This window comes from Streptomyces sp. bgisy100, assembly GCF_057709105.1.
In genome coordinates this window covers 1-115,343 of record NZ_JBYITE010000006.1, presented here as the reverse complement: position 1 = coordinate 115,343, position 115,343 = coordinate 1, and the positions used below count along the sequence as shown (strand labels likewise).

Annotated in this window: 91 protein-coding genes and 1 pseudogene (1 of these 92 running past the window's edge); 42 read left to right on the top strand and 50 right to left on the bottom strand. The window is 71.6% G+C overall.

Annotation, left to right across the window (positions count from 1 at the left end; translation table 11 throughout):
- Window positions 1–925 carry the 5' portion of an MFS transporter gene (locus AC3EQ1_RS06425; RefSeq protein ID WP_432093293.1) on the bottom strand. It extends 476 nt beyond the left edge of the window, so the window shows 925 of its 1,401 coding nt (coding positions 1–925); it begins with the start codon at window positions 923–925; its stop codon lies beyond the left edge, outside the window.
- Between the two features lie 272 nt (window positions 926–1,197).
- Between AC3EQ1_RS06425 and AC3EQ1_RS06420 the strand changes: the two genes are divergently transcribed.
- On the top strand, window positions 1,198–1,881 hold the full coding sequence (locus AC3EQ1_RS06420) for a hypothetical protein (RefSeq protein WP_432093292.1): 684 nt from the start codon (window positions 1,198–1,200) through the stop codon (window positions 1,879–1,881).
- 159 nt (window positions 1,882–2,040) lie between these two features.
- Here the strand turns inward: AC3EQ1_RS06420 and AC3EQ1_RS06415 are convergent, their stop codons facing one another.
- From AC3EQ1_RS06415 to AC3EQ1_RS06400, 4 genes are all read right to left on the bottom strand, one after another.
- The gene (locus AC3EQ1_RS06415; RefSeq protein WP_432093291.1) at window positions 2,041–2,319 is read right to left on the bottom strand and encodes a hypothetical protein; all 279 of its coding nucleotides are present in this window, start codon (window positions 2,317–2,319) and stop codon (window positions 2,041–2,043) included.
- A gap of 179 nt (window positions 2,320–2,498) precedes the next feature.
- Window positions 2,499–3,809, bottom strand: coding sequence for an RICIN domain-containing protein (locus AC3EQ1_RS06410; protein WP_432093290.1), 1,311 nt, complete (start codon window positions 3,807–3,809; stop codon window positions 2,499–2,501).
- A gap of 774 nt (window positions 3,810–4,583) precedes the next feature.
- A complete protein-coding gene (locus AC3EQ1_RS06405; protein WP_432093289.1) occupies window positions 4,584–4,928 on the bottom strand; it encodes a hypothetical protein in 345 nt (114 codons plus the stop codon).
- Window positions 4,929–5,314: 386 nt separating this feature from the next.
- Window positions 5,315–6,391: a Gfo/Idh/MocA family protein gene (locus AC3EQ1_RS06400; RefSeq protein WP_432093288.1), complete on the bottom strand. Its 1,077-nt coding sequence runs from the start codon at window positions 6,389–6,391 to the stop codon at window positions 5,315–5,317.
- Between the two features lie 904 nt (window positions 6,392–7,295).
- Between AC3EQ1_RS06400 and AC3EQ1_RS06395 the strand changes: the two genes are divergently transcribed.
- From AC3EQ1_RS06395 to AC3EQ1_RS06380, 4 genes are all read left to right on the top strand, one after another.
- Window positions 7,296–8,078 (top strand): calcium-binding protein, encoded by a 783-nt coding sequence (locus AC3EQ1_RS06395; RefSeq protein WP_432093287.1) that lies wholly within the window; start codon window positions 7,296–7,298, stop codon window positions 8,076–8,078.
- A gap of 71 nt (window positions 8,079–8,149) precedes the next feature.
- On the top strand, window positions 8,150–8,932 hold the full coding sequence (locus AC3EQ1_RS06390) for a calcium-binding protein (protein ID WP_432093286.1): 783 nt from the start codon (window positions 8,150–8,152) through the stop codon (window positions 8,930–8,932).
- A 564-nt stretch (window positions 8,933–9,496) separates the two neighbouring features.
- Window positions 9,497–10,561, top strand: coding sequence for a chitinase (locus tag AC3EQ1_RS06385; RefSeq protein ID WP_432093285.1), 1,065 nt, complete (start codon window positions 9,497–9,499; stop codon window positions 10,559–10,561).
- A gap of 217 nt (window positions 10,562–10,778) precedes the next feature.
- Window positions 10,779–12,023, top strand: a complete 1,245-nt coding sequence (locus tag AC3EQ1_RS06380; protein ID WP_432093284.1) for a serine hydrolase domain-containing protein — start codon at window positions 10,779–10,781, stop codon at window positions 12,021–12,023.
- A 149-nt stretch (window positions 12,024–12,172) separates the two neighbouring features.
- On the opposite strand, the gene AC3EQ1_RS06375 is transcribed toward AC3EQ1_RS06380, so the two are convergent.
- Window positions 12,173–12,793: a hypothetical protein gene (locus AC3EQ1_RS06375; protein ID WP_432093283.1), complete on the bottom strand. Its 621-nt coding sequence runs from the start codon at window positions 12,791–12,793 to the stop codon at window positions 12,173–12,175.
- Window positions 12,794–13,287: 494 nt separating this feature from the next.
- Here AC3EQ1_RS06375 and AC3EQ1_RS06370 point away from each other — a divergent pair, with 494 nt between their 5' ends.
- A complete protein-coding gene (locus AC3EQ1_RS06370) occupies window positions 13,288–13,797 on the top strand; it encodes a mycothiol transferase (RefSeq protein ID WP_432093282.1) in 510 nt (169 codons plus the stop codon).
- A 57-nt stretch (window positions 13,798–13,854) separates the two neighbouring features.
- Here AC3EQ1_RS06370 and AC3EQ1_RS06365 read toward each other — a convergent pair whose 3' ends face one another.
- Window positions 13,855–14,451 (bottom strand): DUF2867 domain-containing protein, encoded by a 597-nt coding sequence (locus AC3EQ1_RS06365; RefSeq protein ID WP_432093281.1) that lies wholly within the window; start codon window positions 14,449–14,451, stop codon window positions 13,855–13,857.
- A 125-nt stretch (window positions 14,452–14,576) separates the two neighbouring features.
- Window positions 14,577–15,695 (bottom strand): DUF6183 family protein, encoded by a 1,119-nt coding sequence (locus AC3EQ1_RS06360; RefSeq protein WP_432093280.1) that lies wholly within the window; start codon window positions 15,693–15,695, stop codon window positions 14,577–14,579.
- A gap of 427 nt (window positions 15,696–16,122) precedes the next feature.
- Here AC3EQ1_RS06360 and AC3EQ1_RS06355 point away from each other — a divergent pair, with 427 nt between their 5' ends.
- A complete protein-coding gene (locus AC3EQ1_RS06355) occupies window positions 16,123–17,235 on the top strand; it encodes a glycosyltransferase (RefSeq protein WP_432093279.1) in 1,113 nt (370 codons plus the stop codon).
- A gap of 252 nt (window positions 17,236–17,487) precedes the next feature.
- Here AC3EQ1_RS06355 and AC3EQ1_RS06350 read toward each other — a convergent pair whose 3' ends face one another.
- Window positions 17,488–19,053 carry a M4 family metallopeptidase gene (locus AC3EQ1_RS06350; protein WP_432093364.1) on the bottom strand — a complete coding sequence of 522 codons (1,566 nt, stop codon included), beginning with the start codon at window positions 19,051–19,053 and terminating at the stop codon, window positions 17,488–17,490.
- 906 nt (window positions 19,054–19,959) lie between these two features.
- Complete coding sequence (locus AC3EQ1_RS06345; protein WP_432093278.1) at window positions 19,960–20,427, bottom strand: hypothetical protein; 468 nt, start codon at window positions 20,425–20,427, stop codon at window positions 19,960–19,962.
- A 306-nt stretch (window positions 20,428–20,733) separates the two neighbouring features.
- Between AC3EQ1_RS06345 and AC3EQ1_RS06340 the strand changes: the two genes are divergently transcribed.
- A complete protein-coding gene (locus tag AC3EQ1_RS06340) occupies window positions 20,734–20,910 on the top strand; it encodes a hypothetical protein (RefSeq protein ID WP_388858512.1) in 177 nt (58 codons plus the stop codon).
- 439 nt (window positions 20,911–21,349) lie between these two features.
- A complete protein-coding gene (locus AC3EQ1_RS06335) occupies window positions 21,350–21,901 on the top strand; it encodes a DUF1203 domain-containing protein (protein ID WP_432093277.1) in 552 nt (183 codons plus the stop codon).
- Between the two features lie 49 nt (window positions 21,902–21,950).
- Here the strand turns inward: AC3EQ1_RS06335 and AC3EQ1_RS06330 are convergent, their stop codons facing one another.
- Window positions 21,951–22,916: a helix-turn-helix transcriptional regulator gene (locus AC3EQ1_RS06330; protein ID WP_432093276.1), complete on the bottom strand. Its 966-nt coding sequence runs from the start codon at window positions 22,914–22,916 to the stop codon at window positions 21,951–21,953.
- A gap of 95 nt (window positions 22,917–23,011) precedes the next feature.
- Here AC3EQ1_RS06330 and AC3EQ1_RS06325 point away from each other — a divergent pair, with 95 nt between their 5' ends.
- The gene (locus AC3EQ1_RS06325) at window positions 23,012–23,377 is read left to right on the top strand and encodes a VOC family protein (protein WP_432093275.1); all 366 of its coding nucleotides are present in this window, start codon (window positions 23,012–23,014) and stop codon (window positions 23,375–23,377) included.
- 287 nt (window positions 23,378–23,664) lie between these two features.
- On the opposite strand, the gene AC3EQ1_RS06320 is transcribed toward AC3EQ1_RS06325, so the two are convergent.
- The 4 genes from AC3EQ1_RS06320 to AC3EQ1_RS06305 are packed head-to-tail and all read right to left on the bottom strand — an operon-like array spanning window position 23,665 to window position 26,821.
- On the bottom strand, window positions 23,665–24,222 hold the full coding sequence (locus AC3EQ1_RS06320; protein ID WP_432093274.1) for a hypothetical protein: 558 nt from the start codon (window positions 24,220–24,222) through the stop codon (window positions 23,665–23,667).
- A gap of 41 nt (window positions 24,223–24,263) precedes the next feature.
- Entirely contained in the window at window positions 24,264–25,532 is a 1,269-nt protein-coding gene (locus AC3EQ1_RS06315; protein ID WP_432093273.1) for a DUF7224 domain-containing protein, read from the bottom strand.
- A gap of 2 nt (window positions 25,533–25,534) precedes the next feature.
- On the bottom strand, window positions 25,535–26,350 hold the full coding sequence (locus tag AC3EQ1_RS06310) for an ATP-binding cassette domain-containing protein (RefSeq protein WP_432093272.1): 816 nt from the start codon (window positions 26,348–26,350) through the stop codon (window positions 25,535–25,537).
- Window positions 26,351–26,407: 57 nt separating this feature from the next.
- The gene (locus tag AC3EQ1_RS06305; protein ID WP_432093271.1) at window positions 26,408–26,821 is read right to left on the bottom strand and encodes a hypothetical protein; all 414 of its coding nucleotides are present in this window, start codon (window positions 26,819–26,821) and stop codon (window positions 26,408–26,410) included.
- A 268-nt stretch (window positions 26,822–27,089) separates the two neighbouring features.
- Here AC3EQ1_RS06305 and AC3EQ1_RS06300 point away from each other — a divergent pair, with 268 nt between their 5' ends.
- Entirely contained in the window at window positions 27,090–28,145 is a 1,056-nt protein-coding gene (locus AC3EQ1_RS06300; protein ID WP_432093270.1) for a hypothetical protein, read from the top strand.
- 159 nt (window positions 28,146–28,304) lie between these two features.
- Here AC3EQ1_RS06300 and AC3EQ1_RS06295 read toward each other — a convergent pair whose 3' ends face one another.
- A complete protein-coding gene (locus tag AC3EQ1_RS06295; protein ID WP_432093269.1) occupies window positions 28,305–29,312 on the bottom strand; it encodes a GntR family transcriptional regulator in 1,008 nt (335 codons plus the stop codon).
- A gap of 158 nt (window positions 29,313–29,470) precedes the next feature.
- Between AC3EQ1_RS06295 and AC3EQ1_RS06290 the strand changes: the two genes are divergently transcribed.
- Complete coding sequence (locus tag AC3EQ1_RS06290) at window positions 29,471–30,595, top strand: FAD-dependent monooxygenase (RefSeq protein WP_432093268.1); 1,125 nt, start codon at window positions 29,471–29,473, stop codon at window positions 30,593–30,595.
- A gap of 184 nt (window positions 30,596–30,779) precedes the next feature.
- Here the strand turns inward: AC3EQ1_RS06290 and AC3EQ1_RS06285 are convergent, their stop codons facing one another.
- Window positions 30,780–34,157, bottom strand: coding sequence for a pyruvate carboxylase (locus AC3EQ1_RS06285; protein WP_432093267.1), 3,378 nt, complete (start codon window positions 34,155–34,157; stop codon window positions 30,780–30,782).
- A gap of 846 nt (window positions 34,158–35,003) precedes the next feature.
- On the opposite strand from AC3EQ1_RS06285, the gene AC3EQ1_RS06280 reads away from it, so the two are divergent.
- Window positions 35,004–35,990 (top strand): phage baseplate protein, encoded by a 987-nt coding sequence (locus AC3EQ1_RS06280; protein ID WP_432093266.1) that lies wholly within the window; start codon window positions 35,004–35,006, stop codon window positions 35,988–35,990.
- An 82-nt stretch (window positions 35,991–36,072) separates the two neighbouring features.
- Here AC3EQ1_RS06280 and AC3EQ1_RS06275 read toward each other — a convergent pair whose 3' ends face one another.
- Window positions 36,073–36,348, bottom strand: coding sequence for a hypothetical protein (locus AC3EQ1_RS06275; protein WP_432093265.1), 276 nt, complete (start codon window positions 36,346–36,348; stop codon window positions 36,073–36,075).
- A 229-nt stretch (window positions 36,349–36,577) separates the two neighbouring features.
- On the bottom strand, window positions 36,578–37,774 hold the full coding sequence (locus AC3EQ1_RS06270; RefSeq protein WP_432093264.1) for an MFS transporter: 1,197 nt from the start codon (window positions 37,772–37,774) through the stop codon (window positions 36,578–36,580).
- A gap of 47 nt (window positions 37,775–37,821) precedes the next feature.
- On the opposite strand from AC3EQ1_RS06270, the gene pdxR reads away from it, so the two are divergent.
- Entirely contained in the window at window positions 37,822–39,216 is a 1,395-nt protein-coding gene (gene pdxR, locus AC3EQ1_RS06265) for a MocR-like pyridoxine biosynthesis transcription factor PdxR (protein WP_432093263.1), read from the top strand.
- A gap of 77 nt (window positions 39,217–39,293) precedes the next feature.
- On the opposite strand, the gene AC3EQ1_RS06260 is transcribed toward pdxR, so the two are convergent.
- The 3 genes from AC3EQ1_RS06260 to AC3EQ1_RS06250 all read right to left on the bottom strand — a co-directional run bounded on the left by AC3EQ1_RS06260 (window position 39,294) and on the right by AC3EQ1_RS06250 (window position 42,018).
- A complete protein-coding gene (locus AC3EQ1_RS06260) occupies window positions 39,294–39,935 on the bottom strand; it encodes an SMI1/KNR4 family protein (protein WP_432093262.1) in 642 nt (213 codons plus the stop codon).
- A 213-nt stretch (window positions 39,936–40,148) separates the two neighbouring features.
- Window positions 40,149–41,051 carry an LppU/SCO3897 family protein gene (locus tag AC3EQ1_RS06255; RefSeq protein WP_432093261.1) on the bottom strand — a complete coding sequence of 301 codons (903 nt, stop codon included), beginning with the start codon at window positions 41,049–41,051 and terminating at the stop codon, window positions 40,149–40,151.
- A 436-nt stretch (window positions 41,052–41,487) separates the two neighbouring features.
- On the bottom strand, window positions 41,488–42,018 hold the full coding sequence (locus AC3EQ1_RS06250; RefSeq protein WP_432093260.1) for a GNAT family N-acetyltransferase: 531 nt from the start codon (window positions 42,016–42,018) through the stop codon (window positions 41,488–41,490).
- A gap of 232 nt (window positions 42,019–42,250) precedes the next feature.
- Between AC3EQ1_RS06250 and AC3EQ1_RS06245 the strand changes: the two genes are divergently transcribed.
- From AC3EQ1_RS06245 to AC3EQ1_RS06210, 8 genes are all read left to right on the top strand, one after another.
- Complete coding sequence (locus tag AC3EQ1_RS06245; protein WP_432093259.1) at window positions 42,251–42,778, top strand: DUF3995 domain-containing protein; 528 nt, start codon at window positions 42,251–42,253, stop codon at window positions 42,776–42,778.
- Window positions 42,779–42,952: 174 nt separating this feature from the next.
- Entirely contained in the window at window positions 42,953–43,516 is a 564-nt protein-coding gene (locus AC3EQ1_RS06240; protein WP_432093258.1) for a GNAT family N-acetyltransferase, read from the top strand.
- A 207-nt stretch (window positions 43,517–43,723) separates the two neighbouring features.
- The gene (locus AC3EQ1_RS06235) at window positions 43,724–44,350 is read left to right on the top strand and encodes a GNAT family N-acetyltransferase (protein ID WP_432093257.1); all 627 of its coding nucleotides are present in this window, start codon (window positions 43,724–43,726) and stop codon (window positions 44,348–44,350) included.
- An 836-nt stretch (window positions 44,351–45,186) separates the two neighbouring features.
- Window positions 45,187–46,107 carry a nitroreductase/quinone reductase family protein gene (locus tag AC3EQ1_RS06230; RefSeq protein ID WP_432093256.1) on the top strand — a complete coding sequence of 307 codons (921 nt, stop codon included), beginning with the start codon at window positions 45,187–45,189 and terminating at the stop codon, window positions 46,105–46,107.
- 404 nt (window positions 46,108–46,511) lie between these two features.
- Window positions 46,512–46,724 (top strand): hypothetical protein, encoded by a 213-nt coding sequence (locus AC3EQ1_RS06225; RefSeq protein ID WP_432093255.1) that lies wholly within the window; start codon window positions 46,512–46,514, stop codon window positions 46,722–46,724.
- 37 nt (window positions 46,725–46,761) lie between these two features.
- Window positions 46,762–48,480 carry a DUF6895 family protein gene (locus AC3EQ1_RS06220; RefSeq protein ID WP_488187144.1) on the top strand — a complete coding sequence of 573 codons (1,719 nt, stop codon included), beginning with the start codon at window positions 46,762–46,764 and terminating at the stop codon, window positions 48,478–48,480.
- Window positions 48,481–48,762: 282 nt separating this feature from the next.
- Entirely contained in the window at window positions 48,763–50,058 is a 1,296-nt protein-coding gene (locus AC3EQ1_RS06215; RefSeq protein WP_432093253.1) for a haloacid dehalogenase-like hydrolase, read from the top strand.
- 262 nt (window positions 50,059–50,320) lie between these two features.
- Window positions 50,321–51,922, top strand: coding sequence for a fibronectin type III domain-containing protein (locus AC3EQ1_RS06210; protein ID WP_432093252.1), 1,602 nt, complete (start codon window positions 50,321–50,323; stop codon window positions 51,920–51,922).
- A gap of 93 nt (window positions 51,923–52,015) precedes the next feature.
- Here AC3EQ1_RS06210 and AC3EQ1_RS06205 read toward each other — a convergent pair whose 3' ends face one another.
- The 5 genes from AC3EQ1_RS06205 to AC3EQ1_RS06185 all read right to left on the bottom strand — a co-directional run bounded on the left by AC3EQ1_RS06205 (window position 52,016) and on the right by AC3EQ1_RS06185 (window position 57,908).
- Complete coding sequence (locus AC3EQ1_RS06205; protein WP_432093251.1) at window positions 52,016–52,969, bottom strand: DMT family transporter; 954 nt, start codon at window positions 52,967–52,969, stop codon at window positions 52,016–52,018.
- Complete coding sequence (locus tag AC3EQ1_RS06200) at window positions 52,956–54,482, bottom strand: pyridoxal phosphate-dependent decarboxylase family protein (RefSeq protein ID WP_432093250.1); 1,527 nt, start codon at window positions 54,480–54,482, stop codon at window positions 52,956–52,958. Before AC3EQ1_RS06200 ends, AC3EQ1_RS06205 begins: the two co-directional genes overlap by 14 nt.
- Window positions 54,483–54,521: 39 nt before the next feature.
- Window positions 54,522–56,330, bottom strand: a complete 1,809-nt coding sequence (locus AC3EQ1_RS06195; RefSeq protein WP_432093249.1) for an NAD(P)/FAD-dependent oxidoreductase — start codon at window positions 56,328–56,330, stop codon at window positions 54,522–54,524.
- A gap of 181 nt (window positions 56,331–56,511) precedes the next feature.
- Window positions 56,512–57,186 carry a GNAT family N-acetyltransferase gene (locus AC3EQ1_RS06190; protein ID WP_432093248.1) on the bottom strand — a complete coding sequence of 225 codons (675 nt, stop codon included), beginning with the start codon at window positions 57,184–57,186 and terminating at the stop codon, window positions 56,512–56,514.
- Window positions 57,186–57,908, bottom strand: a complete 723-nt coding sequence (locus tag AC3EQ1_RS06185; protein ID WP_432093247.1) for a gamma-glutamyl-gamma-aminobutyrate hydrolase family protein — start codon at window positions 57,906–57,908, stop codon at window positions 57,186–57,188. The genes AC3EQ1_RS06190 and AC3EQ1_RS06185 overlap by 1 nt, the downstream gene beginning before the upstream one ends.
- A gap of 589 nt (window positions 57,909–58,497) precedes the next feature.
- Between AC3EQ1_RS06185 and AC3EQ1_RS06180 the strand changes: the two genes are divergently transcribed.
- The gene (locus tag AC3EQ1_RS06180) at window positions 58,498–59,172 is read left to right on the top strand and encodes an HAD family acid phosphatase (RefSeq protein ID WP_432093246.1); all 675 of its coding nucleotides are present in this window, start codon (window positions 58,498–58,500) and stop codon (window positions 59,170–59,172) included.
- Between the two features lie 157 nt (window positions 59,173–59,329).
- Here the strand turns inward: AC3EQ1_RS06180 and AC3EQ1_RS06175 are convergent, their stop codons facing one another.
- The 5 genes from AC3EQ1_RS06175 to AC3EQ1_RS06155 form a co-directional block, all read right to left on the bottom strand.
- A complete protein-coding gene (locus AC3EQ1_RS06175) occupies window positions 59,330–59,710 on the bottom strand; it encodes a hypothetical protein (protein ID WP_432093245.1) in 381 nt (126 codons plus the stop codon).
- Window positions 59,711–59,865: 155 nt separating this feature from the next.
- Window positions 59,866–60,516: a response regulator gene (locus AC3EQ1_RS06170; protein ID WP_432093244.1), complete on the bottom strand. Its 651-nt coding sequence runs from the start codon at window positions 60,514–60,516 to the stop codon at window positions 59,866–59,868.
- Window positions 60,517–60,605: 89 nt separating this feature from the next.
- On the bottom strand, window positions 60,606–62,312 hold the full coding sequence (locus AC3EQ1_RS06165) for a sensor histidine kinase (RefSeq protein ID WP_432093363.1): 1,707 nt from the start codon (window positions 62,310–62,312) through the stop codon (window positions 60,606–60,608).
- Between the two features lie 285 nt (window positions 62,313–62,597).
- Window positions 62,598–63,440: a GNAT family N-acetyltransferase gene (locus AC3EQ1_RS06160; RefSeq protein WP_432093243.1), complete on the bottom strand. Its 843-nt coding sequence runs from the start codon at window positions 63,438–63,440 to the stop codon at window positions 62,598–62,600.
- Between the two features lie 271 nt (window positions 63,441–63,711).
- Complete coding sequence (locus tag AC3EQ1_RS06155; RefSeq protein ID WP_432093242.1) at window positions 63,712–64,371, bottom strand: helix-turn-helix domain-containing protein; 660 nt, start codon at window positions 64,369–64,371, stop codon at window positions 63,712–63,714.
- A 215-nt stretch (window positions 64,372–64,586) separates the two neighbouring features.
- On the opposite strand from AC3EQ1_RS06155, the gene AC3EQ1_RS06150 reads away from it, so the two are divergent.
- On the top strand, window positions 64,587–65,138 hold the full coding sequence (locus tag AC3EQ1_RS06150; RefSeq protein WP_432093241.1) for a GNAT family N-acetyltransferase: 552 nt from the start codon (window positions 64,587–64,589) through the stop codon (window positions 65,136–65,138).
- 86 nt (window positions 65,139–65,224) lie between these two features.
- Here the strand turns inward: AC3EQ1_RS06150 and AC3EQ1_RS06145 are convergent, their stop codons facing one another.
- From AC3EQ1_RS06145 to AC3EQ1_RS06135, 3 genes are all read right to left on the bottom strand, one after another.
- Window positions 65,225–65,704, bottom strand: coding sequence for a VOC family protein (locus AC3EQ1_RS06145; protein ID WP_432093240.1), 480 nt, complete (start codon window positions 65,702–65,704; stop codon window positions 65,225–65,227).
- A 687-nt stretch (window positions 65,705–66,391) separates the two neighbouring features.
- Window positions 66,392–67,264: a GNAT family N-acetyltransferase gene (locus AC3EQ1_RS06140; RefSeq protein WP_432093239.1), complete on the bottom strand. Its 873-nt coding sequence runs from the start codon at window positions 67,262–67,264 to the stop codon at window positions 66,392–66,394.
- Between the two features lie 390 nt (window positions 67,265–67,654).
- The gene (locus AC3EQ1_RS06135) at window positions 67,655–68,473 is read right to left on the bottom strand and encodes an NAD(P)H-binding protein (RefSeq protein WP_432093238.1); all 819 of its coding nucleotides are present in this window, start codon (window positions 68,471–68,473) and stop codon (window positions 67,655–67,657) included.
- Window positions 68,474–68,783: 310 nt separating this feature from the next.
- Between AC3EQ1_RS06135 and AC3EQ1_RS06130 the strand changes: the two genes are divergently transcribed.
- The 3 genes from AC3EQ1_RS06130 to AC3EQ1_RS06120 all read left to right on the top strand — a co-directional run bounded on the left by AC3EQ1_RS06130 (window position 68,784) and on the right by AC3EQ1_RS06120 (window position 69,808).
- A complete protein-coding gene (locus AC3EQ1_RS06130) occupies window positions 68,784–68,942 on the top strand; it encodes a hypothetical protein (protein WP_388858634.1) in 159 nt (52 codons plus the stop codon).
- Window positions 68,943–68,989: 47 nt separating this feature from the next.
- On the top strand, window positions 68,990–69,253 hold the full coding sequence (locus AC3EQ1_RS06125; protein ID WP_432093237.1) for a DUF4190 domain-containing protein: 264 nt from the start codon (window positions 68,990–68,992) through the stop codon (window positions 69,251–69,253).
- Window positions 69,254–69,487: 234 nt separating this feature from the next.
- A complete protein-coding gene (locus AC3EQ1_RS06120) occupies window positions 69,488–69,808 on the top strand; it encodes a GatB/YqeY domain-containing protein (RefSeq protein WP_432093362.1) in 321 nt (106 codons plus the stop codon).
- A gap of 113 nt (window positions 69,809–69,921) precedes the next feature.
- Here AC3EQ1_RS06120 and AC3EQ1_RS06115 read toward each other — a convergent pair whose 3' ends face one another.
- Window positions 69,922–70,950, bottom strand: coding sequence for an NAD-dependent epimerase/dehydratase family protein (locus AC3EQ1_RS06115; RefSeq protein WP_432093236.1), 1,029 nt, complete (start codon window positions 70,948–70,950; stop codon window positions 69,922–69,924).
- Between the two features lie 283 nt (window positions 70,951–71,233).
- Between AC3EQ1_RS06115 and AC3EQ1_RS06110 the strand changes: the two are divergent.
- From AC3EQ1_RS06110 to AC3EQ1_RS06100, 3 genes and pseudogenes are all read left to right on the top strand, one after another.
- A pseudogene (locus AC3EQ1_RS06110) lies at window positions 71,234–71,440 on the top strand (GNAT family N-acetyltransferase); the annotation flags it as partial.
- A gap of 104 nt (window positions 71,441–71,544) precedes the next feature.
- Entirely contained in the window at window positions 71,545–72,522 is a 978-nt protein-coding gene (locus AC3EQ1_RS06105) for a GNAT family N-acetyltransferase (protein ID WP_432093235.1), read from the top strand.
- A 336-nt stretch (window positions 72,523–72,858) separates the two neighbouring features.
- Window positions 72,859–73,992, top strand: a complete 1,134-nt coding sequence (locus tag AC3EQ1_RS06100) for an agmatine deiminase family protein (protein WP_432093234.1) — start codon at window positions 72,859–72,861, stop codon at window positions 73,990–73,992.
- Window positions 73,993–74,219: 227 nt separating this feature from the next.
- Here the strand turns inward: AC3EQ1_RS06100 and AC3EQ1_RS06095 are convergent, their stop codons facing one another.
- Complete coding sequence (locus AC3EQ1_RS06095; protein ID WP_432093233.1) at window positions 74,220–75,077, bottom strand: class I SAM-dependent methyltransferase; 858 nt, start codon at window positions 75,075–75,077, stop codon at window positions 74,220–74,222.
- A gap of 406 nt (window positions 75,078–75,483) precedes the next feature.
- On the opposite strand from AC3EQ1_RS06095, the gene AC3EQ1_RS06090 reads away from it, so the two are divergent.
- A complete protein-coding gene (locus AC3EQ1_RS06090; protein WP_432093232.1) occupies window positions 75,484–77,562 on the top strand; it encodes a phosphocholine-specific phospholipase C in 2,079 nt (692 codons plus the stop codon).
- 120 nt (window positions 77,563–77,682) lie between these two features.
- Here AC3EQ1_RS06090 and AC3EQ1_RS06085 read toward each other — a convergent pair whose 3' ends face one another.
- Together AC3EQ1_RS06085 and AC3EQ1_RS06080 are read right to left on the bottom strand one after the other, a co-directional pair.
- On the bottom strand, window positions 77,683–79,374 hold the full coding sequence (locus tag AC3EQ1_RS06085; RefSeq protein WP_432093231.1) for an acetolactate synthase large subunit: 1,692 nt from the start codon (window positions 79,372–79,374) through the stop codon (window positions 77,683–77,685).
- A gap of 93 nt (window positions 79,375–79,467) precedes the next feature.
- On the bottom strand, window positions 79,468–80,244 hold the full coding sequence (locus AC3EQ1_RS06080; protein ID WP_432093230.1) for a TylF/MycF/NovP-related O-methyltransferase: 777 nt from the start codon (window positions 80,242–80,244) through the stop codon (window positions 79,468–79,470).
- 906 nt (window positions 80,245–81,150) lie between these two features.
- On the opposite strand from AC3EQ1_RS06080, the gene AC3EQ1_RS06075 reads away from it, so the two are divergent.
- Window positions 81,151–81,336: a hypothetical protein gene (locus tag AC3EQ1_RS06075; protein WP_432093229.1), complete on the top strand. Its 186-nt coding sequence runs from the start codon at window positions 81,151–81,153 to the stop codon at window positions 81,334–81,336.
- Window positions 81,337–81,369: 33 nt separating this feature from the next.
- Here AC3EQ1_RS06075 and AC3EQ1_RS06070 read toward each other — a convergent pair whose 3' ends face one another.
- Window positions 81,370–82,254 carry an aldo/keto reductase gene (locus AC3EQ1_RS06070; RefSeq protein WP_432093228.1) on the bottom strand — a complete coding sequence of 295 codons (885 nt, stop codon included), beginning with the start codon at window positions 82,252–82,254 and terminating at the stop codon, window positions 81,370–81,372.
- A gap of 316 nt (window positions 82,255–82,570) precedes the next feature.
- Between AC3EQ1_RS06070 and AC3EQ1_RS06065 the strand changes: the two genes are divergently transcribed.
- A complete protein-coding gene (locus AC3EQ1_RS06065) occupies window positions 82,571–83,512 on the top strand; it encodes a LysR family transcriptional regulator (protein ID WP_432093227.1) in 942 nt (313 codons plus the stop codon).
- Between the two features lie 204 nt (window positions 83,513–83,716).
- Here AC3EQ1_RS06065 and AC3EQ1_RS06060 read toward each other — a convergent pair whose 3' ends face one another.
- Both AC3EQ1_RS06060 and AC3EQ1_RS06055 read right to left on the bottom strand, forming a co-directional pair.
- On the bottom strand, window positions 83,717–84,469 hold the full coding sequence (locus AC3EQ1_RS06060; protein ID WP_432093226.1) for a polysaccharide deacetylase family protein: 753 nt from the start codon (window positions 84,467–84,469) through the stop codon (window positions 83,717–83,719).
- A gap of 187 nt (window positions 84,470–84,656) precedes the next feature.
- Window positions 84,657–85,235 (bottom strand): TetR/AcrR family transcriptional regulator, encoded by a 579-nt coding sequence (locus tag AC3EQ1_RS06055; RefSeq protein ID WP_432093225.1) that lies wholly within the window; start codon window positions 85,233–85,235, stop codon window positions 84,657–84,659.
- A 159-nt stretch (window positions 85,236–85,394) separates the two neighbouring features.
- On the opposite strand from AC3EQ1_RS06055, the gene AC3EQ1_RS06050 reads away from it, so the two are divergent.
- Complete coding sequence (locus AC3EQ1_RS06050; RefSeq protein WP_432093224.1) at window positions 85,395–86,243, top strand: DUF817 domain-containing protein; 849 nt, start codon at window positions 85,395–85,397, stop codon at window positions 86,241–86,243.
- Between the two features lie 132 nt (window positions 86,244–86,375).
- On the opposite strand, the gene AC3EQ1_RS06045 is transcribed toward AC3EQ1_RS06050, so the two are convergent.
- From AC3EQ1_RS06045 to AC3EQ1_RS06035, 3 genes are all read right to left on the bottom strand, one after another.
- The gene (locus AC3EQ1_RS06045; RefSeq protein WP_432093361.1) at window positions 86,376–87,302 is read right to left on the bottom strand and encodes a M28 family metallopeptidase; all 927 of its coding nucleotides are present in this window, start codon (window positions 87,300–87,302) and stop codon (window positions 86,376–86,378) included.
- A 473-nt stretch (window positions 87,303–87,775) separates the two neighbouring features.
- Window positions 87,776–88,369 carry a TIGR03086 family metal-binding protein gene (locus tag AC3EQ1_RS06040; RefSeq protein WP_432093223.1) on the bottom strand — a complete coding sequence of 198 codons (594 nt, stop codon included), beginning with the start codon at window positions 88,367–88,369 and terminating at the stop codon, window positions 87,776–87,778.
- A gap of 320 nt (window positions 88,370–88,689) precedes the next feature.
- Window positions 88,690–89,283 carry a hypothetical protein gene (locus tag AC3EQ1_RS06035; protein ID WP_432093222.1) on the bottom strand — a complete coding sequence of 198 codons (594 nt, stop codon included), beginning with the start codon at window positions 89,281–89,283 and terminating at the stop codon, window positions 88,690–88,692.
- Between the two features lie 1,156 nt (window positions 89,284–90,439).
- Here AC3EQ1_RS06035 and AC3EQ1_RS06030 point away from each other — a divergent pair.
- From AC3EQ1_RS06030 to AC3EQ1_RS06005, 6 genes are all read left to right on the top strand, one after another.
- Window positions 90,440–91,354 carry a sterol desaturase family protein gene (locus AC3EQ1_RS06030; protein WP_432093360.1) on the top strand — a complete coding sequence of 305 codons (915 nt, stop codon included), beginning with the start codon at window positions 90,440–90,442 and terminating at the stop codon, window positions 91,352–91,354.
- A gap of 59 nt (window positions 91,355–91,413) precedes the next feature.
- Window positions 91,414–100,905, top strand: coding sequence for an amino acid adenylation domain-containing protein (locus AC3EQ1_RS06025; RefSeq protein ID WP_432093221.1), 9,492 nt, complete (start codon window positions 91,414–91,416; stop codon window positions 100,903–100,905).
- Window positions 100,895–102,562, top strand: a complete 1,668-nt coding sequence (locus tag AC3EQ1_RS06020) for a phytoene desaturase family protein (protein WP_432093220.1) — start codon at window positions 100,895–100,897, stop codon at window positions 102,560–102,562. The genes AC3EQ1_RS06025 and AC3EQ1_RS06020 overlap by 11 nt, the downstream gene beginning before the upstream one ends.
- Window positions 102,563–102,606: 44 nt before the next feature.
- Entirely contained in the window at window positions 102,607–104,325 is a 1,719-nt protein-coding gene (locus AC3EQ1_RS06015) for a phytoene desaturase family protein (protein ID WP_432093219.1), read from the top strand.
- Between the two features lies 1 nt (window position 104,326).
- Window positions 104,327–105,382: an MDR family NADP-dependent oxidoreductase gene (locus AC3EQ1_RS06010; RefSeq protein WP_432093218.1), complete on the top strand. Its 1,056-nt coding sequence runs from the start codon at window positions 104,327–104,329 to the stop codon at window positions 105,380–105,382.
- A gap of 413 nt (window positions 105,383–105,795) precedes the next feature.
- Window positions 105,796–106,722 (top strand): serine hydrolase, encoded by a 927-nt coding sequence (locus AC3EQ1_RS06005; RefSeq protein WP_432093217.1) that lies wholly within the window; start codon window positions 105,796–105,798, stop codon window positions 106,720–106,722.
- A 91-nt stretch (window positions 106,723–106,813) separates the two neighbouring features.
- Here AC3EQ1_RS06005 and AC3EQ1_RS06000 read toward each other — a convergent pair whose 3' ends face one another.
- The 4 genes from AC3EQ1_RS06000 to AC3EQ1_RS05985 form a co-directional block, all read right to left on the bottom strand.
- Window positions 106,814–107,278, bottom strand: coding sequence for a YchJ family protein (locus AC3EQ1_RS06000; protein ID WP_432093216.1), 465 nt, complete (start codon window positions 107,276–107,278; stop codon window positions 106,814–106,816).
- 24 nt (window positions 107,279–107,302) lie between these two features.
- Window positions 107,303–109,804: a SpoIIE family protein phosphatase gene (locus tag AC3EQ1_RS05995; RefSeq protein ID WP_432093215.1), complete on the bottom strand. Its 2,502-nt coding sequence runs from the start codon at window positions 109,802–109,804 to the stop codon at window positions 107,303–107,305.
- Between the two features lie 421 nt (window positions 109,805–110,225).
- Window positions 110,226–111,047 carry an SAM-dependent methyltransferase gene (locus tag AC3EQ1_RS05990; RefSeq protein ID WP_432093214.1) on the bottom strand — a complete coding sequence of 274 codons (822 nt, stop codon included), beginning with the start codon at window positions 111,045–111,047 and terminating at the stop codon, window positions 110,226–110,228.
- 371 nt (window positions 111,048–111,418) lie between these two features.
- Window positions 111,419–112,012, bottom strand: coding sequence for a hypothetical protein (locus AC3EQ1_RS05985; protein WP_488187143.1), 594 nt, complete (start codon window positions 112,010–112,012; stop codon window positions 111,419–111,421).
- A 401-nt stretch (window positions 112,013–112,413) separates the two neighbouring features.
- Between AC3EQ1_RS05985 and AC3EQ1_RS05980 the strand changes: the two genes are divergently transcribed.
- Window positions 112,414–112,620, top strand: coding sequence for a hypothetical protein (locus AC3EQ1_RS05980; protein WP_432093212.1), 207 nt, complete (start codon window positions 112,414–112,416; stop codon window positions 112,618–112,620).
- Window positions 112,621–112,715: 95 nt separating this feature from the next.
- Here AC3EQ1_RS05980 and AC3EQ1_RS05975 read toward each other — a convergent pair whose 3' ends face one another.
- Window positions 112,716–113,432, bottom strand: coding sequence for a hypothetical protein (locus tag AC3EQ1_RS05975; protein ID WP_432093211.1), 717 nt, complete (start codon window positions 113,430–113,432; stop codon window positions 112,716–112,718).
- Window positions 113,433–114,174: 742 nt separating this feature from the next.
- Between AC3EQ1_RS05975 and AC3EQ1_RS05970 the strand changes: the two genes are divergently transcribed.
- A complete protein-coding gene (locus AC3EQ1_RS05970; RefSeq protein WP_432093210.1) occupies window positions 114,175–115,059 on the top strand; it encodes a glutamate ABC transporter substrate-binding protein in 885 nt (294 codons plus the stop codon).
- Window positions 115,060–115,343: the final 284 nt, after the last annotated feature.

Sequence of the window (115,343 nt, the reverse complement as noted above, 5' to 3'; positions counted from 1 at the left end):
GAGGGGTGGGCAGGCCGGAGAAGACCAGGATGAACATCAGCGACATCGCACAGGCGCCGAGCGCGAAGACCCGCTCGCCGGGGGTGCGTCCCGCCTTCTTGACGTAGCGCTCCAGCACCACCTGGGCGGCGATGTTGCCCAGGGCCCAGGTCGCCCAGAACTGGCTGATGAAGACGGCCGGGTCGGCCGGGTCGAGGCCGGCCGAGTAGACCGGCAGCGCGACGTTGTGCGAGGAGGAGCCCAGGCCGTCGGCGGCGCGGACGGCGATCATCAGGGCGACCAGCGGCATCGAGCGCAGCAGGACCAGGGCGGCCCACCGCTGCTTTCCGGTGCCCTCCGCCGGTTCCGGCCCCTCCGGCGCGGATGCCTCGGCGCGGGTCCTGATCGGCAGCAGGGACAGCACCAGCGCGGAGACGGTGAAGGTGATGGCGTCCAGCACGAAGGCCGCCGTGTAGCCCCACTCCGACACGACCACACCGGAGGAGGCGAATCCGGCGATCATGGCGAGTGAACGGGCCGTCACCAGACTGGCGTTGGCCTTGGCCCGGTGCTCCGCCCCGACGATTTCGGGGATGCTGCTCCGCAGCGAGACCTGCGACAGGGTCGAGCACGTACCCGCGATCAGCGCGAGCCCGAACAGCGCCGCGAGGTCCACACTCTCGGGTGCCAGCAGCATGGCGACGAGAGCCGTCGCCTGCGACAGGTCGGCGCCGATCATCAACCGCTTGCGGTCCACCCGGGACACGAGCGCTCCGCTGACGAATCCGGCCGCCACACTCGTCAGCAGCCGGACCGCCATGAACAGGCCGGCCAGGAAGGCGCTTTCGGTGAGGTGGTAGACGAATACATTCAGCGCCACCAGATTGAGATAACTGCCGTACGCGGACATTCCGTTGGCAGCCACCAGAATCCTGAAGTGGCGCACGCCAATGTCCCCCTTGCACCCGCTGTCCGGTGAGCAGTGATCAACAACCTTGAGCATGTTGGCACGCATCAACCAAGAAGCACAACGAAACTGTCACTTCCGTGCGCAATCTCGAACATCGGGCATCGAGAAACCACACACTTTCAGCCTGGCTGGCCGAATCCGCATGGGGCGCCGCCGGAAACGGAGGATTCCGTTTCGGCCCGGACGCCCGGCCGGCTGCCGACGCCCTCACCGGATGAAGGACTTCGCACGGGTGCAAGACTGCCGCCATGACCATGCATCTCATCTCCGTCATCGGGAGTAGCCCTGGCGTCGGCAAGTCCACTCTGTGCCGTGCGGTGGCCCACTGGCTTACCAGTGCAGGCGCATCGGTCGACCACTTCGAGGAGGCCGACATTCTCACACGGTCGGCCTTCCGGCCCGTGGCTGAAGAGTTCGCTGGTGGGGCTGCCGCCGTCCAGCCTGCGACCTTGGTCGAGTGCACTCGCGCCTACGTCGCGGAGTCACTCGCGGCGGGCAAGGACTACCTGGTCACCGATGCCCTTCTGCCGTTCGTTCCGTCCCTGGTGGCATGGGGCCACGACGAGGGGACTCTCGTCCACGTCATGGAAGAGCTGGCCCGGGCCGTGGAACCGGCCCAGGTGACCGTCGTATACGTCCACGACGATCCGGAGACGGCGCTGCGGCGCGCAGTCGAGCGCGAAGGCGATGCCTGGGAGGACTGGTACGTGCGGAAACTCGCCGGCTCCCCTGGCACTGCGGCTGTTCATGACCTCGCGTCGGCAGCCGCTCATCTCCGCTTCGAGGCTGACCTGACCTGTCGTCTCCTGGCACGGACCCCGTGGCATGTTCTGAACCTGGACGCAGGAACACTCAATGCTCAGGAGGCACACGCCCAAGCCCGGCACCACCTGATGGACGTGCTGGGGGTGTCAGGACGACCTTCCGCGTAGCAGTCGCCACCAGGCACCAAAAAAAAGCGATGTCCCAGGGTGGAAGACGACCGGTACCGCCGCCTTCCCGGCCGTCACCACAGACCGCGGTGCCGCACCCCGAAGAGTTGCGGCACCGTCACCCCGCCCGCCCGGCAAGGAAGAAACCCTGGATCCGCGTCACTTGAGAGGAATGCAGCGCAGGGCGTGATCGGAGCGCCGGTGGGGAGGCGAGAGGAGGTGGACCAATTCGTAGGACCCTCCGGGACAGCCCTTTGCGTCCCCGATACGCGTATCGATCAGCACTCGGTTGACCGTGTAACCATCCCGCTCCAGAAGGCCCCTGATGAATTTCTCCGGGTCCGCAATGAGCTCCTTCTGCTCGTCGTCGTCGAGCTCGATACGGTAGACCTCGATGGCGGAGGCTTCGACTTCTGTGGGCTGGTGAATGGTGGCCATGGCGTCATCCTTCCGGTGAGCCGTCATATTCCAGTGTGCGCCGATCGCGGGCCGCCGCAACCGCGCTCCCGGCCCCTCCACCTCAGCCGCAGGGGAGGGCATCGGCCACCGTGCCGGCGAGGCCCCGCCACTTCCGCGAAGCCTCGCCCGTCACTCACCGGCCGGGGCCGGAATTCCGGTCACGCCCCGTCGCGCATGATGAACACGAAGCTCGCGGAGTTGTAGTAATTCGGCTGGTGCGCCAGGTACGTGCCCTTCCCGGGCGGCTTGCTCTCGTGCCAGTCCTCGGGTCCGAACAGATGCGAGGCATAGTCGGTGTCGCTGACCTGCGGAACGAACAGCAACCGGTAGCCGGCGGAATCCGGTTCGGGCTGGAAGGTCCACAGCTGGGACGGACGGCCCTCGGCGGGAGCGCACTCCTGCTGGACCACGCGGACGACGTTTCCCCCACCGGACGTCCCGTCGAGGCACTTTCCGCTGCCCGTGTTCCGCAGTGCGTAAGTGTTGCCCTGGCTCGCCGCGGCACGGCTCCAGCGCTGTGCCGCCTCGTAGCTGTCGCACGTCTGGAGCTGCAGCATGGCGCCCTCGTCCTTGGCGGCGCCCACGATCCCCACACACAGGCCCGTCGCCCGGTTGACCAGTTGGAACCCTGCCGGAGCGGTGGGCGAGGCGGAGGAGGCGACGGCCTCAGCGGCCGGACTGCTGCTCCGGCGTTCCCGCGGCTCGGCCGTGGTGCGGCTCGGAGTGGGGCTCGGGGACACCGAGACCGTGCGGGTAGCGGTCGGCGCGGCAGCTGTCGTCCCGGGAACGGGAAAGGTTTCCCGGGCGAGGGGCTCAGGAGGCGCGGGGGTGTCACCCGTCAGGATGTGGACGGTGACGCCCACGGCGGCCACCGTGGTGAGCACCACCGCGACGGCCACGACCGCGGCGAGACCCGCCGGTGTGGCGGGAAGGAACCGCCGGCCCGCGTCCCAGGTTCCGAACAACCCGACCGGCCACGCCCTGTTGGGCTGCGGGGCCGGCTGGGACGAGGACTTCGAGGCGGCAACCTTCCGTGCGGCGGACACGGCCGACGGCCCGTCGGCCGTGTCCGCCGACAGCAGTGCCGAGAGGAAGGTGTATTCCCCGGTGCGGATGGCGACGATGTCGGTCCGGGCCCGGGCACAGTTCTCGCAGGTGTCGGCGTGCTCGTCGAAGTCCTGGGAGCGGGTGGAGCTGCCGTTGCGGACGGTGTCCCCCAGGACCGCGGTCAGGTGCCGGCACGTCCGGCTGCGCGAGCGCGTGGCATAGGCCCGGAGATAGGCCTCGTACAGCCCGTCCAGGGCGAGGGCCAGCGGGGAGTCGGCGTCGGTACCCGGCTCCAGCAGCGGCGCCTCGCTGTCGGCATGGTCGCGAACGGCGTTCGCCAGGGTCGTCCGCATCGTTTCGGACAGCTCGCGGAAGGCCTGCGACAGGGGTGAGTCATCGGGCGCGGCCAAGGGGTCGGACACGGGTCTCCTCGTGCGGGTGGGTCACGTACAGGTCCTGCGGGGGTGAGGGGCGACGTCGGCACCCTTAATCGCAGCGGGTGCGGACACACCGGGCTGCTCGATGGGCGGTGCATGTCGCTGATGGGACCTTCACATGGGGAGACGGGTGCACGGACGGGCGCCGACGGCCGGGCACGGAGCTGCCCGCGTCGACGGAGCTGCGAGGGTTCCCTCGAACTCTTGGTCAGGAGATTGATCCTCCGGGACTCCCGCGTCAAGTCGAGCCGTCGGGCGGGACGTGCTCACATCCCCCACCTGGGCAGGGAAAACGCGGACGGGGGGCTGCTGTTCCCCTGGGTTGGCCCAGGGTTCTCGCCGACGTGGTGCGGGACAGCAGCAAGACGGCAGCACGACTCGCGGATCCAGGGAACGGACGGTGTCCGGGTGGTGAGGTGAAGGTGTCCGGGTGGTGAGGTGAAGGTGTCCGCGGCCCGGCGCTCGCGGGGAGGGTCCGCGGGTCACGAGGACGGTACGGCGGCTCCGGCGCGGGGCGACGGCCGTCGGGCGGAGGTGACTGACGCTCGCCGGAGGTGACTGACGCTCGGGCGACGGCTCTTCGTCGGCGAGGCGGGCGCGAGGGCACGGGGATGTGAGGTTCGCGACCGGGAAGAGCGCGGAGGAAAGGGTCCCGGAAGCAGCTGGGTCTGCCCAGGAGGCGGGGCCAGAGGTCCGCGATCGTTCCGCGCGACATGATCGCGGACCTTCTGACGGCTCCAGGAGTGCGGAGGTCCGGGGTCAGACGCGGCGAACCCGCGCGGCGATCCCGTGCCCGATCAGCAGGTAAAGAGCCGCCGGGAGACCGTAGTTGAGGAAAACCCGGACGCCTTCGCTCTCCATGGTGAAAATGTCCTGGGACCACCAGGCGAGCCAGTCGGCCACTCCGTGCACGAAATCGACGAAGACATTTCCCTGGTTGGCTTCGAGCAGGTACAGCAGGATCCACAGCCCCAGGAAGCCTGCGGCCACATCACCGATCGTGTGCAGGATCAGGGCTGTTCGATGTGCACCGGCACCGGAGTGGTTTCGGTCATAGGCACCATAGGGTCCGTTTGCGGGCATGGGTTCGCGGGTATCGCTCATGCCCTGCACATAGCCGGGGCCGAGTACGCAAAACCAGGCCCGCGCCTGCGATTCGATAACTGCTCGGCATCATTTCGGATTCCCCATTCCCGACATCAACGGCACCGCGGCACCAAAAGCCCCGGCGCCCGCGGGGACAATCCCCTTTTATGGCATTTCGCCCTTGCGATGCACGATCGCCGATCGCTCCGGCTGCGTGAATTCCGATTCGCACAGCCGGTCCAGCTTGATCGGCCCCCGCACCTCATGCCCGTTTCCCGGCCTTTGGTATCGGGTGGGACTCATTCAGCGAGGAATGAGAAGGTCGGCAGGCATGGGCGCATGCGGACATCAGCGTCGATGTGCCGTACCAGGGGCGAAGCACCACACCGCGGCCCCGTGCCGGCTCAGATGGGCCGAGGCCCTTCGACGGCACCCGAGACATCGGGAACCCGCACCGGGCGTGAGCCGTCCCGCAACGACTCCGCTCCGGCCACGCCGACCAGTGACGCGGCGACGGCGGGGCGTACCGGGATCAGCGGCGGGGCTCCCTGCTCCACCGTGGCGCGGAACCCCTGGAGCAGCAGCACAGTGCCCTCGGCCGCGCGTTCCACGGTCCGCCCCGCGGCGGTCAGGGCGGGCGGGGTGCGCTCCTCCTCGTGAGTGCCGCCGTCCGGCCGGGTCCACCCCTCCGCTCTGACCCGCACCGACCAGGACCGTTCGGCCTGCCCGCGCACGGACTCCGCCAGGGCCCGGGTCCCGCGTACGGAGAGCCAACTCCAGTGGCTGTCGGGTTCGCCCTGGAGGAAGCCGTGCCGGGTGACGGCCAGCGCACCGGTGGAGAGCCGTACCACCATCACGACCGCGGCACGGGGATCGGCTTCGTCGGCCCGGAACGCCGTCACCTCCACGGGCCACGCGTCCGTGAGCGCCAGAACCGGGGAAACGGTGTGGGTGCAGTAGGCCGTCGGCGCGATCCGGCCTCGCCAGTGGGTGGGATCGCCGGTCAGCGCGGTGACCGCCTCCGGGGACATGCCGTGCAGATAGTCGGCCTCGATCAGGCTGATCCGGCCCAGTTCACCGCCGTCGATCGCCTGCCGGAGGGCGCGCGCATGGGGATGCAGCACGTAGTTCTCGGCGAAGGAGTAGGTGGCCGAGGACCGCTCCGCCGCCGCGACGAGCCGCCGGCCCTCCGTGGCGTCCGTGCAGGCCGCGGACTCCGACAGCACATGCACACCCCGCTCGAGGAACGCGGCGGCCAACGGGGCGTGGGCGTCGAAGTCGTTGGCGATCACCACCCCGTCGAGGCGCTGCTCCAGCAGATCCTGCCAGCGTTCGGTCAGGGCCGCGCCCGGTAATCGTTCCCTCGCCGCGGCCCGGCGCTCCGGGTCGTGATCACAGGCCGCCACCACATCCATGCCCAGTTCCTGACACCAGGTCGCGATATGGAGCCCCATCCGCAGACCGATCACTCCTGTCCTCATGGAAGCCATCCTCGGGGTGTCCACCACCGGTTGGGCAACCGGTTTTCGGCGCCGGACCGGTGGACGGGCCGACGAGCGTTGCGGGGCGGCCACCGGTACGCCGCTCCCGCCGTTCGATGGCGTCTCCGCATGATTCCGCCATCCGCGACACGGACGTTCGTGCGGCACCTCGCTCCCATTCCGGCATTCCCGCACGTCAAGAATTGGCGGCGGTCCGTCACCGGATCACCGGCGCAATGGCGGTAAACCGTCTCCTCCCTCCGTTCGCCACGCGGCATACTCGGGCCCGGCCGGCTTTCGCCCGGCGCCCGCCATGGCGCGAGCCATGAGGGCGGTGTGCAGCGCCGTTCACGACCCGTGGACGGCGTGGCGACGGCCCACCCGCGATCGTCGGAACGCAGCACTGCGGTGCAGGTCCGAGCAGTGGTACCGCTCGACACCGCGCCCTCGGATGTCCGCACCACGCATGTCCGCGCCATGCATGTCCGCGTACGCACGTCGGCTCCGCGAGCTCCCCGGTCCGTCCCGCTTTTCACTTTTTGCTTTTCGCTCAGGCATTGATCCGTGGTCCCGATCGCATGGTCACCCTTCCGCCCCGAAGTATTTCCGACCGTGCACACGCTCCGCCCGGCGTTCCCGGCTCCGACAGCCGGGCGTTCGACCGGAATTCCGCGTGGCGCAGCACCGCGCCGCGCCCTGCACACGCGAATACGGAACCCGGCAGCGCCCGACGCACATGGCACCTGCCCAGCCGCCCTGAGCCCCAACAGCCGCTCCCCCGGGGCCCCCTCGGTCCTGCACACGGCGGCGGCAGCACCCCGGTGACCGTCACGGGCCGGGCACGAGCACAGCTCCGTACGACCCATCGTTCTCGTTCCGCGCGCATCTCCACAGGAGGCAGGTCATGAACAGAGGGCTTCATCGCACCGTCGCACTCCTCACCACGGTGTTCGGCTGCACGCTGTGCCTCACCGGCCCGGCGAGCGCAACCCCCGGTGCACAGCCGCCCGGATCCGGCTCGGCCGGCACGCTGGTCAGCAAGAACGGCACATCGGTCACCGTCACCGCGGGCGTGGGCCGGGGCAACACCATCTCCGTGTGGCAGGCCGGTGACACCATCCGGATCCGGGACACCGGGGACGCCGTCGCGGCGTTCGGCGGCTGCGTCGCGGTCAGCGCCATCGAGGCGGTCTGCCCGGCCGCGGGCACGCTCACCGAGCTCGTCGTCAACGCCGGTGACCAGAACGACAGCGTCACCTCGTCCCTGGCGACTCCGGGAGTGACCGTCGTCGGTGGCGCGGGGGACGACAGTCTGCAGGGCGGCAACGCCAACGACACCCTGGAGGGTGACGAGGGGGCGGACTTCCTCTCCGGCGGTGGCGGCAACGACACGCTCACCGGTGCCGGCGGTGCGGACCGGATCTTCGGCGGCACCGGCAACGACTCGATCGAAGGCCGTGACGGCTCCGACACCATCAACGGCGCGGCCGGGAACGACGTGGTGAGCGGCGGTGGCGGTGGCGACCAGGTGGTCGCCGGCGAGGGGAACGACTTCGTCGAAGGCGGACCCGGCCGGGACAGCATCAACGCGGTGGACGAGATCAGCGGCAACGACTACGTCCAGGGCGGCACCGATGCCGACCGTTGCACCGCCGACCTGGGCGACAGCGTCACGGAGTGCCCGTGACCCGGTACACCGGAGCACCGGAGAGCCCCCGTCGAGCCGCCGCCGCACCACCACGAAGGAGACGCAACGCCATGACCGTGCGACGCAGTCACGTGATCCTGTCGGCCGGGGCGCTGCTCTGCGCCGCGTGGACCGGGCCCTCGGCCTGGGCCACCCGGCTCACCGACGCACCGGGGCGGACCGCGGGCGCCACCGTGGTCGAGCTGACGGCCGGGACCCTGGTGGTCACGGCCGGCCAAGGAGTGGCGAACGACATCACCGTGCGCCGCCAGGGCGGCATCGTCCTGGTGTCGGACACCGGGGACGAGGTGCGCGCGGTGGCCCCGTGCGAGGCGCGGTCGCAGAACTCCGTGGCCTGCCCGCTCCCCACGGCCGTGCTGGTCAACGGACAGGACGCCGACGACGACATCACCGTGTCCCCGAACGTGGACGCCCCGGCGACGCTCTTCGGCGGCGGTGGCAGGGACCTGCTCAACGGCGGGCCCCACGCGGACCGCCTCGTCGGCGACGAACCGGCCGGGGTCACCGGCCGTGCGACGGCGACCCCGGGGAACGACACCATCAACGGAGGCCCCGGCAACGACACCATCTCGGGACTGGCCGGGAACGACACCATCAACGGCAACGCGGGTAACGACACACTCAACGGCAATGAGGACAACGACACCCTGAACGGGGACTCCGGCAACGACACCCTGATCGGAGGCAGCGGCAACGACAGCCTGGCCGGACACGAGGGCAGCGACACCCTCGACACCCGCGACGGGGTGAACGCCAACGACAGCCTCGACGGCGGTCTCGGATTCGACTCGTGCACCCGCGACGCGGGCGACTCCATGGCCAACTGTCCCTGATCCGCAGCCGGTTCAGCGGGCCACGGTCGCGCGGGGCCCGACGGTGACGGGCGAGCCGGCACAGAGGTACCGGGGCCGCAGGGCCGACGGTGCCGGACCGTTCACCGGTACCGCCTCTCCGGCGCAGGGCAGGAGAGATGGTACGGACGCGGGCCGGGGCTCCCCGCGCGCGGACAGAGCCTCTCCGCTGCCCTTTCGCGTGGTTCGGGTGGTGACGGGGCTCCCCCGCGCGCGGACAGAGCCTGCGGGGTTCGGTCGGCCCCGCAGGCTCGGCTGCTCCAGCGGCGCGGGCCTGCGCATTCCCGACATCGGCTGATCCTCGCCGGTCCGGCGGCGTCCGGCCGATCCCGGGGTACGCGATGGGAGGCCCCACTACCATGTGAATCTTGCACCACCCCCTGCCGAAAGGGTCTTATGACCTCCCTCCCGCCCCAACGCCCCACCGGACAACGGCGCAAACCGCGCCACGGAACTGCGGCCCGCGAGCCCGATACCGACGGTGCGATATCCCGCCGGTCCACCGCGGGGGGCCTGGCCCGGGGCGCGTGGCCGGCAGCCGGCGCCGTGGTGATCGCGGGTGTGATCGGCGGTGCGGCGTGGGCCCTGAGCGACGACGGCGACCCGGCGGCGCACCGGCCGCCGGCCGCGAGCCCCGCCCCCACCGGCCGTGACGACGCCGATCCGCCGTCCTCGGCCCCCTCCCCCCGGGAGCCGAAGCCGGTGTCCGTGCCCTTCGCCCCGTACGTCGACACCTCGTTGGCGGCGTCCTTCGATGTGACGGGCGCCGCACGGACCATCGGCGTGAAGGACTACACACTGGCCTTCGTGGGGCCGAGCGGCCGCTGCACCCCGGCATGGGGCGGCTCCACCCCGCTCGGCCAGGACCGGGTGGCGGCGAAACTCGGCGACCTGCGGTCGGCCGACGGCGACGTCCGGGTCTCCTTCGGCGGCCAGAGCGGCCACGAGCTGGCCAGGTCGTGCCCGTCCGTCCCGAAGCTGGTTTCCGCCTATTCCCAGGTGATCGACCGCTACAAGCTGAAAAGAGTCGATTTCGACATCGAGAACGGGGCACTGGCCGACGACGCCGGCAACGACCGGCGGAACCGGGCCATCGCGGCGCTGCAGAAGTCGCACCCGGGCCTGGACGTGTCGTTCACCCTGCCGGTGCTCCCCCGCGGCCTCACCCCGGACGGCGTGTCGCTGGTGCGCAACGCGAAGTCGCACGGTGTCGACATCGGCGCGGTCAATGTGATGGCCATGAACTACGGCGCGTCCCCGGCACCCGACCCGGACGGAAGGATGGGGGACTACGCCATCGACGCCGTCGAGAACACGCACAAGGCGCTCAAGGGCGTCCTCGGCACCTCCGACACGGAGACCTGGCGGCGCATCGCCGTCACCCCGATGATCGGGGTCAACGACGTCAAGGAAGAGGTCTTCACCGTCGCCGACGCGGCCAAGGTCGCCCGCTTCGCCCGGTCCAAGGACATGGCATGGGTGTCGATGTGGTCGGCGAGCCGCGACAAGGCGTGCCCCGGCGGCTCCGGTGGCCGTGCCGCCGCGACGTGCAGCGGCGTCGACCAGTCGGCGAACGACTTCGCCAAGGCATTCAGCTCGTCCTCGCGTTGACACGCCGGTCTCGACGGCCCTGCGGGCCGCGGCCCGCCGCTCGCGGGAGGGCCGGCCACGGGCGGGTCCCGGCGATCAGCCGGGCCCGCCCGGCCGTCCCGGGATCCTTCCCGGGGAGGAAGTCCGGTCTGCTCCTGTGGGAGGACGCGCCGCGTGGGCCCGGGCTGAGAACCTTGGCGTGAGGGGGCCGACCGTCCGGCCCCGGGAGGGACTTCACATGACCGACACGCAGTTATCGGTCCGACGCCGTATCGGACTCCGGGTGTGCGCTCTGGTTCTGGCCGGAGCAAGTCTGCCGGCGTTCGCACCGGTGGCGTCGGCCGCCCCGGCCGCACCGGCACCGGTGTCCGAGGGCCGGCACGGGCCCACCGATCTGGGGCCGGAACTCAGGGCCCTGGTCGACAAGGCGGGGGCGACGGCGGCGCTCGCCGAGGTGCGTGACCGCGGACGCGTCGAGTGGCGCGGAGCCGCCGGTAAGGCCGATCTCGCGACCGGGGCACGGGCCCGGGCCGACGGCAGGTTCCGGATCGGGAGCGTCACCAAGACCTTCCTCTCCACGGTGACCCTGCAACTGGTGGCCGAGGGGCGGATCCGGCTCGACGACCCGGTGGAGCGGTATCTGCCCGGTGTGGTGCCGAACGCCGGGAAGATCACCGTCCGGCAGCTGCTCAACCACACCAGCGGTCTCTTCGATTACACCACCGACCCGCAATTCGCCATCGAGAACGAGGCGGATCTGCGCCGGTACCTTGCCGAGGGCCGCTGGAAGAGCTACCGCCCGCAGCAACTGGCGGACATCTCGAGCCGGCACGCCCCCTACTTCCCGCCCGGCCGCGGCTGGAAGTACTCCAACACCAACTATGTGCTCACCGGGATGCTCATCGACGAGGTCTCGGGGCGGACCTGGCAGCGCGAGGTGGGACGGCGGATCATCCGCCCGCTGAAGCTGGCGGACACCAGCATGCCCTCCACCTCCACGCGCATTCCGGGACCGCACGCCAAGGGCTATCTGCCGCTGCCCGAAGGGCCGGTGGACATCAGCCGCCTCAACCCCAGCGTCGCTGACGCGGCCGGCGCCGGCATCTCCTCCACCCGGGACCTCAACCGCTTCTTCACGGCGCTCTTCGGCGGCCGTCTGCTGCCGGCCGCCCAGCTGAAGGAGATGAAGAAGACCGTTCCGGCGCCCGAACTGGGCGCGGACTACGGACTCGGAGTGATCCGCATCCGGACCTCCTGCGGACCGCAGTGGGGTCACCTGGGCGGCATCGACGGATACTCGACGGCCATGCTCGGAAGCGAGAACGGACGTCACCGGGTGGCGCTGTCGGTCAACCCTTATGGCGAAGACCCCTCGCAGGGCGCGCACTTCGAGAAACTGCTGTCGAAGGCCCTGTGCGGCACGTCCGCGGCATCGGCCGGCACCGTGCCGTCACTCTCCGCCGCACGCAACACCCTCCGCTGAGCCTCACCGGTCAACCCGGGGACGGCAGCAGGCCTTTGCCCCGTCCCCGGGATCGAACCCTCGCAATGCAGTGGCCCGGCCCCCACGGGACGTGCCGCAGGCCCTCACGGAAAGGGTGAGGGCCTGCGGACGGGCGTGCGGGGATCCGCTCAGGCAGCCGGAGCGGGCGAGGCCTGGGCCGCCGCGGAAGCGTCCTGGGCCGGGGCCGAGGCGTCCTGGGCCGGCGCGGAGGCGTCCTGCGCCGGGGCCGAGGCGACCTGGGTCGGTGCCGGGGAAATGGCGATCGTGCCGGTGTTCACGAAAAAGATGCTCGGCTGGTAGGTGACGGCTGAATTTCCCTCACCGACCTGGCACACGACCGATCCCTGCGGCTCCTGGGACGCCTCGCCGACAACTCCGCCGACGGAGGGGGAAACGGTCTGCTCGCCATTGGCACATTCAATGCTGCCCGCGGGCCATTCCTGCCAGTTCTCGACCGCGGGCTCGTCCTGCCCACGACTCTCCGCGGATTCTTCCTGCCCACGGCTCTCCGCGGACTCGTCCTGCCGCGATGCGTTCTCCTCGGACTCGTCACCCTGCCCGTTGTCCGCGGATTCCTCCTGCATCTGGTCATCCGTGTATTCATCCTGCATTCGGCTGTCCGCGGGATCGTCCTGCGTCCTGCTGCTCGCGGGGGTGTGCAGCTCCTCGGCAGAGGCAGCCGAACCCGCAAAGCCAAGAGTGGCAGCCGAAAGTGCAGCCAGGAGAGACACTGTGACGGAGGTGCGCATTCCTCACTCCTTACTCGGGGACATGCCCGGTGTTCTTCTCCCGACTGACTGGAGAAAGACGCGAGCGTTACCCAATATGGCAGCGCGCCCGAACACCGCAACCAGAACGGGTTCGCGGAATTCACCCCGGTGGCTCACGGGGAGCGTCGTATGCCGTGCGGTGCCGCACGGCTGACTGCAGTGCGGATTGCGGCGGGCCGGTACTCCTGACGTGTGCGGTGCGGCCGGCCGTCGGACGCCCGGTCATCCGAAAGGGTGCCCGGGATACCGCCGACGACCCCGTGAGCGGGAGGATGGGAAACCCGGCACCGGAGCCCCGCCCGCGGGCCACGGCCATGTCACGCGGCACGCCTCATCGGAGCCTGCTCGCGGCCCCTTCGGGGCGACTGCCGTCCGCTGCCGCCCCCGGAGGGGCGTGTCACACGGCACCGCACCCCGGGGCACGCCAAGGTTGAGGGGTCCGCACCCCAGCCACGACCACCGGGGACCGCCTCATGAACACCGCAGATCTGCTCATCGATGCGTTCGAGCGCATTCAGGAGTCCGTGCACGGAGCCGTCGAGGGTCTTTCGGCCGAGGATCTGCACGCACGCGTCGATCCCGGGGCGAATTCGATCGCCTGGCTGGTGTGGCACCTCACCCGGATTCAGGACGACCACATCGCCGACGCTGCGGGCCGGGAACAGGTGTGGAGCGCCGAGGGGTGGGCGGAGCAATTCGCGCTGCCGTTCCCCGTGGAGGCCACCGGCTTCGGCCATTCGAGCAGGCAGGTCGGGCAGGTACGCGTCCAGTCCGCCGGTCTGCTGCTGGGCTATGCCGACGCCGTCCACGAGCAGACGTTCGGCTTCGTGCGGGGGCTTCGCGGTGCGGCGCTGGACCGGGTCGTGGACGAGGCGTGGAATCCCCCGGTGACCCTCGGGGTCCGGCTGGTGAGCGTCATCGCCGACGACCTCCAGCACGCCGGTCAGGCGGCATTCGTCCGGGGAGCACTCGAACGGCGCTGAGGTCGGATCGTCCGGGGAGCACTCGAACGCCGCTGAGGTCGGCCGGCGGCCCGCCCGTCAGGCCGCGTTCCGCTCGTCGGCCGTCGCCTGCCACCGGTTGCCGATCGCCCGCAGCAGCGCCGGGTACACCCCGACGTACCGGAAGGGCTTGATGGCCGCCAGGTAGAGGGCGCCGAACGGGCCGTTCGGCTTCACCAGAACGGCCATCCGGCCCCGATGGCCGCCGGCGCCGTCCGGTACCCACCCGATGTGCATCACGGCATGCACGGTCCGGTTGGCCGTCTCGGTCGCCCACTCGTCGTGCGTCAGATAGAGAGAGGTGAACGGAGTCCCCCGGGAGTCCGGGCCCCGAGGCCCCTCGCGGAGGTCCGCGGGCAGGCGGTCCCGCAGCGTCCCCACCCGGTCGCCGAGGCCGGCACCGGGCTCGTCCCAGCCCAGGAGCCGCCCGAGCCGCCACCGCAGCGCGAAGAGCAGCCGTGACACCGGGGACGTGCGGTGCGCCCCGTCCCCGTTCGCCATCTGACGCACCAGCCACTCCAGGTCGTCGGGACCGCCGGGTGTCGGCAGCTCCCACACGTCCTCGACCCGGAAGTCGCCGGCGATCTCGTGAATCCGCCAGGGGCGGCCGGTGTGCGCGGTCACAGGCAATCTCACAGCAGGACCCCCTTCCATACGGTGCCGTATGGAAGAAGGCTAGCACCCCCCGTACGGCACCGTATGGGAGAGAGGGGCCAGGGGACCGAACGGCATGCAACGGGCGGCGGAGGCAGGGGACCTGCTCAGTCCGTGTCCGTGGCCGCCAGCACGGCGATCCGGCGGCCACCGGGCGCCACGGCGGCGATCCCGTAGTCGTTGATCTCGTTGTGGAACCACTCGGTGCCGGCCTCGAAGCGGAACCATGTGGAGGCCGCCGCCAGCCGCTCCACCTCCGCCGCGCCGGCGTCCCGCTTCGCGCCGACGAGTCCGGCGATCGAGCGCCAGGCGCTGAGCCGCCCGTAGGCACCGTGCACTCCGGATGTGTACATTCCGCCGGCCGAGGCCGTCGCGAACAGCGTCTGCCACACCTCGTCCAGCGGACAGGGCCCGGCCTCGAAGCGGCTCAGTTCGTCCAGCCCGGCCACGCAGTCCATGGGCAGTCCGGCGAGCACACCGGGGAGGTCCACCGGGTCGATCCGTTCCCGCGAGGTGAAGACCCGAGCCTCGTAGCCACCCCATCCGCCGACGGACGGCGGCCCGCCGATGGCCTCGACGAGATGCGCCGGCGTCGACTCGTGGACCGGGTACCGGGCGGCGGCGCGCCGCGCGGCCGCGTCCACCCACTGCCGCGACGCCATGCCCGGGTAGCCCACACCGACGGCTCCCCGGTAGGAACGGCCGGGGAACTCCCCGCCGTACTCCATGCCGGCCAGCCGGTCCGGCAGCCAGGCGAGGCGGTGCCACTCGGGAACGATGAACGCGGTGCCCGCGAGGCGGTGCAGCTCATCGGCGTTCTCACCGCGCAGCAACAACTCGTGGTAGAGACACACCCTGAGTTCGTCACCCGACCTGGTCGCCTCGTCGGAGAGCACGTACGCCGCGTCCCGGAGGGGCTGCCCCTCCGCGATGAGGGAGGCGAGCAGGCGGGGACGCATCCCCTCGGGACGCTCCCGGCTCTCGCGATGCAGCACGAGCAGCTGCTCCACGAAGGGCCTGCCGGGTGTGAGCGCGAGCACCCGCATCAGGTGCCCCAGCCGCGAGTCCAGACCGCGCACCGCCTTAGCGGCAGCCTCGTACTGCTCGGCGAGCAACCGGCCGAGGGCGCCGACCTGCTTCGCGTCGCCCTGCCTCGCCCAGCCTTCGGCCGTGTCCCACGAGTCCCGCGACGCGGCCACCGCTTCCAGCTCACTCCGCCCCGTCATGCGCCACCTTCTTGTCGTCTCGTCACGCCCCACGGCGTCGGCCCACCGCTCGGAGTCCCCTCGGCCGTGCGGCTGTGCAGCCGTCTCCGGGCCGGGATCAGGCCGGAGGCCGGGGCCTCACTCGGCGCCAAGGATGCCCGAAAGCTGCCCGGCGTTCCGTTCCGGCGTTCCAGGCGACCCGTATATCTGCTGGTCACGGCTGGTCCGGACGTTCCCGTATCCCGAACTGCCCGTCGCTGGTGGCGGCTGGGACAGATCTTGCCGCAGGCTCGAGCCGCCTCGGCAACGCCGGACCACCGAGGCCCCCCGCAGCACGGTCGAAGCGGCCGAAGGCTGCTGTCCGCCCGGGCGTCGACCCGATGAAAGAGCTTGGAGTGCCTCGGTGGCCTTACGGATAGCGATCACCGCTGAACCGATACCTTCACACGTGTCCGCGCTGGACTACATCACCTGCCCCGCCCTTGAGCAGGGCCACCAGGTCACGCTCCACGCCCCCCTCATGTTCCGCCGCGAAGCCCGGCGACGCGGGGTGGAGTTCTCGCGCGCCGGTACGGACTGGACGTGCGATCCCGTCGTCCAGCAGGCGGCGAGCGAGGTCTGGCAGAGGTACGGAAACGCCCCCTTCAACCGGTACGTCTTCGGCCACCTCTGGCCCGAACAGGCCGAGGCGAAGGCCCATGATCTGCTGACCGCGTGGACACAGGAGCGGCCCGATCTGGTGATAGCCGAGTGCAGCGACCTCGGCGCGCACCTCGCGGCGAGGGCCCTGCAACTGCCCCTGCTCGCCGGGGACAACGGCCTCGGCCCGGTGCTCCTGGATCTCTGGGAAACCGACATCGCGCCCGCGCTGCTTCCCCTCTACAAGCAGCACGAGCAGGACACACCCACGCTCCCCCCGATGCTCACCCCCGCGCCGGTCCACTGGTTCTACGAGACGCCCCCGCCCTCGGCGCGCGCGGTCCGACGCATCGTCGCGGACTTCCGCACCGTCCTCCCCGAGTGGCCGGCCCGTGCCCCCTCCTTCCGCCCGTCGCGCCCGCTCGTCTACGTGAGCCTCGGCACGCTGACCACCGCGATGTCCGGTCTGCGGACCGCCGTCGGGAACGTGTACCGGGAGATCATGGCCGCACTCCGCGGCATCGACTGCGACGCGATCGTGTCCGCGGGAGACCTCGCGCAGCACCTGCCGCGCACGAGCCCCCGCATCGAGGTCGTCGAGCACGCCCCGCAGCCCGCGCTCCTGCACCGGGCCGACGTGTTCGTGACGCACGGCGGCCGGGCGTCCCTGCTCGACGCGGTGCAGGGCACAACGCCCGTCCTGGGCCTGGGTGTGCTGGCGGATCAGCCCGACAACACCGCCGCGTTCACCCGCAGCGGCCTGGGCCGGGCACTGGACGTCACGGCGGGACGGGACGAGATCGCCGACGCGCTGACGGCGCTCCTGGGAGCCTCGCGCTACGGGGCCGCCATGAGCGCGGCCAGTGCCGAGCTGTCTCAGCTGCCGCCCCTGGACCTCATGGAAATCCGGGACAGCCTCTAGCGGTGTCCGCACGGTGCGGTCCGCCGCCACAGGCGTGGGGTGTCGGAGGCCGTCCGGCAGGTCGGATGGCGAACTCCGACAATGGGTGCCAACTCCTTTTCGGTGCACTGATTTTGGCGAGGTCAGCACCGAAATACCGGGGGCCGGCAGGCAGACGCCTGCCGGCCCCCTCCGTCGCGCGGAGCGACCGGAACGCCCCGGGGTGCGGCCCCCCTCACGGGAGGAAGGGGCCGCACCGTGGAGGCGCCGGGGTCAGCGGACGTTGACGGCGGCCCAGGCCTTGCCGACCGTCTTGTACTCCTTGCTCCGCTTGCCGTAGAGGTCGGCGGCGGCCTTCAGCGTCGCCTTGCGGGCACCCTTGTAGTTGGTCGTGGAGACCATGTAGCGGGTCAGCGCCCGGTACCAGATCTTCGACGCCTTGCTGTTGCCGATGCCGGTGACCTTGGAAGAGCCGCGGTAGATCGGGCTGTTGTAGGTGATGCCCTTGATCTTCTTCTTGCCGCTGCCCTCACTGGCCAGGTAGAACCAGTGGTTGCCCACGCCGGAGGAGTGGTGCACGTCCTCCTGGCCGACCCGGGAACTCCAGTAGTTCTTGGAGGCCCCGTCGAGGGACGGCTTGTCGAAGCGGCGCAGCCACGGCGGGGTGGACTGGTCGCTGAAGAGGTAGTCCGGCTTGTCGTAGCGGTTCTTGGCGTGCCACTCCACCATGGTGCCGAGGATGTCGCTGGTGGCCTCGTTGAGGCCGCCGGACTCACCGCTGTAGCGCAGGTTGGCGGTGGCGCTGGTGACGCCGTGGGTCATCTCGTGGCCCATGGTGTCCAGGTCGACCTGCTCGGGGTCGTTGGACCCGTTGCCGTCACCCGACATCATGCAGAAGCATGCGTCGTCCCAGGCGGCGTTGTCCCACTTGGTGCCCACGTGGACCAGGACGGTGGCGCCCTTGCCGTCGTTCTTGATGCCCCGACGGTTGAACGTCTTCTTGTAGTAGTCCCACGTCATGGCCGTGTTGGCGTGGGCGTCCACCGCCGCGGTGGCGCGGTTGGTGGAGAACTTCTTGCCGTCGCCCCAGTCGTTGTCGGCGTCGGTGAAGAGCTTGCCGGTGGAGGCGTTCACCGAGTCGGCGTCGGCATTGCGCGCGTCCTTGGTGACGGTGCCGCGCTTCGGGTCCTTCAGCGCGTAGCGGCCGTTGGACTGCCGGGTGGTGTCCAGACGGACCTTCCCGGTGTACTCCGAGCGGCCGATGCCGGAACGATTCGCCTGGTGCTTGGCGTCGTAGGTCTCGATCTGCCGGCCGGTGGCGGCATCGGTGACCACGACCTTGCCCGCGGGCTCGCCGTGGGCTCCGGAGCCGCTGACCGTGGTCTGCCAGGCGAGCCGCGGGGCGCCCTCGGCGGCCCAGACGACGAGCACCGGCTTGGAGGTGGCGTTGCGGACACCGTCGGCGCGCTTCAGCGCGTTCGACGCGGTGTTCTTGGGCGAGACGGCGGGAGAGACGGACTTCACCGCCACCTTCCCCTCGCTCGCCCGGGTGCTGCCCTGGTAGGCGCCGGTGCTGGACTGGTGCACCACCAAGTCACCGCCGACGACCGGCAGTCCGCGGTAGGTGCGGTCGAAGCGGACGTGCTGGGTGCCGTCGGAGTCGATGACGACGTCCTTGACCTTGAGCTCCTGGCCCTTGCCGAAGCCGAACGCGGCTGCGTTCCGGGCCACGTTCGCCTCGGCGTGGGTGATGGCGCTGTCCCGACCGGACTGCGCGGCTGCTTCGGCGGCCTGCAACGGCTGCGCCGAAGCGGATCCGGCAAGTCCGGCGGCGACCATGGCCGCCGTGGCCGTGAGCGCCGCCGCGGTGATGCGACGGCGCTGCGGGGAGGCAGATATCACTCGGTCTCCTCGTGGGGGATGACGAAATGTCAGTAAGAACGAAGAGAGAATGACCGTCACATGAAAGAAGTTGAACTGTTTTTACCGAATGATTGCCTCTTGATCATGGCAAGCGGCCTGATGAAGGGATGTGACACACCTTTTCCGGCACCTCCCCGAGAACCTCTGGCTTGCGGCAAATGCCGCCCTGACCAGGGCTGTTGAGGGCAGCTCCGACGAGGAGGACGGATCCGCCGAGGTATGCCGTGACCTTCGACACGTTGCGGTCGACGGCCGGCGGGTTACCGGTGGGCACCGTCGCGGGAACCGCGCGGTTGCCACAGTGCGGACGAACGATCGCTCACTCCTGGGTGAGGACCGCCGGGAACGCCCGCAGGTTGCCTGCCGAGGTCATACGGGAGAGGCCGTTCCGGATATCCCCGCCACCGGGGCGGGACGGCCGGAGGCCCTTGCGTGCTGACGCCGACGTTCCTCCCCCGCGTCAGGGCGAGTTCAGGGCCTCTTCTTCGGGAGCCCTTTCGGTGGGCCTTCGCCGGAAGGGCTCACCGCACCGGGGGATGAGACCCACGGTGTGTGGCGGACACGGACGAGAGAGCAAGCGCGGCGGCCTACCGTGAGCAGGCGCCGGGACACCGTCAGGGCGCCCCGGTGACGGCAGGGTCGGCACGGGCGGAGGCGGCCTCCCTCCACCGAGCGACCCCCGGGCTTCCCCGGCAGGACGACAAAGCCGTGCGCCCGGCGGGGCGGAGGGGACGCGCGGGAGCGAACCCGGCGCGTGCCACGCGCCCGTACCGGGCGACGGCAGACAGTACGGAGCACCGGCCCCGGGGGCCGGCCGACGCGTCAGGCGGGCCGCGGCCCCGCGCCGAGGTGGCGGCAGGGGCTGCTCGACGTCTCGGGGATGCGCAGCCGGTGCATGAGACCGCGCGTGGCCCTGCGGTGCAGCACGGTGCACCAGGAGATTCCGGGATGGCGTGCCCGCAGGCTGGACATGGCCCGGGTGCCCAGACCGCCGGTCCGGAGCGCGCCGGAGAACTCCGCCGCTGTGATCACTCCGGTGGAGCAGTGCTCACAGAGCCGGTAGGTGAGGTTGCCGATCACGCATCGGCCGTGCACCAGCAGCAGGCACCGGGCGTCCTCGGGAGAGGGGGCCGGGGACGCGACGATGTCGACGTCGCGGTAGGCGAGCAGCCTCCGCCGCCAGCGTCCGGTACGACGCGTCGGGCGGCGATGCCGTCCCGGTCCGTCCGGTCCCGCGCGCAGGGCGGAGTGCACAGGATTCTTCGTCGGAGAAACGGTGTATCCAGGCATAGCCCCCGAGTACCCGACATCACCGCCGCTACGCGGCAGAAGACGCAGAACGCCAGGGCGTGCCGGAGGTGTTCCGCGCATGCGACCGGATCCACACGCCCCGCGCATCGCGCCAGGTCAGCGGCGCGCAAGGCGCACAGCAAGGCGACCGGCGGCGCTCCGCGGCGCGTACTGCGCGCCCTGGTTCCTTCCGGGAGGAGGTCCGGTGCCCACGGTGGCCTCCCGGGCACGTAAGGTCTTCTCCGGCCGACCGCTGACACCACGGGCGGCCTTCCCCACGTACCCGACCTCAGGGAGCACTCCCCCATGCCGGCCGACGATCGTCCCCAGGCGCCGATCTACGACAGCCTCGTCCAGGAACACGGTGACGTCCTCACCGAGGCCCGCCAGACCATGCAGCAGGTGAAGCGGGAGACGGAGGAGGCCCTCGACTTCAGCGACCTGCGCCGCCGGAACGGGATCCCGGGCAGAACCGCGGGATAGCCCGACAGCTCCGGGCGGCCCGGCGACGGGCCGCCGGTGTACGCCACCCCTCCGGGTGATGCTGTCGCGCCGCGTCCGCGGGGCCACTTCGCCCGGAGCGCACCTTTCCCTCGCTTTCGCCCGACACGTCCGATCCGCTGCTTCCGGTGCGGCTCGTGGAGCGTGCGGCGGACGCCCCCACTGTCCCGAGGATGACCGGCACGCCGACCGCGCTCCGGCCGACGGAGCGACGCAGCCACCCCTCGCCCCCTCCACCCGCTCACCGGTCCCGGACGACGGACCCCGGGCGACGGACGACGGACCGCCCCGAAGGAAGCTGCACCTCGTCGATACACGCGCGCCGGGCCCGTGCGGCTGCTCCGGACCCGTTCCCCCGGGAGAGAACGCACTGTCCGATTGCCGCCGGTGCCCGTCTGGGACGGCGGGCCAGCATGAGCACATGACGACGAGCTATGAGATCCGGGCGATTCCCCGGGATGTGCTGCGGCAGTTGCGCGACCGGGACGACTCCGGAAACCCTCCCCGGCTGCTGACCGAGGACGCGGAGGGCGGCAATCCGCTCCGCTGCTGCTTCGGGCGGACCGAGCCCGGCGAGCCGATCGCGCTGGTCTCCTACGCGCCGCTGCGGCGCTGGGCCGCGGAGACCGGCGCGGACCCGGGACCGTACGACGAGACGGGTCCGGTGTTCATCCACATCGACGACTGCGGCGGGCCCGCCGGGGCCGGCTTCCCGCAGGCCCTGTGCGGTGACCGCCGCGTGCTGCGGGCCTACGCCGCGGACGGCCGCATTCTGGGCGGCCGTTACAAGGAGCCCCAGGGCTCTGCTCCGGCCCGGTCGGCGGCCGGGCGCGCCGCCCTCGAGAAGGAGCTGGGCGAGCTGTACTCCGACCCCGAGGTCGCCGCGGTCCACCTGCGCGCCGTCGAGTTCGGCTGCTTCCTGCTGGAGACCCGCCGGAAGGAAGCCGCCACGAACGGCAGTCGCCCCCACTAGTTGTACTGACCGGAGACGTTGATTGAGAGCAGGGCGTTCCGCTCGGCAGTCACGAGGCCGGGGTTGAGTGCCTTTCAACCAGGTCTCTGGCGAGCTGACTGATGCGTTCGCGGGCTGTCTCTGGGGTGAGTATCTCGATGTGGTCGCCGAACTGGAGGAGCTGACGCACTGACTCGATGTCGGGGTAGCGGACGACGACCGTGCACCAGCCGTTTTCCGCGTCGGAGACGTCGTGGATGCGGTTGCCGAGGATGCGCCGCGCCAGGTCGAGTCCATTTTCTGGCAGGCGGACGGTCACGCTCACGCGACCTTGCCCCTCGGTGCGTTCCTTCAACGCGGCCCATCTGGTGCGGAGGGTTTCGCTTGGTCGGAGAGCAGCTGGCGCGTCGAGTTGTTCGTAGGACGAGAGTCGTTCCAGAGCGAACAGCCGACCGTTCCCCTGGTCATCGGCGATGAGATACCAGCGACCGGATTTCGCGACGATCCCGTACGGGTCGACCACCCGCGTTGAGGCCTGATTCTCGGCGCTGCGCCGGTATTGGATTCGCAGCCGGCGGCGGTGTCGCAGTGCCGAGGCCAGATCCGATACGTCGACCCCTGCCTCTGAGTCAGCAAACCACGCGGTGCTGTCTACCAGCACCAGGTCCGCCAGTTGCAGCAGGCTCGGCGATCCAGGTGCTGCAGCCTGCCGAGCGGCGATCTTGCGCGCGGCCGACTCCCACACCGCAGACAGACCCATACGCTCAAGTTGCGCGCTGTCCAAACCGGCTACGGAGAGTGCCTCCAGCTCTGATGGTTCCAGATGCGATGCGTTGAGCCGTGCACTGGGGAGCAAGACGATCCCGCCGTTGCGCCCGCGTTCGGCATAGACAGGCACACCTGCTGTCGAGAGCGCCTCGACATCCCGCAGCACGGTCCGCCGAGACACTTCCAGACGTCCGGCGAGCTCGGTGGTGGTGATGCGATGACGGGTCTGCAGGAGCAGCAAGAGATGCAACAGCCTCGAAGCCTTCATACTGACCAACCTTTGCAGAAAAGGTGACAGGCTCTGTCGCGATGCGGCGGTCAACTGGAGCAGTACCGAGAATTCAACGATCTGAGGAGCGCACCATGCCCGCACCCAACCTGTTCCTGATCGGCGTCCGCGACGCCGGGACCGCTACCGCCTTCTACAGCGACCTGTTCGAGATCGAACCGACCTTCATCAGTCCCCACTACGTAGCTTTCGAGGTTGCCCCCGGCGTCCTGTTCGCGCTGTGGACGGGCTACAGCGAGCATGCGGTCCCGAGCACCCCTCGAACGAGCGAAGTCGGACTGATGGTCCCAGGAGGAGCGACCGCGATTGACGAGATCTTCACGAGCTGGGTCTCGAAGGGAGTCCATGTCGCGGAGGAGCCACACGACGCTGTCTTCGGTCGCACGTTCGTCATCACGGACCCCGACGGCAACCTCATCCGGGTCTCCCCGGTGGACTGATCTTCACGCCCTCTACCCACACTTCTGGTTGTCGAAGGGCCGCCCGCACCCGATGGTCGGCCCTTCAGGCTGTCCAGGAACTCGAACATGTCACATCCGAACGCCTAGTCAGGGTCGGGGAGGCGGCCCCGCCACGGTACCGGGTCGCGGCAGGAGCCATGCCTCTCCGGCAGAGCCCCCCCTGGAGGACTGAAGGTGGACCGGCCTGGTGGGCCGTGAATCGGATTGAGGCGTGCGAGGGTGCGACGGTGTCGCCCGACGGTGACTGGCCCCGTCGTGCCGGCGGTTCACTTGGACTCGGCGATATCCCCTGCGGGGTTGCGCAGCACGAGTGTCATCACGGATCCAGCCGCCAGTGTCACCGCCGCCATGGCCATCGCGACATGCGAGTCGCCGTCATGCAGCAGCCACGCCCAGGGTTCGGGCCGACCGCCCGCTCTCCATCCAGCGGCGGCACAGATCAGGGGTACTGCGGCCAGAGAGGCGCCCGCGAGCCGGTAGCCGATCAGGGGGTGCAGGATCAGAGCCAGGCCGATGTAGCCGGCGATGTTCCTGCCCAGCACCATGGCGATGCCGGTGGAGACGGCCAGTTGGCAGATCATCGCCGCCAGCAGGCTCACGGCAGCTGTGGATACCGCCAGGACCACGTCCCAGCGGCGCAGCGGGCGAGATGCGACGCTCTCGGTTCGGAGATCGCCGCGTCCCGTCCCGTACAGCAGCAGCACGGCTGGGGCCAGGGTGATCAGGTGCCCCACAAGGAACTCACCCGACTGCCCGGCAAGAGCGGGAATGGGCAGCTGGGAGTTCCCGATCAGCAGGCCCACGGCCAGAGTCGCCGCAACCACGGCGGTCAGGGTGGGCACGGCGCGAAGTTTCAGCCACCAGATCATGAGGAGCCCTCTGCAATCCGCAGCTGCGGCTGTGTCCCGCACGACCGCATGGCTGTCACATTGCGCTGAAACCACGCCACCTGGGCGGCCCGCGGCTGCCTCAGGACCTGCTGGGCCAGCGCCGCATCCGGTTGTCCGAATCTGCCCGCGACGGCCGACACCGGTTCACCGGCGGTGGTGTGGAGCCAGGCTGCCACAGGGCCGAGGGCATGGCCGGCCGGATACGGTGCTCCGTTGAGCGCACACGCGGGCGGCTCCGGGAGAAGTCCGGAAGCAACGCCTCCAGGGATGTCGCCGGGCTGGGGGTTGCTCGGGATTCCGAGCTTCGCCGCCCCCGCTCCGGGGTGCGCGGCCATCGTCAGCGTCCCTGGAACGCGGACGCCGGCCTGTTCCAGTCGCCCTACCGCCTTGTGAGTCTCGCGCTGGACCATGGCCCGGTCGTCCAGTTCCGGCCACAGGCAGATCCTGGGCCGGCCGCCGCCCTGACAGATCAGGGCATCATCGGCTCGCGCCCGTACCGGCTCCGGACCAAGGTCCTTGGCGATGTACGCAGCGAGACCGAAGCCGACGGTCATGAGAGCTACTGCCATGGCCAGGGCACCCGAACGGCCTCGGAAGTGGATGACGGCGATGGCCGCAAGGCAGACCGCCGTCGCGAATACCCCGGCACTCCACAACGCGCGGGGATCAACCGTCGCGTCAACGGAGCAGCAACTGTCCAGTCCGCCTCCGACGAGGTGCCGCAGCCAGAAGACGCTCCATGCGGAGGGGTAGGCGTTGAAGAAGAAACCACCGATCAGGGCGAGCGGCGCGGCCAGGACGCCGGGGATGACCCGGCCGACGAGGTAGCCGGCCAAGGTGTTGGCCACCAGCACCCCACCCGCCACGAGCAGGATGCCGAGGTGCGGGAGGCCGGAGCCGACATCCGCGGCGGCCGCGGAGATGACGAGAGCGGCCAGCATGCCCAGCAGACCCAACGCTGCTACCGGCAGGAGCAGGGGGAGGGTGACGGCCAGCGGGCCCCGGACCGGAGCCTGGTCGAAGACCCGCCCCCTGCGGAGCCTGGCGCCCTCCCATGCTGCCGTGCCCGCACATGCGGCGCTGACGAAAGGCAGCGCGAAGGTTGCCCTCCCGGTGGCGGATGGCCAGTAGTGGGCGGTGCCCCAGGCCGACAGGTCGTCTCCGAGCGCGACGAAGACGAAGCCGAGGAGGAAGGGCAGCAGGAACGTCGCCGAGGACGAACGGATCACCGTGCGCAACAGCATGATCAGGCCTCCCGGCTGACGAGCTGGGTGTATGCGGCCTCGGCCTGCTCGCGGGGGGAGGTGACGTCGCGTGCCAGTGCGTGGAACTGCAGGGTGCTCCCCTGGAAGCGGATGTGTCCCCGGTCGAGCACCACCACCTCCTCATAGAGATCGGCGAGGTCTTCCGTCTGGTGCGTGGAGACGACGACCTGTACCGAGTCGGTGAGCTCCTCCACCAGCGAACGGAAGACCGCCCGTTGCTGCGGATCCAGCCCCGCTGTCGGCTCGTCCATGAGGATGACCTCGCTGCGGTGGGTCAAGGCTCCGGCGATGCCCATGCGGCGGAGCTGTCCGCCGGACACCTGATGGCTCTTTCTGCCGGCGAGCTCACTCAGGCCGACCTGGGCAATCGCCCGCCCGGACGCCTCCCAGGCCACCGCACGGGACAGGCCCTTCAGCCAGCCCGCGTAGGCGACTTGCTCGCGCACCGTCAGCCCCGGCACCGGCGTGATCTGCTGCGGGATCCAGGCCACAGCTCCGCGATACCGCGCTCGGCCGCGCCGACCGGCCGGCCGCAGGTCGCGCCACGCGACCGAGCCGTCATCCGGCCTCAGCTGCGTGGCAGCGAGGGCCATCAAGGTGGACTTGCCCGCACCGTTGGGGCCCAGCAGGACAGAGGAGCGGCCGGCGATATGTAAGTCGAACCCGTCGAACACCTCCGTCTTCCTGCCGTAGCGGAAGGTGAGATCACTGAAAACAAGAGCCATGTCAGAAACACAATCTGCCGCACTCAGCGCCAGAGGCGGCTTGTCGTAGGCGAGTTGGTGGCTGAATGCCACTCGGGCAGACGGAGGCAGGCGAGCTCGCCTCCCCCGGACGGCACGGTCATGACAGCCCTAGGGCCGGGCGTCGAAGCGGTGCTGGAGCGAGCCGTCCGGGCCGAAGACGTCCATCAAGTACCCCTTCCGCAGCGGGAGGCCCCGCTCACGGGCGAGGAACCTGGTGATCGAGTCGTTCAGTGCGTCGAAGGTCGCGGCGCTCTCGTCCGCGTCGCGCATCCGCACGATCAGCAGCGGCGCGCCACCGGGGCCGTCGTGCAGCTCGATCCCGTAGACGTCCCGGAGTCCGCCGGCGTTCCGGTAGCGCTGGGCGAGCCGGGCCGCGTCCGTTGAGGCGGCTGTGGTGGTGGCCGTGGGGCCGGGGGTGGCGACGGGCTTGTCGGAGCGGGTCGCGCTGTCGGCCGTGCAGCCTGACAACAGGGCGAGGGCTCCGGCACAGACCAGCCCGACTGAACGGGTATATAACCTCATCACACCATTCTCGCCGACTCGTGATCGCACCGTGGACACGCGGAGCCCGCCGGCCACCGGTGCCCGGCCGGGATCGTGCCCGGCCCCCACATTCCCGACTCCGGGTCCGTCGCGCCACCGTCGAAGGCCCGGGCCTGCGGCCTCGACAGCGCGTGGCGGACGCCTTGGGACCGGACCCGGTACCGGGGGGGGGCTGCGGGGTGGACGAAAAACTGGCCTGCGATCACCGCGCCGAGACAATGGGAAGGTCCAGGGGGAGGGAGCGTGCATGGCCGTGTTCGCGTGTGCGGGGTGCGGCGCCGTACTGACCGCCCCCGTGTCGCGGGTCGCGCTTCCCGTGCACGCCCGTCGGAGTTACGGGCACGGTCTGCTCCCCGCGCTGATGGAACCGGGGACCTATGCCGTCGACCCGGAGCCGTCCGGGCCGCCGTGGCGCGGGTGGAGCGAGATCGGCGCCGAGGAGGCAGCGGCCCGTGGCGTGTTCGCGCCGGTCCGCAGCCTGTCCTTCGCCGCACCGGGAGCGATCGCCGTCGCGCCGGGCGACATCCGCGAGGTCGCCCTGATCCCCGAACGGTGCGACGGCTACTGCCTGGGGCTCGACGGGCGGGACGGGCCGAACCTGGCCTGTGTGCACTGCGGTCGGGCCGTGGCGACCCGCATCGACGACTGCTCGTACTGGCAGGCGGTGTGGCTCGCCCCGGGCGCCGTGCGCCGCCTCCCCGCCGGCCCGGACCGCCCGACGGTCGCCTGGGAGGCGCTGGCTGAGGAATGGGAGGACACGCCGCCGGTCGAACCGTCCGGGGCGTGGAGTCCGGGGTGGGCGGCGGCGGTCGGGACGTCCCTGGCCCACCTGGTGGCCGCTTCGGCCGGCGCACCGGTGGCGGTACCCCCCGGGCTGCCGGCGGAGATGTTCGGCCCCGCACTCGACGTGCTGCTCCCGCCGGGGCGGCCCGCGCGGCGCGCGGTCCTGGCCGGGCCCGCCCGGCCGGCGTCCGGCCCAGCCCCCGACATCGCGCTGGTGCCGCGCCAGCCGCAGACGGGACAGGTGTGGCAGCCACCCGGCACCACCACCGCCGTGCCGCTGGCGGCCGATGTGTGGCTGCATCTGACCTTCCCCCGCGCACGGTTGCCCGTTCCCGTGACGGGTGGACTGCCCGACGGCGTGCTCCGGGACGATCCGCTGCCCCTGCATCCCTGGGAACCGTTCCGGCCCGACCGGGAAGCCTTCCTGCACACCCTGGCCCGGCTGCCCGCGGTGCGTCAGCCATGGCTGCGGGAGGTGTACGACCGGGTGCGGGAGCGGCCGTACGGCCGTCCCTTCTGAAGGGTCCATGCGCCATGAGCGCCCGATGAGGCCGCGTGGTCAGGTGCCCTGCGTCGCAGGGCAACTGAGAGCCCCCGTGCATCCGTCCGGCCGGCAGCCGCACAGCACCCCGGGATCATGACGGACCGGCGGCGAGTACCGCCGGGAGCAGGACTTCGCTCATGGCGTCGAGCCCACGTCCCGGACCCCGGGATCCGCCGTGTCCGGCCGCGTGCCCCGGCCGCCTTCGATGATGGGGGTCAGGCCGTCGAGGAGCGCCTCGAGACCGAAGGTGAAGAGGGCGTCGAGACGCAAGTCGTACCCCTCGTCGAAGGACCCGACCACCTTGGCGAAGGCGGGAAAGCGGCCGGATGCCATCAGGTCCTCGAAGTCGGAGGCCCGGCTGTCCATCCACTGGTCCTCCGACTGGCCCGTGGCGGCCTCGGCGTGGGCCTCCCGCTCCAGATGGACCGCGAGGCCCTGCACATGGCTGTAGATCAGTACGTGGATGTCGAACAGCCTGGTGGGGTCCAGGCCGTGGCCGTCGAGAGCGCTCAGCATCCATTCGCCGTGGGCTATGAGACGGGGCAAGGGCAACGGGCGGGTGAGGGAACCGAGCTGGGCCAGCCACGGGTGCAGGCGGTAGAGGGTCCAGAAGGTCCGGGCGCCCAGTTCGACGCGGGCGCGCCAGCCCTCGGGCGGATCGTCGGGGTAGCTCTCCTCGCCGAACGCCGTGTCGGCCATGTGCAGGACGAGATCGTCCTTGCTGGGGACGTACCGGTAGAGCGACATGGCGGCGACGCCGAGCCGGGTGGCGACCCCGCGCATGGAGAGTGCCGACAGCCCTTCGGCATCGGCGATGTCGACGGCCGCGCGGACGATCCGGTCGAGGGTGAGCTCCGGTTCGGGGGCCGGGGCGGGTGAGGCGGGTCTGCGGGGCGGGGCGACGGGGGCATCTGCTGCGACGACCGTGCCGGCCCGGGGGCGGGCCTCGACCAGGCCCTCCAGGCGCAGGGTGGTCAGCGCCTTGGTGGCGGTGGCGAGCGCGACGCCCCAGTCCGCGGCGATCCGCCGGGTCGAGGGGACCCGGTCCCCGGGGGCCAGGTCGCCGTCGAGAATGCGTCGCCGGATGTCGTCGGCGATGCGCCGATAGGGCGGCGGGCCGGATGGCCCTGTGTGCTCCGTCACGTCGTGCCGCCTTCCTGTCCTGTACTAGCGCAGAGGTTAGCAGCGGAGACGTCGGTCCGCCCTCAACTGCCCTAGTACAGATGCCCCATTGGGCCAGTTGAAGCGGGTGCGCGTACGCCATACGTTCAGGGCGCGTACAGCGTATTGGAGGATTCACCGTGCAGACCGTTCTCATCTCCGGCGGCGGCATCGCCGGGCCCGTGCTCGCCCACTGGCTCCACCGCCGTGGTTTCCGGGTCACCGTCGTCGAACGCGCCCCGGCTCCCCGCCCCGGCGGTCAGGCGGTGGACGTGCGCGGCGTCGCGCTCGACGTGCTCGACCGGATGGGCCTGCTGGACCGGGCGCGACGCGTCCGCACGCGGATGCGCGGCATGTCGGTCCTCGGACCCGACGGCCACGAGATCGATCGCTCCACCGAGGCGACGTTCAGCAGCGGCCGGCTCGACAGCGACGACATCGAGCTGCTGCGCGAGGACCTGGTGCGGATGGTGCACGAGCACACGCGCGCCGGTGTCGAGTACCTCTTCGGCGACAGCGTCACCGCACTCGACGAGGACGGGCTCGGCGTGCACGTCGGGTTCGCCCACGCGGCCTCCCGCAGGTTCGGCCTCGTGATCGGGGCCGACGGGCTGCACTCGACCGTCCGGCGGCTGGCCTTCGGCTCCGAGGAGCACTTCGCCCGTCACCTGGGCAGCTACCTCTCGGTGTTCGGCGCGGACAACTTCCTCGGCCTGGAGGACTGGCAGCTGTGGCTGCGGGACGGCGATGCGGGCTTCGGCATCATGCCCGTGCGCGGCAACACCGAACTCAGGATCGCCTTCGGCTTCGAGTCGGCTCCCCTGGCCCCGGAGCTCCGCGACAACGGCGCTCTCCGGGACCGTGTTGCCGGCAGGCTCGCGTCCTTGAGGTGGGAGGGCGCCCGTCTCGCCGAGGCCGCCCGTGACGCGCCCGACTTCTACTGCGACGCCATGGCCCAGATCAGGATGGAGCACTGGTCGCGGGGCAGGGTGGCGCTGCTCGGTGACGCCGGCTACTGCCCCTCCCCACTGTCGGGGCAGGGCACCAGCCTGGCGCTGGTGGGCGCTTACGTACTGGCCGACTGCCTCGCCGACGCACCCGGCGACCACCGTGCCGCGTACTCCCGTTACGAGCGGCGGATGCGTGACTTCGTCTCCCTCAACCAGGCGCTGGCCGTGGAGAATTTCGGCGGCCCCGCCTCCGAGGCGTCCGTGGAACACGCCAAGAACGCTCTGACACTGGACCGTTGGGACGCGGAGGGCTGACGACGGGCGCGGGGCCGTGCCCTTGCGGGGCGAACGCCTCCCAGCCGCGCGCATGGCCGACCGGCGGGAGGCCGGCCACGGGGGCAGACAGGAGTGGGGTGCGGGCCGGCGGCACTCCGCACACACCCGCACCCCACTCCCGGTCCGTCGGTTCGGCCCGGGCCGGCCCGTCGGGACCGTCGGCTCAGCCGAGGTCGACGAGCAGGTCTCCGCCCTCCACCTGCTGAATCGTGTTGATGGCGAGGCGGGAGACCGTGCCGGCCTTAGGCGCCGCGATGGTGGCTTCCATCTTCATCGCCTCGATGGTCGCCACGGTGGCGCCGGCCTCCACCCGGTCGCCCTCGGAGACCGTCAGGGTCACCACACCGGCGAACGGCGCGGCGACGTGGCCCGGGTTGGACTTGTCGGCCTTCTCCGTCGCCGGGATGTCCGACGCCGCCGAGGTGTCCCGCACCTGGATCGGCCGCATCTGGCCGTTCAGGCTCGACATCACGGTGCGCATGCCGCGCTCGTCGGCGTCGCCGATGGCCTCCAGCTCGATCAGCAGCCGCACACCGGGGTCGAGGTCGACCGTGTACTCCTGCTGCGGGCGCAGACCGTAGAAGAAGTCCTTGCTGTCCAGCACGCTGGTGTCGCCGAAGGCCTCGCGGTGTGCCTCGAACTCCTTGGTGGGGCCGGGGAACAGCAGCCGGTTGAGGGTCCTGCGGCGGTCCGTGTCCAGCTGCTCGCGGTCCTCCGCGGAGAGCTCCTCCGGCGTCGGCTTGGCGGCACTGCGGCCTTCCAGGGCCTTGCTGCGGAACGGCTCGGGCCACCCGCCGGGCGGAGTGCCCAGTTCGCCGTGGAGGAAGCCGATGACCGAGTCCGGGATGTCGAACCGGTTGGGCTCGGCCTCGAAGTCCTCCGGCGAGACCCCGGCACCGACCAGGTGCAGCGCGAGGTCACCGACGACCTTCGAGGAGGGGGTGACCTTCACCAGGTGGCCGAGGATGCGGTCCGCGGCGGTGTACATGGCTTCGATGTCCTCGAAGCGGTCGCCGAGGCCGAGCGCGATGGCCTGGGTGCGCAGGTTGGAGAGCTGGCCGCCGGGGATCTCGTGGTGGTACACCCGCCCGGTCGGGGAGGCGAGACCGGCCTCGAAGGGGGCGTAGATCTTGCGGACGGCCTCCCAGTACGGCTCGATGGCGCCGATCGCCTGGAGGTCCAGCCCGGTGGGCCGTTCGGAGTGGTCGGTGGCGGCCACGATCGCCGACAGCGACGGCTGGGAGGTGGTGCCGGCCATGGAGGCGACGGCTCCGTCCACCGCGTCCGCGCCGGCCTGGATGGCCGCGAGGTAGGTGGCGAGCTGGCCGCCCGCGGTGTCGTGGGTGTGGATGTGCACCGGGAGGTCGAACTCCCGGCGCAGGGCGGACACCAGGGTGGCCGCGGCGGGGGCACGCAGCAGTCCGGCCATGTCCTTGATCGCGAGCACATGGGCGCCCGCGTCGACGATCTTCTCGGCCAGCTTGAGGTAGTAGTCGAGCGTGTACAGCGACTCCGACGGGTCGGACAGGTCGGAGGTGTAGCAGAGGGCGACCTCGGCGACGGCCGATCCGGTCTCCCGGACGGCGTCGATCGCGGGGCGCATCTGCCCGACGTCGTTGAGGGCGTCGAAGATCCGGAAGATGTCGATCCCGGTGGACGTGGCCTCCTGGACGAAGGCGTTCGTCACCTCGGTGGGGTACGGCGTGTAGCCCACGGTGTTGCGGCCGCGCAGCAGCATCTGCAGGCAGATGTTGGGGACGGCCTCGCGCAGGGCGGCCAGCCGCTCCCAGGGGTCCTCGGCGAGGAACCGCAGGGCGACGTCGTAGGTGGCGCCGCCCCAGCACTCCAGGGACAGCAGCTCCGGCGTGGTCCGGGCGACGACCGGGGCCACGGCGAGCAGGTCCTTGGTGCGGACGCGGGTGGCGAGCAGCGACTGGTGGGCGTCCCGGAAGGTGGTGTCGGTGACGCCGATGGTGGGCGACTCGCGCAGGTGGCGGGCGAATCCGTCCGGGCCGAGCTCCACGAGCTTCTGCCGCGAGCCGGCCGGCGGCTCACCGGCGGACAGCGCCGGCAGCTTGCTGCGGGCGTCGACCAGCCGGGGCCGCTCACCGTGCGGCTTGTTGACCGTGACGTCGGCGAGGTAGGTGAGCAGCCGGGTGCCGCGGTCGGCGGAGTGCCGTGCGGTCAGCAGGTGCGGGCGCTGCTCGATGAAGGAGGTGGTGATCCGGCCGGCCTGGAAGTCCGGGTCGTCCAGCACGGCCTGCAGGAACGGAATGTTCGTGGACACGCCGCGGATGCGGAACTCGGCCACGGCGCGGGCGGCGCGGCCGATGGCCGTCTCGAAGTCGCGGCCCCGGCAGGTCAGCTTGACCAGCATCGAGTCGAAGTGGGCGCTGATCTCCGTACCGGCGTGGGCGGTGCCGCCGTCCAGGCGGATGCCGGAGCCGCCCGGCGAGCGGTAGGCGCTGATCATGCCGGTGTCGGGGCGGAAGCCGTTGGCCGGGTCCTCGGTGGTGATGCGGCACTGGAGCGCCGCGCCGTGGAGCCGGATGGTGTCCTGGGACAGGCCGAGGTCGCCGAGGGTCTGGCCGGCGGCGATGCGCAGCTGCGACTGCACGAGGTCCACATCGGTGATCTCCTCGGTCACCGTGTGCTCGACCTGGATGCGGGGGTTCATCTCGATGAAGACGTGCCGGCCGTCGCGGTCGAGCAGGAACTCCACGGTGCCGGCGTTGCGGTAGCCGATCTGCCGGGCGAACTTCACCGCGTCGTCGCAGATCCGGGCGCGCAGCTCCGGGTCGAGGTCGGGTGCGGGCGCCAGCTCGATGACCTTCTGGTGGCGGCGCTGCAGCGAACAGTCGCGCTCGAAGAGGTGGACGACGTTGCCCTCGCCGTCGGCGAGGATCTGCACCTCGATGTGGCGCGGCTCGACGACGGCCTTCTCCAGGAAGACCGTCGGGTCGCCGAACGCGGACTCGGCCTCGCGCGACGCCGCCTCGACGGCCTCGCGCAGCGCGCCGGGCTCCTCGACGCGGCGCATTCCGCGGCCGCCACCGCCGGCGACGGCCTTGACGAACACCGGGAAGCCGAGCTCGTCGGCGGCCCCCACCAGCTCGTCCACATCGGTCGACGGCTCGGAGGAGCCGAGCACCGGCACGCCGGCGGCGCGGGCCGCGGCGACGGCGCGGGCCTTGTTGCCGGTGAGCTCGAGGATGTCGGCGCTCGGACCGACGAAGGTGATGCCCGCCTCCTCGCACGCCCGCGCGAGGTCGGGGTTCTCGGACAGGAATCCGTATCCGGGGTAGATCGCGTCGGCACCGGCGTGGCGCGCGGCCCGGACGACCTCCTCGACGGAGAGGTAGGCCCGCACCGGGTGTCCCGGCTCGCCGATCTCGTACGCCTCGTCGGCCTTGAGCCGGTGCAGCGAGTTGCGGTCCTCGTGCGGGAACACGGCGACGGTCCTCGCCCCGAGCTCATAGCCGGCCCGGAAAGCGCGGATGGCGATCTCTCCACGGTTGGCGACCAGCACCTTGCGGAACATTGCCCGATCCCTTCTACCTGCCCCGTGCAAAACCCAAGCTTGTCGGTGACAGTACTGCCCAGGTGGCTCAAAATGCTGCCCTGATGTGATCCAGTTCTCGCGGCCGGGTGTTTCGGCCGTCCACACTTCGACCGGTTCGTTCCCCGGACGCCACACACGGTGACCGTACCCTCCCGTAGGGCTCTCACCTGGTCTCACTCCTCGGAATGCCCGGTCTCGGAATGCCCTGCCGCCGGGCCGGCGCCGTGGCCAGGGGCGGGTGCCGCCGGACCGGTACCGCCGACACCGTCCCTGGTGGCCGCCCTCCGGGGCGGGAGCGGGTCTCCTGCGGCGGCTCGGGCCGGGCGCGGCCCCGCGGCGGGAGGGGCGGCGCCAAGGGCGTGCGTGCGCCACATCCCGGCCGGGACGGGCCCGCCCCCGGGAAGGCGGCGGGAACACGGAATCGTCCCTCCGCGGCGACGCGGAACCGGATCCGTCGCGACAACCCCTGCCCCCGGGCGCGGCCGCTGCCGTCGTCCGGGTGTCACCGGCAGGCCGCCGGACGGAAACCCCGCCCCGCGCCCACACCGCGCGGACCGCGGCGCATACCGGGGAGCCCGTCCCGCCGGCCGCGAGGGCAGGACCCCGAGGCCCGGCCACGGCTCCGGGATGCTTTCGCCGTCAGATCTGACCGAATATCACCCAGAGGGTGTCCGGAAACCTGCTGTTGCATCGAAATTCGGCCACTAAAGATGATCAGGTTCAGACAGATGATCCCTGGGGGGACGGCCCGGACCGCGCCCGCCCCTTCCCGCTCCCGGGCGCCACCTGCCGTTCACTCGACTGCACTCCCCCTTGGAGGAACACATGTCCCCCCGCAACCCCGGGTCCCCGCTGAGCCGCCGCGGTCTGCTCCGCGCCGGCGGCGGCCTCGGCCTCGCCGCCCTCGGACTCGGCCACGGCGCCGCCGCGGCGTCCGCCGCCGTCCCGGCCTCCGCCCGGTTCGACCTGACGCAGCCGTCCTACGACCTGTTCCGCGGCAAGACGCTGCACGACGACACCGTGCAGCAGAGCTTCGCCTTCGACCAGGTCAACAAGCGCCTCTTCGTGGCCCAGTTGCGCAACGGCAGCGGCCAGGACGAGCTCGGCAACCTCTGCGTCACCCAGCTCGACTTCGCCGGCGACCAGGTCTCGTACATGCACCTCTCCGGGTTCGGGCACGGTGTGGCCTTCGGCGTCGAGCCGAGCGGCACCGACAGTTACCTGTGGACCGAGGTCGACGCCAACACGGGCGGCTACGGGACCCGGCTGGCCCGCTTCAAGTTCGTGAAGGGCGGCTCGCTGTCCAACACCTCCACCGCGATCCGGAAGTTCGCCCCGATCGCGGGCGCGACGGAGTACACCTGCTCCATCGACCCGGTCCACAACAACCTGGTCACCCGCTACCACAAGGACGGGGTCAAGCACATCGCCGTCTACGACCTCGCCGCGGCGTCGGCGGGGACCTTCGGCACCCCGAAGGTGAACTTCCCGCAGCCCGCGCTGCCCACCAAGTCCCCGAAGTTCCAGGGCTACACGGCGTACGGCCAGTACCTGTACTGCCTGACGGGCACCGACTACGTCACCAACGGCAATGTGGTCGACTCGGAGATCACGAGCGTCGATCTCAACACCGGGAAGATCAAGGAGGGTCCGGTGCTGACGAAGGCGGGCGAGTCCCTGTCCTTCCGCGAGGCCGAGGGCATGGCGGTCTACCGCACGGACTCCGGTGAGGCCCGGCTGTTCCTCGGCTTCGCCTCCGGCGACCCGGGCGACCGGCGCTCGAACATCTTCTACAAGAACGCGCTGGTCTGAGCCGGCCGCACCTCCCGGTGCGCGGAACCCGGGGCCACCCGGTTCCGCGCACCGGGGCGCGCCGCGGGCCGCAGCGGTCGCCTCAGGGCGCCGTGGCGGCCACCCGCCGGACCTCGGTGCCCTCGATCGTGACCCCGGGCGCCGTCCAGTCGACGGCGGGCGGGGTCGCCGCACGGGCCTGCTCCTCGCTCTCGAACAGCACCACCGAGAGCCCGCGGCCGTCGACCGGCTCCATCCAGTACCCGGCGATGAAGCCGGGCGCCGAGCGCACGCTCGGCATGATGTCCTCCATCAGCGCGGCGGCGGCCACCGGTGCCAGCACCGGTTCGATCGTCAGCGTCACGAGTACAGCGTGCATACGGCCTCTCCGTCTCCGCGGGCTCCCGGCGCCGTCGGCCGCCCGCGGCCGGGCACCGGCCCGGTGTCCGGCTGACATCCTCCACCGGGGCGGGGCAGTTGCCCCCTGCGTCGCTGCGCCGACCCGTCGTCATCACCTGTTCGCCGCAGGAACGGCCGGGCAATCCGCCGCAGGAACGGCCGGGGCAGCGGGACCCGCCGCCGACCGGGGTGCTGCCCACAGCCGTGCGTCACCGCTCGCCGTCGCCGCACCGACGGTCGGCCCACGCGGGGGCGACAGCGGTGAGCATCAGCACCGCGGTGACCGCGAACGCCCAGGGGTACCCGGTCCGGCCCGCGAGCGCTGCGAATCCGACGGCTCCGATGCCCATGCCCGCGTCGTAGGCGAGGTTCCACAGCGCGCTGACGGTGCCGTAGCCCGTCGTGGAGACCCGGGCGTACATCAGGGTGAGCGTGGCGTTCTGGACGGCGCCGAAGCCGACGCCGAACAGGGCGACGCCCGCCACGACCGCGACCGGACTGTGCGTCAGCGCCAGGACGCCCATACCGCCCGCCGACAGCAGCAGGCCGGGGAGGACCAGCCCGGCCGCCCCGTGCCGGTCGCCGCGGCGGCCCGCCCACCAGCGGGCCAGCGTGGTGGCCGGGGGCTGCACGAAGAGCGCGACGGCGACGAGTCCCGCGAACTGCCGCGGGACGGCGAGCGGGAGGAAGGTGACGACGATTCCGGCCGCCGGCGCGGCGGTGGCGAACACCAGGGCCGGCCGGACGAGTCCTCCGGTGCGCAGGCCGGCGAGCATCCCGAGCGGCGGCCCCGCCGCCGGATCGCGGTCGGGCAGCCCCGGCACCGTGGCGATCGCGGCCAGGGCCGCCACCGCCCCGGCGACCGCGACCGGGGTGTATCCCACGTGCAGCGCGAGCCATACGCCCAACGGCAGGGCGAGCACCGACGGCACCCCCGACACCACACCGACCAGCGCCAGCCCCTCGCCCCGGCGCTCGGCCGGAATGAGTGACGCGGTCAGGGCGCCCCCGGCGACGACGGTCAACGCGAAGCCCAGACCGCGCACCAGACAGACCGTCACGATCCAGGCCGTGCTCCCGGAGACCGTGAGGACCAGCGCCGGCGCGCCGAGCAGGACCAGCCCCGCCGCGAGCGTCACCCGGTAGCCCCAGCGGGCGACCAGCCGCGGTGCGGCGAGTTCGCCCACGACCGTGGACAGCATCAGCGCTCCCATGGCGGACCCCGCCGTGCCGCCTCCTCCGCCGGAAGCCGCCGCGTACAGGGGGACGACGGACAGCAGCAGGTAGAAGCTGGTCGACGCCCCCAGGATGCTCACGAAACGCAGCAGCAACGCCCGCGACAGCAGCGGCGGCCGCGCCCCGGAGACGGCGGGCACGGGTGGTGGTGAGCTCATCGGTGCGGTCATGCGACGCACGCTAGGTCCGGACCGGATCACCGGTAAGGTCCAGTTCCATGCCGCTGCAGTGGTCCGGTGGGCCGCCCGACCTGTTGCTGACCGTCGACCGGGAGAGCCGCGAACCGCTGCGGGCCCAGCTGGAAGGCCGGCTGCGGGACGCCATCCGGTCCGGACGGCTCGGGACGGGTGACCGGCTCCCGTCCTCCCATGCCCTCGCCCGCGGCCTCGGGCTGTCCCGCGGCCTGGTGCAGGAGTGCTACGCCCAGCTCCGGGCCGAGGGCTATCTGGTGACGCGGGTCGGCGCCGACACCCGGATCGCGGCCGGGGCGTTCGTGCCCCCGGGCCCGACGAGCGCCCCCGCGGCACCCGAACCTCTGACGGCGGACTTCCGCTGGGGCGTCCCCGATCTGCGGGGCTTCCCGCGCACCGACTGGCTGTGGGCGCTGCGCGAGGCGGCGCGGACCTTGCCGACGGCAGCGCTGGACTACGGCGATCCGCGCGGCGAGGCCCAGCTGCGCGAGGTGCTGGCGGGCTATCTGCGGCGGGTGCGGGCAGCCGCGGCGGACCCGCACCGGATGGTGATCTGTTCCGGCTATGCCCAGGGGCTCGGGCTCGCGCTGCGCGCCCTGGCCGGGACGGGCATCGGCACCGTGGCCCACGAGGACCCGGGCTCCCCCGCCGCCGTGGCCGCCGCGGCGGGCTGGGCGGGCCTGACAACGGTCCCGGTGCCGGTGGACGAGCAGGGCATCGACGTCCGGGCACTGGAGGCGACCGGTGCCCGCGCCGTCGTCGTGACCCCGGCCCACCAGTGGCCCACCGGTGTGGCCCTCTCCCCCGAGCGGCGGCTCGCGCTGCTGGACTGGGCGGTGCGGCGGGACGCGCTGATCATCGAGGACGACTACGACGCCGAGTTCCGCTACGACCGGGAGCCGGTGGGCGCGCTGCAGGGACTGGCGGCGGACCGGGTGATCGCCATCGGGACCGTCAGCAAGTCCCTGGCCCCGGCGCTGCGCATCGGCTGGCTGCTCTGCCCACCCGCACTCGCGGCGCCGGTGGTCGAGAGCAAGCGGGTGAACGACCGCGGCTCTCCCGCCCTCGACCAGCTGGCGCTGGCGCGCCTGGTCGAGTCCGGGCGCTTCGACCGCCACCTGCGCCGGATGCGGACGACCTACGCGGCCCGGCGCACCGCGCTGCTGGCGGCACTCGCCGAGCACGCCCCGGACGTCGAGGTGACCGGGCTCGCGGCCGGCTTCCACGCGGTCGCCCGCCTCGGCGGCCACCACGACGAACGGTCCGTCGTCGCCGCGGCGCGGGACCGGAACGTCGGCCTCTACGGCATGAGCGCCTGCCGCTCCGCCCCGCCGCGGGACCGGTACGGCTGGTGCTGGGGTTCGGCAACGTCGGCGAACGGGCCATCACGGCCGGGATCGCGGCGGTGGCCGATGTGCTGACCCGGGGAGCGCCGGAGTGACCGTCTCCCTGGGGGCCGGCCGGCGCCTCGTCCGGACGGCGCTGCCGGGCGGGCCGTTCACCGCGCCGGGGAACCCCCGCCCCGGGCCCGCCCCTCCGCCCGTTCCAGCCAGTCGAGATACCAGTCGGCGAAGCTCACGCGGCTGCCGTCCGGTCTCTCCCGCGGCACGATCCACTCGCCCACGGCACGCACGTCGTCCCAGACGGTGCCCCGCTCCGGTCCGCTGACGACGAGCAACGTGTAGTAGCCGCAGCCCTGGTGGCCGAGCATGACCGTCCCGTGGTCGGCCCGGTCGTGCATCTCGTCGAGGACGAGCCGCTCGTAGTCGGCCCAGGCCTGCTGGAAGGCCGCGTCGTCGGCGAAGTCGGCACGCTCCGGCTCGGGCGGTTCGTCCACCACGGGGACGAACGGCACCGCGGCCTCGGCGGCGCGCGCGCCGTCGAACCGTTGGACGGGGAAGAGCCCGTAGTCGGGACCCGCTCCCCCGGCGGCCACCTCCAGCAGGAAGCACCGGTAGTCCTCGGGCAGGCGGACGCCCATGGCCCGCTCGCCGGCCGCCAGCACGTCCTCCGTGAGCGGGGGCCGCAGCAGGAAACCGTGGCCGCTCCGGTCCGGGTCGGCGCCGAACACCTGGCGCGCGCCCGGTGCTTCACGCAGGGCGAGCACGCGCTCCCGTACGCCCGTCCACAATCCGGTCATGCTCCCCGGTCCCTTCGGTAAGCGGCCCCGTCACGCGCTTCGGGGGCGAAGTCGACATGGATGGCCGGCAGGTAGGCAGGTAGGCAGGTAGGCAGGTAGGCAGGTAGGCAGGTGCGGAACGTCCGTACGGGCGGCGGGTGTTCACGGCGGCGGCACCGCATCCATGGACGCGTCGGCTGCCCGAGGCCCCCTTCCGGAACCGCCGGCTCCCGGCTACCAGAGGGTCTTGAGACAGAGGCTCGTCGTGCCGCCCTTGCCGTACTTGAGGTCCGCGTAGTACTCGCCGTCGGCGCACTTCTCGCCCTGCTCGTCCAGGCTGCGGCTCACCTTGTACTCCGCCTGCGGCGCCCCGCAGTCGGTGATCCGCAGGTCCTGGTCCTTCCAGTCGCCCTCGTTCCGCACGCAGTCGCCGACGGTCAGCGTCTCGGCCCGCTCGACGCCCCCGTCCGGACTCCCGTCCCCGGCCACCGCACCGATGACGATCAGCACGGGGATCGCCACGAGGAGGAGGAGCATCGGAACGAGGAACAGCAGGGCCTGGGGCCGGCGCGTCAGAGGCTTGCCGGGGTCCAGGGAGGGCCGGAAGCCGCCGGCCGGGGGCGCCAGCCTCGCCAGGGCGGAGCGCGGCCCGAGGAGGTTCATCAGCAGGGTGATCGGCGTGAAGATGGTGGAGAGCGGACTCCACCACCCCGCGACCAGGGTGTTGGCCGACATGTCGCGGAGCGTGGCCAGCCCGCAGTTCCGGCAGAACGGCCCCGTCGTCTTCAGGAACCGCATGATGACGACCATGCCCTGGTGACCGCGCACGGTGGCCTGGACCGCGGGCTGCGCACCGCAGAACCGGCAGCCGGGCGCGCCGCCGGGGTACGGCGCGGGCTGCGGAGCGTACGGGTACGCGTGCGGCCCGGCGAACGCCGGTCCCCCCGGCTGTCCCTGGGGGTACCCGGGTGCACCCACGTGCGGCGGGGTGCCCCAGCCGCCGTGCTGCGGCGGGTACGGCGCGCCGGGCTGCGGTGGGGGCGGCGCGCCGTGCTGCGGCGGGTACGGCGCGCCGGGCTGCGGTGGGGGCGGCTGGGCGTACGGGTTCGAGCCGTGCGGTGGCGGCGGGCTGGCCACGGTGGTTCCCCCTCGGTTCGCGCGCGGCACCCGGATGCGGTGACGCCGGAGCACCTTAACCAAGGGCCCGGCGACGGGGTTCGTGGGGGCGCACTGTCGGGAGGGGACGGGGCACGGAGCCCCGGGCTCAGCTCACCGTCGGCGTCGCCCGAGTCCGTGTCGGTCTCGATGTCGTTACGCCAGTTCTTGTCGCCGCAGATCTGCTGAGTCGCCGCCGTTCCGAAGGACCGGAGCCGAGCAGCGTGATGGGTGTGTCCGAGAGGTTGACGAGACCGTTCTGCGACGTCTCGTTGTGGTTCTCGGAGCGCTGGTTGCAGTCGTTCACGTCGGCGTCCCGGTGCTTGTGGGCCTTGTGGGCGTCATGGGCCGAGACAACGGTCCCCCCGAGCATGCTGACGCTACCGACCATGGCGGCCGTGAGAGCAGCCCTGCGAAGCTAGCGCATCACATCTCCACCTTCATGCGAGTCGACACGATCCGCGATTGATCGAGTCTCCCGTACATAGGAGATCGCCGGCCGGCCGTCCAGCACAGTCTCGCCGACAGCCCGGAAGCCGGTGCGGATCAATACCGCGCGCGACGCCGCGTTGTCGAGCGTCACAGCGGCCCGCAACGAGCTCAGGCCGTATTCCGTGGCGCCGAGTCCGCAGATCTGCCGGACCGCGGCCGTGGCCAGGCCCCGGCGGGCGGCCTTCTCCGCGATCCGGTACCCGAGCTCGGCACAACCGTCCGCCACGTCCACGAGGTTGACCCGCCCCACGATCTCGCCGGCATCTCCCACCAGGACATGGAAGAGACACCGTCCCTCGGCCTGCTCGGCGAGGAGCCCGCGGTGCCGGGCCTCGAAGTGTGCGAAGTAGTCGTCACCGCGGTCCGGTACGGAGGCGGCGAAGTACGCACGGTTCTCCTGCTCGAAGGCGAGCAGGGCCGTTGCGTGGTCGAGGCGGAGCAACTGGAGCTCGGGCATACGGGCACGGTACGCACTCCCGACCCCGGCAGACCCCTCATTATTCGGGCCGATTGTTCAAGGGCAGGGGGCCGCACCGCCGGGGCCCGCACCACCGATGCCCGCACCGCGGATGCCCGCACCGCCGATGCCCGGTCGGCCGCGTTTGCCCGGAGCGCACACCGACGAGTCGGCCCGGTGCCCGCGGCGAGCGGCCGGGCGAGGCGGAACCGGGAGCGGTTACGGTGCCGTGGTGGCAGCGAGGACGGACTTCGCGGGCGGGGGAGACATGGAGACGGGCAGCAAACCGACGGCGGTGTACGGGCGGGCCGCCTCGCTCTGGGCGGCCGCATTCGCCGCTGCGCACTTCTACTGGGCCCTCGGTGGCGACCGCGGCCTCAGCGTGTCCGCGGGTGCGGCACTGGCCGCCGAACGACCCCAGTGGTTCGTGGTGTTCGGCCTGTGGGGCGTGGGACTGCTCTGCCTCGCGGCCACGCTGCCGGCCTGGCTCCTCACCCGTCCCCGGCCCGGCGGCATTCCGGGACTGCTCATCGGCTCGGCGGGCTGGGGAATCGGCATCCTGCTGCTGGCGCGCGGCATCGGCATCGAGGTGCTGCTTCTCGCGGACACGTCCGGGGATGTCGCCTCCGTCTCCCCGGAACAGCGGGCGTGGTCGCTCGCGTTGTGGAATCCGTGGTTCGTCGTCGGGGGCCTGGCGTTCGGCCTCGCCGCACTCCGGTACGGGAGGCACACCGCGGCCGGTCCTGTTCCGGCTTCCTGAGGCGCCACCGCCGCCCCGGACAACGAACCGCCTACGAGGGCTCCTTGCACATCAGCGTGCGGGTGGTTTCGTAGCGGCGCAACGATCCGTCGGGCGCCTGTTGTCCCCTCGCCGTTTCCGACAGTCCCGCAGAACTGAGGGGCGGCGACGAGCCGGGAGTGACAAGGTGCGCTCATGCGCACCGACGTGACCCTCCGCCTCCTGGACCACGCACTCCTCGAGGAACTGCTCCGCACCGCGGTGGCGGACGCGGATCCCGGTGAGGTGATGCCACCGCTGCCCGGTCCACCGGGGTGGACCGCCGAACGGCGTCAGGCCTTCGAGCGGTTCCACCGGTCGCGGTCGTTGGCGGCCGATCCGGTGGAGACGACGTTCGCCGTCCTCGTGGACCGGACCGTGGTGGGGGCGGCACGGCTCCGCCCGGTCGCGGACACACCGGCAACCGTCGAAGCGGGACTGTGGATCGGCCGGTCCCACCGCGGTCAGGGCGTCGGCGGCGCGGTCCTCGACCTGCTCGTCCACCGGGCCCGCGCCGACGGGTCCTCGGCGCTGATCGTTCACACCACGCCCGACAACACCGCTGTCCACCGTCTCGTCACCCGCATCGGCATCGAACCACGGCGCCAGGGAGACGCGGTGACGGCGCACGTGGACCTCACCGTCACCGGACGGGACCGCTCAAGAGCCGACGCCGACGGCGCTGCCCCACCTCCCCTGCGGGAATCCTGGCCGCCTTGATCCGGGCCTGCCGACCGTGAACCACGCGGCTGGGGTGGGTCGACGGTGCGAGCAGGGTGGACCGGCAGCTCCCCCGGCGTCCTCGGCCACATCCCGCCGAGTCGGCAGCCGGGGGAGCTCCGCGAGGTACACCGTCCTCACCGGGGAATCCCGGTGCTCCAGGTCCGGCGGAGCAGACAACGTCGGCCGGACATAGAGTGTTGTTCCGTGGACAGAAACATACCTTTATCTTTCGAGCGACTGCACAACTCCCCTGATCTCGACGGCCATTCGGTCGGCGATTCGGCCGGGCACCCGGAACTCTCCTTCCGGCATGCCGATGAAAAGGATCTGAGCGAGCTCGTCCGTCTCCGGGACGCGGCGGCCGAATGGCAGATCGCCCATGGGATCGACCAGTGGAAGCCGGGACAACTCGGTGAGGACCACTTCCGGGCCCGGCTCGAGGACGGCGAGGTCTGGATCGCGACCCTGGCTCCCGACGGTCCCGTCGCCGGAGCCTGGGAGCTGTGGTGGGAGGACCGGGCGGCCTGGGGCCACCAGCCGTCGAACGCCGGCTATGTGCACCGGTTGATGACCGACCGCCGGGTGGCCTCGCCGGGCACCGGCCGCCGGATGCTGGCCGCGGCCGAGCGCCGTATCGCCGCCACCGGCCGAGAGGTGTGCCGGCTGGACTGCCTGGCCTCCAACCCCCGGCTCCGGACGTACTACGAGGCGGCGGGCTACACGGTCGTGGACGCGCGCCGGCCGAAGGACGGCGGGCTGGGCAGCGTCTACGACGTCACCCTGCTGGAGAAGCAGCTCATCCCGGATCCGGAGCCCGCTCGGGAACTCTGAACCGCAGGAATCCGCCTGCCCTGGCGGCGGTCACCGCCGCCGGGGCAGGATGCTCCCCGGTCGCGATCGGCTCGGCCGCAGGCGGCCGGTCCGGCCGCCTGCGGCACGCCCTGCGAAGGAATTTGGCCTGTCTGCCGTGTGGTCTGCCCGCAGTTCGGCCATCGAGCCCGGCGGGCGGCACAGCGCCTCCGCCCGAGAGCAGGACCGCGCCGGGTACCGCCACGCGAGAACAGGACCCGGCACGGACCGCCCACCGGGGTCACCGAGGGCCCGGCGCCCTGCGTCGGCGCAGCCGGCCCAGTCTCGTAAGCACCTCACGGCAACTCCGCTTCCGTTCACAGCCATGGGCTTCGTGATTGCCGTTCCGGGCCGCACGGCGAACACCGGGCCGCCCGGCCCGGATTCCGCGTTGACATGCCGCCACCGGCTGGCTCTAATGGTCCGCGTGCCACGTGGCGCCGACCAAAGAGCAGTGGGCAGGTCGGCAGCCGGGCGAGCACTGTCACAGAGGGACGATGCCGTGAGTACCCACTCCGTTTTCCGCATCTGACGTAGCAAGGTCCGACGTTTTCCGCGTCCGACGCAGCCACGTCCGCGTTCGTCCCTCGTCCTCCGCGACGCCGCGCCGTCGCGGCGTGACCTCACGCACCGAGCCGTCCGACCCGCACCTCCCTCGTAGAGGCGTCGCGGCGTCCGCTCCCGCTCGGTGCGCGCCACGGGTCTCCGCTTCCGGATGAAGGGCGTGCGTCACGGCGTGCTGCCTGCTTCCCGCACCATCTCCGTTCCCGCGCACCCGTCGCGGGTCCACATCATCATGTTGGGAGACCCCACACCGTATGACCCTGTCCTTCAATCGATCGGTGATCGAGGAGTTCCGAGCCCGTGGAGGAAAGGTCGGTGGCCCCTTCGAGGGCAGCGACCTCCTGCTGCTGACCACCACCGGCACCACGTCGGGGAGGGAGCACACCACCCCGCTCGCCTGCTTCCGCGACGGCGACCGGCTGCTCGTCGTGGCGTCCGCCGCCGGTGCGCCGCGCCATCCGGACTGGTACCACAACCTGCTCGCCCACCCGCTGGTACGAGTGGAGTTCGGCACCGAGGAGTTCTCGGCCGTCGCCGTGCCCGCCGAGGGCGCACATCGGGACCGGCTGTTCGCCCAGGTGGTGGACGCGGCGCCCGGATTCGCCGACTACCAGGCCCGCACCGTACGGACCCTGCCGGTCGTGATGCTGGAACGCTCCGAGCCGGACCCGGACGAGACGCCCCGCGAGATCACCAACCTGGCGGACAAGCTGATCGAGGTCCACACCTGGCTGCGCGCACAGCTGAGGCAGGTGCGCGCCGAGGCGGACGCCCACTTCGCCGCGCGCCCGGGCGCAGCCGCGGAGGGCTCCGGTGCGCCGCCAGCGCCGGCGCTGGGACTACAGATCCGGCAGCACTGTCTGGCCTTCTGCCAGTCCCTGACGTTCCATCACACCAGCGAGGACGAGCATGCTTTTCCTTCCCTCGACGCCCATCATCCTCATCTGCGTGCGGCTCTCGACCGGCTGCGCGCCGAACACCGGACCGTCGGCCGCATCAAGGACGAACTCGTCGGCCTGCTGGGGAGCATCGGCACCACCGATCCCCACCGGTTCCGCAGCGAACTGGAGCGGATGTCCACCGAACTGACCGCCCACCTCGACTACGAGGAGGAGTCACTCATCCCGGTGCTGGCCGAGATCCCGTTCCCGCCCGGACCGCCCAACCCGTCGTAACACAGAGCCGGCCGGGGCGGCCGCCGTCCCGGCCGGCGCAACGGGCAGCGGGCAGCGGGCAGCGGGCAGCGACGATCGAACGCCGTGCGGCTCACCACCGACGGGCCGGGGCGCGTCCGGCCCTCGATCCTCGACCTGCCCCGTCCCGCCCGTCCCGCCCGTCCCGCCTTCCCCGGGAGCCCCACTCCCGACGGGCCGGGGAGCGCCTCGACAACAGATCGGGGAGCCCCTCGAAATCAGGAACAATGCGTCCCCCGTCCGAGTGGTTTGACTCCGGCGATTCGCCGTGACAAAAGGGCTGCGACACGTCGAACTGGCGCATGGAACCGGGAAGTTGGTTACTTGACCATGCGGGGTGGCGATATTCGCGACAACTGTCGGACCACCCACAGGAGAACACCACCATGTCCACACCGTGCCCGCCCGTCGACGCCCGTAAGGCGTTGGACTTCGTCAGAACCAGTGGCCTCGTCGATCTCACCGTTCCGCTGGAGCGCATAGTCGGCCAGGTCAGCCAGCTCGAGGACGTCGCAGGATATGTCCTCGCCTGGGAGCGGTACGTCCTCGTCGTCGCCAATGAGGTCGCCGAGTCGGCCGAATCCGGCGCAGCCAACTGATTTCACCGGTAAGTCGATGATCGGCGGGAGACCTTCCATGGACCATGACCGGACCGGCCGCCGATCATCGTCGGGGCGCGCAGTGGAGGAACGGGCGGTCGCCTGGCTCGCTGCGCGCCGCACCCTGATCGACCCCGGGGACGTCGGCCCGGACGAGGTGCTCTTCGTCCGCAAGGCGCTGATCGAGACCGCGTTTCTGGTCGGACTCCGGGCACGGCTCGTCCCGGCCCCGCTGGAGAGCGATTACGCGTCGCTGCTGGAACGGATCCGGCACATCGCGGCCCGGCCGTCCTATCGCGAACTCATCGCCCGCGACGAGGACGCGCTGCTGCTCTATGCCGGCACCTATGCGGCGCTGCGGCTCTGCGGATTCGAGGACCCGGATTTCCGGCATCTCGTGGAACAGGCCGCGGCGGGCGGGTACGCCACCGCTTTCGAGCGGATCCCTTATCGCCAACTGGACCTGTTGCACACGCTCCAGGTCTGCGGTATCGAGCACCCCCTGCCCGCCATGGACGACGTGCTGCCGTTCTCCCTGCTCTGCAACCGTCCGAATGTCCTCAAGCTGACCGACCGCGACATCTACGCGGTCACCCACACGGTTTTCTATGTCACGGACTTCGGACTGCGGCGCCCCCGCTGGCCGCGCGGCTTCGCCCCCGGGGAGGCCGTGGAGCTCCTCGACGCACTCCTGGTCGTCTGCCGCGCCCGGCAGAACGCCGATCTGGTCGGCGAACTCCTCTGCTGCCTGCTGTGCCTCGGCGTCAGGGAGTCGCCGGCCGCGGACGAGGCCCGGCAGTTCCTGGCCGCCGTCCAGGAGCCGGACGGACGGGTGAACGGGCCGAGCGGCATCGTGCACCCGCAGTTCGCCGACAGCGACCCGGAGCACCGGCGCTGGGCGGAGGGTTACCACACCACGATCGTCGCCGCCCTGGCCGGACTGCTGGACCGCAGCCCCGACATCACCGTCACTCCCCCGCCACCGCCTCCCGCCGCGAGGATGGAGCCGGCCGAGCCGCTGCGGCGAGCGGTCGCCTGGCTGGCCGCGAACGGGGTGCGCCATCCCGTGCGCACCGGGCTTCCGGCAGTGGCCGCGGCGGCGTGCGGGGCGTCCGCCCTCGGGGAGCCGGAGCTCGCCGGACCGGCCCTGCGCCACTTCGCGGACCGGCTCGCCGACGCCGGACCGGAGGTGTGGCAGGAGCAAGGCATGGAGGTGGCCGGGGAGTTCGCGGTGGCGCTGCGCGCGTCGGGAGCGGCCTGCCCGTCCCTGGAGCGGTTCCTCGGGGCGACCGCGGCGGTCATCGGCTCTCTGAACGCGGTCCCCGCGGAGGCGGCCGAGAACGTCCACCGCCTCGCCGGACTGGGCCTCATCGATGTGCGGCGCGCGGCGGAGCTGACCGGGGGCGCGTCCGGGGCGGCGGGCCGTACCCCGGAGGCGTGCGCCACGGAGCTGCTGGACGCCCGGCGGACGTACCACCTGGGGAAGGCGGCTCATCTGCTGCGTGAACTGGCCCGGGCCGGCCATGGCGGGCACCGGCTCACCCGCGACCTGGCCGGCTTCCTGCTCGCCCAGCAGCATCCGGACGGCGGGTTCGGATATCCGGCCTGCGACGAACCCGGCCGCCGAGAGGAGTGCAGGCTCTCCTGGACCCGGAGCATCGTCACCGCACTGGCCGGGATGACGACTTCCGCTCCCGGGAATCCAGGTGAGGACGTCCCGGCCGGTGGCGGAGCCGTCCGCGTCGACGCCCGCTGACCTCCGCCACGGCGGGACGCGGGTTCCGGCGAGGAACCGGGAATCCGGGAAGTCCGCCCGGGCCGCCCCGCGGGCGAACGCCGGTGCTGCGCGCGCACCGCTGCCGCACGCTCCGGGCCGCACCCGACACACCGTCCGGCCCGTGCCCGCGGGGCCGGACGCTGTGTCCCGTGCCGGGCACAAAGCCCCTGGCCGCGGCCCCATTCCTCGGTGCATACCTGCCGCGCGGCGCGGCCCGGCCCCGGGTACGGTGTGCCTCCCACCGTCATCACCGGAGTGTCCATGCGCAACATGTCCATACCGGCTGCCCTCAGCCTCGCCGCCGCAGCCACGGTCGTCGCCGTCGTTCCCGCCACGGCCGACTCCGCCGCCCCCGCCGGGGCCCCGGTCACCTCTTCGGCCCCGTGTCCGCAGCTGTCCCGGGACCTCACCTGGTACGGCGACAACCGCGCCCGGCTGCAGCAGGTCGTCGACGAGCGCGGCCGGTGCGGAAAGCCGGGCCCGGACGGCCGTCCGGTTGCCGCCTTCGACTGGGACAACACCGTCGTCAAGAACGACACCACGGACGCCACGCTCGCCTGGGCCCTGCAGCACGACAAGATCCTGCGGCCCAAGAGCTGGAGCGCCACCAGCAAGTGGCTCACCCCGGCCGCCGACCGCGCCCTCACCGAAGCCTGCGGCACCTCCGTCCCGGTGGGCGCCCCACTCCGTACCTCCACCAACACCCGGTGCACCGACGAGATCTTCGAGATCCGCAGCACCGCGAAGACCATGGACGGAGAGGAGGCCTTCGCCGGCCGCTGGAACCACCGCCGGACGGTGCCGGAGTACGCCTGGGTGCCGCAGCTGTTCGCCGGGCACACCCCGGACCGGCTCACCTCGTTCGCCCGGCAGGCGCGCGCCGAGTTCCTGGCCGCCCCCGTGGGGAGCAAGCGCACCGTGGGCACCCACACCATCCCCGGCTACCTGCGCTACTACCCGCAGCAGAAGGACCTGATCCGCACTCTGCGCCAGGCCGGGTTCGACGTCTACATCGTCTCCGCGGGCGCCGAGCCGATCACCGACGCCTGGGCGGGCGGTGTGGGCATCGACCGGGACCACACGATCGCCATCCGCAGCGTGCTCCGCAAGGGCCGGATCACCACCGGGACGCAGGGGTGCGGCGATGTGCCGGCCGGGCAGGGCGAGGCCATCCCGTACATCGACGGCAAGCGCTGCATGATCAACCAGGAGATCTTCGGCATCAAGGGCGCCGCGGCCTGGAAGCGGCAGGACGCGGCGCACCGCATCGTGGTGGGCGGCGGCGACGCGAACACCGATGTGACGTTCGTCGGCGACGCCACCGGCGCGCACCTCGTGCTGAACCGCAACAAGGACGAGTTCATGTGCCGCGGGTACGACGACGCGGACGGCCGGTGGCTGGTGAACCCGATGTTCATCGAGCCGCTGCCCCGCAAGAAGACGCCCTACCCGTGCTCCACCGCCGGGTACAACAACCCGGACGGTTCGATGGGCCCGGTGCTGCGGCCGGACGGCAGTGTCGTGCCCGACCAGCAGGACGTCGTCTCCGGCAGCTGATGACGGCTGCGCCGCCGTCCCGCTCGCGGGCGGGGCGGCGGCACCGCAGGGCGGGCCGGCGACCGGATCGGAGGCCGGTCGCCGGGCCCGCCCCGCCTCGTCCCGACAGCCGGAGGCACCCGAGCGGCGGACGGCCGCCGCGTACGCCGCCTCCGGCCGTTGGAGTGGATGCCCCGCACCGGGGGCGTGGCGCGGCAGTCCCTCCGTGGACCGGCTTCTAAGGTCGGCGGCTGTCCGACCGTCCAGGAGAGGTGGGTGTGTCATGCGACGCACTGCAGTGCCCGGTCCCCATGACACGCCGGTCCCCGCCGGCCGCGGGCAGCGTCCGTACGCCGGGGATTCCCTGATGGGTGGTCACCGGACCTGGCGGCGCCGGGCGACAGCGGCGGCCGGGACGGCGCTGCTGTGCGCGACGGGCCTGGTGACCGCGCCGCCGGCCGCCGCCGCGGCGCCCGCACCCGTGCCGGGCAGCGCGCCGCTGTACGTCTCCGACTACGCGGGAGGCCGGGTCCTGAAGGTGCGGGCGGACGGCGGTGGGCAGACCACCGTCCCCACCACGGGCCTGACCCGGCCGACCGGCATGGCCGCGGACGCCGCCGGGAACCTCTTCGTCTCCGACACCGGCAACAACCGGGTGGTGAAGGTCCCGGGGAGCGGTGGCGGCCAGACCGTCCTGCCGGCCACCGGTCTGAACCGGCCGATCGGCCTGGCGCTCGACGCGGACGGGGACGTCTTCATCTCCGACAGCTTCAACGACCGGGTGGTGAGGCTGCCGGCCGGCGGCGGCCCGCAGACCACCGTCCCCACCACCGGGCTCTCGCACCCGTACGGGCTGGCGCTCGACACCATCGGCAACCTCTTCGTGGCCGACTTCGTCAACGACCGGGTGGTGAAGGTGCCCGCCGACGGCGGGCCGCAGACCACCGTCCCCACCAATGGGCTCAACCAGCCGACCGGGCTGGCGCTGGACACGGCCGGGAACCTGTTCATCGCCGACAGCGGCAACGACCGCGTGGTGGAGGTGCCGGCGGGCGGCGGGCCGCAGGTCACGGTGCCCACCACGGGTCTGGACGTGCCGGCGGCGCTCGCCACGGACGCGTTCGGCCGGCTCTACATCGCGGACTTCGGCAACGAGCGCGTGGTGAAGGTCGCTCCCGGAGGGGGCGGGCAGACCACGGTGCCCCTCACCGCCCCGGGGTCCCCGGCCGGGCTGGCGATCCCGCCCTCCCCCGTTCCGCCGACCGGCGTGACGGCCGCGCCCGGGGCGGGGCGGGCCACGGTGTCGTTCACCCCCAGCGCCTCCCCCTCCGTCACCGGTTACACCGTCACGGCCCGCGACGTCACCGCACCCGGCCCCGGCGGCCGGACCGCACGGGGCACCGGCTCCCCCGTCACCGTCACCGGGCTCACCCCGGGCCACCGGTACACGTTCACGGTCACCGCGACCAACGCCGGTCAGGCGACCGGCCTGCGCTCGGCGCCGTCCCCGGCGGTCACCATTCCCGCCGCGGCACCGGTCCGCACCCGGCTCGACGCGAAGGCGGCCACGGCCCTGTGGCAGGCCCGTCCGCCGGTGCTGTCGGTGAGCCACCTGGCAGCCACGCTCACCACCTCAAGCGGCTCGCCCATCGCCGGCCGGGCCGTCAGGTTCAGCACCGCGTCCGGACGCCAGGCGCTCTGCGCGGCGGTCACCGACAACTACGGCGTGGCCCGCTGCGATGTCACCCTTCGGGGCCGCGCCGCCGCGAGTGACCGTCTCTACCGGGAACTGCTGCGCCACGGCTACCTCGCCGTGCACGATGCGTCCTCCGTGTACCGGTCGTCCGAGGACCGGGCCCCGGTACGGCCCGAACGCGGCCGCTGAGGCACTCACGCCCGGTGCGGACCGGGCGTACCGCCGGGCCCCCTGCCGCTGTCGGCAGGGGGCTTGGCCACGGCCCGAAGGAGCCGGGGCGGGTCAGCCGGTGGCCGCCACCCGTGCCCGGTTGAAGAGGTAGGCGCACAGGAAGACACCGGCCATGACGAGCAGCCCGCCCCACAGTTCGTAGAAGGTGGGCAGCCGGCCCTCCCACATCAGGTTGAACAGCGCGCCGAACACCGCCTCCATGCCGATGACCGGCCCCATCAGGGTCGTCGGCAGATGCCGGGTCGCGATGTTCCAGAACCAGGTGGCGCACCACGAGCCCAGCACCGCGAGCACGGTGCACCAGGCCAGGAAGGTCCAGAACGTCCGTGTGTCGGAGAAGGGTGACGGGCCGCCGGCCGACCGGGCCAGGGGGATGAGGAAGACCGAGGCGCAGCAGGCGCCGAACCCGATGCACGCGGTCCAGACGGTGTTGTCGACCGGGGTCCGGGCCGTGCGCAGGAACAGGCCGTTGACGATGACGAAGTAGGACCACGCCACGCACGCGGCGAAGCCGAGGGCCGTGCCGACGAGTGTGTCGTGCCCGTCGCCGGATCCCAGGGCGCCGGCTCCGCCGTTCACCAGCAGCAGGCCGCCGGACATCACGACGATCGACAGGACCAGCCGCCGCCACTCCAGTGCCTTCTCGAGGGAGTTCGACACCAGGGCGACCATCGCGGGGATCAGACCGGTGAGCGTCGAGGCGAGGACGCCGCCGGCGACCTCGGCGGACATCGACAGGAGCAGGTAGAAACCGATGTACCCGACGACGCCCAGGTGCATCGCCCGGAGCACGTTCCGCGTACCGAGCTGTCGCAGCTTGTCCCGGTGGATCGCGAGGACGACGACGGAGAGGGCGCCGAAGACCGCGTACCGGCCCACCACCAGGCAGTAGATGTTGACCGGTGCGACGGCTGCGGGGCCGAGGAAGGTGAAGCCCCACAGGGCCGTTGCCGCGAGCGCCGCCGGCAGCCCCAGGGTGTAGTTGCGCTGCCTAATGTCCCTCACCCTCACCATCGTCGAGCATCCCGTCCTTGAGCAGGCCGTCGCCGAGGGAGACGACCTGGTCGACCAGGAAGTCCATGTCGCTCCGCACGGTCCGGTGGTTGGTGTTGGCGACCCTGATGACGAACTTACCGTCGATCAGGGTGTGGGACGGGACGGCGAGTCCCCGCAGCTGCAGGCGAGAGAGGATCTCCTGGTTGAGGGCGTTCAGTTCGTCCAGGCGGGCCCCCGGCCGGACGTACCGGAAGCAGGCGATGTTCAGGGGGCTGCGCGAGACGGTCTCGAGCCGTGGGGAGGCGTCGACCAGACGGGTGAGATGGGCGACCTGGTCGATGTTTCCGGCGATGGACCGGGCGAACCCGTCGAGGCCGTGCGTGCGGAGGGCGAACCACACCTTGAGGGCCCGGAAGCGCCGGGACTGCTCGATGCCCCGGTCCGCGAACGCCACCGGGTTCGAGGCCGGTCCGTCGGGCGTCCGGCTGATGTAGTCGGCGTGCGAGCTGAAGGTGTCCTCGAGGGCACCGGGCTCGCGGACCAGCACACAGCTCACGTCGAACGGCAGATAGAACCACTTGTGGAGGTCGAAGACGAGGGAGTCCGCCCGGTTGAGTGCGGCCAGCAGGGGGCGCCGCTCCGGCAGCAGATAGGCGAACGCCCCGAAGGCGCCGTCGAGATGGAGCCAGAGGTCCTCCTCCCGCGCGATGTCCGCGAGGTCGTCGAGCGGGTCGACCGCTCCGGTGTTGACGGTGCCCACGTTGCCGACCAGGCAGACGGGGCGCAGGCCCTCCGCCCGGTCCTTGTGGATCGCCCGGCGCAGCGCGGGGACGTCGATCCGGAAGTCGGGGTCGACGGGGATCGTACGGAAGAAGGCCCGTCCGATGCCCAGCAGCTCGACCGCCTTCTCGAACGAGTGGTGGGTCTCTGTGGAGCCGTAGACGGTGAGTTGGGGCGCTTCGCGCGCTCCCGCGTGCCGGATGTTCCACTCCGCGGCGCGGGACTGCCGGGCGGCGGCGAGCGCGATGATCTGGCCCATCGAGCAGCCGCTGGTCAGCAGTCCCGAACCGGTCTCCGGCCAGTCGAAGGCCTGCTGGAGCCAGGTGACGACCTGTTCCTCGACCAGCATCGCGGCGTTCTCGCCGGCACCCAGGGTGGCGTTCATGGCGGATGCGAGGAGGTCGGCGTAGGCGGCGACGGGCAGGCCCGAACCGTTCACCCAGCCCCAGAAGCGCGGGTGGGTGTTGCCGCGCGGATACGGCAGGATCAGCGAACGGAACTCCTCGTAGACCGCGGTCATGGGCCGGGCCCCGGTGGGCAGTCCGGAACCGAGTGCGCTGCGCACCTCGTCGGGTACCGGCTGCCACACGGGCCGTTCGCGGATACCGGCGAAGTGGTCGACGACATCGTCGATGATCTGCTTCCCGAGGGCTCTGAACTCCTCCCAGTCCTCGGGTTCCAGGGGAGACGCCGCCCGCGGTGGCGTCTCGGTGTGCTGCGGTCCCGGCTGGTCCCCGGTCATGTCTCTCCCCAACGGTGCGCGGCTGGTGCGGCTGTGTGCTCAGGTGGCCGAGGTGACGGGCTGCCGCGCGGTTCTCGCGGCCGGCTCGGTCGTGGTGTCGGCGAACGCGGTGAACCGGTCCGGCCGGTAGAGCCGGTGCATGGGGTGGGGCTCGCCGCGGAGCGAGGCCAGGACGGCTCCGGCGACGGTGGGGGCCTGGGCGAAGCCACCGGTGTTGTGTCCGCCGGTGATGACGAAGAGGCCGCCGTCCGCGGTCCGTTCGGTGTGGTGCAGCCCCAGTGACGTGGAGGTCCAGGGCCGGACACAGAACTTGAAGTCGTAGTTCTCCGCCGGGTCCGACGAGAGGGCGGGAGGGGCGCTGCCGGGGAGGATCCGCCGTACGGTGTCGAGGATGCCGCGCCGCACGGCGTCGAGCTGCCGGCCGTCCACCGCGCCGGGGTCGCTGCCGACGTACCCGTAACCGGAGCCGACGACCAGGACCTCCCGGCCGTCGGCGTCGCGGGCCACCGTGACGTTCGCGTCCTCGGTGACATGCCCCCTGCGCGCCACCTTGAGCGACGTCCGCAGGCCGGTCCCGGCGTTGCTGATCCGCACCCAGCCCCCGAGGACACCGTGGATCCTGCCCTCGCAGGGGGAGCCGTCGAGGAGGCGCTGTCCGTGCGCCCCGGGTGAGGCCACCACATGGGCGCCGGCGGGGAGGGGCAGCGGGCAGTCGAAGCCCGTGACCTGTCCCCCGGCGTCCCGGCGCACTCCGGTGACGGGCGTGTTCCAGTGGAAGGAGACGCCGCGGCGCACGAGGTGGTCGATGATGCGGCGGGAGAACTTGTGGACGTTGAGGGTGAACCCGGGGACGAGGAAGCCGCCGCTGAGCGTGCCCTCCCGCAGGGCGGGCCCCAGCGCCGGGACGTCCCGCGCGATGTCCTCGGGAGTGAACTCCCGGAGCACCGCGCCGATGCCACGGTGGCGCGCCAGGGCCGCATCGAGGTGCAGCGGGTCGCTGTAGACGCGCAGGATGTCGTCGACGAGCACCACGTCCTCGAAGAGGGCGGAGTGCCGCTGCCGTAAGGAACGCCAGCGGTCCCCGGCGTCGGCGTTCAGGGCGAAGACGTCCCCGGTGTAGGCACGGGTGAGCCAGGACGGGATCCGCTCGGACTCGTCGATCCACTCCTCTTCCTCCGGCGTCCGATGCGGCCGGTCCGAGGCGAGCCAGCCGAGCTTCTCGACCGGGGTGCGGAAGTGGTCCGGACTCTTCAGCCAGGGGTCCCGGTTGGTGTAGCAGTCCATCTCGGTGAGTGTGAACATCCGGGCGTCGTCACCCGCGAAGGTGCAGCCGTAGCGGTGCCAGGCCGCGCTGCCGGGCTCGGGTGACCGGTCGAGGACCGTCACCTCGTAGCCGCTCTCCGACAGGTGGAGCGCGGTGATCAGGTCGACGATGCCGGCGCCGATCACGACCACGTCACGGTGTGCCCCGTCCGGCGGGTCTGCGGCGGGACCGGGCAGTCGCCGCAGGGTGAACCACTGCTCGCAGCGCCGCAGTGACGCACCGACGGATTCCAGGCCCGCGCCCGGCTGCCGGTGTTCGCAGACGCCGGGGTGGGGCGTTTGTGGCGGACGGCCGGCTGCATAGCCGACGAACACTCCGCCGGGGTGGTGCCCGGACCACTGCCGCAGCACCTCGCTCTCCGGCCGTCGGGCCGCGATAAGGCCGGTGGCCCCGTAACGCCGGAGCGCGTCGAGCAGGTCACCGGGCGGGGCGTCGTGGAGAGCCGGGGCGTGGACGATGTTCCCCGACCGCAGAAAGTCGGAGGCCGCGATCTCGGGGTCGGGTGTGGTGAGCAGGATCTGCATCGTGCTGCGTTCCCTCTCCGCTGGTGCAGTGGACCCGGTGCCGTGTGGCCGGTGCCGTGGATCCGGTGCCATGGGTCTGGTGCCGTCGGCGTGGTGCCGTTGCCGTTGGGCGTGGTGCCGTGAGCGTGGTGCCGTGAGGTGCGGTGCCGTGGAGCCTGGTGCCGCGGGGGGACGCGATGTGTCAGGGACCGAAGGGCAGCGGATGCCGCTGCATCCGCAGGCGAGGGGCGGCAGGGGTGAGGTCGATCCCCGTACCGACCCAGCCGCTCCGGAAGGCGTCTTCGAGCCCGGCGGTGTCGGACAGCGCCACCGTCCGTCCGGACACCGGGCCGTGCCCCGCGGGCCAGTCCGCCGGGAACGGACGGTAGAACAGGAAGCGCAGCTTCCCGCCGAATTTGAGCGCCACCCGGACGGGACGGAATCCCGTCGCGATCAGCGAGCGGACACCGTGCGGATTGCCGGGTGAACTCGTCGCGAAGAGATGCCGGATTCCGGTGTCCGCGAGGTCGGAGAGGGCCCGGGCGTTCATGAGTCCGGACAGTCCGTGTCCCCGCCATCGGGGCAGGACCGCGATCGTGTCCCAGTGGGCCGCGTGGACCAGTTCACCCGGGGGCAGCGCGGTGTCCCGCGCCAGATTGAAGGGGCGCTCCCGCGGAAAGTAGACCATGCGGTAGGCCACCGTTTCGCCGTGGTGCCGCACGCCGTAACAACGCCCGCCCTCCCCCAGGCAGTAGGCGATGAATTCGGGCGTGCTGCGCTGAAAGGTGTCCCGGTCCGGCTGCGCGGAATGAATGCGCTCCTGGAGCGCGAGGATCAAGGCCAGATCCTCGGGGCCGAGCCGTCCGATCTCGAACATCAGGCGGCTCCGGCAGCGTCGACGAATGCCGCGATGAGCGGGTCGCAGGTGTCGCTGCTCTCCTTCACCGGGAGTTCCGGGTGCCACAGCACTCCCACCGTCCAGTGGTCTCCCGGATATTCGATCGCCTCCACGAGCGAGTCGTCGGCACGGGCCGTGACCTGCCAGGCGGAGTCCGCCCGGGCGTCGAACCGGAGGCCTTGGTGGTGGTAGGAGGTGACCAGCAGCGACCGCTGCGCGTAGGCCCTTTCGACCCGGCTCCCCTCCGTCAGGCCGACGAAGTGCTGGGAGGGCTCGGTCAGTGAGCTGCGATGGGCCACGGAATCGCCCAGGACATCGGGGACGTGCGAGATCAGCGAGCCCCCGGTCGCGACATGGAGGACCTGGCAGCCCCGGCAGATGCCGAGCGTCGGCAGACCGGCGTCCAGCGCCGTCCGCGTCAGCCGGAGCTCGAAGTCGTCGCGCTCGGGGTAGTAGGTGTAGTCGTCCTGTCGCGTCGTCCCCGTGCAGCGGGAGGGATCGATGTCCTCTCCCCCGGTGAGCATGAGACCGTCCAGGGCACCCAGAACCTCGGAACACCGGGACACGTCACCGTAGGGAATGACCAGCGGCAGACCGCCGGCCCGGGCGACGTGGTCGACGTACCCCTCCTGAATGCAATGGCTGCGGATGCCCGGTCGATAGCGTGCGGTGATGCCGATCCGCGGCAGCGTGGCCGCCATCAGACGGAAACCTCCGGGTACGGCGCCGTCGCGCGACGTCCTGATCCCCGGTCCCCGATGGTGCGCATTTCCTGATCCCCCTGAAAACCCGAGCCTGCGAGGCGATTTCGTGTGCGACGTACTCGATGCGGCGGAGGGCCGGTCGGAGCGCACGAAAGAGGATGGTGCGTACAGCCATCGGCTACAGTAGGTGACGGCTCGGCCACGGCGCAACGGGTTTTTTCGGCGGCCCCCGCACAGGCCGGCATCGCGCTACCGGAGCCCCCGGGACCACCGGGAAGGCCCCGCCGTCGGCGGCTGTCCAGCACCCGCACCCCGGGCGTGCGTCAGGCGGGCCCTGCGGAACGCTCGCACCTCACTGCGTGGCCGAAACGGTCGCATCGGGTTCAGACAACTCGCCGCGAAACATGGAAAATTCACCATCGAGACGGGGAGCGGGAGCCCACGCAATGGCCACCGCAGGCAATCGTCCACACAACCATGGTGGGAATGTTGCATTCCGTGCATCATGTGTCGCGAACATGCCATCGGCCCGCTGATCCCCTGTCACGGGCCTCTTCGAGCCGTACCGCGACTACAGGAGTGGCCCATGCAGGGACGTCGTTGGAGAACCCGGGTGTCGGTGACCGTCGCGGCGGCGGCCGTCACCGCCGTCGTACCGTTCGGCAGTGCGGCCACGGCCGCTCCGGTCCCGCGCGGAACGGCCGGGACGCAGGCCGTTTCCGCCGTGCAGCAGCAGTCCGGCCGCGGCCCCGCGTGGTTCGCGGGCGTCGACTACGGCACCTGGCAGCGCGACGTGAACACGGTGATGAACACCGCCCGCCCCTATGTCGAGGAGCGGATCTCCCGTGGTTCCGGCGAGAAGATGGCCATCGTCCTGGACATCGACAACACCTCGCTCGAAACGGATTTCCACCCGTTCTGGGAGTACCCGACCCCCGCGGTCCGGCCGATGCTCGATCTCGCGCGTTCCGCCCACGCCCGCGGAGTGAGCATCTTCTTCGTCACCGCCCGCCCGGGCATCATCGCCGGGCTCACCCAGCACAACCTCGAACGGGTGGGATACCCGGTGTCCGGCCTCCATGTGCGGGACCTGCCGGACCTCTTCGACGAGGTCAGCGCCTACAAGACGGCACGGCGGGCGGACATCGAGGCCAAGGGCTACACGATCATCGCCAACATCGGCAACAGCCCCGGCGATCTGGTCGGCGGCCACGCCGAGAAGACGTTCAAGCTGCCCGACTACGACGGCAAGCTGTCCTGACGTCTTCGCCGGCCACCCGGCAGCCGGTGCGCCGGATCGTGGGCCGGTGCCTCGTAAGGCCCGTACGCCCCGGGTCGGTCCCGGGGCGTACGGGCCGCTGCGGTGAGCAGCCCCCGACGGGGAACGCCTGACGGGTGACCCACGACGGTTCGGTCACTCACTCCGGCAGAGCGCGGGCGGGTCCACCGTTGCGCTGGGCGCCACGCGCTCCCAGCGCGGCCGCGGTCACCACCAGCACCGCTCCGGCCGACCACAGCCCGCGGGACGACCGCCAGGACATCACCGACCAGCGCGACTGGGCCGAGAGCAACGATCCGACGCTCAGCCAGGATCCGGCCGAGACCAGCGACAGGGCGGAGCCGATCGAACCGGCCGAGAGAGCGCTCCCGACCGATCCCACGGACAGCACCGAGCCGACCGACCCGATGGAGAGCACCGAACCGACCGACCCGATCGACAGAACCGAGTCCTGGGACCAGAGGGACAGGGAGGCGTTGCGGCACGTGCGGCGTCCGGACGCCGAGGGGTGTGTGGTCATCCACCCATCGTGCCGCGAAAACCTTGCCCGGGCAGGGCGGGCAGCCGACCGACCGGACTCGGCGCGGGCCCCGGTGCCCGCGCCGGAAGTACGGCACAGCTCCCCCGGGCGGCGCCACGTCTTCGGAACGCTGCCCTCCGGCTCGGCCGGCAGCGTCAGACGCCCAGCCCCGCGTCCCGCGCCAGGAGGGCCGCCTGGACCCGGTTCTCGCAGCCCAGCTTCGCCAGGATCCTGCTGACGTACGCCTTCACCGTCGCCTCGCTCATATGGATCCGCTCGCCCGCGTCGGAGTTCGACAGGCCTTCGCCGAGCAGGGCCAGCACCTCCAGCTCCCGCTCGGTGAGGGCGGTCAGCCGTCTCCGGGCCTCCTCGCCCCGGGCCGCGGCCGGCGAGGCCAGCGAGTCCACCACATGGCGGGTGGCGCCGGGCGAGAGGAACGCGTCGCCGCCGGCCGCGGCCCGAACGGCGGCGATCAGCTCCCCCGGCGCCGAGTCCTTCAGGAGGAATCCGGCTCCGCCGCTGCTCAGCGCCCGCAGCACGTTCTCCCGCTCCCCGAAGGTGGTGAGGATCAGCGCCCGGACCCCCGGGGCGGCGCTCCGCAAGCCGTCGAGCGCGGACAGCCCGTCCTGGACCGGCATCTGGATGTCGAGCAGCGCGACGTCCACGGCATGCGCGCGGGCCAGTTCCACGGCCTCCCGGCCGTTCGCCGCCTCCGCCACCACCACGATGTCGTCGGCCGAGGTGAGGATCATCCTGATGCCCGCCCGGATGAGCGGTTCGTCATCGGCGACGAGAACCCTGATCACCGGTCTCCCGCTCTGATAGGTCGTGGAATCTGTGCGCGTCATTATCGCCCGGCCGCGGAAACATTGCCCCCGGCCGTGGAAACCGTCGTCTACGCCCCGACCTCGTACGAACGCTTCTCGACGATCCGGCCGTCCCGGAAGCAGAAGCGGAACACCGTGTCCCGGTCCGGGTCGTCCGACGACTCCGTGGACATCAGCACCAGGCACTGCGCCCCTTCCGGCTCGGCCGGGCCTCCCTGCAACTGGGAGGTGAAGAGGGTGCCGTCGGTGGGCAGTTCGGCCCGCACGGACTCCTCGGACCGGCCGACCTCCACCTTCCGGTACTGCCCCGGCGTGATCATGCTGTCGAGGAGCTCCGCGAAGCACCAGACGACCAGCCCCACCACGACCACCCCGAGCACCACCGTGAATACGCAGCCGAACCGCAGTCCCCGGCTCGGGCTCCAGCTCCGCCGCGGAGCCACGGCAACCGGGCCCGAAGGCCAGGACCAGCCCGGTACCGGACCGTGGCGCCCCGGCCCTGCTGCCGGAACCTGCTCGCCGGGACCGGCCGGGTCGAGCCCCGGCCCCTCGCCGAAGGGCCCCGGCGCACCGTCCGCCCGGCCTCGGCGGGCCGGCCCGCCGCCGCCGTCCGCGCCGTACGGCAGGACGCCGGCCAGCCGGAATCCCCCGTCCGCCGTCGCCCCCGCGTGCACCAGACCGCCGACGAGCCGGGCCCGTTCCCGCAGCCCGGTCAGCCCCTGCCCGCCGCTGACGGCTGCCACTCCCGGCCCGGGGGCGGGCGCGGGACCGTTCGCCACCTCTACGACCAGCGAGTCCGGCTCGTACCGCAGCTCCACCGTGATCGAAGCTCCGGGGGCGTACTTGTACGCGTTGGTCAGCCCCTCCTGTGCCACCCGGTACGCCGCGTGGTCGACGACCGGCGCCAGCGGCCGGGGATCGCCGGAGCGCCGCAGCTCGACCCGGGTGCCCGCGGCCCGGGCCGTCTCGACGAGCCCTTCGATGCCCGCCGCCACCCGGGAGGCGGGCTGCGCCCCTTCGGCGGGCTCGGGGGCCTCGGTCCCGTCCCGCAGGATGCCCACGACCTGCCGGAGTTCGTGCATCGCCGACACCGACGCCTCCCGCAGCACCCCCACGACCTCGCGCTGACGACCCGTCAGCTCAGGGTCCACCTCCAGGGCACCCGTGTGCACGGCGACCAGGGCGAGCTGGTGGCCGAGGCTGTCGTGCATGTCCTGGGCTATGCGCTGGCGTTCCCGCATCCGGGCCTGCCCCGCCACCATGGCCCGCTCGCGCAGCAGCTGACTGTTGTGCTCCTGCAAGGTGCGCAGCAGAGTGCGGCGCTGCGACCGGTACCGGCTCCAGAGACCGGGCACGACCGTGAGGGCGAGGAAGGAGATCGCGGCCACGAGGAAGGTCGGCAACGACATCTGCGGGAACTCGCTCACCGTGGTCAGCACCGTGTTGAGCACGAACGCGGCGACGAACGCGCCGACCGTCCGTCCCCGTCCCACCACCGCACGCCCCGCCGACCAGCCCGCCAGGATCAACAGCAGCGCGAACCCCTCGAGCAGCCCGGCCGCCGCGGCGACGACCACGAGCACCGTGCCGGGCAGGACACGCCGCAACGCGGAGAGAACGGCGACGCACAGGGCGACGGCGACGATGCGGGGGAGGCCGTTGTCGGCAAGGTTCTCGATGCCTGCCGCAAGCAGGCCCATGACCAACGAAAGAACGGTTTCTCCAGCGATGCGCCACCCGGACCACGCAGTGGGCACCACCAGGCCCCGGGCCATGCTCCGGACGTTCGCCGCTATGTCTGCTGCCTGCACACGGGACACGCTAGTTCGACGAAGGTCATGCACACACGTCCCTTTCGTCGACCATCCGAACAACGAAGGTCGATACCCCGGCCCCGGGCCGCCCGGCCTTCGTCCGGCCCGCCTGCCGAAACTCCCGGCCGGTGCGCTCGCTTCGGCTCCCGTCCGTCCCCGGTCCCTCCGCCCCGGTCTGCGCGGCGCTCACCGAACCGGGTGCGGGGAGGAATCATCGGTGGGGACGGCTCTGTAGGCCGTCGTGCCTCAGTCGAAGGACAGGCCGATGTGGTCCTCCACGGGCCGGTAGCCGATCCGCTGGTAGAGCGCGTTGGTCGTGGGGTTGGTGAGATCGGCGAAGAGCAGCACCTCGTCAGCGCCCGCGTCCAGCGCTGCCCGGCCGGCCGCCGTGGTGACGGCTCCCGCGTACCCCCTCCCCCGGTGCCCCGCCGGGGTGTACACAGGCGCGACCCGGACCATGCCCGCCACGGCCCGGCTGACCGCGGCGAACGAGACCGGAACGCCGTCGGCCTCCCAGAGGGTGACGCCGCCGTGCTCGAGCTTGTCGTCCACCGCGGACGCCTGGTCGCCGCCGCCCGCGGAGACCTCCGCGGCGAAGGCCGCGAACCAGGCGATGAGCAGCTCACGGTCCGCGCTGGTGGCGGTGCGGGCCGCACCGGGAGGCGCGGGCCGGGGCGGAACCGGCTCGTGGAGCCGGTAGAGCCGGTTGGTGCCGTCGGGGCGGGGAACCGTACCGGTCCGCCGCTGCCAGGCCGCCCCGAAGCCTTCCGCCGCGGTCCGTCCCCCGGTGGCACCGGACACCGGACGCCCCTGGTGAGCGAGGGTCGTCGCCAGGGCGACGGCCGCCTCCTCCGGCATCTGCGACAGCACGACCGGGTAGGGAGGTGTGCACAGAAGAGCCCCCCGGGCCGTGCCGTCCGATGAGCTCCACCACCCGTAGTACGGTGCGTCGTCGCCGTAACTGCGGGTCCCGGCCCGCAGTGAGGCACCGACCGACAGCAGAACGGTGTGCGGGACGGGGTCCGCCCGCAGGAAGCCGCCCGCGGCCGCCAGGAATTCCTCGAGTGAGTCCGTCGTGTTCCAGGCCATGGGGAATTCTGTCGCCCACCACGCCCCTGGCGCACGTGGTTTCCGGCGCCGGGGGCGGACGGGGCGTTGAGTGCGTCGGTCGGCCCGACAACCTGGCCGGCCCGGCTGACGGGGCCCTTGTTTCTGTCTTGGGCATATCGTTCACGCGGTGGCGTGCGCCCGCCTGTCACGACCCACCCTGTCGCCAGAACCGGAGCGGAGCCCCCTCTTCAAGGCCTCAAGGGCAGGGCCTCGGTGGATCCGGTGACCGGCTCGGGCCCTTGTGCGGCAGTCATGCGGCTCCGCCTGAGGCGTCTTCGGCGCCCGTCGCATCGTCCGGGCCGGCGTCCGCGGCCCGCGCAGATGAGTCGTGCGGTGCGTACGGCAGGGCCGCGCCGAACAATACGGTCTGCCGGGCCCGCGGATCGTCCGCGTCCCGTGCGGCGAGTTCGTCGGCCTTCCGGCTCAGGCAGGCCGTGAGTTCGGTGAGCGACTCGGGTGTCAGACGCAGGATCAGGTCGCTGATGCCGGAGCATTCCAGCCACGCGGCGTCGAGCCGTCCGTCCGCCATGTCCCGCTCGTGCCGGACGAGTGAACGCTCCAGGTGATCGACCTGGGCCCGCCGGGAGACACCGACCAGAGCCCGGGCGCCCGGCGAGGCGGCCATCGCGGTGTTGTTCCAGGCGGTGACGGCGTGCACCGAGCGCCAGCGGCGTTCCCGCCCGTCGCGGTGCTCGGCCTCGGCGACGAAGTCGTGCTTGGCCAGAACCCGCAGGTGATAACTGGTGGAGGCGGATGATTCGCCGGTTCTGACCGCGAGTTCACTGGCGGTGGCCGGACCGCCTTGCCGCAGCAGTCCGAGCAGCCGGATCCGTAACGGGTGGGTGAGGGCCTTCAGGGCGGCCGGGTGCTGTTCGGGATCGAGTAGGCGTTGGTGCTCTTCACTGACCATGCCCGGAGAGTAGAGCCGTCGGCAGCTTCTCCAAAGCTCTTTTTGCAGAAATTTCTTGGGAATATCCGGAGTCATAGTCTTCGGTCGGCGCCGTCCCACACGGCCCATGCCCGGACCCCTCGATTCGGCGCCAACCGGTCGAAGGCCACGGCGGCATCCAGCCGTACCGGAGCAGTTCTCCACCCCGACCGGCCCGGTGATGTCAGGCTCGGAAGATGAACTCCACTCCCCGCACGCGGGTCTCCTGGTGGCCCGTCACCCTGAGAACCCCCCGGCTGACCCTCCGGCCCGTCATCGCGGAGGACCTGCCCCCCATCGAGCGCCTGTGGCGGGACGAGGACGTCCGGCGCTACCTGGGCGGGCCGGTGGACGAGTCGAAGATCGTCACGCGTCGCGCCAGGCTGGCCGGCACACCGGGCGTGTTCACCATTGCCGGGCGGGGCGCGGAGGAGGTACTCGGACTGGTCACCATCGATCCCTGGTCGGCACGGGAAGGCACCGAAGTCTCCTACCTGCTGCTCCCGGAGCACTGGGGGCGCGGCGTGGGCCGGGAGGCGGTGGGCGCCGCGGTCGACTGGGCCCTGCGGTCCGTTCCCGGGACGGCCCAGGTGGTGGCCGTCACCCAGGCGGCGAACCGCATGTCCCGGCGGCTCCTGGAGGGCATCGGCATGCAACTGGTCGACCGCATCGTGGAGTACGGGGAGCAGCAGACCGTGTACCGGCGCCCCGCGGTGCCGACCCCCGCGGCAGGCGGCGGACCGGCCTGATTCCGGCGGCTGCGCGGACTGCCGTCGCGATACGCACGGCGGCTCAGCCGGTCGTAGGCCGGTCCCCCAGGGCCGTACGGACCGCCTTACTCCCCCGCGTACGCACGCCGGAGCGCGGCGACGTCGAACTTCGTCATGGAGAGCATCGCCTCCGTCGTGCGCTGTGCCTTCTCCGGGTCCGGATCGCCGATCATGTCGGTGAGGCCGGCGGGAATGACCTGCCAGGACACTCCGTACTTGTCCTTCAGCCAGCCACAGGCGACCCCTTGGCCGCCCTCGGTGAGCCGGTTCCAGTAGTAGTCCACCTCCTCCTGGTCCTTGCAGAAGATCTGGAACGAGATGGCCTCGTTGAAGGTGAACTGGGGCCCGCCGTTCAGGGCGACGAACTTCTGCCCGTTCACCTCGAACTCGACGGCCAGCACGGATCCGGCAGGGCCCGGCCCCGCCTCCGTGTAGCGGCCGACCTTGCCGCGCTTGGCGCCCGGGAAAATCGACATGTAGTGGTCGGCTGCTTCTTCGGCCTGCCCGTCGAACCACAGGCACGTGGTGAATCCATCAGTGGCCATCACTACCTCCTTGTCCGTGACGTCCTTACCCGCACCGGCCGGTCACGTGCGGCCGCCCCACCGGGCGGTGGGCTGGATGGCGGAGTGACCGGCACACCGGGGCGCGGCCCGGAGAGGCGGCCCGGTGCCGGTGTCCCCATGTCATCGAGGTCCGCCGAGAACAGCCCGGCGGCTCCGCCCCGGACGGACGCGTCCGCGGTCACGATGGAGCAGTGGCGCGAGGGCAGCCGACCGGGTCAGCGCTCCGGCAGCCGGTGGTGGGCGATGGCGGGCCGCCCGGCGAACTGGTCTTCGGATTCGTGGGATTACCCGCGACGGGACCGGGCAGACGACGTCTTGCAGATGCAAGACCGGGCCCCGAGCCGTCCTCGTCCATCCCCCCACCGTGGACGGTCCGGGGCCCGGACGCCCCTCCATGGGACACGTGAGGGTTCCATGGAGGTGACAGGCCCCGACCGCTGCCGGTCGGGGCCTCGCTCTTGTGCGCATCCCGAGCGGCACGGGCCACTCGGGACTCGCTCCTGGGCACACGCCGAGTGGCCCGTGCCCATGCTCCATGTGCCCGACGGTGCCCACGCTGCGGCACAACTGTCACGGCAGGTGCCGATGCGCTGCAGGCCCGCGGCTGCACCCCGAGTACCAGGGCGTGCGTACGCGACCGGGCCCTGTCGACGAGGGCACGTGGGATCAGGGCGTCTCTCCGGCGGGCTCTACGGGGCGCTCCACGGTGCGCGGGTGACGCGGAACGCCGGGCAGATGCTGTGCACCGCTCGTGTCCGCCGCCACGGGTGTGTCGACGTAGTAGTGGACCAGCTCGCGATGGAGCCGGAACCCCGAGGTCCAGGCCAGACCGCGGCTGGCCGTGTTGGACCGTCCGGCGGTCCAGGTGGGGGTCAACCCGCGGGCACCGAGATCCCGGCACAGCCCGGCGACGCAGGCTCGGGCGAGCCCCAGCCGCCGGTGGCTCTGCAGTGTCGCGACGCCCAGATCGGCATAGCGGCTGCCGAGGAAGTACGTTGCGGCGAGGGCCAGCAGCCGGCGCCCGGCGTCGAACGCTCCCCATGCGTGGCCCCCGGCCAGCAGCCGGTGCGCACTGCCCCAGGGAGCGGCGATCCAGTCGAGATCGGAGCCCGCCCCAAGAATCGCGGACGAGTCGGCCGGACCCAGTCGTCGCACCGTCAGTCCGGAGGGCGGCACCGGTAACTCCGATAACTCCGGTGAGGTTTCACTGAGCACGTACACCATGCGTTCCCAGGGGGTCAGCCGCCGGAAGGCCGCGCCGAGCAACGGGAGGAAGCGGTCCGGCGCATCGACGTAGGTCCCGTCCAACGGTGCCAGCAGCAGCGGGTCGAAGACCCGCGGGTCGCCGCGGAGCAGACAGTGATCGGCGGAACGGACGGCCAGGGCCCGAGGGGTGGCGAGCCGGTCGGCCCACCAGCGGCCCGCTCCGCCACGGACGATGATGTGCGGGGCGAGTGCGGCCGGTCCCGGCGGCTCCGGCACGAAGGACCCGGTCGAGGCCACGGCGCGGGCGGCCTGAGCGGGGGACAGTTCGATCACGGCGCGGAGGGTGCGGTGTGGGCGGTGTGAGCCGCCGCGGCCTCCGGGCGCTGCTGGAGGTGTTGTTCCGGCCCACCGCGATTCGGGGTGCTGTGTTCCGGCCCACCGTCCAGGAGCTGTCTGCCATGCATCGTGTGCTTCTCCCCTCTGCGCTGTTCACGCAGCCCGAAGGGGCGGGTGAACGCGCCGCGCGCCACCTCTCACACCCTTCGCTGGACAAGGGTGACGTATGGGGCGGCCGAATCCACGCATCTTCGATGCCCAAGTGAGGTCGTGCCGCGCCCTGTTCCCGCACAGCGAACCGGACTTCGGACAGCACTCCGGCGCCCGGGAAGGCGAGCAGCCTCGTGAACGTGGGACGGCACCGGAACCGGTGCCGCCCGGAACGGCTCAGTCGCGCCAGGCCCCCTGGGCGGCCGCTTCGGCGGCATAGGATTCGAAGTCCTTCGGTGGGCGTCCCGTGACCCGGAGGACCGCGTCATCGGTTCGGCCGTCGCCCGCGTCACGCAGTGCGGCGAAGGCCTCAGCCACGGCCTCGGCGTCGTCACGGGAGAGGCCCAGCGCCTCCTGTGCCGCGATGAAGTCGGCCGTCGCTCCCCGGAAGCGGACCGGACGGCCCGACACCCGGGCGATGGTCTCCGCGGCCTCGGCGAACGACAGCGCCCGCGGCCCGGTCACCTCGTAGGTCTGCCCGCTGTGGCCGTCCTCGGTGAGAGCCGCCACGGCGACGGCGGCGATGTCGTCGGCGTCCACGAACACCTGGCGGACGTCGCCCAGCGGCAGGGTGACCTCTCCGGCCCTGACCGCTTCGCGGAGGAAGCCCTCGTCGAAGTTCTGATTGAACCAGTCGGGGCGGACGACGGTCCAGGCGGCGCCGGACTCCCGCACGGTCCGCTCGGCGGCCATCAGGCGTTCGTCCCCCATGAGCTCGATCCCCCTGCTGGAGAGCAGGACGATGCGCTCCACTCCCTCGTCGACCGCACAGGCCACGAACGAGGCGTCGACGGGTACCCCGTCCGGCGCCATGAGGTACATCCGCCGGGCTCCCGCCACGACGGGTTTCCAGGTGCCGGGATCGGTCCAGTCGAAGGGAGTCCCACTGCTGCGCGACGCGGCGCGGACGGGCTGCCCCGCGGCCCTTAACCGCGCGGTGACCCGCCGGCCGGTGGAACCTGTCGCGCCGAGGACAAGAATCGGGTGCTCAGTCATGCGTGCCAGTGAAACACCCACCACTGACAACAGAGCCGAACCGTGCCGACCCCGGCCCCGCCGCCGGCCGGGTTCGCCCTTGCCGGTTGCCCGCCGGTTCCTCTTCGCTCCGCGGACCGTGCCGTGCCCTCGCCCATGGGCCGGCTCATGCCCTTGCCGATGGGCCGGCTCATGTCCTTGCCAATGGGCCAACTTCCCCGCATCCGGGGCTTGTCGTTTCCACCGGAGTTCCCCGGGAACCCGATTGTGTGCACGCACCACCGACATCCCCAGGTGCACCTGCACACCCGCCTGAGAGAGAGGAATGTTCATGCTTTTCCTCGTAGCCGCATTGATGCTGCTCGGGGTCTTCCTCGGCGCCGCGGTCCATATGCCGCTGCCGGTCGCACTGGCCATGGCCGCCGCCATCACCGGCTGGCTGGTCTTCTACGGGGTCCGCAAGCGGTACGCCCACGGTCGCCGAAGCTGACAGCCGACGCTTCCCCCGCCGTGACCACCGGCCTTCAAGGAGAGACGATGAGTGTCGAGACCCCTGTGCGCCCGCCCAAGAAGTCCCGCCGGAATGCCGACAGCATGGCTGTCGCCTCATTCGTCCTGGGTCTGATCGGACTGCTGGTCTTCAACGCGTTCCTCGGCCCCGCGGCACTCATTCTCGGCTGTCTGGCCCTCAACCGCGGTACCGGGCACCGGAACCGGGCCTACCTGGGGCTGTTCCTCGGCGTGGCCGACCTGGTCGTGCTCGCCGCGCTGACCGCGGCCGACAACACACTGATCTGGTGAACCATGTGGCCGCGCCCGCCTTCGCACCATGACCGCCGGGCCGCACCCATGACACGACGCCGGGCCGCAGTGGTGGGGCAATCCGTCACAGGACCGCCCCCACCGCTGCAGCCCCGTTCCACGTCAGCGGAACTCCGACGCTGCACATATATCGCGTTGTGGGCCCCAGGGCGCCGCCATAGGGTCGCCGACATGTCTCTACGTCTCCGTATGCGCCAAGCACTGCCGGAAGCGATGCGTGCCCGCGACAAGGCTTCGGTAAGTGCCCTGCGCGCAACACTTGCCGCCCTGGACAACGCCGAGGCGGTGCCCGTGGACGAAGCCGAGGTCCGCGGCCCGGCCCTTGAGCAGTCGCCGGTCGGTGCCGGGGCCACCGAAGCGGTACGGCGTGAGTTGAGCGAGTGCGATGTGGTGGATGTCGTGCGGGCCGAGATCACCGAACGACTGGACGTCACAGCTCAGTTGACCGCCCCCGCGCATGCCGACCGAGCCGCGCAGCTCCGCGCGGAGGCCGCCGTGCTGCTCCGCTTCCTCGACGGTCCCGGAACCGTGTAGGAGACGGCGTCTCCTCACCCCGAAGCACCGCGGGAGCAGCACCGGGAATCCCGGGCAGGTCGTGCCCCGGCCCACGGCCGGTGCGCTTCCCTGCCCGGACCGTTCTCCGGGCCTCAGCCGGCCTGTGCCGCATCCGCCGCAGCCAACAGAGCCCGTTCACGTTCCGGAGTGATCCCCCGGGCCTCGCGGCCGGTGCGCGTTTCGCCGAAGGCCTCGTCGAGGCCTTCTTCGCCGAACAGCCAGGTCGCGGTGTCGTGGATGGACTCGGCCACCGGACGGCAGCGCAGCCCGGCGGCGACGGCCTTGGCGGAGCTGGGCTTCCAGACGGCCGACAGGTCGCCCTTCTCCGGTGACCACAGCGGGAGTTCCGTCCAGACCGCCACCTCGTGCTCGGTGAGCACGGCGTCGTCCACCCACACCAGTTCGGCCTTGCCGCCGGTCTCCGCGACGCAGGCGCCCAGGAACTCCCCCCAGGTGGTGTTCGCCGGTGTGCCGCTGACCAGGTAGTCCCCGGAGTCCTCGGCTTCGATCCGGTCCAGTCCGAAGATCGCCAGATCGCGGGCGTCGATCAGCTGCACCTCCCGCTCGGGGCTGCCCGGAGCCACCATCCGGCCGCCTTCCGCGGCGCGCCGGAGCCACCAGGTGAGCCGACGGGCCCGGTCGTGCGGCCCGATGATCAGGCCCGGTTCCACGATCAGAGTGCGCCCCGGAAAGCCCTGCTCGACCGCCATCTCGCAGCCGACCTTCAGCTTGCCGTAGTCCCCGTCGTCCGGACCCGCGTCCGGACTGCTCTCGTGACGCGGTGACGTCTCGTCCACCGGCTCCGCGGGCCACCCCGGGCGGGCGTTGATGGAGGAGATGAAGAGATATGTCGACGCCGACCCGGCCAGCGCCTTGACCGACGCCCCGACCACCCGGGGTACGTAGCCGCAGACATCGACGATCGCGTCCCAGGGGCCCGCCTCGGCGAGCCGTGCGAGATCGGCCTCGTTCTCGCGGTCACCGCGGACCGCGTGCACTCCCTCCGGGTCCGACTGCGTCCTGCCCCGGTTGAACGTCGTCACCTCCCATCCCCGCCGCAGCGCTTCCTGCACGAACGTCCGCCCCAGGAATACCGATCCACCGATCACCAGAAGTCTCATGCGGCAGAGTCTGCGCCGCTGCCGTCCGTTGCGGTGGGGAAATATGCCGTGGGCAGACGCATTGTGCCGACGGCGAAACGCCGGGCCTCCGACCCACGGGGCAGCGGGCGGGTGGCCCTCCCGGCAGCGGCACCGGCTCACCGTCGCCGGACCACTGCCATACAACCCCCGGAGCCACTGCCCCACACGAACACCGGAGCCACTGCCACACGCGAATTCGGTGGCACCGCAGGACCCCATTGAGGAGGCTGGCGCCATGGCCACCTTCCTGGAGACCGACCGGCTGGTCCTGTACGGCTTCACCGAGCTCCGGATGGAGTGGGTGACGGCCAACACGATGGCCGTCAACACCTGTTCCCGCTGCGTCATGGAGAAGGCCGGCCCGACCTTCGTCCGCGCCTTCGCCGGGGACTGGCCCGAGCCCATCACGGGATCCGAGCACGGAGAAGTCGAGTACGCCCTGACCAGGGCGGAGTGGCAACGGCAGGCGTCATCGCCGGACCCAGCACCCCCGAGCGGCGCCGAGCGGACGCCAGGGCCTCCGGAGCGGAATCCCGCAGCGGACGCACCGAACTCCACAGCGGAGGGCGACCGATGACCCCGACCGTACGGCCGTACGTGGGCGCGCCGGATCTGCGCGTCCTGCAGGAGCTCACCCAGCGGGTGTGGTCGCCCGCCACCGCCCATCACATCGGTGACCTCGCCTGGGGCCGGTTCCTGGCCGGCCGGGCGGCAGCGGACTGGCCCCTGGCCGTCTGGGAGAGCGACGGCCGGACACGCGCCTGGGCCTGGGCACACTTCCCGGACGGCCTCGGACTCCAGGTCGACCCGGAGCACCCGGAACTGTTCGACGCGGCGCTCTCCTGGTTCGGCACCGTCGCCGACGGCCGTCCCTGCGAGATCGACGCACTGGACACCGAGCCGGCGCTCCGCGCGGCGCTGCTGCGTCACGGATACCGGCAACAGCGGGGCAGGCCGCACTTCACCACCCATCTCCGGTCCCTGACCGCACCGCAGTCGCCCGGTCAGTCGCCGACCGGCAGTTCACTCGCTGTCACACCGCCCACCGAACCGGCGTCCACAGACCTGTCGTCCGCCGACGGCCTGCCGGCGCCTGTGCTCCCGGACGGCTTCAGCGTCCGTGCGCTGCGCGGCCTGCCGGATCTGGACCGGCGTGTCGCCGTTCAGCGGGCCGCCTGGAACTCCGCTCGGGTCACTGCCGGTTCCTACCGGGACGTCATGGCCGCCTGGCCCTACCGGCCGGATCTGGACTGGGTCGTCGAGGCCCCCGACGGCCGCTTCGTCGCCAACTGCCTCATCTGGTACGACGACGTGCACCGGGCCGGGCTCATCGAACCCGTCGGCACCCATCCGGAATTCCGCCGCCGCGGGCTGGCCAGGGCCGTCTGCCTGGCCGCCCTCCACGCGCTTCGGGCCATGGGCGGGACACAGGCGATCGTCCGTCCCCGGGGGGACGCCGACTACCCGGTCCCCCAGGCGCTCTACCGAAGCATCGGCTTCCGCCCCGTCGCCCGCACGCACACCTACCGCCGCCCCGGCACGCACCGCTAGCTTCAACGCCGGTCACACACCTGGCGTCATGTGGGGCACGGACCTCGACCGGCCGCGCCACGCCTCGGTGCCCCACAGCACGTCCACGACCGCGCCGATCAGCACTTCTCATCGGCGTGCCCCCGTACCTCCGGCGCCCCCGGGCGGCCCCGGCCCCAGGTGGCGCAGGGCCCCCTGCCCCAGAAACCCCGGGCCCGGCACTCCGGCCCATCAGACACCCCGCAACTCCGTAACGGCTCCCCGCGCCCCAATGGTAGCCTCGATCCTGACTGAAATTTCAGTCAGGATTTCGGTCACGATGCTCAAGAAACGATCACTCGGTGTGGGGAGAGAGTCATGAAGCACCTGCGACGCAGGTCACTGATGCGGTCGGGCGCGGCGGCCCTGCTGGGCGGTGCCGGGCTGGCGGCATGTGCGAGCGGTCCGGAGGCAAAGGCGGGGACCCAGGACATGTCGGCACCACGGCGCGGCACCTGGCGCATGCCGGCGGAATCGGCCGAGCACGCACGGACCTTCCTGGCCTGGCCGCCGCGGGACTCCGTGTGGGAGGAGTACGCCGAGGACGCGCAGCGGGACATCGCCGGGATCGCCCGCGCCCTCGCCGACTTCGAACCGGTCACCCTCCTGGCCGCCCCCGGGGAACTGAAAGCGGCCCGGCGGGCCTGTGGTGCGGATGTCGAGATCCTTCCCGTTCCGGTGGACGACCTCTGGATACGCGACAGCGGCCCCACCTTCGTCGCCGGCGCCAAAGGCCTGGAGGCGATCGACTTCCACTTCAACGGCTGGGGCGGAAAGCAGGAGCACCGGAGGGACGCCCGGGTGGCCCGCGGCATTCTGCAGCGCCACCGCGTTCCGCGGATCGACGCACAGCTGACCGCGGAGGGCGGTGCGCTCGAGGTCGACGGGCACGGCACCCTGCTGGCGACCGAGAGCTCGCTGGTCAACGCCAACCGCAACCCCGGCATGTCCCGCGACGCCGTCGAGGCGGAGCTGAAGAGGCTGCTCGGCGTGACCGAGGTGATCTGGCTGCCGGGGGTCCGGGGCCGGGACATCACCGACTACCACATCGACGCGCTGGCCCGGTTCTGCGAGGACGGCAAGCTCCTCCTGTCGCGCCCGCCGGAGAACGGTGCCGCCGTCTGGAGGCGGGCCTACGAGACGTCCCGGCGCATCCTGGAGAAGGCCACCGACGCCCGGGGCCGGCAACTGGAGATCATCGACCTGCCCGAGGCGGACCCCTCCCGCCTCGGGCGACGCGGACCGGAGTTCCTGGGCGGCTATGCCAACTACTACGTCGCCAACGGGGCGGTGCTGGTCCCCCGCTTCGGTGACCGGAAGTCCGACCGGAACGCCGCCTCCCTCATCGGTGAGCTCCACCCGGGGCGCGAGGTCGTGCCCGTGGAGATCCCGATGATCGCCGAGGGGGGCGGCGGGATCCACTGCTCCACCCAGCAGCAGCCCGCACCCTGAGCCTGCGTCGGCTCAGGGCTCGTTCGGATCGGGCCGGATCCGAACGCCGGACGCCGGACGCCGGACGCCGGACGCCGGACGCCCAAGGGTGGGCCCGCCTGCCGCTCGCTCCGGCAGGCGGGCCACGCCGCGGCACATCCTGCTCCCGGCGCGCCGGCCCGGACCGTCACCGACCACAACGCTCGCCCCGAACGCGGTTCACAGCCGGGCCCGCCGCCGTCCCCCGGCTACCGCCGCGCGCGCAGCGCGTACAGCAGCGGGATGCGTGGCGAGGTGTCGGGAAGCCGCCACCAACCGCTCGCGGTACGGACCATCTCCGGCCAGCGGGGCCAGGGCAGTTCCTCGCTCTCGCGGAGACCGGTGATCCGCAGCCCCGCTCGGGTCAGGGCACCGATCACCTCGCCGAGCCCGTGCATCCACTCGAAGCACTCGGTCGCCCCCTGCACAGCGGGGCCGTCGGTGTAGGTGCGGGTGGCGTCGCGGCGCACCGGGCCGCGGCCCTCCAGATAGTCGTGGCGCAGCAGCAGTTCGTTCCCCTCGCCGTCGCCGGGGGTGGGGCCCAGGGCGTTGAGCACGGGGTGGAACTCCACGAGGTACAACTGGCCGCCGGGGCGCAGCAGTCCGGCGATCCGCTCGGCCCAGCCGTCGAGGTCCGGGAGGTAGCACAGGGCTCCCTTTCCGGTGTAGACGAGATCGAAGCGGCGCTCGCCGAGGGCGTCCGCGGCGTCGTACACGTTGGCGCGGAGGTATTCGACATGCACTCCGGTGCGGGCGGCGAGATCCGCGGCCGCGGCGACCGACGCTCCGGAGATGTCGAGGCCGACGGTGCGTGCTCCCCGTTCGGCGAAGGCGATGGTCTCGGTGCCGAGATGGCATTGCAGGTGGAGTACGTCGCGCCCGGAGAGGTCCCCGAGGTCCTCCCATTCGTACGGAGCGAACCAGCGTGACGCGTCGGGAGATCCGGGTTCGGCCAGGCCGTAGAACCGGCTGGCGAGGTGGACGGGGGTGCGGGCGTCCCAGTTGGCCCGGTTGGCCTCCATCATCCCCCAGGCCGTGGGGCCGAACTCCTCGGTTGACTCAGTCATGGATCCATCCAACCCCGGATGCCGCTTGTGCGGGTGCCGCCCCGGGAAGGCGCCGCACGGATCGGCCACCATGGCCGGAACGGAGTGCCGCGCCCGATCACCACGTGGCCTCCGATGCTCCCGGGCAACCTCGGCCCGGCCCCCGGTGCGAGATCGCCCTGGCGGCCAACTGCCCCGGATCCGGCTCCGGTTACGGGGTGGCGTGCCACCCTCCCGACATCCGCCGCTTGCCCGTAGCATGCGTGGACCGTTCCGCCGCCGTGCGGCGGAACGTGCCCCTCAGCCATCGGCCACCGACATTCACGGAGACTTCGCGACGGCGTTTCCCCACCGCGACCGATAGTTCTTGATCACCTGGCGACACTGCCCGCCTCGCCCCACTCCGGAACCTCGAGGAGTCAGCCCTATGACCGCCATGAACCGTCGACGATTCATGCAGCTCGCCGGCGGCACCGCCGCCATGTCCGCGCTGTCCGGCAGTATTGCCCGGGCGGCGGAGATTCCGGCACATCGCCGCACGGGCACCCTGCGGGACGTCGAGCACATCGTGGTGCTGATGCAGGAGAATCGTTCCTTCGATCACTACTTCGGCTCCCTGCGCGGTGTCCGCGGCTTCGGCGACCCCCGGCCGGTGACGCTCCCCAGCGGGAAGCCGGTCTGGTACCAGTCCGACGGCTCGAAGGACGTGCTGCCGTTCCGCCCCGACGCGGAGGACCTCGGGCTGCAGTTCCTCGCGGGGCTCGACCACGAGTGGAACGGCGGCCACGCCGCCTGGAACAAGGGCGCGTACGACCAGTGGGTGCCCGCCAAGACCGCCACCACGATGTCGTATCTCACCCGTGAGGACATCCCGTTCCACTACGCGCTGGCCGACGCGTTCACGATCTGCGACGCCTACCACTGTTCGCTGATGGGTCCCACGGACCCGAACCGTTACTACATGTTCACCGGCTTCACGGGCAACGACGGCAGCGGCGGCGGCCCGGTCATCACCAACGCCGAGCTCGGCTACTCCTGGACCACCTACCCCGAGCGCCTGGAGAAGGCCGGAATCTCGTGGAAGGTCTACCAGGACATCGGCGACGGTCTCGACGCCAAGGGCTCCTGGGGCTGGACCAAGGACGCCTACATCGGCAACTACGGCGACAACTCGCTGCTGTACTTCAACCCCTACCGCAACGCCGAGCCCGGCAGCCCGCTCCACGACAAGGCGCGCACGGGCACCAACGCCAAGAAGGGCGAGGGCTACTTCGACCTCCTCAAGGCCGATGTGCAGGCCGGGAAACTCCCCCAGGTCTCCTGGATCGCCGCCCCGGAGGCCTTCTCCGAGCACCCGAACTGGCCGGTCAACTACGGCGCCTGGTACATCTCCCAGGTGCTGGACGCCCTCACGTCGAACCCGGACGTGTGGAGCAGGACGGCCCTGTTCATCACCTACGACGAGAACGACGGCTACTTCGACCACATCGTTCCGCCGTACCCGCCGGCGTCGGCCGCGCAGGGGCAGTCGACCGCGGACACCACCACGGAGCACTTCACCCCCTCCGGCGGCGAGGACCACATGGCCGCCCCCTACGGTCTGGGCCAGCGCGTCCCGATGCTGGTCGTCTCGCCCTGGAGCACCGGCGGCTGGGTCAATTCCCAGGTCTTCGACCACACCTCGATCGTGCGGTTCATGGAGCGGCGCTTCGGCGTCCACGAGCCGAACATCTCCCCCTGGCGCCGCACCGTCTGCGGCGACCTGACCACGGCCTTCGACTTCGCACGCAGCGACGCCTCGATGCCCGGCCTGCCCGGCACCGACGGGTACATCCCCCCGGACCACGACCGGCACGACGACTACGTGCCCACTCCCCCGGCGGATCCGAAGCTGCCGCGGCAGGAGCCCGGACTGCGCCGCGCCCGGCCGCTGCCGTACGACCTCGCCGTCGACGCCGAGCGGCAGAAGGACGCCAGCAGGCTCCAGGTCGACTTCGCCAACCACGGCGAGGCGGGAGCGAGCCTGCACATCACCTCGACGACGCGCACGGACGGGCCGTGGACCTACACCGTCGGAGCGGGCAAGCGGCTCTCCGACAGCTGGGCCATCCCCGCGGACGACGAGGGCACGTACGACCTCTCGGTGCACGGGCCGAACGGGTTCCTGCGCCGTTTCCGGGGGCACGGCGGCGCGCGGCACCTGGAGGTGAGCGCCCGGCACGACTCCGACCGCGGCCGGGTCCGGCTGATCCTCACCAACGAGGGCAGCACGACCGTCGGCGTCACCGTCCGGGACGCGCACGGCGCGGAGCACCCGGCCCGCTACCGGCTGAGCCCCGGTGAGCGCCGTGTCCACGTCGCGGATCCCCGCCGCAGCCACGGCTGGTACGACCTGTCCGTGGTCTCGGACCGGGACAGCGTCTTCCTGCGCCGCCTCGCCGGCCATGTGGAGACCGGCCGCCCCGGGACGAGCGAACCGGCCGTCTCCCGGAAGGCCGACGGCTGACCACTGCCGCACTCGGCACCACTTCACCCGGTCCGACGGACCGGTGGCGGCCCGGGCCTCTTCCCCGGGCCGCCACCCGGCCGGGCCGCGGGTGCGGGCGGGGCGTTCGGTCCCGGGTGTTCAGAACGGGCCGTGCAGCTCGCCGAGCCGCTCCGTGAGCCGCAGGTTCTCCGCGTAGTTCACCGGGCAGGCGACGACGGTGACGGTGTCCCGCGCGAGGGCGTCACGCAGGACGGGCAGCAGTTCGCCCGCCGCTTCGATCCGGTGAGCGCGGGCGCCGAAACTCTCGGCGTAGGCCACCAGGTCCGGATTGGTGAACCGGGTGTGGCTGTGCCGGCCCAGTTCGAGCTCCATCTTCCAGGTGATGAGCCCGTACTCCCCGTCCACCAGCACCAGGACCACCAGCGGGATCCGCTCGCGCACCGCGGTCTCCAGCTCCTGCGAGTTCATCAGGAACGATCCGTCGCCCATCATCGCCAGCACCCGCCGCTCGGGGCGGGCGAGCTTGGCGCCGATGGCGCCCGGCAGCGCGAACCCCATGGTCGACAGGCCGTTGGACAACAGACAGGTGTCCGGCGCGTAGGTGGGGTAGAGCCGGGCCATCCACATCTTCCCCGCACCGGTGTCGGCCAGGACGATGTCCTCCCGGCCCAGCGCCGACCGCACATCCGCGACCACCCGCTGCGGCACCAGGGGGCAGGCGTCGTTGCCTCGGCCGTACTCCAGCTCGTCGGCGAGGAGCGACCGGATGTGATCCCCCGCCGCGTCCCGCTCGAACCGCCGCGGCACCGCTGCCGCGAGGGCGTTCAGCGCCTGGGCGATGTCCCCCTCGACGCCGACCGCCACCGGGTAGTGCGCATCGACCTCGGCCGGGAACCGGTGCAGATGCAGGATGCGCTTGTCCGTCCGCGGGTTGATCTTGGCTGGATCGAATTCCTGGAGTTCGTAGCCCACGCAGATCAGGACATCGGCCGAGTCGAAGCCGAAGTTGACGTAGTCGTGGCGCATGAAACCGACCGCGCCGAGGGCCTGCGGATGGTCGTCGGGGAAGACCCCCTTCCCGTGGAACGTGGTGGCCACCCGCACACCCAGCTGTTCGGCGAACCGGACGAGCGCCTCACCGGCCCCGGCCCGCGCGGCGCCGTGTCCCGCCAGCACGACCGGGTGACGGGCCCCGGCCAGCACCTCGGCCGCACGGGCGATCTGTGCCGCGGACGGGGCATCGGCCCGGACGGTGTCCACCGGCAGCGGGCCGAGGGGCTCGGTGAGCCGAGCTCCCTCGATGTCCTCGGGCACCGCCAGGAAGACGGCCCCCGGACGTTCGCGCTGCGCGGTCTTGAACGCCTTGCGCACCATCTCCGGCACCGCCTCCGGGACCTGCACCCGTGCCGACCACCGGGTGACCGGGGCGAACATCGGCACCAGATCGATCACCTGGTGGGACTCCTTGTGCGTACGCCCGAGGGCCCCCTGCGCCGCCAGCGCGACCAGCGGCGCGCTGTTGGTCACGGCATCCGCCGCGCCCAGCAGCAGATTGATGGCCCCGGGCCCCAGCGTCGCGGAACACACCCCGGCCCGCCCGGTGAGCCGTCCGTACATCTCGGCCATGAACGAGGCGCCCTGCTCATGGCGGACCAGCACGAACCGGATGGCGGAACCCGCCAGGGCATCGACGAAGCGGATGTTCTCCTCGCCCGGAATCCCGAAGACGTACTCGACTCCTTCGGCTTCCAGGCAGCGCACCAGCAGATGGGCCACATCCTCCCCGGGGCCCTCGGCGGGACGACGGCCGGTCGCGGGATGGGTGTTCATGACCCGAGCGTAAGCACGCCCCCACCCGCTGTCGCGGCGACCGGCACCCGGACCGGCCCGGCTCCGGTCCGGGCATCCACGACGGCCGGCCGGCTACGGCTTCACCGCGATGCGGCCCTCGTCCATGCGCAACAGCAGCAGCCGCGCCCCGGTCTTCTCCAGGAACTCGTCGACCGCCTCACGGGAGCCCTGCCACCAGCCGTAGTCGTCGATGAGCAGGACACCACCGCTCACCAGGCGCGGGTACAGGTACTCCAGCTCATGACGGGTCGAGGCGTACCAGTCCGTGTCCAGCCGCAGCACCGCGATCTCCTCCGGCGCGCCGGCCGGGATCGTGTCCTCCACCCGGCCGGGCACATAGTGGACCCGGTCCTCGGGGTACGGGATCTGCGCCATGCCCTCCTGCACGTCCTCCAGCGTGGCGACGGCCCAGATGGGGTGGTCCTTGCTGCGGCGGGACAGCAGGTCGGAGGCCATTTCGCCGTCGCGGCGCCGGTCCTTCTCCGTGGGCGGCGGCATGCCTTCGAAGGTGTCGAAGAGATAGAGGTCCCGGCTGGTGTCGCCGATCGACACAAGGGTGCGGGCCACCGCCTGCATGCTGCCGCCGCGCCAGACGCCGCACTCGACGACCGCTCCCGGCAGGCCGTGGCGGCTGACGTAACGGGTCGCGAGCACCAGCGCGTTCAGCCGTTCGGGTGAGGTCATGGTGTACGGCCGCACCGCATGGATGGTCCGGCGCGCCTCGTCGTCGTAGTCGGCCGGCAGGCCCGCCTTGGCCTTGGCGGGGGGAGCCGGTGGCGGAACCGGGCGACGCAGTTCGTAGCCCGTCAGCCGCTCCAGTGATCGGTTCGCTCTCTGTCTCCAGCCCATGCCCACGAACGTAATGCCGTGTGCCGCGCCGCGCGCGGTGAGCGGCGGGCATCCGGGCCCGGTCGCCGGGCAGCCGGTCGCCGGCGCCGCCCGTCGGCGCACCGGTGACGCGGTCGGCTGATCCGGTGGTCGGGTGATGTTCCCTTCAGGTGATCGGGTCGTGCGGTGATCGGCTGGTCCGGTCGTCGGGTGGTGGGCCGATCCGGTCGTCGGGTCGTGTGCTGATGCGGTGGTGGGCCGATCCGGTCATCGGAGCCCTCGGGCACTGGCGCGGCGGACGGTGAGCAGCGCACTGCGCGCACTCGCGTCGGCAGCGCGATCAGCACCAATGCGTCTCTGCCGGGAGCCGCGCCCTCCGGCACTCGGGTCCTCAAGGGGCGTCAGTTCGCCCGCGCGGCTGCCCATGTCCCTCCGGCGTCCGGAGCCCCCGGAAGGATTCGAATCCCTGTCACCTCGGCGCATCCGCCTTTCCGTCAATAAAGAGAAATGTCCGACACTCTCCACGGAAATCGAAGGGTGGTGACGGGCCGTACTGCGGCGCGCCGAATAGAAAAGCCGCATTACGCGGTCGGGCGCCCGGCCGGGGATACACTGACCGGGACCACCCGAATCCGGGCCCCGCACACCGGGGTTCGGATCGTGGGGAGCGGCCCGTCCGCGCCGACGCGTATACACCTCCGTGAGCTGCGATGACCCATCGAGCAGCCCGGATGAGCGTCGCCCGCCCCCGGTACCGCACTCCCCGGAACCGGCCGCGGAATCACCTCTCCGGAGAGGCAACGGAGAAAGCCGGACGCTCGGCTCCCACAAGAATCCGCTGACCCGGTCGGCGGTCCACCGCATTCTCACGCTCTACCCACTGAGGTTCTCTGGCACATCAGCAACACGCCACGGAAGGCGGCCGCTATGTCCAACTCCCGGGATCTCCTGAAGTCTCGTAAGGGAAGCCGCGTCGGGCATCGGCCCGAATGGCTCCGGACCGCCGGACTGCAACTGCCGGATCTGGCCTGGCACGCCGCCCGCGGTGCCGCCTACGCCGCCGGGAGTGCCGCCTTCAGCCTCCTCGTCGTCTGGTGGCAGTCCCGGCACTGAACCCAGGCGGGCGACGCTCCCTGTGCCCCCACCTCAACCCGGCAGAGGGGCTTCGAGTTCCGTCAGCTCCTCCGTGCTCAGCTCGAGGTCCGTGGCCTTGGCCGAGTCGGTGATGGAGGTCGGGCGGCCGGCGCCCGGTACCGGGATCACTGCCGGGGAGCGGGCGAGCAGCCAGGCCAGGGCGATCTGCTGCGGGCTGACGCCGCGGTCGTCCGCAATGCGGTGGAAGGCGGTGCCGGCCGAGGTGGTGCCGGAGGGGCCGTCGAGGGAACTGCGTGAGATGCCGCCCAGCGGGCTCCAGGGCAGGAAGGCCAGGCCCAGTCGGGTGCTCAGCCGCAGCTCGGGCTCGCTGTCGCGCACGGCGGGCGAGTACTGGTTCTGCACGGAGACGAGCCCGTCGCCGAGGATCGCATGTGCTTCGCGGATCTGTTCGGTGGTGACGTTGGAGATGCCGGCGGCGCGGATCGTGCCGGCGTCGAGCAGCTCGCGCAGCGCGCCGACGGACTCCGCCCAGGGAACCTCGGGGTCCGGCTTGTGCAGCTGGTACAGGCCGATCGCCTCGACGCCCAGGCGCTTGGCGGAGGCCTTCGCTGCCTGCTCGAGATGTTCCGGGGTGGCGGTGACGGTCCAGCTGCCGTCGCCGGGTCGGCCGCGGCCACCCTTCGTGGCGACCAGGACGCCGGAGGTGTCGCCGCCGTAGCGGGCGAGGGCGCGGGCGATCAGCAGCTCGTTGTGGCCGACCTCGCCGGCGTGCCAGTGGTAGCTGTCGGCGGTGTCGATGAGCGTGACACCCGCGTCGAGGGCGGCGTGGATCGTGGCGATGGCCCGCGTCTCGTCCGGGCGGTGCTCGATGGACAGCGGCATGGCGCCCAGGCCGATGGCACTGACGGCGGTGTCTGCAAGGGGGCGGCGCTGCACGGTGGCCTCTGTTCCTCAGGCGGTGGGTGGCGGCTCGGTGGTGAGGGCTTCGGGGAGAAGCGCCGGGCATGCGGTCGGTGGCGCGGGAGAAGGAGGAACCCAGCTCCTTCGCACGGGCGTTGCTCATGGCGTAGTGGCGGTCGAAGGAGAACGGCGAAGCCTCCTCGCCCGCCGGGGCGGTGCGGTGGACGGGCTCCCGGCCGACCTGCGCGGCGGACTTCCGCCAATGACACAGATCTTCGGCATGCCCCCATCCTGGACACCTATCGTCATCAGCAGAAGTGCCGACTTGCTGGAAACCCCCTAAGGAAAACTGTTGATCGATGTGCAGCGGCTCCGCGTCCTGCGGGCGGTGGCGGAGCACGGCAGCTTCAACCGGGCGGCCGCTGCCCTGCGCCTCACGCCCTCGGCCGTCTCCCAGCACGTGGCCACCCTGGAACGCAGCCTCGGCGCCCAGGTCGTCGCCCGCAGCACCCGTGGCGTCACCCTCACCCCGGCCGGTCGGATCATGGTCGGTGCCGCCGAATCCGTCGCCGCCGAGCTCGAACACGCACAACAGCAGGTCGACCGACTCAGCACGGGCCGCGTGCAGCTCACCCTCGCCACCTTCACCAGCGGCGGCCGGCTCCTGCTGCCCGGCGCCCTCACCCGGCTCATGGCAGCCCATCCCCGCACCGTGCTCCACCTCAGGGAAGGCGAGCCCGAGGAGGTCCTGCCGCTCGTCCGCCAGGGCACCGTGGACGTCGCGCTCGCCTACCACTTCGACGGCCCGCTGCCGCTCGGGCCGGGTCCCGGCTCCCAGCTGGAGTGGACACCGCTCCTGGAGGACCCCCTGCACGTCGTCCTGCCGGAGCGGCACCGGCTTGCCGACAGCGACGAGCTCGACCTCGCCGCCCTGGCAGCCGAGCCCTGGGTGCTCGGCTGTCTGAAGACCGAGGTGTACCTGCGCCGCTACGCCGAGCGCGCCGGCTTTGCTCCGGACGTGCGCGGCACCACCACCGACTACTTCTTCGCACGCTCGCTCGTCGCAGCAGGCATGGGAGTCTCCTTGATCCCCTCCATTGCGCTCGCCCCGGAGATCCCTGGCCTTCGCGTTGTCCCGGTCAAGCCGCCGGGGCCGGTCCGGCACATCGGGATCGCCGCCATCGGCCGAAGGGACCGGCCCCACGTGACGACACTCGTCCGAGCCCTTCGTGAGCAGGCGGTGCGGCAGCACGAGGGCTTGTCCGGCAAACCCGGGGCCAGGACCGGCGCCTGACCGAGCTCCCCGGCTTCCGGAAACGCGCTGGGAGCATTCGGCCTTCGAGGCGTGCGCCGCCCGGGACCCGGAACGAGCCGTGCACCGGTTGAACCAGGAAGGGGAGACCCCCGCGGGCTTGACCGGCCAGGCGTTCACCGAGCCGGAGCCGGCTGCCGGGGCGCCACCGCTCCGAGCGTCCAGGGCGCGGTGCGGCCGTTCCCGTCAGGCCGTCAGCTCCGTGGCCGTCACGGCGCGCAGGCCGCGTCGGTGCAGGCCGTCGAGCAGGGCGGGCATGGCCGCGACGGTTCCCGCGTGTCCCAGGTGCAGGCTCACCACCGACCCCGGCCGGATCCCGTCCAGCACGGTGCGGACCACCGCCGCGGAGCCGGGGTCGGTGTGGTCGCGGGAGTCGAGGTCGTAGGCGAGACAGTGCGGGTAGCCGGCGCGACGGGCGAGACGGCGGACCAGCGGGGTGGCCAGCCGCGCCCGGGACGGCCGGAACCAGGCGCCGACTGATCCGGTGAGCCGGCGCAGCCGCTCGGCGCACGCGGTGATCTCGGCATGGGCGGCATCGGCGGGCAGTGAGCAGATGTCCAGGTGGTGCTGGGTGTGGTTGCCGAGTTCGTGCCCGCCGTCCAGCACGCGGCGCGCCAGCTGGGGGTACGCGTCGAGCCAGGTCCCCACGGCACACACGGTCAGCCGCGCCCCGGCCCGCTCCGCTTCCGCCAGCAACGCTTCGGCCAGGGCCGGGTCGCCCTGGCCGTGAAAGGTCAGGGCCACGCGGGGACGGTCGCGCGGCCCGTGCTCGACCTGCCCGGGCAGCCGCGGTGCCGCGGCACGGGACGGCGTGGGGGCGGTGTAGGGCGGGCCCGGGCTGTTCTGGCTGCTCCGCGGCGGGCGGCTGTCGGTGCAGCCCGCGGCGAGCACGCCCGCGGCGGCGGCTCGCAGAGCGCCGCGCCGGTCCAGTGGGGTCACAAGGTCATTGAAGGACACCTGCGCGGCGCTGGAGACGATTGATCCGTTCTGCGGCGTTCTGCGTGTCCGCCGGCGGGGGCGGGCTCCCGGGCGGGCTCCCGGGCGCGGGCGCGGTCGCGGTCACGGCAAGGCTCTCGGACTGCGGTTTGCCCGGTAGCGGAGTCGACGGGCAGGTGTCCGGTCTCCGTCAGTCGGGCGGGCCGAGTTCCACGACGATCGCTCCGCGCAGCAGGTTGCGGACCCGCTCCAGGGAAGCCGAGCCGCTGAGCCACCGCTCGCTCAGGCCCTCCACCATCGCGGTCAGGCGCTCCGCGGCGTCGCCTGCCACCACGTCCGCGCGGACCGTTCCGCCCTCCTGGGCAGAGCGGATGAGGTCAGCGGCGTACTCGTTCCACTCCTCCGTGGAGGCCCGGAGCTGTTCCCGCAGTTCCGGGTCGAACACCGCGGTGGCCCGCACCTCGCCCCAGGCCGTGCTGTTCTCCACCACCTCGGGTGCGTCCTGGAGTTCCAGGAGCAGCATCTGTTCGAGGTGGGCGCGCGGGTCGGTGTCCGGGCAGGCGGCCGGCTCGGTGTACCGCTCGGCCCGTTCGTTGATGTGGTCCAGCGTCCGGCGCATCAGCCCGGCGCGGTCGCCGAAGTGGTAGTAGATCAGCGCGGTGGAGACCCCGGCCTCCTCGGCCAGTTCCTCCACGCGCAGGCCCCGGATGCCGCGGCGTGCGATGACGCGGACGGCGGCTTGCAGGATCATCGTTCGGCGCTCGGACACGCCCTCACCGTACCGGCGAGGTCCGGATGTCCTGACACCGCCCCGGGGCGGGATCGCGATATCCGTCACGGCCTCTCATGACCGGACATGGGGACAGCGGTGGATCCGGCGCGGGCGCGCGAGGGGAACCGTTGTGCGAGGCTGCGCGTCCGTTGGGGCATGCCCGCGCTCATCGCTCCCCTGCGGCAGCTGTTGCTCTTCGCCTGGCTGGAGACCCGTTGCTGCGGGTTCGCCATCGCCCTGCTGTCCGGTGTCGCACTGTCGACCGCCCTGCCGCACCTGCCCGTGGCCCGCTACGACCTGCTGCTGGTGTACGGGGTCCTGCTGACCGTGGTGTTCCGGCTCTGCGGGTGGGAGTCCGGGCGGGATCTCGCGGTGATCGCCGTGTGCCACGCGGTGGGGCTGGCGTTCGAGCTGGTGAAGGTCTCCCTCGGGTCCTGGAGCTATCCGGAGCCCGCGGTGCTGAAACTGGCCGGTGTGCCCCTGTACGGAGGGTTCCTGTACGCCGCGGTCGGCAGCTATGTCTGCCGTGCGTGGCACGTGCTGGAGCTCGGTCTGGTCCGGTACCGGCGCGGGGCGACGACGGTGGTGGCCGCGGCCATCTACGGGAACTTCTTCAGCCATCACTGGCTGCCCGACCTGCGCTGGGTGCTGGCCGCGGCACTCCTGGCCGCGACGGCCGGGACGCAGGTGCGGTTCACCGTGGGCAGCCGGCGCCGGAGCATGCCGCTGGCGCTCGGCTTCGCGCTGATCGGCTTCTTCCTGTGGGTGGCGGAGAACATCGCCACCTACCTGGGTGCCTGGCGGTACCCGTATCAGATGGATGCCTGGCAGCCGGTTTCCTGGCAGAAGATCGCCGCCTGGGGACTGCTCATCAGTGTGACGTTCGTGCTGGTGGAGTGGACCCGGAGGGACCGGAGCGGCGGTACGGGCACGGGCTCACAGGGGCTGCGCCGGATCGTGGGCCGGCTGACCCGGCGGCCCCGTGCCGGTGCTGATGCCGTGTGACGCTCGCCGGCTCCCGGGGACTCGCCTGAGGCCCGGGGCCGCGGCGGTGGTTCAACACCGCTCCAGGGGCCGGGCCGCGCCCGTCCTCGTGAGCCCGGACCGGCGGCCGGGCCCACGGAGGAACGGCACGACTCAGGAGCTGAGCTTCCAGATGGCGTGGGCGATCGCGTCGGTGTTGGTGTCGAGCGCCTTGTCGTCGACGTTGGAGGCGTCGTCGCAGGCCTGGTGGTAGCAGGGGTCGAAGGCCTCGCCGGCCTTGCCGCCCCAGTCCTTGGCCTGCTTCTCCGTCTTCTTGTAGTCCGCGCCCGAGAACAGCCCGCCGACCTTCACGCCCTTGTCCTTGAACGGGGCGTGGTCGGAACGGCCGTCGCTCTCGTCCTCGTGCGCGGTCTCGATCTTCTTCTCCGCGTACCAGTCGGTGAAGACCTTCTCGAGCTGCGGGTCGTCGTCGTAGACGAAGTAGCCCGGGTTGGGCGAACCGATCATGTCGAAGTTCAGGTACGCGTCGATCTTCGACACGTCGCCGGAGTCCAGGCTGTCGACGTAGTGCGAGGAGCCGATCATGCCGTCCTCCTCGGCGCCCCACCAGGCGAACCGGAGGTGCTTGGTGGGCTTGAGGTCGGCCTTGGCCACCGCGAGCGCGACCTCCAGAATGCCGGCCGAGCCGGACCCGTTGTCGTTGATGCCGGGGCCGTCGCTGATGGAGTCGACGTGCGAGCCGGCCATCACCACCTTGTCGGCACTGCCGCCCGGCCAGTCGGCTATGAGGTTGTAGCCCTTGGCGCCGTTGTGGTCGAACTCCTGGAGCTTCGTGGTGAATCCGGCCTTGTCCAGCTTGCCCTTGAGGAACTCCACGGACGCCTTGTGACCGGGCCGGCCGTGGGCGCGGTTGCCGCCGTTGGCCTCGGCGATCTTCTGGAGCTCGGCAAGATCGGCCTTGACGTTCTTGACGTCGATGTCGGGTGCGGCCTTGGGGGCGGCACCGATGGTCGCCTGGGCTCCGCCTGCCGTGCTGATCAGCCCTGCGGCGAGGACGGTGCAGGCGCCGGCGGCGAGCATGCCGCGGCGCAGAGGTGTTGCAGTGAACACTGTTGGCTCCTGAAGTGGGGGGTTGGAGCTGAGCAGTTGATGAGATCAAGAGATTGACGGCCTCTGCGTCAATCGTCAAGAGCGAATACCGAACGCGGAGTTCCCACCAGCGGACATCCGGCCATGTCGCGGCTGAAAGGCATGCGGTGAACCCTGCGCCGGATCGCCGCTGCGCACCGGGCCTGCGGCGGAGCAGGACCGGGCGGAGTGGGATCGGACACATCGACCGGCGGGCGGTGACGCGGGGCGACCGAGAACTCCCGGACGCCGAGCACGACGCGCATCAGCGGGAGCGGCCTCGGGCTGCCACTGATGGGGTGCTCCGCACGCGACCCGGGCGGCGGGGCTGCGCGGCGGGGCGGCCGCTCCGGGACATCCGTCCGTCGCACCGGGCCTACGGGCCGGTGCGACGGGTCTCGCCAAGGGGTGGGTCGACGGGCGGTTCAGCCCGCTGCCCACGAGGGGTCGCGTCCGCTGAGGCCGATGACGCGGTCGAGGAGCGGGGCGCCCTCGGGCACGTCGACCACCGGGCCGAACAGGCCCTCCCGCCCCGCCTCCTCGCCGGGCACGGACATCAGGGAGACGAATTCCAGGGACGCGTCGAGTGCCGGCGGATCGCAGTCGTAGGGCTGACCGCTGGCGCGAGCGATGTCCCAGCCGTGGATGACGAGCTCGTTCAGGGCGACCTTGCCCGCCACCTCGGCCGGCAGGTCGATCCCGCCCGCCCGGGTCATGCCCTCCCAGGCCCGGGGGTCCCGCCAGGCCGCGGCGAGCTGCTCGAGCTGCCGGGGGATGCGGGTGCGCCAGTCGGCCCCCAGCCGGGCCGCATCACCGGAAGGGCTCTGCACGGCCTCCCCTTCGATGTCCTTCACGGCAGCGGCGGCGAAGGCCCGCGACAGCCCGTCGACGTGCTCCACGAGATCCCCGAGGGTGTAGGCGGGGCAGGGCGTCGGCGCCCTGAGCAGGTCGTCGGTGACGCCTTCGAGCAGGTTCGCCATGCGGCGCGTCGTGGGGCCGAAGTCGATCATCGCGGTCATCGAGGCTCCTTCGGGCGGCGGCGTGCGTCCGGCCTTCACCCTGCCACGGCGTACGGCATTCACGCCCGAGGCGCGTCATGTCCGGTGCAACCGTCGCAGATGCTCCCCTTGATGCAGGATCCGGCCACACTGGGGAGATTCAGGCATACCCAAACAGAAAACCGCGAAGGCTTGAGCAAGGATGGGACGGGCAGACTCCGGACGGCCGCAGCGCGGCGCCGAGAAACCACGACGCGGCGCACGGACGCCTCCACGGGGATGCCCGCGGGACGCCCGGACGCCGCGTCGTGCACACGCTTCGACTGCCGAGCGGGCCGCTCTCAGTTGCCGAGCAGGCCGTTCACCCCGGAGCCGACACCGCCGAGGACGCCGTCGACAGTGCGCTTCAGCGGACCGTCCTCCTGCGTGCTGTCCTGGTCCTCGTCCTGCGGCTCTTCCGGCGTGCCGGTCGGGTCCGTCGGCTCCGCGGGGGCCCGGCCGCGCCCGGAGTCCCCGATTCGCCCGTCGTCCGGGGAGCTGGGCGCGCTGGAGCTGTCGGACGCGGAGGCACCGGCCGGGCTCCGGTCCGTCGGGGCGGCGGTCCGGGACGGCTCGGCCGAGTCGCTGCCCGCGGGCACGTCCCGCTCGCCGGACGGCGTCTTCTTCTCGGTCGGCAGCGGCTCCGGCTCCGCCGAGGAACTCACGGTCAGACCGGTCCCGTGGCTCGCCTCGGACGGGTTCGCCTTCTCGGGACGGTGCGTCTTTCCGGAGCGGGTGGCCCCGGGGTCCGGGAGGTCGGGAGTGGGGCGGTAGCGGGCGCCGGACTCCGCCTGCGCGGGCGTTTCGTCACCGACCGACTGCAGAGCGAAGGCCAGTACGCCCACGACACCGAGAGCGGCGGCGGCCGTGAATATCGCGGAATGCGTGCGACTCACCCCGTGAGGTCGTCCATGCCTGCCCATACGACTGCCTCCGAGTTCTGCCGTTCGACTGTGCCACCCCATTAAAGCGTGACGGCCCGGGGTCACGGCAGGTGGGTACGGCTCCCTCGCGGACAGCGAGGTCAGCGCTACTTCGCGGGATCAAAACAGGGAACATTCCCCTCGCAATGCGATCAGCGGGTGCATTTTTCGGATGCTTCGTGAACCGCACTCGTTCTGCCGGACCCGGTCGGGCCGTCCCCACCATCGGGCATCTCGGTCTCTCGATACGGAATGATCTCCCCGACGCCGAGCGCACATGATCGCCTCGGGCCACGCGCGGGACAGTGGCCGGCGCGATGCCTCGGCCCTGACGCCCGTTTCCGTCATCGCAGATCAGACGGCATATCCAGGAGACCGTGCGACACCAGGGCGCGCCTGCGGACGAAGTCGTGCACCTCCATCGCCCGGGAGGAAGACGGCCCTGCCCGCCCCTCCCCCAACAAGCCTGCGGCACGCCCTTCCTGAATCGGTGAATTGCCGTCAGAAATGTGGAATGCACCGAGGAGCAGGACCGATCCGGCCGGATCCCGGCAGAACTTTCACAGCGAGGGTTCGAGAGGAGATACGCCCGGGGCGGAACGAGGCAAAAGAATACCCTCGTACGCCCTCTATCCACCCGAACACCCTCGACACCTGAACGACGTCGAACATTGGGTGAGCAATTGCAACCGCCCCTGAAATTCCTCCACTTCGACAGCATCGGCAACGGGATGCCGTTGTCGAGTTCATGACCCACCCGCCTCCCATGGATGCATCGGGCCAGGAGTCCGTCCGGCGGCGCGCGGAAGCACGCCGAGCCGGAGGCGAACAGGGCGTCAACCCGGAGCACGCCCCTCCCGCCGCGCCCCGAGAGGCCGCGGGAACCCGCATGCCAGACGCCGGAAGGCTTTCCTCCGATTGAAACCATCGGCAGATTCATGACACATCAGCACGTACGGGTGAATGTGCTGATGTTCTGGTGTGCCGACTGGTCACGGGCGGCAGTCTTATGCGGGCTCGTTCAGTCTTGGGGGGAAGGCGGCTGACGGTGGTCTCGGAACCGCGTCGTTGGTTGAGGATCAAGTGTTCCCGGGGGGTGCCCGCGTTCGCCCGCGGCACCTCCGCTGCCGTGGGGCGCGGGCCCGCTCCCCGTGCCCGTGCGGCAGGGCGCCTGCGCTCCGTTCTCCGCCACACGGCGTATCCGCTGCTGCTGGCGGCGGTGGTCCTCGTGGTCGCCGCGACCTGGCACTTCCACTGGGACGAGGGGCGGGTCTCCCCGTTCTTCCTCGCCGGCACCATCGGGTATCTCGCGCTGCTGGAGCGCGTCATCCCCTACGAGCCCGCGTGGCACCCCGGCCCCGGCGAATGGGGCTGGTACGGGGTGTATTTCCTGCTGACGATGGCGGGCGGAGGCCTGGCGCAGTTCGGGGTCACCGGCGCCGTCCGCCTGCTCTCCCCGCCCTCCCACCCGGCGGTGCCCCTGTGGGCCGAGGTCCCGTCCGCCCTCCTGGTGGGCTCGCTGGCCAGCTATGCCGTCCACCGCCTGAGCCACCGTCACCGGTGGCTGTGGCGGCTGCACGGCGTGCACCACGTGCCCGGCAAGGTCAATGTCGGCAACAACGGGGTCAACCACATCGTCGACATCGTGGTCGCCCAGGGCACCGTGCAGGTCGCTCTGGCGCTGGCCGGGTTCTCCGCCGCATCGGTCTTCGCGGCGGGGCTGTTCGTGGTGGCACAGGGCTACTTCGTGCACGCCAACATCGATGTCCGGCTCGGCTGGCTCAACCATGTCGTCGCGAGCCCCGAACAGCACCGGCTGCACCACAGCACCGACCTGACCGAAGCCGGCCACTACGGCTCCGACCTGTCGGTCTGGGACCACCTGTTCGGGAGCTACACCTGGCATCCCGGCCGCAGACCCACCGCGGTGGGGCTGCAGGACCCGGCGTCCTTTCCCGGAACCGGTGCCGTCGTCGAGAGCCTGCTCCAGCCCTGGCGCCGTCCGCGGCAGCAGGCGGCCGTCCCGGCCGCCCCGCCTCGGTGACCACCCACACCTTCTTTCCCTTCCCGCTCACCGCTGTGCTTCGAAACAAGGATTCGACGTTGACCGACTCACCACACGCCGCCTCCCACGACCAGGTAGCGATCATCGGTATGGGGTGCCGACTGCCCGGCGGCGCCTCCGACTACCGGGTGTTCTGGCAGAACCTGATCGACGGCAAGGACTGCATCACGCCGACGCCGGCCGACCGGTACGACGTCACGACCCTGGGGAGCCGGGACCAGGCCAAGCCCGGCCGGCTCATCGGCGGCCGCGGCGGCTACATCGACGGTTTCGACGAGTTCGACCCCGCCTTCTTCGGCATCAGCCCGCGTGAGGCGAAGTACATGGACCCGCAGCAGCGCAAACTGCTGGAGGTGGCCTGGGAGGCGCTGGAGGACGGTGGACAGCGGCCCGCGGACCTGGCCGGGTCCGATGTCGGGGTGTTCATCGGGGCGTTCACGCTGGACTACAAGATCCTGCAGTTCTCGGATCTGCGGTTCGACACGCTGGCGGCGCACACCGCGACCGGCACGATGATGACGATGGTGTCGAACCGCATCTCGTACTGCTTCGACTTCCGCGGCCCCAGCGTCTCCATCGACACGGCGTGCAGTTCGTCCCTGGTCGCGGTGCATCTGGCCCGGCAGAGTCTGCTCCGGGGCGAGACCGGGCTCGCGCTCGCCGGCGGCACCCTGCTGCACATGGCTCCGCAGTACACCATCGCGGAGACGAAGGGCGGCTTCCTCTCGCCCGAGGGCCGCTCACGGACCTTCGACGCGGCGGCCGACGGCTATGTGCGGGCCGAGGGCGTCGGCGTGGTGGCGCTGAAGCGCCTGGCGGACGCGGTGCGCGACGGCGACCCGATCCATGCGGTGATCACCGGCAGCGGCGTCAACCAGGACGGCCGGACCAACGGGATCACCGTGCCCAGCGCGGACGCCCAGGTGGCGCTGATCGAGCGGGTCTGCGCCGAGGCGGGGGTGCAGCCGGGCGGTCTGCAGTACATCGAGGCCCACGGCACCTCGACACCCGTGGGCGACCCGATCGAGGCCCGGGCGCTGGGCCGGGCGCTGTCCATCGGCCGGAAGCCGGGCGACGCCTGCTATGTGGGCTCGGTCAAGACGAACATCGGACACACCGAGTCGGCGGCCGGGATCGCCGGGCTGATCAAGACCGTGCTCTGTCTCCAGCACCGCAGGGTTCCGCCCCACATCAACCTGGAGCGGCTGAACCCGGCGATCGATCTCGCATCGATGCCGTACGACATCCCCACCCGTCCGACCGACTGGCCCGCGCACGACGGGCCGGCCCGCGCGGGGGTGAACTCGTTCGGGTTCGGGGGCACCAACGCCCACATCCTGCTGGAGGAGGCCCCGGCTCCCGCGGCTGACCCGTCCTCGCCGGCGGAGCCGGGCTGGTCCGTTCTGCCGCTGACGGCCCGCGATCCGGCGGCTCTGCCCGAGCTGGCCGCGGGCGTCCGCCGGGCGCTCGACGGCGCCGACGGTCCGGCCGTCGGCCTCGCCGATGTCCGCCACACACTGGCCCACCGCCGGCAGCACCTCGACGCCCGCCTCTCGATCGTCCACTCCTCGCGTGCCTCACTGGACGAGGCGCTGGACGCCTACCTGCGCGGCGAGGAGCATCCGCGGGTCCTGCTCGACCAGCGGCGTGATCCCGAACGGCGGCGCCTGGTCTGGGTGTTCACCGGCATGGGCCCGCAGTGGTGGGCGATGGGGCGCGGGCTGTTCGGGAGCGAGCCGGTCTACCGCGCGGCGGTCGAGCGGTGCGACGAGGAGATCCGCAAGCTCACCGGGTGGTCGCTGATCGAGGAGATGCACGCCGAGGAGTCCGCCTCGCGGATGAGCGAGACGTGGCTGGCACAGCCGGCCAACTTCGCGGTCCAGGTGGGTCTGTCGGCGCTGTGGCGCAGCCGCGGTGTGCGGCCGGACGCGATCGTGGGGCACAGCACCGGCGAGGTCGCGGCGTTCCACGAGGCCGGGGTCTACTCGCTGGAGGACGCCGTCACGGTCGTGGTGCACCGCAGCCGCCTCCAGCAGCGGCTGGCGGGCACCGGTTCCATGCTCGCGGTCAGTCTCACCGAGGAGGAGGCGGGGCGCCGCGTCCTGCCGTACGGCGACCGGGTGGCGGTGGCCGCGGTGAACAGCCCGACCGGTATCACCCTCGCCGGGGACGAGGACGCGCTTTCGGAGCTGGCCGACCGGCTGCGGGCGGAGCAGATCTTCGCCAGGCCGCTCACCGTCCGCGTGCCGTACCACAGCCCGCGGATGGATCCGATCAAGGACGAGCTACTGTCCTCCCTGGCCGGGCTGACCCCCCGTGAGGCGACGGTGCCGCTGTATCTGACCGGCGTCGACGGTGTCGCGCGGGGGCCGGAGCTGGACGCGGAGTACTGGTGGCACAACGTCCGGGACCGGGTCCACTTCCGCGCCGCCGTCGACCGGCTGATCGGTGCCGGGCACAGCCTGTTCCTGGAGATCGGCCCGCACCCCGTGCTCGGCCATGCGATCCGCGAGTGTCTCGACGGCGCGGGCGCCGAGGGCGGCACCTGGCCGTCCATCCGCCGCCAGGAGGACGAGGCCGAACGGTTCACCCGCTCGCTGGCCGCCCTGCACAACCTCGGCGTGGACATCGACTGGCAGGCGGTCTGCCCGACGGGCGGTCCGGCGCGGCTGCCGCGCTATCCGTGGAAGCGGGACCGCTACTGGGTGGAGCCGGCCCCGGTCGAACAGGTACGGCTCGGCCGGCTGGACCATCCGCTGCTGGGCCGCCGGGTCACCGGGGCCGAACCGGTGTGGGAGGCCCGGCTCGACACCGAGTCGATGCCCTATCTGAACGACCACCGGATGCAGGGCGCCGTGCTGTTCCCCGCGGCGGGCTATCTGGAGATGGCGGTGCAGGCGGTCCGGGCCATGACCGGCGGCACCGAGGCGGCACTCGCCGACATCGAGCTGCGCAAGGCGCTGTTCCTGCCGGACGACGACGTCCGGACGGTGCAGCTGGCGTTCTCCTCGGAGGGTGCGGGCTTCACCGTCGCTTCGCCGGCCGACGACGCCCAGGAGCCGACGGTGCACGCCACCGGTGTGATCCGGGCGGGCCAGCGCCCGGCGCCGGGGGCGCCGCTGGACGCCGACGCGGTCCGCGCGCGCACCGTGCGGCGGCTGGACGGTCCGGAGTGCTACGCGGCCCTGGCGGAGCTGGGCTACCAGTACGGCCCGGCCTTCCAGGCCATCGAGGAGGTGTGGATCGGGTCCGGCGAGGCGCTGGCCCGGATCCGGCCGACCGAGGCCATCAGCGACGGCACCGCGGCCCATCATGTCCATCCGGTCCTGCTCGACGCCTGCTTCCAGTCGTTGCTGACACCGCAGCTCCTCGAGGCCGCGGACGGGCCGCGGGGCACCGGTATCCGGCTGCCGCTGTCGATCGACGAGGTGCGCTGTGCTCCCTTCGGTGATCAGCCGCTCTGGGTGCACGCGACGCTCTCCGGGCACGACGACGCCGCGCTGACCGGCGACATCGGCGTGTACGCGGACGGCGGGGAACCGCTCGGCCGGATCCTCGGCTTCCGGGCGGCCGATGTCGAGAAGGCGTCGGCCGCGGTCGGACGCGCCACGATCGACAGCTGGCTGACGGACGTGGCCTGGATCGAGAAGCCGGCCGGCTCCCACGACGCGGCGGCGCCCGGCGAGTCCGCGGCGCGGGCGGCCGGGGGCGCTCCCCTCACCGCCGCGGTGCCGGAGGCCCTCGGGGCCGCGGCGGCGCGCCGGTGGGTGCTCCTCGCCGACGCACAGGGCGTCGCGGAGGCGCTGGCGGAGCGGGTGACAGCGCTCGGCGGGCGCTGCCATCTGGTCCACCGGGGTGAGGGCTACCGGATGGGGCGGGACGGCCGCGAGTCGACCGTCGCCCCCGGCTCCACCGCCGACCTCGACCGGCTGTTCCGCGACCTCCGGGAGCAGGACGCCGTCCCGCTCGGGCCCGTAGTGCACCTGTGGAACCTGGATCAGCCGTCGATCGGCGCCGTGACCCGGGAGGACTGGGCCCGGTGCACGGACGCGGGCAGCTACTCGCTGATCGCGCTCGCCCGGACCCTGCAGTCCCACGGGGACGGCTGCACGCTGCACATCGTCACCCGCGGCGCCCAGGCGGTGTCCGCCGGGGATCCGGTCGAGCCGCTGGCCGCGTCGGCCTGGGGTATCGGCCGGGTGCTCGGGTACCAGGAACTGGCCGCCCACCGCGGCACACTGATCGACCTCGACCCGTCCCGGGGGGACTCCCCCGCCGAGCGCCGGGCCGAGGCGGCCGCGCTGCTGCGCGAGGTGGCGGGCGGTGACGAGGACGAGATCGCGCTGCGCGGCGACCGCCGCCACACCAGCCGGCTGCGGCAGCTCGGCGACCTCACCGGCCCGCTGCCGCTGCGGCTGCGCCCGGACGGCAGCTATCTGGTGACCGGGGCTTTCGGCGCCCTGGGACGGCTGCTGTGCCGCACGCTCGTCAAGCGGGGGGCGCGGCGGCTGATTCTCCTGGGCCGCACCGCCCCGCCCCGGAACTGCCGGCTGCGGGACGTGGACCCCGACTCCCCGGCCGGCCGCCAGGTGCGGTTCCTCAAGGAGCTGGAGGCGCTGGGGGCGCAGGCCGTCCCGGTGGCTCTGGACATCACCGACGAGGCCGCGCTGACCCGGTGGCTGGCCGAGTACCGGCAGGACGAGTCACCGCCGGTCCGGGGCGTGTTCCACCTGGCCGGCCACGTCCGTGACCGGCTGCTCCCGGAGATGGACCGCGCGTCCTTCGACGCGGTGCACGGCCCCAAGGTCGTCGGTGCCCTGCTGTTGCACCGTCATCTGCGCGACGAACCGGTCGAGCACTTCGTGCTGTTCGCGTCCGTCGCCTCGCTGCTGACGACCGCGGGGCAGACCAACTACGCGGCGGGGAACGCCTTCCTCGACGCGCTGGCCCACCACCGGCGCGCCCAGGGGCTGCCCGCGCTCAGTGTGGACTGGGGGCCGTGGGCGACCGGCATGATCGAGGAGCTGGGGCTGATCGACCACTACCGCGCCAGCCGCGGGATGAGCTCCCTGTCGCCGGAGGCCGGTATGGCCGTGCTGGAGCGCGTCATCGGCCAGGACCGCGCCCAGGTGCTGGTGGCGACGGTCGTCGACTGGCCGGTCTTCCTGGCCTGGTACCCGACCGCGCCGCCGCTCGTCGCCGACCTGGCGGCCGCCGCCCGGGACCTGCCCGCCCGGGACGGCGGGAGCTTCCTGGAGGCGTTCCACGCGGCCGGGGAGGACGAGCGGCGCCGGCTGCTCACCGAACGGTTCATCGAGCTGGCCGCCGGGGTCCTGCGGGTCGGTCCGGACCAGCTGGACGGCGCCACCGGGCTCAACACCCTGGGTCTGGACTCGCTGCTGGCGATGGAGCTGCGGGCGCGGGTCCACGCCGAACTGGGTGTCGCCCTGCCGGTGGTGGCCCTGCTGAGCAGTGCCCCGGTCGGCGAACTGGTCGCCCAGCTGTACGACGGGCTGGGTGTCCCTGCCGAGGCCGGGACGCCGGAGGACGCCGGTGCCGCGGTCGAGGTGTTCGAGGACGAGCGGCAGCATCCGCTGACGCAGAACCAGAAGGCGCTGTGGTTCCTCCGCCAGCTCAACCCGGACGGCTTCGCCTACAACATCGGCGGTGCGGTCGAGGTGCGCACGGAGCTGGATCCGGAGCTGATGTTCCGGGCCGTGCGGACGCTGATCGATCGGCACCCCAGTCTGCGGGCCGGCTTCACCCTGGACGCGGACGGCCGGCCCGTGCAGCGGATCGCCACCGACGTCGTCCCGGACCTCGCCCTGTTCGACGTCGAGGGCCGGGAGTGGGACGAGATCCACGCGATGATCGTCGGTGAGTACCGCAAACCGTACGACCTGGAGCGTGACCCACTGGTCCGGTTCCGGCTGTTCCGGCGTGGCCCGGACCGCTGGGTGATCATGAAGGCCGTCCACCACATCGTCTCCGACGCGATCTCCACCTTCACCTTCATCGAGGAGCTGCTCGCCCTCTACGAGGGGCTGCGCCAGGGCCGCCCGGCCCAGCTGCCCCCGGTGTCCGCCCGCTATCTGGACTTCCTCAACTGGCAGAACCGCTTCCTGGCCGGACCGGACGCGCGGCGGATGCTCGACTACTGGCGGAGCCATCTCCCCGAAGACGTACCGGTGCTCGACCTGCCCACCGACAAGCCCCGCCCGGCGGTCCAGACGCACAACGGCGCGTCCGAGTTCTTCGTCCTCGACGCCGAGCTCAGTGCCCGGGTGCACGCGCTGGCCCGGGAGCACGACGTCACGGTGTTCGTGGTGCTGCTGAGCGCCTACTACCTGCTGCTGCACCGCTACTCGGGCCAGGACGACATCATCGTCGGCTCCCCGGTGTCGGGCCGGACACAGGAGGACTTCGCCTCGGTCTACGGCTACTTCGTCAATCCGCTGCCGCTGCATGTGAGCCTGGACGGCGCCCCGTCGGCCGGCGAGCTGCTGCGGCGGGTCCGCGCCACGGTGCTCGGCGGCCTGGACCACCAGGAGTACCCGTTCGTGCGGCTGGTCGAGGAGCTGGGGCTGCAGCACGACCCGAGCCGCTCCGCGGTGTTCCAGGCGATGTTCATCCTGCTGGTCCACAAGGTGGCGACGGAGAAGTACGGCTACCGGCTGGAATACATCGAACTGCCCGAGGAAGAGGGGCAGTTCGACCTGACGCTGTCCGCCTACGAGGACGAGGCCGACCGGCGCTTCCACTGCGTGTTCAAGTACAACACCGATCTGTTCCGGCCGGAGACGGTGCGGCGGCTGTGCTCGCACTACGTCCGGCTGCTCGACGGTCTGACCCGCGCTCCGGCGGAGCGGCCGGCGGCGCGGCTGGAGATGATGACGGAGGCGGAGCGGGAGACCGTTCTCGCGGACTGGAGCGGAGCCGGCAGGCAGGCGGCGCCCGAGGCGCCGGTGCACCGGCTGGTCACCCGCGCCGCCGCCGAGCATCCGGAGGCGGTTGCCGTCTCGGCGCCCTCGGAGTCGGGCGGCACCCGGCGGCTCACCTACGGCGAACTGGCGGACCACTCGGGCCGACTGGCCCTGCGGCTGCGCGAACGGGGCGTCCGGGACGGCTCGGTGGTGGCGCTCTGCCTGGAGAAGTCGCCCGAGCTCGTCGTCACGCTGCTGGCGGTGCTCCGGGCCGGCGGCGCGTATCTGCCGCTCGATCCGGGCTACCCGGCGGAGCGTCTGGACGGCATGGTGCGCACCGCCGGCACCGCCCTCGTCATCGCGGACGCGGCCGGCCGCGCGCGGCTGGCGGGGACGTCGGCCGAGGTACTGGCGCTGGAGGACGTGTATCCGCTGGAGGACCGGTACCCGGCGGACGGGCCCACCGACGCTCCGGCCGACGATCCTGCCGGGGCGGATGCCGCGGACGGGGACAGCCGCGCGGACGGCCTGGACACCGCCGGCCCGGACGCGCCCGCGTACGTCATCCACACCTCCGGCTCCAGCGGCCGGCCCAAGGCGGTGCGGGTGAGCCACCGCAACCTCGCCTCGGCGTACGGGGCCTGGCACCAGGAGTACGGACTCGCCACGGAGGCCCGCACCCATCTGCAGATGGCGAGCTTCTCGTTCGATGTGTTCACCGGTGACCTCGTCCGTGCGCTCTGCTCGGGCGGCACCCTGGTGCTGGTCCCGCGGGAGCTGCTGTTCAACACGGCCCGGCTGTACGCGACGATGCGCGCGGAGCGCGTCGACTGCGGCGAGTTCGTGCCCGCCGTCGTGCGCGGCCTGATGCGGTACTGCGAGAGCACGGGCGAACGCCTGGACTTCCTGCGGCTGCTGATCGTCGGCTCCGACGCGTGGAAGGTGGAGGAGTACGAGCGGCTGCGCGGCCTGTGCGGTCCGGACACGCGGCTGGTCAACTCCTACGGGCTCAGTGAGGCCACCGTCGACAGCTGCTACTTCGAGGGCCCGGCCGACGGACTGGAGCTTAGCCGGATGGTCCCGATCGGCCGGCCGTTCCCGAACAGCACGCTCTACATCCTCGACGGACACGGTGAACCCGTGCCGCCGGGGGTGACCGGTGAGCTGTGGGTCGGCGGCGACGGTGTCGCGGACGGTTACCTCGGGGAGGCGGAGCAGACGGCGCAGCGGTTCGTCACCCTCTCCCCGGGCGGCGCGTCCGGCACCGGACCGGTGCGGCTGTACCGCACGGGCGACCTCGCCCGGTGGGACGCCGACGGGGTGGTGCACCTGCTGGGGCGGGCCGATACGCAGGTCAAGCTGCGCGGTCACCGCATCGAGATCGGGGAGATCGAGGCGCGGCTGGCGCTCTGGCCGGCGCTGGCGCAGTCCGTGGTCACGGTCGCCGAGGACGCCCAGGGGGAGGGTGTGCTGTGCGCGTACGGTGTCGCGGCGCCGGGCGCGGTGCTGGACTGGTCCGCGCTGCGCCGGCACCTGGGGGCGCAGCTGCCCACCTTCATGGTCCCGGCCTCGTTCGTCGAGCTCCCCGAACTGCCGCTGACGCCGAACGGCAAGGTGGACACCGCCGCGCTGCCGGCGCCACGGTTCGGCGGCGGCGATCCGGTCCACGAGGCGCCGGTGACGCTCTACGAGAAGCGCATGGCCGAGCACTGGACGGCGCTGCTGGGCCTGGAGCGGGTGGGGCTGCACCACGACTTCTTCGAGGCGGGCGGCAGTTCGATCAAGCTGATCGAACTGATCCACCATCTGCAGTCCGAGTTCGGCATCTCGCTTCCGGTCAGCCAGTTGTTCAAGGTGACGACGCTGCACGGGATGGCCAGGACCGTGGAGCACATCGTCACCGGCAGGATCGCCGGATCCCAGCCCTATCTGCGGTTCAACGGGGGCGGCGAGAGGACGGTGTTCTGCTTCCCGCCGGCCGGCGGCCACGGGCTGGTCTACCGCCAGTTCGCCACACACCTCCCGGAGTACCGGTTCGTGGCGTTCAACTATCTGAGCGGCGACGACAAGGTCGCCCGGTACACCGACCTGATCGAGGAGATCCAGCCGGACGGGCCCTGCAGCCTGTTCGGCTACTCGCTGGGCGGCAATCTCGCCTTCGAGGTGGCCAAGGAGCTCGAACGCCGCGGCCGGGAGGTGCCCAACGTGGTCATCATGGACTCATACCGGATCCGCGACTCCTTCGAGCTGGGGAGCGAGCACTTCGAGGCCTTCGAGCGGGAGCTGGGCGACCATCTGCGCAAGCACACCGGCTCGGAGATCGTCGCCCAGGAGACGCTGGAGCAGGCCAGGGAGTACATCCACTTCTGCAGCCGGACACCGAACCTGGGGGTGATCACCGCCCCGGTGAGTGTCATCTCCGACCAGGAGAAGGTGGCGCTCTACGCGGCGGACGAGCACGGCAGCTGGCACGGCAGCACGACCACCCGCACCACCGTGTTCCGCGGCTTCGGCACCCACGCCGAGATGCTCGACCAGGAGTACATCGCCCTCAACGCGAAGCTGGCGCGCGACATCCTGGCCGGAGGGGGCACCCATGTCGCATGACGTCGGGACGGACTGGACCACGCGGGACGCCTCGTCCGGGGGCAGGCCCCGGGTGCTGGTCATCGGGGCGGGGGTCAGCGGGATGGCCACCGGGTGCTACGCCCAGATGAGCGGGATGGAGACGCGCATCCTGGAGAAGCACGTGCTGCCGGGCGGCTGCTGTACCGCGTGGGCGCGCGACGGCTTCATCTTCGACTACTGCATCGAGTGGCTGATCGGGACCTGCGCCGGGAACGAGGCGCACCAGGTGTGGCGCGAGCTCGGCGCGCTCGACGGCAAGACGGTGACGAACTTCGACATGTTCAACCGGGTCGTCGACGAGGCCGGGCGGTCGGTGACCTTCTACAACGACCCCGGGCGGCTCCAGCGGCACCTGCTGGAGATCTCGCCCGCGGACGCGCGGCTGATCCGGTCGTTCTGCCGTGACCTGCGGCGGTTCATCGGCATCGAGCTGTATCCGTTCCTCACTCCGGCGCCCTTGCGGACGCCGCGGGAGAAGCTGCGGATGCTGCGGACCGTGCTGCCCGCGTTCCGGCTGTTCTGGCGGACCGCGGCGACGCAGATGCACACCTTCGCCGACCGCTTCCAGGATCCTCTGCTGCGGCGCGCGTTCCGCAACATCTTCTTCCAGGACCACGGCGGGTTCCCGCTGCTGCCCTACCTGTTCAACATGGCCGGTGCGTACAACGACAACGCCGGGTTCCCCCAGGGCGGGTCCCTGGGGCTGTCCCGGTCCATCGAGCGCCGGTACACCTCGCTGGGCGGCTCGGTCAGCTATCGCACGCGGGTCGAGCGCATCCTCGTGGAGCGCGACCGGGCCGTCGGTGTGGAGCTGAGGAACGGCACGCGGCTGTACGCCGACCACATCGTGGCGGCCTGCGACGGCTACACCACCCTGCACGGCCTGCTCGGCGGCCGGTACTCCAGCCCGCGGCTCGACACGCTGTACTCGACGCTGCTGAACAAGCCGGAGGTGCTCTATCCGGGGGTGGTGTCGGCGTTCGTCGGGCTCACCGGGGAGCCGGAGCCGGACAGCCCGCACAGCACCACGTATCTGCTGACGAAGGAGGAGAGCTCGGGGCTGCCGGGGGCGCTGCAGGACAGCCTGGTGGTGCAGCAGCGGTCCCGCTATGCCGAGGGGTTCGCCCCGCCGGGCTCCTCGGTCGTGCACTGCACCTACTTCAGCGACTTCGCGCACTGGCGGACGCTGCGCAGCCGGAGCCGCAAGGAGTACTGGGCGCAGAAGCGTCAGGTCGCCGACTTCGTCCGGGACTTCCTGGAACGGCGCTCCCCCGGTACCGGCGACCGCATCCGGGTGGCCGATGTGGCCTCACCCGCCACGACCCACCGCTACACCGGCAACCACAACGGTTCCATCCTCGCGTGGAAGTCGTTCACCGAGGCCGAGGACCTGGTCAACGGCGTGGTCAACAAGGACCGGATGCGGCTGCCGGGGCTGCGCGGCTTCTCCATGGCCGGCCAGTGGGCCGGCGGCGGGGGGCTGATCCGGGCCGCGTCCAGCGGCCGCTTCGCGGTGCAGTACCTGTGCAGGGAGCTCGGGATGGAGTTCCGGGCCTGGGAGAGCCGGAACCGGGAGCCGTGGCACCGGGATCAGCTGGGCCATCTGCCCCAGCTCGAGAAGTGGCCCGCGGAATAGACCGCGGACGGACGACCGAGCTCTTGCCGAGGAGGCCCTGGAACATGCCCCGCGAGAAGCGGAACAGAGAATCAATGATCATCATCGGGGCGGGGCTCGGTGGTCTGTCCACCGGGTGCTACGCCCGGATGAACGGATACCGGACCCGGATCTTCGAGATGCACGAGGTCCCCGGGGGCTGCTGTACCGCCTGGGACCGCGGCGACTTCACCCTGGACTGCTGTGTCAGCTGGCTGCTCGGCAGCGGTCCGGGCAACGAGATGCACCAGATCTGGCTCGAACTCGGCGCGCTGCAGGGGAAACGGATGCGCCACTTCGATGTGTTCAACATCGTGCGCGGACAGGACGGCCGGGCGGTCCGCTTCTACTCCGACCCGGACCGGCTCGAAGCGCACCTGGTGGACCTCTCACCGGGGGACGCCCGGCTGATCCGGCAGTTCTGCGACGGGCTGCGCGCCTTCCGGAAGTGCCTGGCGGTCTATCCGTTCCTGAAGCCGGTCGGCCTGATGGGCCGGTTCGAACGCTGGCGGATGCTGGCGTCCTTCGTGCCGTACTTCAATGTCATCCGTAAGTCGATCACGACGCTGATGACGGACTACTCGGCGCGGTTCCGGGATCCGCTGCTGCGGGAGGCGTTCAACTTCATCCTCTACGAGAAGCACCCCAACTTCCCGGTGCTGCCGTTCTACTTCCAGCTGGCCTCGCACGCCAATCTGTCGGCGGGGGTGCCCGAGGGCGGTTCGATGGGGCTGAGCAGGTCGATCGAGCAGCGCTACCTGCGGCTCGGCGGCGAGGTGAGCTACAACTCCAGGGTCGAGGAGATCCTCGTCGAGGACGACCGGGCGACGGGGGTGCGGCTCAGCGACGGCAGCGAGGTCCGCGCCGACATCGTGGTCTCGGCCTGCGACGGCCACACCACGCTGATGCGGTTCCTCAAGGGCCGCTATCTCGACGAGACCTACCGCAGGCTGTACACCAGCACCATCGAGCAGCCGGGCATGGTGTTCCCCGGCTATGTCACCCTCTTCCTCGGGCTGCGGCGCCCCTTCCCCGACGGCGATCCCTGCACCACCCATCTGCTGAGCGACGCCGAGGCCGCGGAGCTGACCGGGATCAGCCACCCGAGTGTCAACGTCCAGTTCCGCAGCAGGCACTACCCGGAGCTGTCGCCGGAGGGGACGACGGTGGTGTACGCCACGTACTTCTGCGACATCGCGCCGTGGCGGGCGCTGAGCGACGGTCCGGAACAGGCCAGCCGGGTCCGCGGGGGAACCGAGCTCCACACTCTGCCGGTGCGCCGCGGCAAGGCGTACTACACCGCCAAACACCGCGTCAGGGACGCTCTGCTGCGGATTCTGGAGCAGCGCCACCCGGGGATCGGGGACTCGATCGCCGTCCGCGATGTGTCGAGCCCTCTCACCCAGGTCCGCTACACCGGCAACTACGACGGGACGGTGCTCGGCTGGCAGCCGTTCGTCGAGGGCGGCGAGACGCTCGAGGAGCAGATCAAGAAGCACGGCCCCGGGCTGCCCGGGCTGGAGAACTTCTATCTCTCCGGCGTCTGGGCGACCACCGGCGGTCTGATCCGGGCCGCGGCGGCGGGCCGGCACGTCATGCAGTTCATCTGCCGGGACGACGGCAGGGCGTTCACCGCGGGCATCGACCGTACGGCGCCGCTGCCGACCCATGTCGTGGACCGGGTGGCGCCCCCGGGCCCGGGCGCCGCCGCGGGTCGGCTCCGTTCACACCGACAGGAGGCATGACGTGGAGGTCCGGACGTGGGTGGTGCGGGAGCACGTCGAGGGCGTGCCCGAGGTGGACCGGATCTACGAGAAGGTGACCGAGGACCTCGAGGTCGACCTCGCGGACGACGAGATGCTCCTCAAGACCCTCTACGTGTCGGTCGATCCCTACCTCCAGGGCATCTGTCTCGACACGCCGCTCGGGGCGCACATGGGCGCGGACTCCATCATGGAGGTGCTCGACGCCGGACCGCGCGCGGCGCACCGGCCGGGCGAACTGGTCCAGGGGTTCGGCGGCTGGCGCAGCCATCTGATCAGCAACGGTGCGGCGACGCTGTGGCGCACCGGCACCTTCCCGATGGTGTTCCCGGCCTTCCGGAAACTCGATCCGCAGGACTACGACGCCTCGCTGCCGCTCTCGACGGCGCTGGGCGTCCTGGGCGGGCCGGGCATGACCGCCTGGGGCACGCTGACCAAGTTCCTCACCGTCCGCCCCGGCGACACCGTCGTGATCAGTGGTGCCTCGGGCTCGGTGGGCACCCTGGTCGGGCAGCTGGCCCGGCGTGCGGGAGCCCGGGTGGTCGGCACCACCGGCTCACCGGAGAAGGCGGACCACCTGCGGGACCTGGGCTTCGACGCGGTGGTGCACTACCGGCAGGGCGACGGCGCGGACGAGGTGCGCGAGGCGCTCCGGGCCGCGGCGCCGGACGGCGTCGACAAGTACTTCGACAGCCTGGGCGGCAGCGTGACGGACGCGGTGTTCTCCCTGCTCAACGTGGACAGCCAGGTGGCGGTGTGCTGGCAGTGGGCGACCCAGGTCGGCTCCGATCACGTGGGACCGCGGCTGCTGCCGTACATCATGTTCCCGCGCACCACGATCCGCGGGATCTTCGCGCTGGAGTGGTTCACCCCGCAGAACTGGGCAGCGCTCCGCACCGAGCTGGGCGGGATGATCCGCCGCGGTGAGATCGCGTACGAGCAGACGGTCCGGTACGGGTTCGACGCCATCCCGGACGCCTACCGCAGTCTCTACCTCGACCGGGCGGCCAACCGGGGCAAGGTGCTGGTCCGGGTGTGAGCTCCGGAGTCCGGCGGCGCCGGCGGGCCCGGCCGCCGCCCGTTTCTCCTGCGAGGATCGAGCGCCGCCCCCTGGTTCCCGTACAGTCGTCCCGGCCGGACTGCGCCGCCGGGCAACCCGCGCCGGCGGACGGAGCGGGCGGCCCCGCCGGAGCGGCGCCGGGCCGGCGGCCGGGCCGCTCACCGGCCCCGGGGTGCCGGAGCCGGACCAGGCGCACCCGGCAGCCGGGCGTACACCGTCCCCCACCGGGACGGACCGGCACCGCTTGCCGCGGCCACAACAGCATGACGCGACCCCGCCGTACGGCATCCGCGTGGAGCCCGTCCGGTGAGCACGGACTCCGAACCGACGCGGCCACGGCAACGGCAACGGCTGACCCTCGGCGACGACAGGAGAGCGAGACCGCACCGAATATGGAGAATTCCCCCATATCACCCCGCCCCGGTTTCGGGTGGCTTCCCGCCCCACCGGCCCTCGGACCCCGCCCCCGACGGGTACTCGCGGCCATCGCCGCCGCCGGATCGGCGCTGACCGTCCTCGCGACGGCGGCTCCCGCCGGGGCGACCACGGCCCGGGCATCGGCCGGCGGGGCCGAGGTCGTCTGCTCCTCCCGGCAGCCCGGCCTGGCGCTGCGGCTCTCGCGGGATCTGGCGCTCCGGCTGCACGGGCGTCCGGGCACCTCCGCCGTCGCGTTCTACGACCGCCCCACCGCCACCAGCTGCTCCTACAACGCCGGGGCGGCCTTCGACTCGGCCAGTGTGGTCAAGGTCACCGTCCTCGGGGCGCTGCTGCGGCAGGCCATGGAGCGCCGGTACCCGCTGACCGCGGAGGAGGTGCGGCTGACCACCGCGATGATCACCGAGTCGGACAACGCCTCCACCTCCGAGCTCTGGCGCCGGATCGGGCCCGACGGCATCCGGCACTTCCTGGAGCTGGCGGGCCTGCGGCACACGGTTCCGGGCGCGGACGGGCACTGGGGGCTCACCCGGATCACCGCCGACGACCAGCTGAGGCTGCTGAGCCTGCTCACGTCGGAGAATCCGGTCCTCGACCGGCCGGCACGGGCGTACGCCCTGGGCCTGATGCGGCGGGTGGTTCCCGAGCAGCGCTGGGGCGTGCCCGCCGGGGCGCCCGGCACAGCGGCGGTCCAGCTGAAGAACGGCTGGCTGCCGCGGTCCACCGGGGGCTGGCGGGTGCACAGCATCGGTGCGTTCACCGGGGACGGCCACGACCGCGGGATGGTCGTGCTCTCCCAGGGGAATCCGACCATGGACGACGGCATCGCCACCGTCGAGGGCGCTGCCCGCGCCCTGCACGACGGCCTGTCCGGCTCCGGGTGAGCGGGCGGCACCGAAGGAGACGCCCGCTCCCGCACGGCACCGTGGCGCACCGAAGACGCCCTCTCCCGCACGGTGCCCACCGCGGAACCGGTCAGTCGGTGTCGAGCGCCGTCACGTAGACCCATGCGCCGTCGTGCCGTTCGAAGCGGCTGTGCTCGAGGAGCTCCCCCGGCCGGCCCTGCTCGGTGTAACGGGCCCGGAAGGTGACCGTCCCCGTGGTGTGGAAGGGGCTGCCGTCGGCGGTGTCCAGGATCTCCAGGCCCGACCAGCGCAGCCCGGCGTCGAAGTCGAGGTGGCGCGGCCGGGTCCGGGGGTGCCAGGTGCGCAGCAGGTAGGCCTCGTCGCGGACGACGAAGGCGCTGTAGCGCGAGCGCATCAGCTTCTCCGCGGTGGGCGCGGACGCCTCGCCGCGGTGCAGCCGGCCGCAGCAGTCCGTGTAGCCGGCGGGCAGCCCGCACGGGCAGGGGGCGTCCGGTGCGGTCCGGGGGTGCGGGGCCGCTAGCGACGGACGGCGTCGGGCGGAGGACTTCTGCGGGCGGGAGCTGCGTCGGGACATGCGCCCATTGTCCCGCAGCCGCGATCAGCCGAGCTCGTCGGCGGTGTGCAGACCGACGAGGTCCCCGAGGCCGTTGTTGTGCCCTCCGAAGGCGGTGGGGTCCAGCGACTGCTCGGCCCAGATGGTCTTGCCCTCGGGGGTGTAGCGGGTGCCCCAGCGCTGGGTGAGCTGGGCGACCAGGAACAGCCCCCGGCCGCCCTCGTCGGTCGTCCGCGCGTGCCGCAGATGGGGAGAGGTGCTGCTGCCGTCGGACACCTCGCAGATCAGGGCGCGCTCCCGGATCATCCGCAGACGGAGTGGTCCCCCGGCGTGCCGGATGGCGTTGGTGACCAGCTCGCTGACGACCAGTTCGGTGGCGAACCCGTGGTCGGAGAGCCCCCAGGCGGCCAGTTGGCGCGCCACCTTGGCGCGGGCGTCGCCGACGGCCGCCGGATCGGCCGGGATCTCCCAGGAGGCGACCCGGTCCCGGCCCAGGGCGCGGGTACGGGCCAGCAGCAGCGCCACGTCGTCGACCGGTCGCGTGCCCGGCAGATTGCTGATGACGGCGTCGCAGATCTCTTCGAGCGGCGCCTGCGGAGCGGCCAGGGCGGCGTGCAGCCTGCTGAGCCCGCCGTCGACGTCGAGCGCCTGCCCGGTGAGCAGACCGTTGGTGTAGAGGACGAGCAGACTGCCCTCGGGCAGCGGCAGCGTCCGCGACTCGAACGGCAGCCCCCCGAGGCCCAGCGGCGGTCCGGCGGGAAGTTCGAGAAGCCGGGAGATCCCGGTCGGGCTGACGAGCACCGGCGGCGGGTGACCGGCCCGGGCCAGCGAACAGGTGCGGGCGACCGGATCGTAGACCGCGTACAGGCAGGTGGCTCCGATCACCTGCGGGCCGGTGTCCGTCTCGTCGGCGACCCGGCCGACCATGTCGTCCAGGTGCGCCAGCACCTCCTCCGGGGACAGGTCCATGTCCGCCAGGGTCTGCACCGCCGAGCGCAGCCGGCCCATCGTGGCCGCCGCATGGGCACCGTGCCCCACGACGTCACCGACGACCAGCCCGACCCGCGCCCCGGAGAGCGGGATCACGTCAAACCAGTCGCCGCCCACGCCGCTGCGCGAGTCGGCCGGCAGATAGCGGTACGCGGCGTCGACGGCGCCCTGCTGCGGCAGATCGTGCGGGAGCAGGCTGCGCTGGAGCGCCAGGGCCGCCGTGTGCTCCCGGGTGTAGCGGCGGGCGTTGTCGATGGACACCGCGGCCCGGTTGACGAACTCCTCGGCGAGGACCAGGTCGTCGGGCTGGAACGGGCCCTTGGGCTGCCAGCGGGCGAACGCGGCAGCGCCCAGGATGATGCCCCGCGCGCGGAGCGGGACGACCATCAGCGAGTGGAAGCCGTACTGATGGAGGTGCGCCGCCCGGACCGGGTCGTCGGCCGCCCACTCCCCGGCGCACAGGTCCAGCGTCGGGTACAGCGACGAACTGCCGACGGTGAGACTCAGCACGACGGGCGCGGACGCCGGGTAGGCGGGGAGACCGCCCACCTCGACCACGGCCTCGGGGCAGCCCTCCCGGACGGACTTCTGTCCCGCACGGCGCATGGTCGACAGGTCCGTGGCGTCGATCGGCCCGGGGGGCGGCTCACCGCCCGACAGCATCACGTCGAGCAGGTCGACCGTGACGAAGTCCGCGAGGTCGGGCACGGCGACATCGGCCAGTTCCTGTGCCGTTCGCAGCACGTCCAGGGAACTGCCGATCCGTTCGCTGGCCTTGTTCAGCAGGGCGAGCCGCTGCCGGGCCCGGTAGTTCTCGGTGATGTCCAGCACCATGTAGCAGACGCCGAGGACCTCCTCCGTCTCGTCCTCCAGGCGGAAGAAGGAGGTGGAGTAGGCGTGTTCGCGCACGCTGTCCGACTCCGGGTGGCCGAGGTACTCGAATCCGACCGACGGGACGCCGGTCTCCAGCACCCGGCGCATCTCGGCCTCCATGGCCTCCACGGCCAGCCCCGGCTGCACATCACCGAGCCGTTTGCCGATGCGCTCCTCGCGGGGCACGCCGCCCATGACTTCGAGAGCGTCGTTCACCCACACGAACCGGAGGTCGGTGTTGAGCATGGCCACGCCCACCGGCGACATGGTGAAGATGCCCTCCAGCAGGGAACGGTTCACCCCGGGCCAGGGCGTCTGTGCCATGTCGGCGGCGAGGACCAGGCGCGGGGCGTGGCCGTCGGTGTCCTGCACCGGCAGGATCCGCACCTCCAGGTCGAGCCGGTGGCCCTGCCGGTGCCGTACGGCCTGGGTCCCGCTCCAGCCGTCCGCGTCGCCGAGCCGGGTGGCGACGTTCTCGTGCTGAGTCCCGTCGCCGTCCACCGACCGGAAGAGCTGGGCGAGGGACCGGCCCAGGGCGTCGGGTGCCGGGTGCCCGAGGAGTTCCTCGGCCCCCTCGGTCCAGCCACGGACCACACCGTCGGTGTCCACCAGCATCACGGCCGTCCGCGCGAAGTCGAAGGGAGTGCTGCCTGCGGGGGATCTGTTCTTCTTGGGAGTGCCCATGCCAGCCGTCCAGTGCCGGGGCGCGGGCCCGTCGCGGGCCCTGCTGTCATACGGCCACCAGCCTGTTTTCCACGGTACCGGGGGCGGCGACGTTTCGGCCGGTGCCGGACGGGACGGGAGGGGCCGGAGGCCGCGGCCCTCGGGGCACCGGGCGGGCGGGACGTACCGGCGAACCGCGGGAACACCGGCGCGGTTCCGCAGCGTGCGAGGGTGGGCACGCGCCGTGAGCAACGGCACCGCCCCGGCCGGGCCCGCGCGCTCGCGGCCCGTCGGCGTCCCGGGAGGGCGTACGGCGGTGCGCGGAGGGACCCGGGAATGGCGTGCGGTGGCTCCGCGGCACCCACCGCGCACGGCAGGCGCGCCGGCCGGGACCGCGCACGTCGGGCCCGGACCGCGAGCGGCGGCAGGTGGCCGACCGGCGCTACGGCTTCCTGGCCATCGCCGCCACGATGAGCCGCTCCCAGACGGACAGCCCCGCGTCCGGAGGGCCGATCCTCGGCACGCCGGCGGCCTCGTCCGGGCGCCACGCCGAGGTCGGTACGACCCCGGGCTCCAGCACCTCCAGGCCCGGCAGCAGGCCGGCGATCTCCTCGTCGGTGCGCCAGCGTCCGCGTCCGAAGGTCTTCTGGAGTACCGCCTCCGCCTCCGCGGTCTCCGGATTGTTGCCGCTGCGGAAGTGGCTGACGAAGAAGTGGCTGCCGGACGGCACCTGATCACGCCAGTACTCGACCAGACCGACGGGGTCCTCCTCGTCGTTGACGTGGTGCAGGATCGCACTGAGGATGACCGCGACCGGCCGGTCGAAGTCGATCAGCCGTGTGGTGCCCGGGTGCTCGCGGATGCGGCGGGGGTCGCGGAGATCCGCCCGGATCACACAGGTGTCCTCGTTCTCCTCCAGCAGCGCTCGCCCGTGGGCCAGCACGATGGGGTCGTTGTCGACGTAGACGACGCGGCTCCCCGGTGCGTTGCGCTGGGCGACCTGGTGCACGTTGTCGGCGGTGGGCAGCCCGCTGCCGAGGTCGAGGAACTGCCGGATGCCGGTGTTCAGCGCGATGTCGCGCACCGCACGCACCAGCGCCGCGCGATTGGAATGGGCGATCGCCACGGACCCGGGCATGTCGTCCTTGAAGCGGTCGCCGATCACCCGGTCCACGGCGTAGTTGTCCTTGCCGCCGAGCAGATAGTCGTAGACCCGGGCAATGCTCGGAGTGCTCTGGTCCACCGCGTGGAACTCGTCGGCCATGCCACCGGTCCTCTCCTGCCCCTGCACGCCGGGATCATCGTAGGTGGTCCCGGGACTCTCAGGGACCCCTGACGCCTCAACTTCCCTACCGTGGCGGCGAGTCGGGGCCCGGGCGCACGCCGACACCGGGCGGTGCACGCAGAGCGGCCCGCGGCTCCGGCCGGTGGTGTGCTGCGGTCGGCAGGCCGGCAGGTGCGGAACGTCGACGGGCCGCCGCTCCGTACAGGCGGCGACCGTTCACGGCGGCGGGAACCGTACGGTTCCACGCCCCCCGGGAGGAGGGGGCGTGGAACCGCAGGCGGGCCGACGGGCGGGGCCGTTCCCCCCGGTGACGGCTTCCCGTCGGCGGTCCTGGGCGCGGACCCCGTGGGTCACTCCCGCGCGGCCTGCCCCGCCCCGCAGCCGGCGGACTTCATCCGGACCTTCACCTGGTCCGCATCGGCCTTCTTGAGATCGATTTCGATGTCGTCGATATCGATGTCATCGATGTCGATATTGCTGTTGATCGCGATCTGACCGAAGGCGGCCTGCAGGTTTTCGAGTCCGCCCGTCTGGGACCAGATGTCGGCCAGGCTCTGGTTCACCGCGGCCAGTTGCGCGTTCATCCGCCCGAGGTCGGCCTTCGGATTGGCCTTGGCCCAGGCCTCGGGATCCCGCTCGTCGAGCGACTTCACCCGGACGGTCGGCGCCTTGTCACTGCCGATCCTCACGCCGTCGATCACCACACCGGCGTCGCGGGACGGGACGGCGCGCAGCGCGTCGTCCAGGCTCTGCAGGCTGTCCGCCTCGGCTCCGGCCGCGGCGAGCAGGCCCGCCACCTGCCCGTCCAGCCGCGCCAGATCGACGGATCCGCCCTGCCGCGCCTTGGCCACCACGCCGGACGACGGCGCGTCGGCCGACAGGCACGAGGCGGACTTCACGGGCTTCTTCGCGGCGGCGGCGGACTCGCCGCCCTCCCCCGCCATGGCCGCTCCGGTGGCCACAACACCGGTGATCAGACCCGCACTTGCCAGTCCGATACCGAGAACACGACTCTTGTTGGTGCGCCTTGCACGAGACATGCGTTCACCTCGCAGTGGAAAGAAAGAGCTGGGACGTGGGAGTCATCCGCACGGTTCGGCGGTCCTCTCCGCCGCGCACCGGCACTCTCACCCTCGGGGACGTGCCGCATCGGTCCGTCGGTCTCTCCCGGTCGTGACACCGCCCCGGGCCCGGGACCCGACATCCGCCCGCAGCGGTATCACGCCGATCAGTACGGCCCCGGGGGCCCATCCGACTCAGCGCGGCGCAAACACGTCCGCAACTTCCCATTTATCCGAACGACTGGCGACAAGAGACGGTCATAAGACCTCTTAAGCTTGCTCCTGTGCCCAGAGATGACGATGTCGAACAGCTCGCCAGAATCCGTATGCAGGTGACCGGCGAAACGTTCGTGGAGGCCTTGGCCGCGCTGCGCGGACAGAGCGGAACCGGTTCCGAGGGCATGGACGGTACGGACGAGCAGGACACGACCGGGGACGAGGACGACCCCGAACCCCCCTTCCGGAACAGGCCGTTCCGCATCGTCGAGTGATCACCGACGGACCGTCACCCGGCACGCCGTCACCTGCCTGCCCCCGAATTCCCCATCGGTCACCGGACATCCGGTGCGGAGGTGCAGAGGGGGCGTCAGCCGTTGGACGGCGGGGCCGGCAGCGAGAGGCCGCCGGGGAAGGAGGGCCCGGCGCCTCCGGGGGACGGGGTCGCGGCCGGACGGCCGTCGGGCCCGCACATCCGGGGTGCGGAGGGAGCCGTCAGCCCGTACTCGGCGACGCGCTCGGTCCGGAAGCCGACGTCCTCGCGGTCCAGCGGCCCGTTCCCGGTGGTGGTGCTGATGTCCCGGGGCAGCTCCCGCGCGGCGAGCGGACCACCGACGGAGACGGCCACCAGGGAACCGGTACAGGCGCCGAGACGCGCGGCACGCACGCTCCGGGGGAAGCGCACGGTGTGGGCCTCCCGGCCGTCGGCCCGGAACCGCGCACGCTTCACCAGGGTCAGCTCGAAGTAGTAGTCCGGCCGCGACCGGTGCTTCAGCAGGTCCTCACGGGAGACCGGCCCTCCGCGGGCGGCGCTGTAGCCGAGCTTCCAGATCTCCACATGGACGGTCAGCGGTCTGCACAGCGGCCCGTAGCCGTCCGGGGACCGTTCGAGCTCCACGGCGTCCTGGGTGACGGAGAACGCGGAGCCGGGGGTTTCGGCATTGAGCCGCAGCCATTCCACCGCGTCCTTCGTGCTCCAGGACGCGTTCCGATGGCAGCCGGCGCTGCCGGTGGGGTACGGCGGAGGTGTGGACGGTGACGGAGTGGGCGGCCCGGAGGAGACGGCGGCGGTCGTGGAGGCAGTCACGGAAGCGCTGGGCGACGCCCCGGCACCGGCCTCACCCGACGAGCACCCCGCCAGCAGCACGGCCGCCGACAGCACCACGGTCCACGCTCTCGCGCGACGCCATGACCCACTCCGTCCGCACACAGCTGACCCCCATCACTGTTGTTGCAGATCTTCGGCGAACCTCCGCCTTTGCCTGATGACATCGGCAGAAGTCACGACAAGGCTCACACAGCGCCGAGGCAAAAGCAGCCCCTCGGCCCTTCCTTGCGGATGGCACCCGCCACCCGGTCGGCACCCGGCCGCACGGGAGGCGCGCCGGGGCGGGAAGCCCAGGAACGGAACGGTGCATTCCGGATGATCCGGCACCCACCCCCGCACGGCTGGAACCCGCAGCCCAGCAGCCGTCCGGGCATCGCCCGAGGCCCCTCCCCCGCTTCCCGGGCCGCACCGGGCGAGCCCACCGGAGGGTCACGATCGCATGTACTGATCGACGGAGTGCTCAACAATTCTGGCGCAGATACCCGCAGTCTGCTGTAGTACCGACTACACAAAGGCGTGTAGGCGTGGTGGCGCCTGCGTAAAGGGGCGGGGAGAACAGCGTGAAGAGGGTGTGGGTACCGGTGTGCGGACCACCCTCGGGGGGCTTCCCGACCGGTCGCGCACGCGTACGACCAGGACCTTCCGTGTGGTTCCGGACTTCCGGAGCCATGTCGCCCCCTGATCTTCAGGGGAGCCCGATCCCACCCTCAGGGAGTACATCGTGACCGTCCGCAGACTGGGTCTCGCCGCAGCTATCGCCGCGACCCTCACCATCACCGGGTGCAGTAGCGACGCGCCCGAAGCGGACGACTCGGTTCAGGTCGCAACCGACCCCGCCTTCCCGGCCGGCAGCACGATGGAGAAACTCCACGAGGCGGACCGGATCCGGATCGGTGTGAAGTTCGACCAGCCCGGAATCGGCTACAAGAAGCCGGGCGCGAAGACCCCGGAGGGCTTCGACGTCGAGATGGCCAAGATCATAGCCGGGCAGCTCGGACTGGCGCCGGAAAAGATCCGATGGGTCGAGACGGTCTCCAAGAACCGGGAGTCCTATCTGCGCAACAAGCGGGTCGACCTGGTGATCGCCTCGTACTCGATCACTCCCGAGCGGCGTCGGGTGGTCGGCATGGCGGGCCCGTACTACGTCACGGGCCAGCAACTGCTCGTGCAGAAGAACGACAAGAGCATCTCCGGGCCGAAGGACCTCCAGGGCAAGAAGGTCTGCTCCGCCGCGGGGACCACCTCGATCAAGACCGTCGAGGAGAAGTACCGGGCCAAGCCGGTCCCCTACGGCACGTACACCGAATGCGTCCAGCGGCTGCGCAAGGGTGTGGTCGACGCGGTCACCACGGACGGGGCGCTCCTGCTCGGCTACGCGGCGCAGGCGCCCGATGCCCTGAAGGTGGTCGGCGACACCTTCAGCACCGAGCGCTACGGGGTGGGCTACCGCAAGGGCGACACCGAGATGTGCGAGTTCCTGAACCGCACGATCAACCACTCCTACCGGGACGGTGCCTGGGTGAACGCGCTGTCCAAGACCCTGTGGCAGACCTCCGGCGCGGTGCCCAACCCGGATGTGGACCCCTGCCCGACGGGTTCTTCCTGACGAGCCCCTGACGCCGGGCTTCCTGCCCGGCGAGGGCCGCGTTCCCGGCCCGGTGCTGCCGGGTGGAGCCCGGTTCGTCCTGATGCCCGGTCCATCCCGACCCGCGGTCCGTCCCGATGGCCGGGGCGGACCACGGGCCTCCGATGAGCACGAGACCGCCGGATCCACCGCTCCCGGCGCGGGGCGGGACAGTGGATCCGGCAGGGGCTCCGTTCCCGGTGCCCCGCCGACGGCACTGCGTTCCGGGGCCCGGCGCCACCGCGTTCCGTGGCCTGGCGCCGGCC

Coding starts and splice junctions, on each gene's coding strand:
- AC3EQ1_RS06150 (WP_432093241.1), top strand. CDS start 64,587: ATGAACTCCACTCCCCGCACGCGGGTCTCCTGGTGGCCCGTCACCCTG.
- AC3EQ1_RS06210 (WP_432093252.1), top strand. CDS start 50,321: ATGCGACGCACTGCAGTGCCCGGTCCCCATGACACGCCGGTCCCCGCC.
- AC3EQ1_RS06195 (WP_432093249.1), bottom strand. CDS start 56,330: ATGCAGATCCTGCTCACCACACCCGACCCCGAGATCGCGGCCTCCGAC.
- AC3EQ1_RS06300 (WP_432093270.1), top strand. CDS start 27,090: ATGGCCGTGTTCGCGTGTGCGGGGTGCGGCGCCGTACTGACCGCCCCC.
- AC3EQ1_RS06215 (WP_432093253.1), top strand. CDS start 48,763: ATGCGCAACATGTCCATACCGGCTGCCCTCAGCCTCGCCGCCGCAGCC.
- AC3EQ1_RS06180 (WP_432093246.1), top strand. CDS start 58,498: ATGCAGGGACGTCGTTGGAGAACCCGGGTGTCGGTGACCGTCGCGGCG.
- AC3EQ1_RS06405 (WP_432093289.1), bottom strand. CDS start 4,928: ATGAGCGATACCCGCGAACCCATGCCCGCAAACGGACCCTATGGTGCC.
- AC3EQ1_RS06240 (WP_432093258.1), top strand. CDS start 42,953: ATGCGCACCGACGTGACCCTCCGCCTCCTGGACCACGCACTCCTCGAG.
- AC3EQ1_RS06420 (WP_432093292.1), top strand. CDS start 1,198: ATGACCATGCATCTCATCTCCGTCATCGGGAGTAGCCCTGGCGTCGGC.
- AC3EQ1_RS06115 (WP_432093236.1), bottom strand. CDS start 70,950: ATGAGACTTCTGGTGATCGGTGGATCGGTATTCCTGGGGCGGACGTTC.
- AC3EQ1_RS06165 (WP_432093363.1), bottom strand. CDS start 62,312: ATGGCCCGGGGCCTGGTGGTGCCCACTGCGTGGTCCGGGTGGCGCATC.
- AC3EQ1_RS05985 (WP_488187143.1), bottom strand. CDS start 112,012: ATGGCGGGGGAGGGCGGCGAGTCCGCCGCCGCCGCGAAGAAGCCCGTG.
- AC3EQ1_RS06220 (WP_488187144.1), top strand. CDS start 46,762: ATGGACCATGACCGGACCGGCCGCCGATCATCGTCGGGGCGCGCAGTG.
- AC3EQ1_RS06130 (WP_388858634.1), top strand. CDS start 68,784: ATGCTTTTCCTCGTAGCCGCATTGATGCTGCTCGGGGTCTTCCTCGGC.
- AC3EQ1_RS06325 (WP_432093275.1), top strand. CDS start 23,012: ATGCCCGCACCCAACCTGTTCCTGATCGGCGTCCGCGACGCCGGGACC.
- AC3EQ1_RS06360 (WP_432093280.1), bottom strand. CDS start 15,695: ATGACGGGGCGGAGTGAGCTGGAAGCGGTGGCCGCGTCGCGGGACTCG.
- AC3EQ1_RS06395 (WP_432093287.1), top strand. CDS start 7,296: ATGAACAGAGGGCTTCATCGCACCGTCGCACTCCTCACCACGGTGTTC.
- AC3EQ1_RS06275 (WP_432093265.1), bottom strand. CDS start 36,348: ATGCACGCTGTACTCGTGACGCTGACGATCGAACCGGTGCTGGCACCG.
- AC3EQ1_RS06225 (WP_432093255.1), top strand. CDS start 46,512: ATGTCCACACCGTGCCCGCCCGTCGACGCCCGTAAGGCGTTGGACTTC.
- AC3EQ1_RS06045 (WP_432093361.1), bottom strand. CDS start 87,302: ATGCTCGCCGCCGGCGCCTGCACCGTCCTCGCCGCAGGGCTGATCAGC.
- AC3EQ1_RS06380 (WP_432093284.1), top strand. CDS start 10,779: ATGACCGACACGCAGTTATCGGTCCGACGCCGTATCGGACTCCGGGTG.
- AC3EQ1_RS06000 (WP_432093216.1), bottom strand. CDS start 107,278: ATGTCCCGACGCAGCTCCCGCCCGCAGAAGTCCTCCGCCCGACGCCGT.
- AC3EQ1_RS06090 (WP_432093232.1), top strand. CDS start 75,484: ATGACCGCCATGAACCGTCGACGATTCATGCAGCTCGCCGGCGGCACC.
- AC3EQ1_RS06125 (WP_432093237.1), top strand. CDS start 68,990: ATGAGTGTCGAGACCCCTGTGCGCCCGCCCAAGAAGTCCCGCCGGAAT.
- AC3EQ1_RS06160 (WP_432093243.1), bottom strand. CDS start 63,440: ATGGCCTGGAACACGACGGACTCACTCGAGGAATTCCTGGCGGCCGCG.
- AC3EQ1_RS06100 (WP_432093234.1), top strand. CDS start 72,859: ATGAAGCACCTGCGACGCAGGTCACTGATGCGGTCGGGCGCGGCGGCC.
- AC3EQ1_RS06400 (WP_432093288.1), bottom strand. CDS start 6,391: ATGAGGACAGGAGTGATCGGTCTGCGGATGGGGCTCCATATCGCGACC.
- AC3EQ1_RS06305 (WP_432093271.1), bottom strand. CDS start 26,821: ATGAGGTTATATACCCGTTCAGTCGGGCTGGTCTGTGCCGGAGCCCTC.
- AC3EQ1_RS06095 (WP_432093233.1), bottom strand. CDS start 75,077: ATGACTGAGTCAACCGAGGAGTTCGGCCCCACGGCCTGGGGGATGATG.
- AC3EQ1_RS05990 (WP_432093214.1), bottom strand. CDS start 111,047: ATGGCCGACGAGTTCCACGCGGTGGACCAGAGCACTCCGAGCATTGCC.
- AC3EQ1_RS06075 (WP_432093229.1), top strand. CDS start 81,151: ATGTCCAACTCCCGGGATCTCCTGAAGTCTCGTAAGGGAAGCCGCGTC.
- AC3EQ1_RS06085 (WP_432093231.1), bottom strand. CDS start 79,374: ATGAACACCCATCCCGCGACCGGCCGTCGTCCCGCCGAGGGCCCCGGG.
- AC3EQ1_RS06390 (WP_432093286.1), top strand. CDS start 8,150: ATGACCGTGCGACGCAGTCACGTGATCCTGTCGGCCGGGGCGCTGCTC.
- AC3EQ1_RS06120 (WP_432093362.1), top strand. CDS start 69,488: ATGCGTGCCCGCGACAAGGCTTCGGTAAGTGCCCTGCGCGCAACACTT.
- AC3EQ1_RS06175 (WP_432093245.1), bottom strand. CDS start 59,710: ATGACCACACACCCCTCGGCGTCCGGACGCCGCACGTGCCGCAACGCC.
- AC3EQ1_RS06185 (WP_432093247.1), bottom strand. CDS start 57,908: ATGGCGGCCACGCTGCCGCGGATCGGCATCACCGCACGCTATCGACCG.
- AC3EQ1_RS06340 (WP_388858512.1), top strand. CDS start 20,734: ATGCCGGCCGACGATCGTCCCCAGGCGCCGATCTACGACAGCCTCGTC.
- AC3EQ1_RS06350 (WP_432093364.1), bottom strand. CDS start 19,053: ATGGTCGCCGCCGGACTTGCCGGATCCGCTTCGGCGCAGCCGTTGCAG.
- AC3EQ1_RS06230 (WP_432093256.1), top strand. CDS start 45,187: ATGACCCTGTCCTTCAATCGATCGGTGATCGAGGAGTTCCGAGCCCGT.
- AC3EQ1_RS06005 (WP_432093217.1), top strand. CDS start 105,796: ATGGAGAATTCCCCCATATCACCCCGCCCCGGTTTCGGGTGGCTTCCC.
- AC3EQ1_RS06335 (WP_432093277.1), top strand. CDS start 21,350: ATGACGACGAGCTATGAGATCCGGGCGATTCCCCGGGATGTGCTGCGG.
- pdxR (WP_432093263.1), top strand. CDS start 37,822: ATGCCGCTGCAGTGGTCCGGTGGGCCGCCCGACCTGTTGCTGACCGTC.
- AC3EQ1_RS06190 (WP_432093248.1), bottom strand. CDS start 57,186: ATGTTCGAGATCGGACGGCTCGGCCCCGAGGATCTGGCCTTGATCCTC.
- AC3EQ1_RS06135 (WP_432093238.1), bottom strand. CDS start 68,473: ATGACTGAGCACCCGATTCTTGTCCTCGGCGCGACAGGTTCCACCGGC.
- AC3EQ1_RS06260 (WP_432093262.1), bottom strand. CDS start 39,935: ATGACCGGATTGTGGACGGGCGTACGGGAGCGCGTGCTCGCCCTGCGT.
- AC3EQ1_RS06040 (WP_432093223.1), bottom strand. CDS start 88,369: ATGACCGCGATGATCGACTTCGGCCCCACGACGCGCCGCATGGCGAAC.
- AC3EQ1_RS06415 (WP_432093291.1), bottom strand. CDS start 2,319: ATGGCCACCATTCACCAGCCCACAGAAGTCGAAGCCTCCGCCATCGAG.
- AC3EQ1_RS06345 (WP_432093278.1), bottom strand. CDS start 20,427: ATGCCTGGATACACCGTTTCTCCGACGAAGAATCCTGTGCACTCCGCC.
- AC3EQ1_RS06080 (WP_432093230.1), bottom strand. CDS start 80,244: ATGGGCTGGAGACAGAGAGCGAACCGATCACTGGAGCGGCTGACGGGC.
- AC3EQ1_RS06270 (WP_432093264.1), bottom strand. CDS start 37,774: ATGACCGCACCGATGAGCTCACCACCACCCGTGCCCGCCGTCTCCGGG.
- AC3EQ1_RS05995 (WP_432093215.1), bottom strand. CDS start 109,804: ATGGGCACTCCCAAGAAGAACAGATCCCCCGCAGGCAGCACTCCCTTC.
- AC3EQ1_RS06155 (WP_432093242.1), bottom strand. CDS start 64,371: ATGGTCAGTGAAGAGCACCAACGCCTACTCGATCCCGAACAGCACCCG.
- AC3EQ1_RS06015 (WP_432093219.1), top strand. CDS start 102,607: ATGCCCCGCGAGAAGCGGAACAGAGAATCAATGATCATCATCGGGGCG.
- AC3EQ1_RS06145 (WP_432093240.1), bottom strand. CDS start 65,704: ATGGCCACTGATGGATTCACCACGTGCCTGTGGTTCGACGGGCAGGCC.
- AC3EQ1_RS06370 (WP_432093282.1), top strand. CDS start 13,288: ATGAACACCGCAGATCTGCTCATCGATGCGTTCGAGCGCATTCAGGAG.
- AC3EQ1_RS06105 (WP_432093235.1), top strand. CDS start 71,545: ATGACCCCGACCGTACGGCCGTACGTGGGCGCGCCGGATCTGCGCGTC.
- AC3EQ1_RS06330 (WP_432093276.1), bottom strand. CDS start 22,916: ATGAAGGCTTCGAGGCTGTTGCATCTCTTGCTGCTCCTGCAGACCCGT.
- AC3EQ1_RS06285 (WP_432093267.1), bottom strand. CDS start 34,157: ATGTTCCGCAAGGTGCTGGTCGCCAACCGTGGAGAGATCGCCATCCGC.
- AC3EQ1_RS06020 (WP_432093220.1), top strand. CDS start 100,895: ATGTCGCATGACGTCGGGACGGACTGGACCACGCGGGACGCCTCGTCC.
- AC3EQ1_RS06315 (WP_432093273.1), bottom strand. CDS start 25,532: ATGCTGTTGCGCACGGTGATCCGTTCGTCCTCGGCGACGTTCCTGCTG.
- AC3EQ1_RS06200 (WP_432093250.1), bottom strand. CDS start 54,482: ATGACCGGGGACCAGCCGGGACCGCAGCACACCGAGACGCCACCGCGG.
- AC3EQ1_RS06050 (WP_432093224.1), top strand. CDS start 85,395: ATGCCCGCGCTCATCGCTCCCCTGCGGCAGCTGTTGCTCTTCGCCTGG.
- AC3EQ1_RS06280 (WP_432093266.1), top strand. CDS start 35,004: ATGTCCCCCCGCAACCCCGGGTCCCCGCTGAGCCGCCGCGGTCTGCTC.
- AC3EQ1_RS06375 (WP_432093283.1), bottom strand. CDS start 12,793: ATGCGCACCTCCGTCACAGTGTCTCTCCTGGCTGCACTTTCGGCTGCC.
- AC3EQ1_RS06250 (WP_432093260.1), bottom strand. CDS start 42,018: ATGCCCGAGCTCCAGTTGCTCCGCCTCGACCACGCAACGGCCCTGCTC.